Annotated in this window: 103 protein-coding genes and 1 pseudogene (1 of these 104 cut by a window edge); 54 read left to right on the plus strand and 50 right to left on the minus strand. The window is 62.3% G+C overall.

Annotated features, from left to right (window positions below; all coding sequences use genetic code 11):
- Window positions 1-362 precede the first annotated feature (362 nt).
- The 6 genes from recC (at window position 363) to I8746_RS15225 (ending at window position 12,019) form a co-directional block, all read left to right on the plus strand.
- Complete coding sequence (gene recC, locus I8746_RS15200; protein WP_221100791.1) at window positions 363-3,845, plus strand: exodeoxyribonuclease V subunit gamma; 3,483 nt, start codon at window positions 363-365, stop codon at window positions 3,843-3,845.
- Entirely contained in the window at window positions 3,842-7,516 is a 3,675-nt protein-coding gene (gene recB / locus I8746_RS15205) for an exodeoxyribonuclease V subunit beta (RefSeq protein WP_221100792.1), read from the plus strand. Before recC ends, recB begins: the two co-directional genes overlap by 4 nt.
- Window positions 7,513-9,588 carry an exodeoxyribonuclease V subunit alpha gene (gene recD / locus I8746_RS15210; RefSeq protein WP_014754451.1) on the plus strand — a complete coding sequence of 692 codons (2,076 nt, stop codon included), beginning with the start codon at window positions 7,513-7,515 and terminating at the stop codon, window positions 9,586-9,588. Before recB ends, recD begins: the two co-directional genes overlap by 4 nt.
- Window positions 9,589-9,688: 100 nt before the next feature.
- Complete coding sequence (locus I8746_RS15215) at window positions 9,689-10,255, plus strand: YfiR family protein (RefSeq protein ID WP_221100793.1); 567 nt, start codon at window positions 9,689-9,691, stop codon at window positions 10,253-10,255.
- The gene (locus I8746_RS15220) at window positions 10,252-11,523 is read left to right on the plus strand and encodes a diguanylate cyclase domain-containing protein (RefSeq protein WP_012053721.1); all 1,272 of its coding nucleotides are present in this window, start codon (window positions 10,252-10,254) and stop codon (window positions 11,521-11,523) included. The genes I8746_RS15215 and I8746_RS15220 overlap by 4 nt, the downstream gene beginning before the upstream one ends.
- A 4-nt stretch (window positions 11,524-11,527) precedes the next feature.
- The gene (locus I8746_RS15225; RefSeq protein ID WP_041168526.1) at window positions 11,528-12,019 is read left to right on the plus strand and encodes an OmpA family protein; all 492 of its coding nucleotides are present in this window, start codon (window positions 11,528-11,530) and stop codon (window positions 12,017-12,019) included.
- A 92-nt stretch (window positions 12,020-12,111) separates the two neighbouring features.
- On the opposite strand, the pseudogene I8746_RS15230 reads toward I8746_RS15225, so the two are convergent.
- A pseudogene (locus I8746_RS15230) lies at window positions 12,112-12,249 on the minus strand (LysR family transcriptional regulator); the annotation flags it as partial.
- Between the two features lie 289 nt (window positions 12,250-12,538).
- Between I8746_RS15230 and I8746_RS15235 the strand changes: the two are divergent.
- A complete protein-coding gene (locus I8746_RS15235) occupies window positions 12,539-13,114 on the plus strand; it encodes a hypothetical protein (protein ID WP_221100794.1) in 576 nt (191 codons plus the stop codon).
- 346 nt (window positions 13,115-13,460) lie between these two features.
- Here the strand turns inward: I8746_RS15235 and I8746_RS15240 are convergent, their stop codons facing one another.
- The 4 genes from I8746_RS15240 to I8746_RS15255 form a co-directional block, all read right to left on the minus strand.
- Window positions 13,461-14,546: a hypothetical protein gene (locus I8746_RS15240; RefSeq protein ID WP_221100795.1), complete on the minus strand. Its 1,086-nt coding sequence runs from the start codon at window positions 14,544-14,546 to the stop codon at window positions 13,461-13,463.
- A gap of 509 nt (window positions 14,547-15,055) precedes the next feature.
- The gene (locus I8746_RS15245; RefSeq protein WP_221100796.1) at window positions 15,056-15,892 is read right to left on the minus strand and encodes a macro domain-containing protein; all 837 of its coding nucleotides are present in this window, start codon (window positions 15,890-15,892) and stop codon (window positions 15,056-15,058) included.
- A 37-nt stretch (window positions 15,893-15,929) separates the two neighbouring features.
- Window positions 15,930-16,493: a TIR domain-containing protein gene (locus I8746_RS15250; protein ID WP_221100797.1), complete on the minus strand. Its 564-nt coding sequence runs from the start codon at window positions 16,491-16,493 to the stop codon at window positions 15,930-15,932.
- Window positions 16,494-16,928: 435 nt separating this feature from the next.
- Window positions 16,929-17,879: a LysR family transcriptional regulator gene (locus tag I8746_RS15255; RefSeq protein WP_221100798.1), complete on the minus strand. Its 951-nt coding sequence runs from the start codon at window positions 17,877-17,879 to the stop codon at window positions 16,929-16,931.
- Between the two features lie 132 nt (window positions 17,880-18,011).
- Between I8746_RS15255 and I8746_RS15260 the strand changes: the two genes are divergently transcribed.
- Window positions 18,012-19,538, plus strand: a complete 1,527-nt coding sequence (locus I8746_RS15260) for a CoA-acylating methylmalonate-semialdehyde dehydrogenase (RefSeq protein ID WP_003251574.1) — start codon at window positions 18,012-18,014, stop codon at window positions 19,536-19,538.
- Between the two features lie 10 nt (window positions 19,539-19,548).
- Entirely contained in the window at window positions 19,549-20,436 is an 888-nt protein-coding gene (mmsB, locus tag I8746_RS15265; RefSeq protein WP_012053718.1) for a 3-hydroxyisobutyrate dehydrogenase, read from the plus strand.
- A 192-nt stretch (window positions 20,437-20,628) separates the two neighbouring features.
- Here the strand turns inward: mmsB and I8746_RS15270 are convergent, their stop codons facing one another.
- Window positions 20,629-20,973 carry a cupin domain-containing protein gene (locus tag I8746_RS15270; RefSeq protein ID WP_003251579.1) on the minus strand — a complete coding sequence of 115 codons (345 nt, stop codon included), beginning with the start codon at window positions 20,971-20,973 and terminating at the stop codon, window positions 20,629-20,631.
- A gap of 96 nt (window positions 20,974-21,069) precedes the next feature.
- Complete coding sequence (gene dmeF, locus I8746_RS15275) at window positions 21,070-22,008, minus strand: CDF family Co(II)/Ni(II) efflux transporter DmeF (RefSeq protein WP_012053717.1); 939 nt, start codon at window positions 22,006-22,008, stop codon at window positions 21,070-21,072.
- Between the two features lie 70 nt (window positions 22,009-22,078).
- Between dmeF and I8746_RS15280 the strand changes: the two genes are divergently transcribed.
- On the plus strand, window positions 22,079-22,354 hold the full coding sequence (locus I8746_RS15280) for a metal/formaldehyde-sensitive transcriptional repressor (protein WP_003251584.1): 276 nt from the start codon (window positions 22,079-22,081) through the stop codon (window positions 22,352-22,354).
- A 106-nt stretch (window positions 22,355-22,460) separates the two neighbouring features.
- On the opposite strand, the gene I8746_RS15285 is transcribed toward I8746_RS15280, so the two are convergent.
- Entirely contained in the window at window positions 22,461-23,342 is an 882-nt protein-coding gene (locus tag I8746_RS15285; RefSeq protein WP_012053716.1) for a LysR substrate-binding domain-containing protein, read from the minus strand.
- Between the two features lie 77 nt (window positions 23,343-23,419).
- Here I8746_RS15285 and I8746_RS15290 point away from each other — a divergent pair, with 77 nt between their 5' ends.
- Window positions 23,420-24,184, plus strand: coding sequence for a sulfite exporter TauE/SafE family protein (locus tag I8746_RS15290; RefSeq protein WP_003251587.1), 765 nt, complete (start codon window positions 23,420-23,422; stop codon window positions 24,182-24,184).
- On the opposite strand, the gene I8746_RS15295 is transcribed toward I8746_RS15290, so the two are convergent.
- Window positions 24,174-24,488, minus strand: a complete 315-nt coding sequence (locus I8746_RS15295) for a putative quinol monooxygenase (RefSeq protein WP_003251589.1) — start codon at window positions 24,486-24,488, stop codon at window positions 24,174-24,176. The genes I8746_RS15290 and I8746_RS15295 overlap by 11 nt on opposite strands.
- A gap of 163 nt (window positions 24,489-24,651) precedes the next feature.
- On the opposite strand from I8746_RS15295, the gene I8746_RS15300 reads away from it, so the two are divergent.
- From I8746_RS15300 to ggt, 3 genes are all read left to right on the plus strand, one after another.
- Window positions 24,652-25,242 carry an NAD(P)H-dependent oxidoreductase gene (locus I8746_RS15300; RefSeq protein WP_012053714.1) on the plus strand — a complete coding sequence of 197 codons (591 nt, stop codon included), beginning with the start codon at window positions 24,652-24,654 and terminating at the stop codon, window positions 25,240-25,242.
- 183 nt (window positions 25,243-25,425) lie between these two features.
- A complete protein-coding gene (locus tag I8746_RS15305) occupies window positions 25,426-26,322 on the plus strand; it encodes a LysR family transcriptional regulator (protein ID WP_161775102.1) in 897 nt (298 codons plus the stop codon).
- A gap of 117 nt (window positions 26,323-26,439) precedes the next feature.
- On the plus strand, window positions 26,440-28,107 hold the full coding sequence (ggt, locus tag I8746_RS15310) for a gamma-glutamyltransferase (RefSeq protein ID WP_012053713.1): 1,668 nt from the start codon (window positions 26,440-26,442) through the stop codon (window positions 28,105-28,107).
- Window positions 28,108-28,228: 121 nt separating this feature from the next.
- On the opposite strand, the gene I8746_RS15315 is transcribed toward ggt, so the two are convergent.
- Complete coding sequence (locus I8746_RS15315; protein WP_012053712.1) at window positions 28,229-30,148, minus strand: methyl-accepting chemotaxis protein; 1,920 nt, start codon at window positions 30,146-30,148, stop codon at window positions 28,229-28,231.
- A 171-nt stretch (window positions 30,149-30,319) separates the two neighbouring features.
- A complete protein-coding gene (locus I8746_RS15320; protein WP_003251596.1) occupies window positions 30,320-31,210 on the minus strand; it encodes a neutral zinc metallopeptidase in 891 nt (296 codons plus the stop codon).
- Between the two features lie 199 nt (window positions 31,211-31,409).
- On the opposite strand from I8746_RS15320, the gene pcaH reads away from it, so the two are divergent.
- On the plus strand, window positions 31,410-32,129 hold the full coding sequence (pcaH, locus tag I8746_RS15325) for a protocatechuate 3,4-dioxygenase subunit beta (protein WP_009682255.1): 720 nt from the start codon (window positions 31,410-31,412) through the stop codon (window positions 32,127-32,129).
- 10 nt (window positions 32,130-32,139) lie between these two features.
- Window positions 32,140-32,745: a protocatechuate 3,4-dioxygenase subunit alpha gene (gene pcaG / locus I8746_RS15330; RefSeq protein WP_003251601.1), complete on the plus strand. Its 606-nt coding sequence runs from the start codon at window positions 32,140-32,142 to the stop codon at window positions 32,743-32,745.
- A 187-nt stretch (window positions 32,746-32,932) separates the two neighbouring features.
- On the opposite strand, the gene trmA is transcribed toward pcaG, so the two are convergent.
- The 3 genes from trmA to I8746_RS15345 all read right to left on the minus strand — a co-directional run bounded on the left by trmA (window position 32,933) and on the right by I8746_RS15345 (window position 36,760).
- Window positions 32,933-34,018, minus strand: coding sequence for a tRNA (uridine(54)-C5)-methyltransferase TrmA (gene trmA / locus I8746_RS15335; RefSeq protein WP_012053711.1), 1,086 nt, complete (start codon window positions 34,016-34,018; stop codon window positions 32,933-32,935).
- Window positions 34,015-35,310 (minus strand): NCS2 family permease, encoded by a 1,296-nt coding sequence (locus tag I8746_RS15340; protein ID WP_003251606.1) that lies wholly within the window; start codon window positions 35,308-35,310, stop codon window positions 34,015-34,017. The genes trmA and I8746_RS15340 overlap by 4 nt, the downstream gene beginning before the upstream one ends.
- 229 nt (window positions 35,311-35,539) lie before the next feature.
- Complete coding sequence (locus I8746_RS15345) at window positions 35,540-36,760, minus strand: MFS transporter (RefSeq protein ID WP_003251608.1); 1,221 nt, start codon at window positions 36,758-36,760, stop codon at window positions 35,540-35,542.
- A 344-nt stretch (window positions 36,761-37,104) separates the two neighbouring features.
- On the opposite strand from I8746_RS15345, the gene I8746_RS15350 reads away from it, so the two are divergent.
- From I8746_RS15350 to I8746_RS15360, 3 genes are read left to right on the plus strand one after another with little or no spacing between them, the layout of a single operon-like run.
- Entirely contained in the window at window positions 37,105-38,541 is a 1,437-nt protein-coding gene (locus I8746_RS15350) for a cytochrome ubiquinol oxidase subunit I (protein WP_003251610.1), read from the plus strand.
- Window positions 38,542-38,544: 3 nt separating this feature from the next.
- Window positions 38,545-39,552, plus strand: coding sequence for a cytochrome d ubiquinol oxidase subunit II (gene cydB, locus I8746_RS15355; RefSeq protein WP_003251612.1), 1,008 nt, complete (start codon window positions 38,545-38,547; stop codon window positions 39,550-39,552).
- A 9-nt stretch (window positions 39,553-39,561) separates the two neighbouring features.
- Entirely contained in the window at window positions 39,562-39,717 is a 156-nt protein-coding gene (locus tag I8746_RS15360; RefSeq protein ID WP_003251614.1) for a DUF2474 domain-containing protein, read from the plus strand.
- Window positions 39,718-39,822: 105 nt separating this feature from the next.
- Here the strand turns inward: I8746_RS15360 and I8746_RS15365 are convergent, their stop codons facing one another.
- On the minus strand, window positions 39,823-40,947 hold the full coding sequence (locus I8746_RS15365; RefSeq protein ID WP_012053709.1) for a methyltransferase: 1,125 nt from the start codon (window positions 40,945-40,947) through the stop codon (window positions 39,823-39,825).
- Window positions 40,948-41,043: 96 nt separating this feature from the next.
- Window positions 41,044-41,751, minus strand: coding sequence for an autoinducer binding domain-containing protein (locus tag I8746_RS15370; RefSeq protein WP_012053708.1), 708 nt, complete (start codon window positions 41,749-41,751; stop codon window positions 41,044-41,046).
- A 215-nt stretch (window positions 41,752-41,966) separates the two neighbouring features.
- Between I8746_RS15370 and I8746_RS15375 the strand changes: the two genes are divergently transcribed.
- Window positions 41,967-42,743: a ferredoxin--NADP reductase gene (locus I8746_RS15375; RefSeq protein WP_003251619.1), complete on the plus strand. Its 777-nt coding sequence runs from the start codon at window positions 41,967-41,969 to the stop codon at window positions 42,741-42,743.
- Between the two features lie 276 nt (window positions 42,744-43,019).
- Here the strand turns inward: I8746_RS15375 and mscL are convergent, their stop codons facing one another.
- Window positions 43,020-43,439, minus strand: coding sequence for a large-conductance mechanosensitive channel protein MscL (gene mscL, locus I8746_RS15380; RefSeq protein WP_003251622.1), 420 nt, complete (start codon window positions 43,437-43,439; stop codon window positions 43,020-43,022).
- 176 nt (window positions 43,440-43,615) lie between these two features.
- Between mscL and radA the strand changes: the two genes are divergently transcribed.
- Window positions 43,616-44,986 (plus strand): DNA repair protein RadA, encoded by a 1,371-nt coding sequence (gene radA / locus I8746_RS15385; RefSeq protein ID WP_003251626.1) that lies wholly within the window; start codon window positions 43,616-43,618, stop codon window positions 44,984-44,986.
- 35 nt (window positions 44,987-45,021) lie between these two features.
- On the opposite strand, the gene I8746_RS15390 is transcribed toward radA, so the two are convergent.
- Together I8746_RS15390 and I8746_RS15395 are read right to left on the minus strand one after the other, a co-directional pair.
- On the minus strand, window positions 45,022-46,539 hold the full coding sequence (locus I8746_RS15390; RefSeq protein WP_012053706.1) for a nucleobase:cation symporter-2 family protein: 1,518 nt from the start codon (window positions 46,537-46,539) through the stop codon (window positions 45,022-45,024).
- 263 nt (window positions 46,540-46,802) lie between these two features.
- On the minus strand, window positions 46,803-47,165 hold the full coding sequence (locus I8746_RS15395) for a PilZ domain-containing protein (RefSeq protein ID WP_003251630.1): 363 nt from the start codon (window positions 47,163-47,165) through the stop codon (window positions 46,803-46,805).
- A 177-nt stretch (window positions 47,166-47,342) separates the two neighbouring features.
- Between I8746_RS15395 and I8746_RS15400 the strand changes: the two genes are divergently transcribed.
- The 3 genes from I8746_RS15400 (at window position 47,343) to yjiA (ending at window position 50,679) form a co-directional block, all read left to right on the plus strand.
- Entirely contained in the window at window positions 47,343-49,409 is a 2,067-nt protein-coding gene (locus I8746_RS15400; protein WP_004577217.1) for a carbon starvation CstA family protein, read from the plus strand.
- 17 nt (window positions 49,410-49,426) lie between these two features.
- Window positions 49,427-49,624, plus strand: a complete 198-nt coding sequence (locus tag I8746_RS15405; protein ID WP_003251633.1) for a YbdD/YjiX family protein — start codon at window positions 49,427-49,429, stop codon at window positions 49,622-49,624.
- Window positions 49,625-49,701: 77 nt separating this feature from the next.
- Entirely contained in the window at window positions 49,702-50,679 is a 978-nt protein-coding gene (gene yjiA / locus I8746_RS15410) for a GTPase (protein WP_012053705.1), read from the plus strand.
- On the opposite strand, the gene I8746_RS15415 is transcribed toward yjiA, so the two are convergent.
- Window positions 50,639-52,126 (minus strand): methylenetetrahydrofolate reductase C-terminal domain-containing protein, encoded by a 1,488-nt coding sequence (locus I8746_RS15415; RefSeq protein WP_012053704.1) that lies wholly within the window; start codon window positions 52,124-52,126, stop codon window positions 50,639-50,641. The two genes, yjiA and I8746_RS15415, sit on opposite strands and share 41 nt — an antisense overlap.
- A 229-nt stretch (window positions 52,127-52,355) precedes the next feature.
- Here I8746_RS15415 and I8746_RS15420 point away from each other — a divergent pair, with 229 nt between their 5' ends.
- Window positions 52,356-53,180, plus strand: a complete 825-nt coding sequence (locus tag I8746_RS15420; protein WP_221100799.1) for a 5-methyltetrahydropteroyltriglutamate--homocysteine methyltransferase — start codon at window positions 52,356-52,358, stop codon at window positions 53,178-53,180.
- 138 nt (window positions 53,181-53,318) lie between these two features.
- Here I8746_RS15420 and I8746_RS15425 read toward each other — a convergent pair whose 3' ends face one another.
- Window positions 53,319-54,497, minus strand: a complete 1,179-nt coding sequence (locus I8746_RS15425) for an acetyl-CoA C-acetyltransferase (protein WP_012053702.1) — start codon at window positions 54,495-54,497, stop codon at window positions 53,319-53,321.
- Between the two features lie 301 nt (window positions 54,498-54,798).
- Between I8746_RS15425 and fabV the strand changes: the two genes are divergently transcribed.
- Both fabV and I8746_RS15435 read left to right on the plus strand, forming a co-directional pair.
- Window positions 54,799-56,010, plus strand: coding sequence for an enoyl-ACP reductase FabV (gene fabV / locus I8746_RS15430; RefSeq protein WP_003251642.1), 1,212 nt, complete (start codon window positions 54,799-54,801; stop codon window positions 56,008-56,010).
- 143 nt (window positions 56,011-56,153) lie between these two features.
- A complete protein-coding gene (locus I8746_RS15435; protein WP_012053701.1) occupies window positions 56,154-57,062 on the plus strand; it encodes an alpha/beta fold hydrolase in 909 nt (302 codons plus the stop codon).
- 44 nt (window positions 57,063-57,106) lie between these two features.
- Here I8746_RS15435 and I8746_RS15440 read toward each other — a convergent pair whose 3' ends face one another.
- Genes I8746_RS15440 through I8746_RS15455 form a run of 4 tightly spaced genes read right to left on the minus strand, consistent with a single transcriptional unit; the run spans window position 57,107 to window position 59,079 of the window.
- Complete coding sequence (locus I8746_RS15440) at window positions 57,107-57,448, minus strand: HopJ type III effector protein (RefSeq protein ID WP_003251646.1); 342 nt, start codon at window positions 57,446-57,448, stop codon at window positions 57,107-57,109.
- Window positions 57,445-57,738: a DUF1244 domain-containing protein gene (locus tag I8746_RS15445; RefSeq protein WP_003251648.1), complete on the minus strand. Its 294-nt coding sequence runs from the start codon at window positions 57,736-57,738 to the stop codon at window positions 57,445-57,447. The genes I8746_RS15440 and I8746_RS15445 overlap by 4 nt, the downstream gene beginning before the upstream one ends.
- A 9-nt stretch (window positions 57,739-57,747) precedes the next feature.
- A complete protein-coding gene (gene folM / locus I8746_RS15450; RefSeq protein ID WP_012053700.1) occupies window positions 57,748-58,485 on the minus strand; it encodes a dihydromonapterin reductase in 738 nt (245 codons plus the stop codon).
- A gap of 33 nt (window positions 58,486-58,518) precedes the next feature.
- On the minus strand, window positions 58,519-59,079 hold the full coding sequence (locus tag I8746_RS15455; protein ID WP_221100800.1) for an antibiotic biosynthesis monooxygenase: 561 nt from the start codon (window positions 59,077-59,079) through the stop codon (window positions 58,519-58,521).
- A 220-nt stretch (window positions 59,080-59,299) separates the two neighbouring features.
- Here I8746_RS15455 and I8746_RS15460 point away from each other — a divergent pair, with 220 nt between their 5' ends.
- Window positions 59,300-60,235, plus strand: a complete 936-nt coding sequence (locus I8746_RS15460) for a MerR family transcriptional regulator (RefSeq protein ID WP_221100801.1) — start codon at window positions 59,300-59,302, stop codon at window positions 60,233-60,235.
- Here I8746_RS15460 and I8746_RS15465 read toward each other — a convergent pair.
- The gene (locus tag I8746_RS15465; RefSeq protein WP_161774773.1) at window positions 60,220-60,837 is read right to left on the minus strand and encodes a hypothetical protein; all 618 of its coding nucleotides are present in this window, start codon (window positions 60,835-60,837) and stop codon (window positions 60,220-60,222) included. The genes I8746_RS15460 and I8746_RS15465 overlap by 16 nt on opposite strands.
- A gap of 59 nt (window positions 60,838-60,896) precedes the next feature.
- Window positions 60,897-61,325 carry a PAS sensor domain-containing protein gene (locus I8746_RS15470; protein WP_003251655.1) on the minus strand — a complete coding sequence of 143 codons (429 nt, stop codon included), beginning with the start codon at window positions 61,323-61,325 and terminating at the stop codon, window positions 60,897-60,899.
- A 115-nt stretch (window positions 61,326-61,440) separates the two neighbouring features.
- Between I8746_RS15470 and I8746_RS15475 the strand changes: the two genes are divergently transcribed.
- A complete protein-coding gene (locus I8746_RS15475; RefSeq protein ID WP_003251656.1) occupies window positions 61,441-61,896 on the plus strand; it encodes a flavodoxin in 456 nt (151 codons plus the stop codon).
- A gap of 21 nt (window positions 61,897-61,917) precedes the next feature.
- Here the strand turns inward: I8746_RS15475 and I8746_RS15480 are convergent, their stop codons facing one another.
- Window positions 61,918-62,799, minus strand: coding sequence for a LysR family transcriptional regulator (locus tag I8746_RS15480; protein ID WP_003251658.1), 882 nt, complete (start codon window positions 62,797-62,799; stop codon window positions 61,918-61,920).
- 97 nt (window positions 62,800-62,896) lie between these two features.
- Between I8746_RS15480 and I8746_RS15485 the strand changes: the two genes are divergently transcribed.
- From I8746_RS15485 to I8746_RS15500, 4 genes are all read left to right on the plus strand, one after another.
- The gene (locus I8746_RS15485; protein ID WP_003251660.1) at window positions 62,897-63,283 is read left to right on the plus strand and encodes a CidA/LrgA family protein; all 387 of its coding nucleotides are present in this window, start codon (window positions 62,897-62,899) and stop codon (window positions 63,281-63,283) included.
- Window positions 63,273-63,959, plus strand: coding sequence for an LrgB family protein (locus tag I8746_RS15490; RefSeq protein ID WP_003251661.1), 687 nt, complete (start codon window positions 63,273-63,275; stop codon window positions 63,957-63,959). Before I8746_RS15485 ends, I8746_RS15490 begins: the two co-directional genes overlap by 11 nt.
- A gap of 176 nt (window positions 63,960-64,135) precedes the next feature.
- Window positions 64,136-65,041, plus strand: a complete 906-nt coding sequence (locus tag I8746_RS15495; RefSeq protein WP_012053695.1) for an alpha/beta fold hydrolase — start codon at window positions 64,136-64,138, stop codon at window positions 65,039-65,041.
- 392 nt (window positions 65,042-65,433) lie between these two features.
- Window positions 65,434-68,658 carry a DUF6543 domain-containing protein gene (locus tag I8746_RS15500; RefSeq protein WP_221100802.1) on the plus strand — a complete coding sequence of 1,075 codons (3,225 nt, stop codon included), beginning with the start codon at window positions 65,434-65,436 and terminating at the stop codon, window positions 68,656-68,658.
- Here I8746_RS15500 and I8746_RS15505 read toward each other — a convergent pair.
- Window positions 68,589-69,422 (minus strand): IclR family transcriptional regulator, encoded by an 834-nt coding sequence (locus tag I8746_RS15505; protein WP_012053693.1) that lies wholly within the window; start codon window positions 69,420-69,422, stop codon window positions 68,589-68,591. The genes I8746_RS15500 and I8746_RS15505 overlap by 70 nt on opposite strands.
- Window positions 69,423-69,534: 112 nt before the next feature.
- Between I8746_RS15505 and hmgA the strand changes: the two genes are divergently transcribed.
- The 3 genes from hmgA to maiA are packed head-to-tail and all read left to right on the plus strand — an operon-like array spanning window position 69,535 to window position 72,777.
- The gene (gene hmgA, locus I8746_RS15510) at window positions 69,535-70,836 is read left to right on the plus strand and encodes a homogentisate 1,2-dioxygenase (protein ID WP_221100803.1); all 1,302 of its coding nucleotides are present in this window, start codon (window positions 69,535-69,537) and stop codon (window positions 70,834-70,836) included.
- A 3-nt stretch (window positions 70,837-70,839) separates the two neighbouring features.
- A complete protein-coding gene (gene fahA / locus I8746_RS15515) occupies window positions 70,840-72,132 on the plus strand; it encodes a fumarylacetoacetase (RefSeq protein ID WP_221100804.1) in 1,293 nt (430 codons plus the stop codon).
- A 12-nt stretch (window positions 72,133-72,144) separates the two neighbouring features.
- Window positions 72,145-72,777 carry a maleylacetoacetate isomerase gene (maiA, locus tag I8746_RS15520; RefSeq protein WP_161774777.1) on the plus strand — a complete coding sequence of 211 codons (633 nt, stop codon included), beginning with the start codon at window positions 72,145-72,147 and terminating at the stop codon, window positions 72,775-72,777.
- Here the strand turns inward: maiA and I8746_RS15525 are convergent.
- Window positions 72,771-73,577 carry a SirB1 family protein gene (locus tag I8746_RS15525; RefSeq protein WP_004575364.1) on the minus strand — a complete coding sequence of 269 codons (807 nt, stop codon included), beginning with the start codon at window positions 73,575-73,577 and terminating at the stop codon, window positions 72,771-72,773. The genes maiA and I8746_RS15525 overlap by 7 nt on opposite strands.
- 124 nt (window positions 73,578-73,701) lie before the next feature.
- On the opposite strand from I8746_RS15525, the gene I8746_RS15530 reads away from it, so the two are divergent.
- On the plus strand, window positions 73,702-74,721 hold the full coding sequence (locus I8746_RS15530; RefSeq protein ID WP_003251677.1) for a Glu/Leu/Phe/Val dehydrogenase dimerization domain-containing protein: 1,020 nt from the start codon (window positions 73,702-73,704) through the stop codon (window positions 74,719-74,721).
- A 58-nt stretch (window positions 74,722-74,779) separates the two neighbouring features.
- Here I8746_RS15530 and I8746_RS15535 read toward each other — a convergent pair whose 3' ends face one another.
- The 3 genes from I8746_RS15535 to I8746_RS15545 form a co-directional block, all read right to left on the minus strand.
- The gene (locus I8746_RS15535; RefSeq protein ID WP_003251679.1) at window positions 74,780-75,043 is read right to left on the minus strand and encodes a YebG family protein; all 264 of its coding nucleotides are present in this window, start codon (window positions 75,041-75,043) and stop codon (window positions 74,780-74,782) included.
- Window positions 75,044-75,398: 355 nt separating this feature from the next.
- Window positions 75,399-75,662 carry a DUF3077 domain-containing protein gene (locus tag I8746_RS15540; RefSeq protein ID WP_003251681.1) on the minus strand — a complete coding sequence of 88 codons (264 nt, stop codon included), beginning with the start codon at window positions 75,660-75,662 and terminating at the stop codon, window positions 75,399-75,401.
- A 92-nt stretch (window positions 75,663-75,754) separates the two neighbouring features.
- Window positions 75,755-75,997, minus strand: coding sequence for a hypothetical protein (locus tag I8746_RS15545; protein ID WP_003251683.1), 243 nt, complete (start codon window positions 75,995-75,997; stop codon window positions 75,755-75,757).
- Between the two features lie 448 nt (window positions 75,998-76,445).
- Here I8746_RS15545 and I8746_RS15550 point away from each other — a divergent pair, with 448 nt between their 5' ends.
- Window positions 76,446-76,916, plus strand: coding sequence for a phosphate-starvation-inducible protein PsiE (locus tag I8746_RS15550; protein WP_003251685.1), 471 nt, complete (start codon window positions 76,446-76,448; stop codon window positions 76,914-76,916).
- 3 nt (window positions 76,917-76,919) lie between these two features.
- Here the strand turns inward: I8746_RS15550 and I8746_RS15555 are convergent, their stop codons facing one another.
- Both I8746_RS15555 and I8746_RS15560 read right to left on the minus strand, forming a co-directional pair.
- Complete coding sequence (locus I8746_RS15555; protein WP_221100805.1) at window positions 76,920-77,210, minus strand: DUF3509 domain-containing protein; 291 nt, start codon at window positions 77,208-77,210, stop codon at window positions 76,920-76,922.
- A gap of 121 nt (window positions 77,211-77,331) precedes the next feature.
- Window positions 77,332-77,679 carry an HPF/RaiA family ribosome-associated protein gene (locus I8746_RS15560; protein ID WP_003251689.1) on the minus strand — a complete coding sequence of 116 codons (348 nt, stop codon included), beginning with the start codon at window positions 77,677-77,679 and terminating at the stop codon, window positions 77,332-77,334.
- Window positions 77,680-77,935: 256 nt separating this feature from the next.
- On the opposite strand from I8746_RS15560, the gene I8746_RS15565 reads away from it, so the two are divergent.
- The 6 genes from I8746_RS15565 to I8746_RS15590 all read left to right on the plus strand — a co-directional run bounded on the left by I8746_RS15565 (window position 77,936) and on the right by I8746_RS15590 (window position 84,288).
- On the plus strand, window positions 77,936-78,241 hold the full coding sequence (locus tag I8746_RS15565; protein ID WP_003251691.1) for a DUF3649 domain-containing protein: 306 nt from the start codon (window positions 77,936-77,938) through the stop codon (window positions 78,239-78,241).
- Window positions 78,238-79,815: a PepSY domain-containing protein gene (locus I8746_RS15570; protein WP_221100806.1), complete on the plus strand. Its 1,578-nt coding sequence runs from the start codon at window positions 78,238-78,240 to the stop codon at window positions 79,813-79,815. Before I8746_RS15565 ends, I8746_RS15570 begins: the two co-directional genes overlap by 4 nt.
- Complete coding sequence (locus I8746_RS15575) at window positions 79,815-80,141, plus strand: DUF3325 domain-containing protein (RefSeq protein WP_221100807.1); 327 nt, start codon at window positions 79,815-79,817, stop codon at window positions 80,139-80,141. Before I8746_RS15570 ends, I8746_RS15575 begins: the two co-directional genes overlap by 1 nt.
- Window positions 80,142-80,146: 5 nt before the next feature.
- Window positions 80,147-80,722 carry an RNA polymerase sigma factor gene (locus tag I8746_RS15580; protein WP_221100808.1) on the plus strand — a complete coding sequence of 192 codons (576 nt, stop codon included), beginning with the start codon at window positions 80,147-80,149 and terminating at the stop codon, window positions 80,720-80,722.
- On the plus strand, window positions 80,719-81,699 hold the full coding sequence (locus tag I8746_RS15585) for a FecR domain-containing protein (RefSeq protein ID WP_221100809.1): 981 nt from the start codon (window positions 80,719-80,721) through the stop codon (window positions 81,697-81,699). Before I8746_RS15580 ends, I8746_RS15585 begins: the two co-directional genes overlap by 4 nt.
- Window positions 81,700-81,897: 198 nt before the next feature.
- Window positions 81,898-84,288 (plus strand): TonB-dependent siderophore receptor, encoded by a 2,391-nt coding sequence (locus tag I8746_RS15590; RefSeq protein ID WP_221100810.1) that lies wholly within the window; start codon window positions 81,898-81,900, stop codon window positions 84,286-84,288.
- Window positions 84,289-84,317: 29 nt separating this feature from the next.
- On the opposite strand, the gene I8746_RS15595 is transcribed toward I8746_RS15590, so the two are convergent.
- On the minus strand, window positions 84,318-85,193 hold the full coding sequence (locus tag I8746_RS15595; RefSeq protein WP_221100811.1) for a helix-turn-helix domain-containing protein: 876 nt from the start codon (window positions 85,191-85,193) through the stop codon (window positions 84,318-84,320).
- A 185-nt stretch (window positions 85,194-85,378) separates the two neighbouring features.
- Between I8746_RS15595 and I8746_RS15600 the strand changes: the two genes are divergently transcribed.
- On the plus strand, window positions 85,379-86,281 hold the full coding sequence (locus I8746_RS15600) for a DMT family transporter (RefSeq protein ID WP_221100812.1): 903 nt from the start codon (window positions 85,379-85,381) through the stop codon (window positions 86,279-86,281).
- Window positions 86,282-86,398: 117 nt separating this feature from the next.
- Here I8746_RS15600 and I8746_RS15605 read toward each other — a convergent pair whose 3' ends face one another.
- Together I8746_RS15605 and I8746_RS15610 are read right to left on the minus strand one after the other, a co-directional pair.
- Complete coding sequence (locus I8746_RS15605) at window positions 86,399-87,373, minus strand: D-glycerate dehydrogenase (protein ID WP_004575357.1); 975 nt, start codon at window positions 87,371-87,373, stop codon at window positions 86,399-86,401.
- A gap of 173 nt (window positions 87,374-87,546) precedes the next feature.
- The gene (locus I8746_RS15610; RefSeq protein WP_003251712.1) at window positions 87,547-88,494 is read right to left on the minus strand and encodes a LysR family transcriptional regulator; all 948 of its coding nucleotides are present in this window, start codon (window positions 88,492-88,494) and stop codon (window positions 87,547-87,549) included.
- A gap of 191 nt (window positions 88,495-88,685) precedes the next feature.
- On the opposite strand from I8746_RS15610, the gene I8746_RS15615 reads away from it, so the two are divergent.
- Genes I8746_RS15615 through I8746_RS15630 form a run of 4 tightly spaced genes read left to right on the plus strand, consistent with a single transcriptional unit; the run spans window position 88,686 to window position 93,450 of the window.
- On the plus strand, window positions 88,686-90,215 hold the full coding sequence (locus tag I8746_RS15615; RefSeq protein ID WP_088513315.1) for an efflux transporter outer membrane subunit: 1,530 nt from the start codon (window positions 88,686-88,688) through the stop codon (window positions 90,213-90,215).
- The gene (locus I8746_RS15620; protein ID WP_003251716.1) at window positions 90,212-92,389 is read left to right on the plus strand and encodes an FUSC family protein; all 2,178 of its coding nucleotides are present in this window, start codon (window positions 90,212-90,214) and stop codon (window positions 92,387-92,389) included. The genes I8746_RS15615 and I8746_RS15620 overlap by 4 nt, the downstream gene beginning before the upstream one ends.
- A complete protein-coding gene (locus I8746_RS15625; RefSeq protein ID WP_003251718.1) occupies window positions 92,379-92,579 on the plus strand; it encodes a DUF1656 domain-containing protein in 201 nt (66 codons plus the stop codon). Before I8746_RS15620 ends, I8746_RS15625 begins: the two co-directional genes overlap by 11 nt.
- A gap of 10 nt (window positions 92,580-92,589) precedes the next feature.
- Window positions 92,590-93,450, plus strand: a complete 861-nt coding sequence (locus I8746_RS15630; protein ID WP_012053682.1) for an HlyD family secretion protein — start codon at window positions 92,590-92,592, stop codon at window positions 93,448-93,450.
- A gap of 71 nt (window positions 93,451-93,521) precedes the next feature.
- Here I8746_RS15630 and I8746_RS15635 read toward each other — a convergent pair whose 3' ends face one another.
- Window positions 93,522-93,974 (minus strand): universal stress protein, encoded by a 453-nt coding sequence (locus I8746_RS15635; RefSeq protein ID WP_221100813.1) that lies wholly within the window; start codon window positions 93,972-93,974, stop codon window positions 93,522-93,524.
- A gap of 217 nt (window positions 93,975-94,191) precedes the next feature.
- Here I8746_RS15635 and I8746_RS15640 point away from each other — a divergent pair, with 217 nt between their 5' ends.
- The 4 genes from I8746_RS15640 (at window position 94,192) to I8746_RS15655 (ending at window position 99,315) form a co-directional block, all read left to right on the plus strand.
- Window positions 94,192-95,097: a LysR family transcriptional regulator gene (locus tag I8746_RS15640; protein WP_003251728.1), complete on the plus strand. Its 906-nt coding sequence runs from the start codon at window positions 94,192-94,194 to the stop codon at window positions 95,095-95,097.
- A gap of 135 nt (window positions 95,098-95,232) precedes the next feature.
- A complete protein-coding gene (locus I8746_RS15645; protein WP_003251730.1) occupies window positions 95,233-96,774 on the plus strand; it encodes an MFS transporter in 1,542 nt (513 codons plus the stop codon).
- Window positions 96,775-96,802: 28 nt separating this feature from the next.
- Entirely contained in the window at window positions 96,803-97,864 is a 1,062-nt protein-coding gene (locus I8746_RS15650; protein ID WP_221100814.1) for an HlyD family secretion protein, read from the plus strand.
- Complete coding sequence (locus I8746_RS15655; RefSeq protein ID WP_221100815.1) at window positions 97,861-99,315, plus strand: efflux transporter outer membrane subunit; 1,455 nt, start codon at window positions 97,861-97,863, stop codon at window positions 99,313-99,315. The genes I8746_RS15650 and I8746_RS15655 overlap by 4 nt, the downstream gene beginning before the upstream one ends.
- 248 nt (window positions 99,316-99,563) lie before the next feature.
- Here I8746_RS15655 and I8746_RS15660 read toward each other — a convergent pair whose 3' ends face one another.
- Together I8746_RS15660 and I8746_RS15665 are read right to left on the minus strand one after the other, a co-directional pair.
- Complete coding sequence (locus I8746_RS15660) at window positions 99,564-100,376, minus strand: SDR family oxidoreductase (RefSeq protein WP_003251736.1); 813 nt, start codon at window positions 100,374-100,376, stop codon at window positions 99,564-99,566.
- Between the two features lie 121 nt (window positions 100,377-100,497).
- Complete coding sequence (locus I8746_RS15665; protein ID WP_004577148.1) at window positions 100,498-100,962, minus strand: hypothetical protein; 465 nt, start codon at window positions 100,960-100,962, stop codon at window positions 100,498-100,500.
- 169 nt (window positions 100,963-101,131) lie between these two features.
- Here I8746_RS15665 and I8746_RS15670 point away from each other — a divergent pair, with 169 nt between their 5' ends.
- Entirely contained in the window at window positions 101,132-101,584 is a 453-nt protein-coding gene (locus I8746_RS15670) for a hypothetical protein (protein ID WP_088513320.1), read from the plus strand.
- 39 nt (window positions 101,585-101,623) lie between these two features.
- Here the strand turns inward: I8746_RS15670 and I8746_RS15675 are convergent, their stop codons facing one another.
- From I8746_RS15675 to algK, 9 genes are all read right to left on the minus strand, one after another.
- Entirely contained in the window at window positions 101,624-103,078 is a 1,455-nt protein-coding gene (locus I8746_RS15675) for a mannose-1-phosphate guanylyltransferase/mannose-6-phosphate isomerase (RefSeq protein WP_003251742.1), read from the minus strand.
- Window positions 103,079-103,113: 35 nt separating this feature from the next.
- The gene (locus I8746_RS15680) at window positions 103,114-103,761 is read right to left on the minus strand and encodes an alginate O-acetyltransferase AlgF (protein ID WP_003251744.1); all 648 of its coding nucleotides are present in this window, start codon (window positions 103,759-103,761) and stop codon (window positions 103,114-103,116) included.
- Window positions 103,762-103,781: 20 nt separating this feature from the next.
- Window positions 103,782-104,939 carry an alginate O-acetyltransferase gene (locus I8746_RS15685; protein ID WP_212628080.1) on the minus strand — a complete coding sequence of 386 codons (1,158 nt, stop codon included), beginning with the start codon at window positions 104,937-104,939 and terminating at the stop codon, window positions 103,782-103,784.
- Between the two features lie 11 nt (window positions 104,940-104,950).
- Window positions 104,951-106,408 (minus strand): MBOAT family protein, encoded by a 1,458-nt coding sequence (locus tag I8746_RS15690; RefSeq protein ID WP_047604385.1) that lies wholly within the window; start codon window positions 106,406-106,408, stop codon window positions 104,951-104,953.
- Window positions 106,409-106,606: 198 nt separating this feature from the next.
- Complete coding sequence (locus I8746_RS15695) at window positions 106,607-107,710, minus strand: mannuronate-specific alginate lyase (protein ID WP_019752510.1); 1,104 nt, start codon at window positions 107,708-107,710, stop codon at window positions 106,607-106,609.
- An 8-nt stretch (window positions 107,711-107,718) separates the two neighbouring features.
- Window positions 107,719-109,158, minus strand: coding sequence for an alginate O-acetyltransferase (locus I8746_RS15700; RefSeq protein ID WP_064490717.1), 1,440 nt, complete (start codon window positions 109,156-109,158; stop codon window positions 107,719-107,721).
- 13 nt (window positions 109,159-109,171) lie between these two features.
- Window positions 109,172-110,731: a mannuronan 5-epimerase AlgG gene (gene algG, locus I8746_RS15705; RefSeq protein WP_003251754.1), complete on the minus strand. Its 1,560-nt coding sequence runs from the start codon at window positions 110,729-110,731 to the stop codon at window positions 109,172-109,174.
- A 22-nt stretch (window positions 110,732-110,753) separates the two neighbouring features.
- Window positions 110,754-112,232 carry an alginate export family protein gene (locus I8746_RS15710; RefSeq protein WP_003251756.1) on the minus strand — a complete coding sequence of 493 codons (1,479 nt, stop codon included), beginning with the start codon at window positions 112,230-112,232 and terminating at the stop codon, window positions 110,754-110,756.
- A protein-coding gene (gene algK, locus I8746_RS15715) for an alginate biosynthesis TPR repeat lipoprotein AlgK (RefSeq protein WP_003251758.1) crosses the window boundary here: on the minus strand, window positions 112,229-113,596 show its 3' portion. It continues 66 nt past the right edge of the window; 1,368 of the gene's 1,434 nt are visible here — the last part of the coding sequence; its start codon lies beyond the right edge, outside the window; the stop codon is at window positions 112,229-112,231. The genes I8746_RS15710 and algK overlap by 4 nt, the downstream gene beginning before the upstream one ends.

The following is a 113,596-nucleotide window of genomic DNA, read 5'->3' on the forward strand; positions in this document are numbered from 1 at the left end:
TGCATCGCCGATGGTAGTGTGGGGTTTCCCCATGTGAGAGTAGGTCATCGTCAAGATTCATTTCGCAAAACCCCTATCTGCGCATGCAGGTAGGGGTTTTGTCTTTGTGGGAAAAAAAGGAGATGGCACCGGCTTCGCCGGTGTTCGCGGGTAAACCCGCTCCCACGGGGAAGGGGGCAACGCCAGGCAGGGGCGCACACTCTCCAGGCCACCAACGTCACCTCCCCTATGGATCGGGAGTGCCACGCTGCGGATGGCACCGCGTTGAAGTGCCCGCTCCCACAGCCTGATGGCATTCGGCCGTTTCATGTGCGCGTGATATCGTTCCCCTCTCAGCCATCAGCGCCTCCAGAGACCTTCCGATGCCCCACACCGCCCATCTCTACCCAGGCTTCATGATCGTCCACGGCAACCGCCTCGACGACCTGCGTAGCCTGGTAGTGAGCTGGATGCGTCGCTACCCGCTGGCGCCTCTGGAAAACGAAATTGCCCTGGTGCAAAGCAATGGCATCGCCCAATGGCTGAAGCTGGCCCTGGCTGAAGATCCGCTGGAAGATGACCAAGGCGGCTGCGGCATCGCCGCTGCCATCGATGTGCAACTGCCCGGTAGCTTTATGTGGCAGCTCTACCGCAGCGTGCTTGGCCGTAGCGAAATTCCCGAAGTGTCTCTGCTCGACAAGGCACCACTGACCTGGCGGCTGATGCGTCTGTTGCCAGCGCTCATCGAGCGTCCGCATTTCGAGCCACTGCGGCGCTTCCTCACCGACGACAGTGACTTGCGCAAGCGCTACCAGCTAGCCGAGCGCCTGGCCGACCTGTTCGACCAGTACCAGGTCTACCGTGCCGATTGGCTCAAGGACTGGGCCAGTGGCGAGCACGTCATCAACACGGCCCGCGGCGAGCGCAAAGTACTGCCGCCAGGCAACCGCTGGCAAGCCGAGTTGTGGCGAGCATTACTGGAGGATGTTGGCGAGCAAGGCATGGCGCAGAGCCGCGCCGGAGTACACCAACGTTTCATCGAGCGCATCAACAGCCTGGAGCAGGCGCCTGCAGGGCTGCCACCGAGGGTGATCGTGTTCGGTATCTCTTCGCTGCCGGCCCAGGCCCTGGAAGCGCTGGCAGGCCTGTCGCGTTTCAGTCAGGTATTGCTGTGCGTACACAACCCATGCCGCCACCACTGGGCCGATATCGTCGCCGACAAGGACCTGTTGCGCCACCAGTACAAACGCCAGCAACGCAAGCAAGGCATGCCCCTGCAACTGGACGACCAGACGCTGCACCAGCATGCCCACCCGTTGCTGGCTGCCTGGGGTAAACAAGGCCGCGACTACATCAACCTGCTCGACAGCTATGATGACCCAGGCAGCTACCAGGGCGTGTTCAGCGACGGCCGTATCGACCTGTTCAGCGACGGTTCGCCCACCACGCTACTCAACGAACTGCAGGACGACATCCTGGAATTGCGCCCGCTCGCCGAGAGCCGCGAACGGTGGCCACCAGTCGACACCACAAAAGACCGCTCGATCCGCTTCCATATCGCGCACAGCCCGCAACGTGAAGTGGAAATCCTCCACGACCAGCTGTTGGCCCGCTTCAGCGCCGACCCGACTTTGCGCCCGCGCGACGTAATCGTCATGCTGCCGGACATCGACACTTACGCGCCGCATATCCGCGCCGTCTTCGGCCAGTTGCAGCGCAACGACCCGCGCTACATCCCGTTCACGCTGACAGACCAGGGCCAGCGTGGTCGCGAGCCTTTGCTGATCGCGCTTGAGCACCTGCTCAAACTGCCTGACAGCCGCTTCGCGGTCAGCGAAGTGCTCGACCTGCTGGACGTGCCGGCAGTCCGCGCCCGCTTCGGCATCCGCGAAAACGATCTGCCCACGCTGCACCGCTGGATCGAGGGCGCTGGCATTCGTTGGGGCCTTGACGCCGCGCAGCGGGCGAGCCTGGGCTTGCCCGCCGGGCTCGAACAGAACAGTTGGCGTTTCGGCTTGCGCCGCATGCTGTTGGGTTATGCCGTGGGGCTGGGTGAGGCCTGTGATGGTATTGAGCCCTACGATGAAATCGGTGGCCTGGACGCGGCACTGATCGGCCCGCTGGTCGCGTTGCTCGATGCGCTCGAAGTCGCCTGCCAGGCCTTGTCCGAGCCTGCCACCGTCAGCCAGTGGGGCGAGCGACTGCATGCCTTGCTGCACGTGTTCTTCCTCGCCGAGGACGAGGGTGATGAATTCCTGTTGATGCAGTTGCAGGATCTGCGTGATAGCTGGCTTGAGGTGTGCGAGACCGTCGGCCTGCACGACCCGCTACCGCTGACCGTGGTGCGTGAAGCCTGGCTGTCGGGCCTCGATCAGGGCAAGCTGTCACAACGTTTCCTCGCCGGCTCGGTCAACTTCTGCACACTCATGCCCATGCGCGCGATCCCGTTCAGGGTGGTTTGCCTGCTGGGCATGAATGATGGCGATTACCCGCGTGCGCAGCCACCGCTGGACTTCGACCTGATGGCCAGCGACTATCGCCCCGGCGACCGCTCACGCCGCGAAGACGACCGTTACCTGTTGCTTGAAGCGCTACTGTCAGCACGTGACCAACTGTATGTCAGCTGGGTCGGGCGCAGTATCCGCGACAATAGCGAACGCCCGGCCTCGGTGCTGATCGGCCAGTTGCGCGATCACATCGCTGCGGGCTGGCATTTGGCCGACACGCAGCAGGGCCAGCTCGCGAAACCGGGCGAGCAACTGTTGCACGCACTGACCCAGGAGCACCCGCTGCAGCCGTTCAGCCCTCGGTACTTCCAGAAGGGCAGCCCATTGTTCAGCTATGCCCATGAATGGCAGGTGCTGCACCAGCAAGGTGAGGCAGACGAGCAGAGCGAGCCGGGCCTGCCGCCTTATCAGGACGCTGAAGCCCTGAGTCTGCACCAGTTGAATGACTTCTTGCGCCACCCGGTACGGCACTTCTTCAGCCAGCGCTTGAAGGTGTACTTTGAGGCGCTGGAAGCGCCGACCCCGGACGAGGAACCCTTCGTCCTCGATACCCTGCAACGCTACGGCGCCAGTGAAAGCCTGCTTGGCGCCGCCTTGGCCGAACCGGACAACGCCGAACAGGCCTTGCGCGCCCAGGCCCGACGCCTGCAGGCCTGCGGTTTGCTGCCGCTAGCCGGTTTCGGCGAACTGCTGCAAAACGAGTTGATCGAACCGCTGCCGGACCTGCTGCAACGTCACCAGCAATTGCTGCAACGCTGGCCACAGCTGGTCGAGGGCGCTTTGCCGGTGCATTTCGAGCACGGTCAGCACCGTCTGGAGGGCTGGCTGGGCCGGGTGTTCCAGGCGGAAGATCAGAGCCTTCTCAGCATCACCACAGTACCCAACACTATCAGTGCCGGGCGCAACAACCTGAAGTGGCACCGCCTTATCGCGCCCTGGGCTACGCACCTGGCGGCCTGTGCAGCGGGCTACCCCTATAACAGTGCATTGGTAGCCAGTGACCTGACCCTGTTGCTTGCACCGCTGCCGCAAGCGCTGGCCGCGCAACTGCTGGGCGACCTGTTGGTGGCCCGTCAGGCGGCAATGAATGCGCCGTTGCCAGTCGCGGCCAAGACCGCGTTCGCCTGGTTGGCCCAGGACGATACCGATAAAGCCATGGCCGCAGCAGCTCGCGCCTACGAAGGCGACGAACGCACCAGTTTTGGCGAACGGAGTGAAAGCATTGCCTTGGCCCGCCAGTTCCGGGACTTTGCAGCACTCACTGCTGACGAAACGTTTGAAGGCTGGTGCGAAACCTTGTATCGCCCGTTGTTCACCGCCCCTTGGCAGACCTTGGGCAACCCGGAGAAAGGCGCATGACCCAGGACCGTCCTCTGGCACTGAGTTTCCCCCTGCACGGTAGCCAGCTGATCGAGGCCAGCGCCGGCACGGGCAAGACCTTCACCATTTCGGCGCTGTACCTGCGCCTGATCCTCGGTCACGGTGGCGAACAGGGCTTCGAGCGCGAGCTGCTGCCACCGCAGATCCTTGTGGTGACCTTCACCGACGCCGCGACCAAAGAGCTGCGCGAGCGTATCCGCGCCCGCCTGGCTGAAGCCGCACGGTTCTTCCGTGGCGAGCTGGAAGGCGCCGATCCGCTGTTGCACCAACTGCGTGACGATTACCCACAAGAGACTTGGCCGCGTTGCGCCGGCCGGTTGGAAATCGCCGTGCAGTGGATGGACGAGGCTGCGGTATCGACCATCCATGGCTGGTGCCAGCGCATGCTGCGCGAGCATGCCTTCGACAGCGGCAGCCTGTTCACCCAGACCCTGGAAACCGACCACAGCGAGTTGTTGGGCCAGGTCATGCGCGATTACTGGCGGCGCTTCTGCTATGGGATGCAAGGTGACGCACTGGCCTGGGTGCGCGGCAACTGGGGGAGTCCAGACGCCTTGCTGCCGCGCATTCGCCCACTGTTCGGCCGTGTGCGCGCCCAGCAGGATGGGCCAGAGCCCGCCGCATTGATCCAGGCATCGCTGCAGCAACGTGGTGCACAGTTGGCCCGGATCAAGGCGCCATGGGCACAGTGGGCCGAGGAACTGCGGCAAATCTGCCGCGATGCGCTGGCCGCCAAACAGGTCGACGGCCGCAAGATGCAAGCCCGTTACTTCGAGCCCTGGTTCGACAAGCTCTGCGCTTGGGCCAGCGATGAGCAACTGGTAGAGCTCGACTTGGGCACCGGCTTTACCCGGCTGACCCCGGCGGGCATGGCCGAGGCCTGGAAGGGAGAACCTCCCGAGCACCCAGCCCTCAACGCCATGCAGCACTTGCAGCAACAACTGCAGGCCCTGGACAGCCCGGATGCCCCTCTGCTCGAGCACGCGGCCAGTTGGGTATCGGCACGTTTCGAAGTGGAGAAGCGCCGGCGTGCAGAAATGGGCTTCGACGACATGCTCGTGCGCTTGCAGCACGCACTCGCCAGCGAGGCCGGCGAGCGCCTGGCCAGCCTGATCCGTGAACAGTTCCCGGTTGCGCTGATCGACGAATTCCAGGACACCGACCCGGTTCAGTACGGCATTTTCGAGCGCATTTACCAGATCAGTGAAAACCGCGCAGAAACCGGCCTGTTCATGATCGGCGACCCCAAGCAGGCGATCTACGCTTTCCGGGGTGCCGACATCTACACCTACCTTGCCGCGCGACGCGCCACCAGCGGCCGCCTGCACAGCCTGGACACCAACTACCGCTCCAGCAAAGCCATGGTGGCGGCGGTCAACCAGGTGTTCCTGCAGGCCGAGGCGCGTGAAGCGGGGCGGGGTGCATTCCTGTTCCGCGAGGCCGATGACAACCCGCTGCCATTCATCGAGGTGCGCGCCAAGGGGCGTGGCGAACAGCTGCTGATTGACGGTGAAGTCAGTGCAGCCCTGCAATGCTGGCAGCTGGAAAGTGAAGAGCCAGTCTCCAGCAGCGTCTACCGCCAGCAACTGGCTGCTAGCTGCGCCAGCCATATTGTCGCCTTGCTCAATGGCGGCCAGCAGGGCACGGCGGGTTTCCAGAATGCCGAAGGCGAATTGCGCGCCTGTCTGCCCTCGGACATCGCCATCCTGGTGCGCGATGGTCATGAGGCGCAGATGGTCCGTGCCGAACTGGCCGCACGCGAGGTGCGCAGCGTCTACCTGTCCGACAAGGACTCGGTGTTTGCCGCCCAGGAAGCCCACGACCTGCTGGCCTGGCTGAAGGCCTGCGCCGAGCCTGACTCGGAGCGCCTGCTCAAGGCTGCTCTGGCCAGCCTTACACTGGGCCTGTCGCTGGCTGCGCTGGACCGGCTTAACCAGGACGAGCGGGTCTGGGAAAGCTGGGTGATGCGTTTTCGCCTGTACCGCGACACCTGGCAGCGCCAGGGGGTGTTGCCGATGTTGCGTCACCTGCTGCATGACTTCCAGCTACCGCGTACGCTGATCCGCCGCAGTGATGGCGAGCGGGTGCTGACCAACCTGCTGCACCTGGCCGAGCTGCTGCAGCAGGCCGCTGGCGAGCTGGACGGCGAACAGGCGCTTATCCGCCACCTGGCCGAGCACCTGGCCAGTTCCGGTCAGGCCGGTGAAGAGCAGATCCTGCGCCTGGAGAGCGACGAACAGTTGGTCAAGGTGGTGACCATCCACAAGTCCAAGGGCCTGGAATATCCCTTGGTATACCTGCCATTCATCTGCACCAGCAAACCGGTGGATGGTAGCCGTCTACCGCTGGCCTGGCATGACAGCGAAGGTAACGCCCACCTCACCCTCACACCTGACGAGGAGCAGATCGAGCGCGCTGACGACGAGCGCCTGGCCGAAGACCTGCGCCTGCTCTACGTGGCCCTGACCCGTGCCCAGCATGCATGCTGGCTGGGTGTCGCCGACCTCAAGCGCGGTAATCAGAAGAGCTCGCAGCTGCATCGCTCGGCGTTTGGCTACCTGCTGGGGGGCGGCCTGGCCCTGGCTGGCTCGGCGCAGCTGGCGGACTGGTTGCAGACGTTGGCGGCGAAGTGCCCGCACATCACTTGCCCAGGCCTGCCGCAGGCGGATGAGCAGATATATCGCATGCCACACGCCGAGCGTGAACTGCTGCCGGCACGCAGGCCACGCCATGCGGCTGCCGAGCACTGGTGGATCGCTTCGTACAGTGCCCTTCGTGTCGGCGATCAGACCCTCGGCGCCGACAGCTCGCAGGCCCAGCAACTGCTGGATGACGAGGTGCCCGATGCCCAGGTGTTGCGCGAGGTCCCCGCCGACAGCGGCGATATCCATCGCTTCCCGCGGGGGCCTAACCCCGGCACCTTCCTCCATGGTTTGCTGGAGTGGGCAGGCCGTGAGGGCTTCAGCGAGGTCAGCGGTAACCCTCAGCTGATCGAGCGTACCGTTGGCCAGCGCTGCAATCGCCGTGACTGGGCCGGCTGGATCCCCACCCTGAGCCACTGGATGCAACGTTTGCTGGGCGAGGCGTTGCCGCTGCCGGGCAGCGACCAGAGCGTAACGCTGGGCCAGCTGCGTCATTACCAGATCGAAATGGAATTCTGGTTCGCCAGCCACCGGGTCGACGCAGAACAACTCGATCGCCTGGTGGCACGCCACACCCACCCCGGTCTGGCGCGCCCAGCTGCGCAGCCGACTGTGCTAAACGGCATGTTCAAAGGGTTCATCGACCTGGCGTTCGAGCTGGACGGGCGTTACTACGTGACCGACTACAAGTCCAACTGGCTGGGTGCGGACATCCAGGCCTACGATGCCATGGCCATGGAAAAGGCGATTCTTGAGCACCGCTACGACCTGCAGTATGTGCTGTACCTGCTGGCCCTGCACCGCCAGTTGCGCGCGCGGCTGGCGGACTACGATTATGACCGCCATGTTGGCGGCGCCCTGTTCATCTTCCTGCGCGGTGCCAGCAGCAGCGGCCACGGCGTGTACCACGCCAAGCCACCGCGTGAGCTGATCGAAAGCCTCGATGCACTGTTCCGTGGTGAGCACGCGCCAGTACAGCAGGACCTGTTTGCCGGAGTTGCGCCATGAGCCGAAGCCTTGTCGACCTGTTGCCCACCCCGTTGCACGCAGAGCACCTGCTGGCGCTGGCACCGCAGCACAACAGCGCTGATTTGCTGCAATTACTCGACCGCTGGGTTGAGCGGGGCTGGCTACGTGCCCTGGACCGCGCGTTCGTGTCGTTCCTGGAAGAGCGTGCCCCCGGCAGTGATCCCTTACTATTGCTGGCAGCGGCGCTGGCCAGCCACCAACTGGGGCACGGACATGTCTGCCTCGACCTGCAACAAACCTTGGCCGAGCCGGATTTCGCCCTGTCGTTGCCGCCGGAAGGTGACGCCCTTATCGGCCCTTTGCTACTGCCATCGCAACTGCTGGCCAACCTTGACTTGAATGCCTGGCTTCAGCGCATCGTCGCCAGCCCGCTGGTGGCCGCAGGTGATACGCCTGGCCAGCAAGCGCGGCCACTGGTACGCAGTGGCGAGCGCCTTTACCTGCGCCGTTACTGGCGTTACGAGCGGCGTATCGACCATGCCCTGCGCCAGCGCCTGAGTCAGGCCGAAGCACCGCCTGCGGACCTGCCAGAGCGCCTGGCGCAACTGTTCGAGGGCGGCGCGCCAGCTGGCCAGGTGGACTGGCAGAAGCTTGCCTGCGCCTTGGCTACCCGGGCCGGTTTCAGCATCATCACGGGTGGCCCCGGCACCGGCAAGACGACCACCGTGGTGCGCCTGCTGGCGTTGCTGCAGGCGCCGGCAGTGGAGCAGGGCAGGCCACTGCGCATCCGCCTGGCTGCACCGACCGGCAAGGCCGCTGCGCGCCTGACCGAATCCATTGGCCAGCAAGTCGAGCGCCTGCAAGTCAGCGCCGAAGTACGCGGGCAAATCCCTACTGAAGTCAGCACCGTGCATCGCCTGCTCGGCAGCCGCCCAGGCTCGCGGCACTTCCGCCATCATGCTGGCAACCCGTTGCCGTTGGATGTGCTGGTGGTCGACGAGGCGTCGATGATTGACCTGGAAATGATGGCCAACCTGCTCGATGCCCTACCGCCGCGGGCGCGTCTGGTGCTGCTGGGCGACAAGGACCAGTTGGCTTCGGTCGAGGCCGGCGCGGTGCTGGGTGACCTATGCCGGGATGCTGAGGAGGGCTTTTACTCGCCGGCGACTGCAGCGTGGCTTCAGCAGGTCAGTGGCGAGTCGCTGGCCGGCAGTGGCCTCAAGGCAGGCGATGAGCAACGCCACCCGTTGGCTCAGCAAGTGGTGATGCTGCGGTTTTCACGGCGTTTCGGTGAAGGCAGCGGTATTGGCCAGTTGGCCAGACTGGTCAATCGTCAGGATGCTCACGCGGCGCGCAACCTGCTGGCCGCGCCGCCTGCTGACGTGCACAGCCTGTCGCTCAAGCACGAGCAGGATCGTGCTTTCGACCGCCTGTTACTGGACGGTCTGAACCGCGGTACCGATGGACCGCAAGGCTACCGCAGCTACCTGCGCACCCTTGGGCGTTACCGGCCAGCACTTGATACCGCCTTTGACGACCCCGCCTGGGAGCAATGGGCGGGCAAGGTGTTGCGCAGTTTCGAGGATTTCCAGTTGCTGTGCGCGGTGCGCCGGGGCGCCTGGGGGGTCGAAGGCCTGAATGAACGGGTGGCGCGGGTGCTGCACAATGCCGGTCTGATCGACAGCCAGCAGCCCTGGTACGAAGGGCGCCCGGTGCTGGTGACTCGCAACGACTACGGCCTGGGCCTGATGAACGGTGACATCGGTATAGCCCTGCGCCTGCCGGATGAGCAGGGCCAGCCGCTGCTGCGTGTGGCCTTCCCGCGCAACGACGGCAGTGGTGGTGTGCGGTTCGTTCTGCCGAGCCGGCTCAACGAAGTGGAAACGGTATTCGCCATGACCGTGCACAAGTCCCAGGGCTCGGAGTTCAGCCACACTGCCCTGGTGCTGCCGGATGCGCTCAACCCGGTGCTGACCAAGGAATTGGTGTACACCGGTATCACGCGGGCCAAGCACTGCTTCAGCCTGGTCGAGCCACGCCAAGGCATTTTCGAAGAAGCGGTGGCGCGCAAAGTACGGCGTATTTCCGGGTTGATGCTCGAGCAGGTCTAGGGCCATGACACCCATTACACGTGGCTGCAGGCTCATACAATAAAGCGGCCATGTGCTATCGTTGCGCCGATATCGGAAGGGGCTTAAAGGGATTTCCCATATGAACGTGGCCGCAAGGCGAGTGACAAGCTGTGCGCTTTCGCCATTGCTGGCCGTCCTGCTCCTTTCTGCAGGCGCTGCCCGGGCAGACCCCGGCACAACCGCCGCCCAGGCACAGCAACGCGCCAAGGCAGTCACCCAGGTAGTACTGGGTATCTTCAGTTACGCCCGCTGGCCCGTCGAACCCTCTCCTTTGCGCCTGTGCCTGGTCGGCCCGACCGAGTACGCCGACGATCTCATCAAGGGCCATGTCCAGGAGTCCGGCCGGCCGCTGCAGGTGCGGCGCTTGCTGGCAGAAGACACCCAGGTCGCCCAGGCCTGCGATGCCCTCTACATTGGCAAGCTTGACCAGGGCCAGCGCGATCGGCTGTTCCAGCGTATCGGCGGCCACCCGGTGCTGAGCATCAGCGAGGCGGATGACCCCTGTACGGTCGGCAGCCTGTTCTGCCTGCGGGTCAGCGACCAGCAGGTGGCCTTTGAAGTCAATCTCGACTCGGTGGCACGCTCTGGCGTGCGTATTCACCCCAGCGTGCTGCAGTTGTCGCGGCGCCGGGGGGGGCAGCCATGAAACCGACCCGCAAGCGTACGGTGCGCCCGACCCTGCGCTCGGTGCTGGGCCGTGGTCACCTTAGCGTCGCCTTGCTTGCCGTTGGCCTGGCGGGTATCTCCCTCACCCTGCTGGGCGTGCTCGCCCTGCGTGTCTATGCCAACCATAACCTGCAGTTGATCGCCCGCTCGATCAATTACACGGTAGAGGCGGCTGTGGTGTTCGATGACAGCGCCGCTGCCAATGAGTCGCTGGCGTTGATTGCCAGTACCGAAGAAGTGGCCGAGGCCAAGGTCTTCAACAACGAGGGCGAGCAACTGGCGCACTGGCAACGCGACAATACCGGCATGCTCGCGCAGCTGGAGGTGCAGGTTGCCAGCGCCTTGCTGGATGAGCCGGTCATTCTGCCGATCGTGCACCAGCAACAGCAGGTCGGGCACATCGAGCTGGCAGGCCAGGGCAGGAGCCTGTTGCTGTTCCTGCTCAGTGGCTTGGCCGGTATCCTGTTCTGCACGGTCCTCAGCGCCTTGGCTGCCCAGTATCTGTCGCGGCGCCTGCTCAGCGATATCACCCGCCCGCTGCGTGGCCTGGCCAGTGTCGCCCATGCCGCCCGCCGCGAGCGCAGCTTCGACCGGCGCGTACCAGAAGCGCCGATTGCCGAGCTGAACGAGCTGGGTAATGACTTCAATGCTCTGCTGGATGAACTGGAGGTGTGGCATAGCCACCTGCAGAGCGAAAACCAGACCCTTGCCCATCAGGCCAGCCACGATAGCCTGACCGGCTTGCCCAACCGCGCCTTCTTTGAAGGGCGCCTGAGCCGCAGCGTGCGGAATGCGGCGAGTCAGCAGGACCACCTGGCACTGCTGTTCCTCGACAGCGACCACTTCAAGCAGATCAACGACACCCTTGGCCACGCCGTGGGTGACGAGGTGTTGATCAGCGTGGCCGAACGTGTGCGCGCCCAACTGCGCGAGCACGATCTGGTGGCGCGCCTGGGGGGCGACGAGTTTGCCGTGCTGTTGACGCCTTTGCATACGCGCAAGGACGCCGAACACATTGCCGAGAAGATCGTTGCCAGCATGAAGCTGCCGGTGCAACTGGACAGCGGCCGCAGTATCTCCACCTCGCTGAGTGTCGGTATTGCCTATTACCCGGATGACGGCGCTGACCCCGCCAGTCTTCTCAATGCCGCCGATGCGGCAATGTACCAGGCCAAGCGCGAACGCCGTGGCCATTGGCAACTGGCGCAGACGGAACGGTCCGCCAACGAAATCAGGAACAGGAGTTGAACCCGTGATGCACGCTTTACGTTTTCCGCTTTGGGCCTTGTTGCTCGCCATGCTGGCGCTGACGGGTTGCCAGAGCGCGCCCCCGAAAGGCCTTACCCCAGAACAGATTGCCGTGCTCAAGCGCGAAGGTTTCACCCCGACCGATGAAGGTTGGGCCTACGACTTGTCTGGCAAAGTGTTGTTCGGCAGCGATCTGGACAGCCTCAATGGCCAGAGCCAGGCGATTGTCGAGCGCATCGGCAAGGCGCTGCTCGGCGTTGGTATCCAGGGCGTGCGGGTGGACGGGCATGCCGACTCGTCGGGCAAGGCGGCGTATAACCAGCAGCTGTCCGAGCGCCGCGCGCAAAGCGTGACCAAGGCGCTGGTGGGGATTGGCATGCAGGCGCAGAACATTCAGAGCCGTGGCCTGGGCAGCAGCCAGCCGGTGGCGGACAACCGCACCAGCGCTGGGCGTACCGAGAACCGTCGGGTGTCCATCGTGGTAGCGTCCTACTGATCGTCGCCGCTCGGGCTGTCACATATCCCCTGTAGGCGCGGGCAAGCCCGCTCCTACAGGGGCTGTGTTGCCTTCGGAAATGCGCAGGCCCATCAGTCCTGGGCAAAGCGCATCTCGCGGGTTTGCCCCATCAACAATGGCGCATTCGCCTCGGTCACCGCCCGGATGTAATCCCACAGCAGGGTAATGCGCTTCAACTTGCGCAAATACTTCCAGCAATACATCCAGAACGACAAAGAGGGAAAGGGTTAACCCAATGATTACAAGGGCTTAACCACCATGAACACCCTTCCATAGGAGCACCCTGTCACAAGTGCTGTCACAAACCGCACGCTTCCCTTGAGGCCAACGTGCCGGTTGGCGAGTCCGTACCATCACCGAAGACATGGTATCTACTACCTACGCCTTCGCATGACTGGCAGCGTGAGTCGCACAGTGTCTGTTTCTCTTAAGACCACTGATCGCAGATGGGCAATGCAGGCATCGGGTCGTCTCACGTCATCACTTCAGGAATTCCACTTGGATCGTCCTGATGCCTCATGGAACGATCTGCGGGAGCATCTGCTGAAGTTGGTGAGCAGTACGCTGGTGTCTGCTGATGACGGCCACCCACTACGTCATTGGGAAGACATGTACAGTAACGTTGGGGTTACGCCTTCGCCGCTGTTTGCACCGTATTGTGAGGGGATAAGTGCGGCGACAGAATCAGTGCCTACCCCGTTGACCTTCGATGTGCTGTCGCAGCTTTACATGGCTGATCGTGGCGGGGACCAGAAGCCCACGACCTTGAAGGAGACGAATCTATGCCACAATGTCATCTCCGAGCATCTGAATGGGTTGGATTTGAAGAGCCATTCCAGAACAGACCTTGTGCAGTTCCGAGAGCGGTTGTCAGAGGGTCGGATGCCTTCGACGGTGAACAAACTAATCGTGGAGCTTTCAGCTGTCTTTGCCTGGGCTGTCGAGAACGGGCATCTGAGCAAAACTTACGTGAAGCTTACAAATGGGGTTGAATCAACCCGTAAGGCGTTCTCCCAGCCGCAGGTGCGCAAGCTAATGGACTATGCAGAAGCCATGGAAACGATGGCTGCTTAGCTTGGGAGTCGTTACTGGCGGGCGGCTGAAGGAGATATGCCAGTTGACTCCGGGTGACGTTATAACCATGAAGTCTGGGCTTGTTGCCATTCACACCAACGAGACAGGTGAGGGGAAGTCAATCAAGAACAAGCAGAGCGAGCGACTGGTGCCGCTTACTGACGGTGCCTATGGTTTCGACTTAGCAGCGTTCCTAAGATACGTCGATGATAAAAGCAGAATCTTGAACGAACCAACACTCCGCAATGAAGGCTCTACATCGTTCAAGTGTCGGTCTGACTTTTCTATTGTCTCGATAGCGCTATGCAGTTCGAAAGACGCGATACCTGCCTTCAATCCTGTGAGTCTAGGGTAAGCGGCCTTGGTTGTTAATTTTGAATGAGCCTGGGATAGGGACAACAACTGGCATCTCGGCCTCCACTGGAGACAACTCGGCAAGTGAGGCCGCCCAAATGCTTAATTTTTCCATGCAAGAATGAGCGTAACTCAAAGAGTCTAGGGCTGTAACCGCATCTGCTTTCTCGATAATATTATGAAAGCGCGCCCGGCGGAGTGAAGGGTCGTCAAAGTGCTTACCTGACGTACGATCAGCTTTTAATTTTACTGGGTTAGAAGGCAGCGGTAACTTTACGAAAGGCAACGACTGTCCGTCAGACAGTTTGGCGATCCCTGTGATGGCATAAAGCGTTGCTCCCGCTTTTGCTAATGGCGCTGCATGGATTATCAAATTCCTATAACTACCTAGAGTGTCCAGCCAGTTTCCCCCAGAGGATACTTCTTGAATTTCCACCCCATGTGGGTCAGTTGGAGGATTTTTTTTCCAGTGGCTGCATAGAGCGCCAATACTTGTAATGTTTGCTGAGCCTGTAGACTTAACATACCAGTAGAATTCGATGAGATAATCTCGGAGAGTGCAAGCATCAATCAGAAAAGTTTGGGCTGCTAAATAGCAAAGCTCTGTATAGCCGTCAAGGAACCGTTGCTCATCCTTGAAATCTCCCGATTTCAATTTGGAGTTCAGCTGATCCATATACGCTTCTGATAGCTGTCGGACTCGCCACTCACAGCTCCTGAGCTGATGAGAGATACGTGTAGCTATGTCATAAAGTTGGCTATCATTTTTCTTAAAAGCACCATTTGCAATAAAGGACCAATCTCTACCTTGATCCCAAGTGAGCCAGCCGGAGCCTAATGACGGTTTGACGCGCCACTCAGGCAGTGCGTGTGCGTGTGGTCCAGTGAAGAAATCGCATCCTACGACCTCTAATCCGAGTTTTCTAATGTCTGAAAATATAGAGGTGTAGGTGTTAATTTCAATGGCTTTCTTTTCGCCAGTCATGTCGCCTGGATAGAGAAAATTACACGACTTGTCATAGCTTAGAACCCTGATACCCCCACTGATATGAACCTCGCGTGCCGCTAGCCACTCCATGAGAATCTCCTTAGTGATTTTGGTCTGTGTCGCCACAGCAACCAACATCACACGATAGACCATAAAAACGCATCAGTGCTGCTACATCCTGACGGTTTTCTACCAATATCAATTTTGATCGCAGGTTGTTACAACATCCTCAAACCTCGTGCTGATGATGATCGCACCTGCCCCGGCCGTTCATGTTGGTGTGCAGTCCCCCGCTGGGTGCCAGTGCCGATCTGGGTGTACATCAGGCAGTACATTCTGATAGCCTCACCTTGCGGTAGGTGGGGTTCATGGATCGCTTACAAATAGTAGCCAAGCTGTACCGATACATTATGTTTGCCCTACAGACGCTCGACCTCAACGCCGGAGCAATAGATTCGGCAATTGAGCGATTGCGGAATTATATTTAGATTTAGTAGCAGAATTTGACCTTCCACCCAATTGAGGAAGGTCATGCTCGAATTTAAGGTTTTCTGAACTGTTGACTGGTGACGAGTCTGAAATTTCAAGCTGGATCAGAACTATAGGCCATTCTTGGTCATTCTAAAGTCCAATAGGTTGACTTTGTCTATTTTGCTTTCGTGGACAACGATGGTTAGTTTGGCTGGGTACTTGAAGCGCATTTCGCTAATCCTAAAGGTCCAGAGCATTATTTTTAGCAAGTCCTCATCTGTGATGTTTTTGTGCTCTTTGATGCGCGTAATTCCCGAGCCGAACACGGGGACCGATACACTCTTTTGAGCATAAACATTGTTGATTTTATCCCAGAATTTAATGAGGAATGCCAAGTATTCTGGCATTGTTAGCTCGGCCCTGTTTCTGTCGTCAAATTTAGTAAATGCCGCTAGGATGTAGTCTTGGTATACACACACTGTACCTATTTCATACTTCTGCTTTTTTCCTGAGCGTCTAAGCTCGTTAAACTCTCCTATGTCGCTGTTCTCGAATTGGTATTCTTCTAAGTACTTATTGAGGTCGTCGAGCGTCCCTGGTAGATGCTCATTTACGAAAATTCCGTTTAGAGATTTGCTTGATATGATTTTATCATCCACCTGAGTGTCAAAATACTCATTGAATGCGATAACTTTATAATCTTGCTCTTTAAATATGTCTCCTGCTTTCACTGTGACGGTGCTGCCCTCGATGTCGAGGTCTACTATTTTTAGGCGATTCGCTTCGAACCAGCAGATGATGTAAAATACAAATAAGCCAAGCAGAAATAGAAGTCCTGCAAGCCATTTACACTGCTCCGGAATGCTCACAAATATCAGCAATAATGAGAAGATCGTACTAATCCACGATACTTGCTCTTTGAATCTCGCCCATAGGGTTTTGTCAGTAAAACTTACCTTGGCCATCTACTTCCACCACTGAGTCCAGTTGTTGCTAGGAAAGTTAGACAGTGTACCAGTAGTTTCCGGGCTTGATCTTTCCTGCAAGAGTGAATTCACTGTCCGCTAGTGCGGCTTTTATAAGCTCTTTCTTCATGGGTACGTGCAGTACTGGGACGTTAATTTTCAGTGCTTTGAAGGTTGGAAGCTTATCCCATAGGTTTTTTATTTCCGTCTTGATTTCGCCATTAGCGACCAAGTCTGACTTTTCGTTGTGTTCAGGGTAAATGACAATAACGGGTAGTCCCTGATTATTAATTCCGTACTCGATTTCTTCCTTGACCGCTCTAGATTCAAAAGTCTTGCTGCTAAGGAAGAGAACAATATTTTTTGAAGACTGCAGGCGCTCTCGCAATCTTGGTTTCAGCGTTGTTTCCCAGTTGCTACCATCACGAACACTATAAGTTTTGGCGTGCGAGTCATTGAAGGGGAATGATGAATCCGCTGCCTTCCATGCCTTTAGCATGTTGTAGTAAACAAAGTCTCTTGTTGCATTAGCACCTAATGCGCTTGGATTGAAAGGCTCAGAAACATAAAAGGCGCAATAATTTCCATTTCGATATGCCACGTGTATTTCTCCTGAAAAGCACTTTTAGTCATAATCTTTCGTATGCGATAGCTGCAACAAAGAGTATGTTTTTATGGTTTTGAGAATCATTCACTCTGTGGTTTTGCTGTGATGTCATATTAGCAGTATCTGCTGCTGACAGGGCAAGTCCCTCAGTTACTTATCAGCACCTAGTAGTGGCTAATGCTCCCGCTGTTGCAGCCCTTGATGAGAACTCGACCTGCACATGAGTGGTGGCCCTTCAGTACTCATGGTCCTAGGGGCTAATGGCTGTCCGCTACCCCCAATCTAGGTGTTGGACACCGACCTGAACCCGTCGTGGAAGAAATACATCGTTTCAAAAAACTGCCACAAGTCTTGTCACAACCACTGTCACAAGGCGTTGCCACAGCCCCCTTGCCTGGGTAGGATGAGGCACCCTTACTCCTTGTCGATCTACGCCTGGGCAAAGCGCATCTCGCGGGTTTGCCCCATCAACAATGGCGCATTCGCCTCGGTCACCGCCCGGATGTAATCCCACAGCAGGGTAATGCGTTTCAACTTGCGCAAATCCTCCCGGCAATACATCCAGAACTGCCGCGTCACCTCGATCTGCTCCGGCAACACCGTGACCAATCGCGGGTCCTGCGCGGCGAGGAAGCACGGCAATATTGCCAGCCCACGCCCCTGCAGCGCTGCCGTGTACTGCGCGATCACGCTGGTACTGCGCAAATGTGCGCTGGCGTTGGGGATCAGGTTGGCCAGGTACAGCAGCTCGGAGCTGAACGCCAGGTCATCCACGTAACTGATGAAGGGGTGTTTGGCCAGGTCCGTCACCTGGCGGATCGGCGCGTGGCTGTCCAGGTAGCCCTGGGTGGCATACAGCCGCAGGCGGTAATCGCACAGCTTGCAGCACACATAAGGCCCGTGCTCGGGCCGCTCCAGCGCGATGACGATGTCCGCTTCACGCTTGGACAGGCTGATGAAGTGCGGCAGCGGCAGGATGTCCACCGAAATTGCCGGGTAGGCGTCGACGAAGTGGCTTAGCTGCGGCGTGATGAAAAAGCTGCCAAAGCCCTCCGTGCAGCCCATGCGCACATGGCCCGACAACGCCACCCCCGACCCGGACACCTGCTCGCACGCCATGTGGAGTGTGCTCTCGATCGATTCGGCATAGCCCAGCAGGCGCTGGCCCTCGGCGGTCAGCACAAAGCCGTTGGTGCGCGACTTTTCGAACAGCAAGGTGCCCAGCGCACCCTCCAGCGAGCTGATGCGTCGCGACACGGTGGTGTAGTCCACGCTCAGCCGTTTGGCGGCACTGCTGGCCTTGCGGGTGCGAGCCACTTCGAGGAAGAACTTCAAATCGTCCCAGTTGAGCGCGCTCAGGGATGTGAGGTCTTTTTGCATGATGATCCGGTTTTTTTGTGCGTTCTTGTTGGATGTTTGCACATCTATACTCGAAACAAGCCTCAGGACGCCACCCCGCGTTTGCCCGGCGCTGGCGATCTCGTCCCGACAACAATTCCAAGGAGAACGCAGATGAACGCACCGCAATCCCCTAACAGCACCAAGGTCGAGCAGGTCAAGCTGCTGATCGACGGCCAGTGGGTCGAGTCCAAAACCACCGAATGGCGTGACATCGTCAACCCGGCCACCCAAGAGGTGCTGGCGCGCGTACCGTTCGCCACCGTCGAGGAAGTCGATGCAGCCGTGGCCGCTGCTCACCGCGCTTTCCAGACATGGCGTAACACCCCGATCGGCGCGCGCATGCGCATCATGCTCAAGCTGCAGGCGCTGATCCGCGAACACACCAAACGCATTGCCCAGGTGCTCAGCGCCGAGCAGGGCAAGACCCTGGCCGACGCTGAAGGCGATATCTTCCGCGGCCTGGAAGTGGTCGAGCACGCGGCGTCCATTGGTACCCTGCAGATGGGCGAATTCGCCGAGAACGTCGCCGGCGGTGTCGATACCTACACCCTGCGCCAGCCGATCGGCGTATGCGCTGGCATCACCCCGTTCAACTTCCCGGCAATGATCCCGCTGTGGATGTTCCCCATGGCCATTGTCTGCGGCAACACGTTTGTGCTCAAACCGTCCGAGCAGGACCCGTTGTCGACCATGCTACTGGTCGAGCTGGCGCTGGAAGCCGGCGTGCCGGCCGGTGTGCTGAACGTGGTGCACGGCGGCAAGCAGGTGGTGGATGCCATTTGCACCCACCAGGACATCAAGGCGATTTCCTTCGTGGGCTCTACTGAAGTCGGCACGCACGTTTACAACCTTGGCAGCCAGCATGGCAAGCGTGTGCAGTCAATGATGGGCGCCAAGAACCACGCGGTGGTGTTGCCTGATGCCAACCGCACACAAACCATCAATGCGCTGGTGGGTGCTGCCTTTGGCGCGGCGGGCCAGCGCTGCATGGCGACCTCGGTGGCGGTGTTGGTGGGCAAGGCCCGCGAATGGTTGCCGGATATCAAGGAGGCTGCCAGCAAGCTCAAGGTCAATGCTGGCTGTGAGCCGGGCACCGACGTTGGCCCGGTGGTATCCAAGCGGGCCAAGGAGCGTGTGCTGGGCCTGATCGAAAGCGGTATCAAGGAAGGCGCCAAGCTGGAACTTGACGGCCGTGACGTCAAGGTGCCGGGCTACGAGCAAGGCAACTTCGTCGGCCCAACCCTGTTCTCGGGCGTGAAGACCGACATGCAGGTGTATACCCAGGAAATCTTCGGCCCGGTGCTGGTGACCCTGGAAGTCGATACGCTCGACGAGGCCATCGCCCTGGTCAACGCCAACCCGTTCGGCAACGGCACCGGCCTGTTCACCCAGAGCGGCGCTGCGGCCCGCAAGTTCCAGAGCGAAATCGATATTGGCCAGGTCGGCATCAACATCCCGATCCCGGTACCCGTACCGTTCTTCAGCTTCACCGGCTCGCGGGGTTCCAAACTCGGTGACCTCGGGCCGTACGGCAAGCAAGTGGTGCAGTTCTACACTCAGACCAAGACCGTCACTGCTCGCTGGTTCGATGACGACAGCGTCAACGACGGTGTGAACACCACCATTAGCCTGCGCTAAGGAGTACGTCATGCGTATCGCATTCATCGGCCTGGGCAACATGGGCGCGCCCATGGCCCGCAACCTGATCAAGGCCGGGCATCAGCTGAACCTGTTCGACCTGAACAAGGCCGTGCTGGCCGAGCTGGCAGAACTGGGCGGGCAGATCAGCCCCTCGCCCAAGGACGCGGCGGCCAACAGCGAGCTGGTGATCACCATGCTGCCGGCCGCAGCCCATGTGCGCAGCGTGTACTTGAGCGAGGACGGCGTACTGGCCGGCATTCGCCCTGGCACGCCGACCGTTGACTGCAGCACCATCGACCCGCAGACCGCACGTGATGTGTCCAAGGCCGCAGCGGCAAAGGGTGTGGACATGGGGGATGCGCCGGTTTCCGGTGGTACTGGCGGCGCGGCGGCCGGCACCCTGACGTTCATGGTCGGCGCCAGTACCGAGTTGTTCGCCAGCCTCAAGCCGGTACTGGAGCAGATGGGCCGCAACATCGTGCACTGCGGGGAAGTCGGTACCGGCCAGATCGCCAAGATCTGCAATAACCTGCTGCTAGGCATTTCGATGATCGGCGTGTCCGAGGCCATGGCCCTGGGGAACGCGCTGGGTATCGATACCAAGGTGCTGGCTGGCATCATCAATAGTTCGACCGGGCGCTGCTGGAGCTCGGATACCTACAACCCGTGGCCGGGCATCATCGAAACCGCACCGGCATCGCGTGGCTACACCGGTGGCTTTGGCGCCGAACTCATGCTCAAGGACCTCGGGCTGGCTACCGAGGCGGCACGCCAGGCACACCAACCGGTGATTCTAGGTGCCGTGGCCCAGCAGTTGTACCAGGCCATGAGCCTGCGAGGCGAGGGTGGCAAGGACTTCTCGGCCATCGTCGAGGGTTATCGCAAGAAGGAGTGATGCGAGAGGTGGACTTCATCGCGGGCCAGGTGGCCTTCCCTCTGTAACTGCGCACCAGAGGGAAGGGCGCCTGCTCCGCGATTTTTTTCGTCCACGCCCACAGGTATTGCGCGGCCGTTGTAGGCGCGGGTTCACCCGCGAATGCTGCAGATGCCTCACCGCCGCATTCGCAGCTAAACCCGCGCCTGCAAATTAGGCGAAGACGAAATACTTACGTACAGTCTCGACCACTTCCCAGGTACCTTTCATGCCTGGCTCGATCACGAACACATCACCTGCTTTCAGGTGTTTCGGTTCTTCGCCTTCCGGGGTGATGATGCAATAGCCATCGAGGAAGTGGCAGAACTCCCATTTATCGTAGTTGACCTCGAACTTGCCCGGGGTGCAGATCCAGGTGCCCATGATCTTGCTGCCGTCGGCCGACAGGTAGGCATTGAGGTTGACGGTGTGCGGATCGCCGCCGATGCGCTTCCACTTGGTGGCGTCCACGACCGGCGTCGGGCAGGTTTCGCGCAGGACGGTGATGAAATCGGACATGGCACAACTCCTGGTGACTGGCTGAATGACGGGTCACCATAGGCCCAACGGCCGCGCAGCAGTTGCCTGGGCTCGACGTCCAGGTGTCTGGTCGCGCTATGGCAGGCGGTTTACCTCGACAGTGATGTGCGCCAACTCTTCGTGCACGGCCAGGGCCTGGCGCACGCCGTCGGCATTCAGTGTGGCCTGGGTGGCCAGGCCAAGAATGCAGGCGTACTGGTCCCTGCCCACCCGCCAGACATGCAGGTCGGTGATACTGGCCGGCGCCGGCAATTGCGCGACCACTTCGCGGATTTCCGCCACAACCGGGGCGTCCATCTCGGCGTCCAGTAACACTCGCCCGGTATCGCGCAGCAGGCCACGGGCCCACAGCGCGACCAGCAGCGCACCGACGAGGCCCATCGCTGGGTCGAGCCAACTGGCGCCCCAGAACTTGCCGGCCAGCAAGGCTGCAATGGCCAGCACCGAAGTGGCGGCATCGGCCATCACATGCAGGTAGGCCGAGCGCAGGTTCAGGTCGTGGTGGTGGTGGTGATGGTGATGGTGATGATCGTGGCTGTGAGGGTGATGGTCATGATGATGGTCATCGCGTAGCAGCCAGGCGCAGATGAGGTTGACGGCGAGGCCCGCCACGGCAATCAAGATGGCCTCGTCATAGTGGATCTGTCCCGGCACCAACAGCCGTTCCACCGACTGGAACGCCATCAGTCCGGCCACGCCCAGCAATAGCAATGCGCTGGAGTAGCCGCCGAGAATTTCGATCTTCCAGGTGCCGAAGGCAAAGCGCCGGTCACCTGCATAGCGCCGAGCGGCAGCGTAGGCCAGCAAGGACAGGCCAAGTGCCAGGGCGTGGGAGCTCATGTGCCAGCCGTCGGCCAGCAGCGCCATGGAGTTGAAGTACCAGCCTCCGGCAACCTCCGCCACCATCATCACTGCGGTCAGCCAAACCGCCAGGCGGGTTTTGCGCTCAGCGCCCAGGTTGCTGGTGTGGAACTGGTGGCTGTGCTGCCAGCGGTCTGAGGTTTGTGTCGCCATGGTTTATCATGCTCCCGGAAGATCGAGAAAAATACTATACCCCAGTATACCTAGCATGGCGTGAAACCCAATGGCACATACCCTGAAGAGCAAGAAGCAGCTGTTGACCCGGGTGCGCAAGATCAAAGGCCAAGCCGCCGCCCTGGAGACGGCGCTGGAGCAGGACAAGGACTGCCTGGCGATCCTCCAGCAGATCGCTGCCGTGCGCGGCGCGGTGAACGGGCTGATGGCCGAGGTGATGGAAGGGCACATCCGCGATCACCTCGTGGCGGACGGCCTGAGTGCCGAGGAACGGCAGGACGAGGCAGACAAGGTGGCAGCGTTGCTGCGTTCTTATCTGAAGTAGGAGGTCGCCGTACCCTTTCACGAATACCCCAGGGGGGTATCAATACCTTCACGGTCCGAGCGGTACGCGAACGCGTTTGTGGAAGCAGGCGTGCCAGCGAAGGCTGTCAGTGGGTAAGGGTGGATACCAGTCCGGCGGCATAGCCTGGTAATGCCGCGAAATCCCGCGCGCACACCAGCAGCCGGCGGTTGGCCCATGGCTCCTGCAGCGCCACCCAGTGCAACGGCAGCATCCCTTGCCAGCGCTGCACCGCTGCCAGCGGCACCACCCCGATTCCGGCCCCGCCCGCGACCATGCGGATCACCCCATCAAACCCCTCTGCTCGTACCCGAACCTGCATGCGCTGCCCCTCGTGCAGCGCTTGCTCTTCCAGGTACAACCCCAGTGCACTGCCGGCCCCCAGGCCGACATAGCCATGGGCCAGGCTGTCGACGAAACTTGGCGCCAGCGCACTGGCCAGTGGGTGGCCCTGTGGCGTCACTAGCACCAGCGGGTCGTCTCGAAACGGCCGGGTCTGCAGGTGCTCGCTGGGGGCGGCTGTGGACACGATGCCCAGGTCGGCCATGCCTTGGGTAATTGCCTGCACGATGCGCAAACTTGGCAGCTCTTGCACATCCACGCTGACTCCAGGGTTTTCAGCCAGATAGCTGGCCAGCAGTTCGGGCAAGTATTCGGTCAGCGCTGCGGTGTTGCACAGCAGGCGCACCTGGCCTTGCTGGCCTTGCGCGTACAGGCCCAGGTCGAACTGCAGGCGTTCGACTTGCTGCGTTATCAGCCGTGCATGCTGCAAGAGTGCTTGGCCAGCCGGCGTTGGTTGTACGCCACGGCGGTTACGTTCCAGCAAGGGAATGCCCAGCGATGCTTCCATGGCGCGGATGCGCGCACTGGCCGCTGGCAGCGACAGATGGCTGCGGTCGGCGCCGGCGGTGATGTTGCCGCACTCCAGGGTGTGCTGAAACAGCTTGAGGTCGATCAGGTCGAAATGCATGTGGCTCTGTCCGGGCAAGAGGCTGGCTGAGTATATGGCAGATTCTCACGTCGCCCGGGGCACGGCATCATCGGCCCATGACTACCTTGCTCGCGTTTTACCAGAACATTGGCCCGGCACTGTCGTTGCTGGTTGTACTGACCTTCCTGCTGGCGGGCGCAGTGAAGGGGGTCATCGGCTTGGGCCTGCCCACCATTGCCATGGGCCTGTTGGGCCTGGCTATGCCACCGGCGCAGGCTGCCGCGTTGTTGATCGTGCCCTCGACACTCACCAACCTGTGGCAGCTGGCCAGCGGCGGGCATCTGCGAGGGTTGTTGGTCCGCCTGGGGCCAATGCTGGCATTGATCGTTGTCGGCACCTTGCTGGGTAGCGCCTGGCTGGGAATCAGCAGTGGCCCCTGGGCTGGGCACGCGTTGGGGGCCGCCTTGCTGGTCTACGCGTTGTATGGGGTGGTCGGCCCGGGCCTGCAGGTGGGCCCGGGACACGAGCGCTGGCTGGGACCGCTTTGCGGGCTGGTCACGGGTGTGGTCACGGCGTCGACCGGAGTGTTCGTGATGCCAGCGGTACCTTACCTGCAGAGCCTGGGCTTGAGCCGCGAGCAGTTGATCCAGGCCTTGGGCCTGTCGTTTACGGTGTCGACCCTGGCCTTGGCCCTAGGCCTGGCCGGGCAGGATGCCTTGGGGGGCCAGGCGTTGGGGGCGTCGCTGCTGATGCTGGCGCCGGCTTTGCTCGGCATGCTGGCGGGCCAGTGGCTGCGTCAGCGGATCAGCGCGCTGCTGTTCAAGCGTTGCTTTTTCATCGGGTTGGCCGCACTCGGCGTCCATCTGCTGATCAACGGCTAGCGGACGAAGCGCTGAGCATGTCGACCCTCTGGATATCGAAATCGCGCTCCAGGTAATCCATGCGTTTTTCGAAGAAGGCAGCCATGTGCGGGAGGGCCGAGTGCACGTCCAGCGCGGCCTTGTCGGCCCACACTTCGAAGAACACAAACAGGCTCGGGTCCTGCTGGTCGCGCAGCATGTGGTATTCGATGCAGCCAGGTTCCTGGCGGCTTGGCTCGACGTAGGGACGGAACAGGTTTTCGAACGCATCAGCCATTTCCGGGCGGGTCTTGGCTTTGAGGATAAAGGCGAACGGCTCACTCATGGGGCGCTACTCGGTGATGGGGGGTGACGCTATTCTACGGCAATAATGTATTGCTCATTCGTGACTTCTGGTCAATTGTATTTTGCCCCGTCACCGCTGTATCCCGCCCCCGCGAGCCTCTAACCTGCCGGCATCAATTTTTGACTCGGCCGTGGAGGCCAGCATGAAAAAGATCCTTCTGCTCAATGGTGGTAAACAGTTCGCTCACTCCGAAGGCCGTCTCAACGCGACCTTGCACGAAGCGGCTATCGCTCACCTGGACCGCGCCGGCTTCGATGTGCGCCAGACGTTCATCGATGGCGGCTACGATGCCCAGGAAGAGGTAGAGAAATTCCTCTGGGCCGATGTGGTGATCTATCAGATGCCCGGCTGGTGGATGGGCGCGCCTTGGACCGTCAAGAAGTACATCGACGACGTGTTCACTGCCGGCCACGGCAGCCTGTATGCCAATGATGGCCGTACCCGTTCGGACCACTCGCAGAAATACGGCAGCGGTGGTTTGGTGCACGGCAAGCAATACATGTTGTCGCTGACCTGGAATGCGCCGCAGCAGGCGTTCGATGACCCCAGCGATTTCTTTGAAGGCAAGGGGGTGGATGCCGTGTACTTCCCGTTCCACAAGGCCAACCAGTTCCTGGGTATGACCGGCCTGCCGACCTTCCTGGCTGTGGATGTGATGAAGCGCCCGGATGTGCCGGCGGCGTTGGCAGCTTATGAGGCCCATCTGGACAAGGTGTTTGGCAAGGCACAGTAATTTTTTGCCTGGACTGGCCTTGCCGCGGGCTTGCCCACTCCCACAGGTATTACGCAGGTTTCAAGGACTTTGCAGTATTTGTGGGAGCGGGCAAGCCCGCGAAGAGGCCCGTTCAGGCGCCGCTGGACTTGGCCTCGACAAGCGGTTATCTAATCCTTGCACAGACCAACCACAGGCCCTGATGTGAAAACCCGATCTGAAGAACTCCAGGTATTCGTCGCCGTCATCGACTGCGGCTCGATTTCCGCTGCTGCCGAGCAGATGGGCCAGACCCCGTCTGCCGTCAGCCGCACCCTGTCGCGCCTGGAGGGCAAGCTGGGCACCACGCTGGTCAACCGCACCACCCGGCGCATGGACCTTACCGAAGAGGGGCGCTACTTTCTTGAGCGCTCGCGGCTGATCCTGCAGCAGATGGACGAGATGGAAGAGCGTCTGTCGATGAACCGCCAGACCCCGACCGGGCGATTGCGCATCAATGCCGCTGCGCCGTTCATGCTGCATGCCATCCTGCCGTGGATTGGCGAGTTCCGCCGCCAGTACCCGGGCATCGAACTGGAGCTCAACACCGACGACCTGATCATCGACCTGCTGGAGCAGAGCACTGATGTGGCGATCCGCATCGGAGAGCTGGCCGACTCCAGCCTGCACGCGCGCAGCCTGGGTTGTAGTCCGGTGCAGGTGCTGGCCAGTCCGGCCTACCTGGAGCAGCACGGCACGCCACGGCAGGTCGAGGAGCTGGCCAACCACAGTCTGCTCGGCTTCAGCCAACCGGAGTCGCTCAATCATTGGCCGCTACGTCACGCTCAGGGCGATCGCTGGAGCATCCGCCCGGCGTTGGTTGCTTCCAGCGGCGAAACCCTGCGCCAGCTGGCGTTGGCCGGGGAGGGCATCGTCAGCCTGTCGCACTTCATGACCCACGAAGATATCCGCACAGGGCGCCTGCAGGTGCTGCTGAGCGAGGCCAACAATGGCTACCGTCAGCCGATCCACGCGGTGTATTACCGCAACACCCAGTTGGCACTGCGTATCCAGTGCTTCCTGGATTTCATCCAGCGCAAGCTGGCGATGTACGCCTGCTGAGTTGCCTGATCGCGACAAATCCTGTCCACAGGCGGCGAAACTTCCGACGGTTGATTGCACAGTCGAAGCGCTTCGGCCTTACTGACTGCTCAACAAAAACAACACCAAGGAAGTGTCATGCGTATTGTCCCTTTCCAGTATCTGGCTCTCGCAGCCGCGATCCTGAGCTGTTCCTCGGTTTACGCCGCCACCCTGGAGGGCGGCGCGGTGGCCGCCCCCGATCAATATGGTGCACAGGTGGCCGCCGATATTCTGAAAAAGGGCGGCAACGCGGTGGACGCGGCAGTAGCGACCGCCTTCACCCTGGCGGTGACGTACCCAGAGGCCGGTAATATCGGCGGTGGCGGCTTCATGACCCTGTTTGTCGATGGCAAGCCTTACTTCCTCGACTACCGCGAAGTCGCGCCCAAGGCCGCCACGCGCAACATGTACCTGGACGACAAGGGCGAGGTCATCGAGAACCTCAGCCTGGTCGGGGCACGCGCCGCAGGCGTACCCGGTACGGTAATGGGCCTGTGGGAGGCGCACCAGAAGTTCGGCAAGCTGCCCTGGAGCGAGTTGCTGACCCCGGCCATCGGCTATGCGAAAAATGGCTTCAAGGTGGCGGAAAAGCAGTACCAGTACCGCAACGATGCCCAAGGCATGTTCAAGACGGCGACCAACTTCAACGATTACTTCGGCAACATGAAGGTCGGCGAGCTGTTCAAGCAGCCGGAAATGGCCCAGACCCTGGAGCGTATAGCCGACAAGGGCGTGAGCGAGTTCTATCAAGGCAAGACCGCCGATTTGCTGGTGGCGCAGATGCAGGCTGACAAAGGCCTGATTACCAAAGATGACCTCAAGGATTACAAGGCGGTATGGCGTGAACCGATGGCCGTGAGCTGGCGTGGCAATGTGGTGTATACCGCGCCACCGCCGAGCTCAGGCGGTGTGGCGCTGGCCCAGTTGCTGGGCATCAAGGAAGACCGCGCGGCCGACTTTAAAGGTGTGGCGCATAACTCGGCGCAGTACATCCACCTGCTGGCCGAGATCGAGAAGCGGGTGTTCGCCGACCGCGCCGATTACCTGGGCGACCCGGCCTTCACCAAGGTGCCGGTGGACCAGCTGGTGGCCAAGGATTACCTGGCCAAGCGCGCAGCCCAAGTCAACCCGAAGGCCATTTCCGACACCGACAAGGTCAAGCCGGGCCTTGAACCGCACCAGACCACGCATTTCTCGATCGTCGACAAGCAGGGCAACGCGGTCAGCAATACCTACACCCTCAACCTCGACTATGGCAGTGGTGTGGTGGTGAAGGGCGCTGGTTTCCTGCTCAACGACGAGATGGATGATTTCAGCGCCAAACCGGGGGCGGCGAACGCCTTTGGCGTGGTCGGTGGTGATGCCAACGCGATCGAACCAGGCAAGCGCATGCTGTCGTCGATGAGTCCCAGCCTGATGACCCGCGATGGCAAGGTCGAGCTGGTTATCGGTACCCCGGGTGGTTCACGGATCTTTACCTCGATCTTCCAGGTGATGAACAACCTGTACGACTACGGCATGCCGCTGGACAAGGCGGTGGCGGCGCAGCGCGTGCACCATCAGTTGCTGCCCAAGGACACCATTTACTTCGACAGCTATGCGCCACTGACCGGGCCGGTAGCTGATGAGCTGAAGAAGATGGGCTATGTGCTGGAGGACCAGGGCTGGGAGATGGGCGACATCCAGGCGATCCGCGTCGATGGGGCGAAGCTTGAGACCGCTTCCGACCCACGTGGGCGTGGGGTAGGGATGATCGTCAAGTAGTACCTGTCAGAACGCCGGGAGGGCTTTGCCCTCCTATCGCGACACAAGGCCGCTCCCACGAGGACCTGCGTTGGGGCCTTGTGTCGCGAAAGGGCCGCAAAGCGGCCCCAGGTTCCAAAGGTCAGACGCGGAACTGGCTGACCAGTGTCTGCAACTGCCCACCCAACCGCGCCAGCTCCACACTCGACGCTGCCGTCTCGTCACTGGCTGCTGCGGTTTGCTCTGACACATCACGCACATTCAGGATGCTTCGGCTGATCTCTTCAGCCACCGCACTCTGCTGCTCTGCCGCCGCAGCAATCTGCTGGTTCATCGACTGGATGCTCGATACCGTACTGGTAATACTCTCCAGCGATGACCCGGCCTTTCGCGCCAGTTCAACGCTGCTGTCGGTCAGGGTACGGCTGCCCTGCATGGCATTCGCCACTTGCTGGGTACCGTGCTGCAGGCTGGCAATCAGCTCTTCGATCTCTTCGGTAGACTTCTGCGTGCGCTGGGCCAGGCCGCGCACTTCGTCGGCAACCACGGCAAAGCCACGGCCTGCCTCGCCGGCACGCGCTGCCTCGATCGCTGCGTTGAGCGCCAGCAGGTTGGTCTGTTCGGCCACCGACTTGATCACGTCCATCACGCTACCAATTTTCTGGCTTTCCTGCTGCAGCAGGTTCATGGCCTCGGTGGAGCGGTGCATGTCTTCGGCCAGGCGTTCGATCTGGCCAATCGCTTCGCCCACCACGCGGTCGCCGGCACGGGCTTCGTCATCGGCACCTGTAGCTGCATGTGAGGCCTGCTCGGCATTGCGCGCCACTTCCTGAACGGTCGCGGCCATTTCGTGCATGGCGGTGGCCACCTGGTCGGTCTCGACTTTCTGGCTGTTGGCGCCCGCGCTGGTCTGTTCGGTGACTGCCGACAGCTCTTCGGCGGCGCTGGCAATCTGGGTGACGCCATCGCGGATGCCGCTGATCAGCTCGCGCAGGGTGGTGCCCATGCGCGCGATGCCTTGCTGCAGCACGCCCAGTTCGTCACGGCGGGTGACGCGCATGTGCTGGGTAAGGTCGCCACTGGCGATTTTTTCCACGGCCACCAGGGTGTCTTGCAACGGGCGGGTGATCTGGCGGGTGATCAGCACCGCCGCCAGTACGCCGACCAGCAGCGCCAGCAGTGTGGCGATGGCCTGCAGGCTGCGGGCCTGGGTACTCTCGATGTCACGGCGCTCTAGCTGGATCTGGTACAGCGCGTCACTGCGCTTGACGATGTCGGCGCCCTGCACGGTCATTTCGGCGCGCGAGGTGGTGATGTTGGCAACCGCGTCGCGGAACTGGCGTACGGCGTCACGATAGGCCAGTACCGCGTTTTCGAACTGTTGCAGGCGCGTATCTGCGCTGGGCAGCTGGCGCTTGAGATTGTCGGTATCGGCCAGTGCTGCATCCAGCTGGCGCAAGGCGGCCTGCTCGTTGGCGCTGCTGTTCTCGGCGATGTAGCCACGCACATCGATGCGTACCTGCAGCAGCTGCTGGCGGGCCTTGCTGATCAGCTGGTACTGGGCCAGGCGCACGCTGTCAGCCTCGGGGCGAGCCATCACCTCCTGGCTGAGCGCATCCATGGCCTGGTCGGCGCGAATGGCCGAGCTGTCCATGGAAACGCGCGCTGCGCGGGTGGCGTCGTAGCCCTGGCGCATCTTGTTCAGCGACAGCTTGTAGGCACTGATGGTATCGCCCAGCTCACCCAGCAGCTTGACGTTCTCCGGGCTTTTGAAGGTGGTGGCCAGGTAGGCCTGCTGCTTGCTGAATGCGTCCAGCTTGGCCAGGGTGTTGGCGGCGGCGGTATCGTCGCCGTTGGCGATCATGTACTGCAGGCGCGCAATGCGCAGATCGGTGAGGTCCTTGTTCAGCTGGCCAATATCGCCCATCCAGTTGCTACGGTCGATCAGGCTGCCCAGGCTGGTCCAGCCGGTGAGGGCTAGCAGGCCAGTGAGAACCAGCACCAGGCCGAAGCCCAGGCCGAGTTTAAGGTTGACGCTGATGTTGGCGAACCAGCTGTTCATGCACGCTCTCCAGAAGTTGATTTCGCTCTCTTGATCTTCGATCGCCAGGCGTTTTTGTTCTGGATGCCCGCTGATTCGTGCAGGGGTTATCGGCCATGATTGGGGAAGCTGAAACGCTTTTTCAGCAAAATGTCAGCAAGCGGTCTCACTCGGTCCCTGTTGCACCGCGTATCAGAGGGTGCGTGCACTGAAGGTGTCGCAGCGGTTCACTTCACCTTCGGCAAACCCGGCCTTGAACCAGCGCACCCGCTGCGCCGAGGTACCGTGGGTGAACGAGTCTGGCACTACGCGCCCGCGGCTTTGCTGCTGCAGGCGGTCGTCGCCGATTGCATTGGCCGCATTCAGCGCTTCCTCGACATCGCCTGGCTCCAGCCAGTTCAGGCGTTTCTGCGCCTGGTAGGCCCATACCCCGGCCAGACAGTCGGCCTGCAACTCCTGGCGCACCAACAGGCCGTTGTCGCCCTCCATGCGCTGGCCAGCGCGTCGTGCGGCGTCGACCTTGGCCGAGACGCCCAGCAGTGTCTGCACATGGTGACCGATTTCATGGGCGATCACGTAGGCCTGGGCGAAGTCGCCAGCTGCAGCGAAGCGGGTTTCCATTTCACGGAAGAACGACATGTCCAGGTACACCCGCTGGTCCGCCGGGCAATAGAACGGCCCAACCGCTGCCGAGGCAAATCCGCAGGCCGAATTGACCTGGCCGCTGAACAGGACCAGTTTGGGGTCACGGTATTGTTTGCCGGCCTCGGCGAACAGGGCTTTCCAGGTGTCTTCGGTGTCACCCAGAACCGAGGCGACGAACTCGGCTTGCTGGTCGTTGGCCGGTGGCGCCTTGCCGCCCGCACCACTGGGCGCCGTCTGCTGTTGTTGTTGCTCCATCTGGCCGGCAAGCTGGCCAAGAATCTGCAACGGGTCCTGCCCGGTGAGCCAGCCGATGCCGACGATCAGCAGGATTGCCCCAAGCCCCAGCCCCTTGCCGCCGCCGAAACGCATGCCGCCGCCGCCACCTTCGCCTCGGGCATCGACCACGTTGTCGCTGCGTCGGCCTTTTCGCCATTCCATGAATGCTCTCCGAGCGTGAAACAAGAAGACAAAGATTAGTTCACGAAGGTGGAACCTGTCAGGCCGAGGCGTTTATCCATAACCATTTGGTTATGTATCAAGGGGTCGATTTCAATGTTCATCGCCCGCGACCTGCCGGAAACTGTAAGTCCGCCTGCCACACTCAGGCGTTCTCATAATTCCAAGAGAGGAAACCGGCATGCCCGCCCAGGACAACAGCCGCTTCGTGATCCGTGATCGCAACTGGCACCCTAAAGCCCTTACGCCTGACTACAAGACCTCCGTTGCCCGCTCGCCGCGCCAGGCACTGGTCAGCATTCCGCAGTCGATCAGCGAAACCACTGGTCCGGACTTTTCCCACCTGGGCTTCGGCGCCCACGACCATGACCTGCTGCTGAACTTCAATAATGGTGGCCTGCCCATTGGCGAGCGCATCATCGTCGCCGGCCGTGTCGTCGATCAGTACGGCAAGCCTGTGCCGAACACTCTGGTAGAGATGTGGCAAGCCAACGCCGGCGGCCGCTATCGCCACAAGAACGACCGCTACCTGGCGCCGCTGGACCCGAACTTTGGTGGTGTTGGCCGGTGCCTGACCGACCGCGACGGCTACTACAGCTTCCGCACCATCAAGCCGGGCCCGTACCCATGGCGCAACGGCCCGAACGACTGGCGCCCGGCGCATATCCACTTCGCCATCAGCGGCCCATCGATCGCCACCAAGTTGATCACCCAGCTGTACTTCGAAGGTGACCCGCTGATCCCGATGTGCCCGATCGTCAAGTCGATCGCCAACCCGCAAGCCGTGCAGCAGTTGATCGCCAAGCTCGACATGAGCAACGCCAACCCGATGGACTGCCTGGCCTACCGCTTCGACATCGTGCTGCGCGGCCAGCGCAAGACCCACTTCGAAAACTGCTGAGGACCCCGCCATGCCAATCGAACTGCTGCCGGAAACCCCTTCGCAGACTGCCGGCCCCTATGTGCACATCGGCCTGGCCCTGGAAGCGGCCGGCAACCCGACCCGCGATCAGGAAATCTGGAACCGCCTGGCCAAGCCAGACGCACCAGGCGAGCACATTCTGCTGCTCGGCCAGGTGTATGACGGTAACGGCCACCTGGTGCGCGACTCGTTCCTGGAAGTGTGGCAGGCCGACGCTAACGGCGAGTACCAGGATGCCTACAACCTGGAAAACGCCTTCAACAGCTTCGGCCGCACCGCCACGACCTTCGATGCCGGTGAGTGGACGCTGCACACGGTCAAGCCGGGTGTGGTGAACAACGCTGCGGGCGTGCCGATGGCGCCGCACATCAACATCAGCCTGTTTGCCCGTGGCATCAACATCCACCTGCACACGCGCCTGTATTTCGATGATGAGGCCCAGGCCAATGCCAAGTGCCCGGTGCTCAACCTGATCGAGCAGCCGCAGCGGCGTGAAACCTTGATTGCCAAGCGTTGCGAAGTGGATGGGAAGACGGCGTACCGCTTTGATATCCGTATTCAGGGGGAAGGGGAGACCGTCTTCTTCGACTTCTGAGGTGAAGCTTGGGGCCGCTCTGCGGCCCATTCGCGGGCAAGCCCGCTCCTACAACGATCTGCGTATGCCGAGCAATGGCTGTGCACCGAGCAATCGGCTGTACGCTGAGCAATGGGCTGTACGCCGATCAATGTAGGAGCGGGCTTGCCCGCGAATGGGCTGCAAAGCAGCCCCGGCAATACAACGATCAGCGCCGAACCAGCAGAACCCCACTCTCCATATGGTGGGTGTACGGGAACTGGTCAAACAATGCACAGCGCTCGATGCGGTGGGTGTCCTGCAACTGGGCGATGTTCGCTGCCAGCGTTTCCGGGTTGCACGAGATGTACAGGATGCGTTCGAAACGCCGGGTCAGCTCGCAGGTATCCGGGTCCATCCCTGCCCGCGGTGGGTCGACGAACACGGTACCGAACTGATAACTCTTCAGGTCGATGCCTTCCAGGCGACGGAACGGCCGCACCTCATTCAGTGCCTGGGTCAGCTCCTCTGCCGACAAGCGTACCAGCCGCACGTTATCCACAGCGTTTTCGTCAAGGTTGCTCAGTGCGGCATTGACCGACGTCTTGCTGATTTCGGTGGCCAGCACCTGGCGTACACGCGTGGCCAGCGGCAGGGTGAAGTTGCCGTTGCCGCAATACAATTCCAGCAAGTCATCCTCACGATCGCCCATGGCCTCGAAGGCCCAGCTGAGCATCTTCTGGTTCACTGCGCCGTTGGGCTGAGTGAACGCACCCTCCGGCTGGCGGTAACTGAACACGCGGCCAGCCACATCGAGTTTTTCCACCGCGTAGTCGCGGCCGATAACCAGGCGCTTGCCCTTGGAACGGCCGATGACGCTCACCCCCAGCGCTTCAGCCAGTTGCCGTGCTTCCACTTCCCAGGCCTCGTCCAGCGGGCGGTGATAGCACATCGTGATCATCGCATCGCCAGCCAGGGTGGTGAGGAACTCCACCTGGAACAGGCGGTTGCCCAGTTCTTCGCTGGCCTGCCAGGCTGCCTTCAGGCGTGGCATCAACGCGTTGATGCGTTCGCTGGCAATGGGGAAATCGTCGATCAGGATTGCTTTGTGCTTCTCGCCTGGGGCGAACATGGCGTAGTGGCGCTGGCCATCCTCGCGCCACAGACGGAACTCGGCGCGCAGGCGGTAATGCTCGCGCGGTGAGTCGAAAACAGCCGGTTCCGGCGCGCCGAATGGCGCCAGCAGCTCGCGCAGCCGGGCCACCTTGGCGTCCAGTTGGGTGGCGTAGGAGGAGGGGTCGAAAGCAGCACTCATGCGTTGAACCAGCCTAGCTTGATGACGAACAGGATGGAAAGGATCACCAGGGCCGGGTTCAGGTCGCGACGGCGGCCGGAAATCAGTTTGACGGCGGTCCAGGCGATGAAGCCGAAGGCGATACCATTGGCGATCGAGTACGTCAGCGGCATGGCCAAGGCAGTTACCACCACCGGTGCGGCTTCGGTGACGTCGTCCCAGTTTATTTCCGCCAGGCCCGAGGCCATCAGCACCGCGACGAACAGCAGCGCCGGAGCGGTGGCGAACGCCGGCACGCTGCCGGCCAGGGGGGCGAAGAACAGCGCCAGCAGGAACAGCACGGCAACCACGATGGCCGTCAGGCCGGTGCGGCCACCGGCGCTCACACCCGCAGCGGACTCGATATAGCTGGTGGTGGTCGAGGTGCCCAGCAGGGAGCCGGCCATGGCGGCGGTGCTGTCGGCGATAAGGGCGCGGCCCATCTTCGGCATGTGGCCGTCCTTGCCCATCAGGCCGGCGCGCTTGGCCACGGCGATCAGGGTGCCGGAATTGTCGAACAGGTCGACGAACAGGAACGCGAAAATCACGCTGATCAGGCCCACATCGAGGGCACCGGCGATGTCCAGCTGCAGGAAGGTGGGTGCCAGCGAAGGTGGCATCGACACGATCCCGCCGAACGGCGTGACGCCCATGGCGATCGACGCGACGGTGACGGCCAGGATACCGATCAGCACCGCGCCGCGCACTTTCAGCGACTCAAGGCCGACGATCAGGAAGAAGCCCAGTGTGGCGAGAATCACCGACGGCTGCTTGAGGTCGCCCATGCCCACCAAAGTGGCTGGGTTATCGACGACGATGCCGGCGTTATGCAGGGCGATCAATGCCAGGAACAGGCCGATCCCCGCGGCAATCGCCGAACGCAGCGGCAGCGGGATGCTGTTCACGATCCACTCGCGGATGCGGAAGATCGACAGCAGGAAGAACATCACCGCCGACAGGAACACGGCTCCCAGTGCCACCTGCCAGGTGTGGCCCATGTGCAGCACCACGGTGTAGGTGAAGAATGCGTTCAGGCCCATGCCCGGTGCCAGGGCGATCGGGTAGTTGGCAATCAGGCCCATGGTGGCGGAGCCGATGGCCGCTGCCAGGCAGGTGGCGACGAAGATCGCGCCCTTGTCCATGCCGGTCTCGCCGAGGATGCTCGGGTTGACGAACAGGATGTAGGCCATGGCCAGGAAGGTGGTGACGCCCGCGAGAATCTCGGTGCGCACGTTGGTGTTGTGTGCTCTTAGTTGAAACAGCCTTTCCAGCATGCCCGCTCCCCAAGGCGCCCCCGGCGCCATGAATGTATCGACCCCATCAGCAAAGCACAGACCGTACCGGATGCTGTGGTTTTGTGTGGGGAGGAAAAAAGCCGCGCATGATACCAGCATGCATGGCGGGGGCCTATGGCCGTTGGGGAATGGGTTTTTCTGGCCCTGCGCGGGTAACGTCCCCTGCAGGCGCGGGCTTGCCCGCGAACAGGCCGGCACGGGTGACGCATCACCCGTTATGCAACCGATCCCGCTTGGCCAGGGTAGGGAACAGTTTTATCCACACCCCGGTCACCACCAAAGTGCCCACCCCGCCCAGCACTACCGCCGGCACTGTACCAAACCAGTGCGCGGTCACCCCCGATTCGAACTCACCGAGCTGGTTCGAGGCACCGATGAACAAGCCGTTCACTGCGCTCACCCGCCCACGCATTTCATCCGGTGTCTCCAGCTGCACGAACGAGCTGCGAATGACCATGCTGATCATGTCTGCCGCACCCAGTACCACCAGTACCGCCAGCGAGAACCAGAACGAGGTCGACAGGCCGAAGGCGATGGTCGCCACGCCGAACACGCCGACCGCAGTGAACATCGTCCGCCCGACGTTGCGCTGGAACGGGAAGCGCGCCAGCCAGAGCGACATCAGCAACGCCCCCACCGCTGGCGCCGAGCGCAACAGGCCAAGCCCCATCGGACCGGTCAGCAGGATGTCTTTGGCAAATACCGGCAGCAACGCGGTGGCCCCGCCCAACAATACGGCGAACAGGTCCAGCGAGATGGCGCCGAGGATGTCGGGCCGGCTGCGAATGAAACGGATGCCAGCCAGCAGCGATTCGATGCTGGCGCGTCCGCGCTGGGCGACCTGGCCGTGCGCCTGCAGGCTCAGGGTCAGCACGCAGGCAATGGCGTACAGGGCCACCGTCGGGCCATACACCCACATGCTGCCAAAGGCATACAGAAAGCCGCCCACCGCCGGCGCCACGATGGTCGCCGACTGGGTGGCCGAGGCCGACGCCGCCACTGCCCGCGGGAACAGCCCGGCCGGTACCACGTTGGGCAGCAGCGCCTGGGTTGCCGGCATTTCGAATGAGCGGGTGGCGCCGAGCAGGAAGGCCAGGGCAAAGATCAGTTCGCGGGTGACGTTGTCGGTGGCACTGCCCACTGCCAGCGCCAGGGCAATCAGCCCCTGAAGGCTTTGGCACAGGGCGGCGACCTTGCGCCTGTCATAGCGGTCGGCGACATGGCCGGTGTGCAGCATGAACAGCACCCGTGGGGCGAACTCGACCAGGCCGACCAGGCCCAGGTCCAGGACGTTGCCGGTCAATTGGTAGAGGTGCCAGCCGATGGCCACGGTGAGCATCTGGAAGCCGCTGGCGGTGAACACGCGGGCCAGCCAGAAGGCCAAAAAAGGACGATGGTGACGCAACAACTGCGGTGCGGAATCGGACATCGGAAACCAGGGGCCTCGGCGCAGTAGAGGGGGTGCGCAGCGTATCACCTGTTTGTAACAAACGGTTACTGTTTGCTCTGTTCGGCACTTTTCTACTGTTAATTAAAGAGGGTGAGGCAACAGGTCACGCGGCAATCCACCACACGGCCCACCGGGCCATTCGGGACTATGCTTCCTAGCATTAATTGATCTGGGTCAATCGTTCCAGATCAATGAAATGGCCGTCTGGCCGGAATCCCTGCGATCGAACAGAACAATTCCAACACGCCGTACTCGACCCAGTGGGGGCAGTGGGCGACTGAGGCCACAAGCCCGGACGCCGGATTATCTGAAGAGGAAGCACCATGTTCGGAATAGAGGCCTTAGAGCTCGCCCGAATGCAGTTTGCCTTTACCGTGTCGTTCCACATCCTGTTCCCGGCCATCACCATTGGCCTGGCCAGCTACCTGGCAGTCCTCGAAGGCCTATGGCTGCGGACCCACAACCAGGTCTACCGTGACCTCTATCACTTCTGGTCAAAGATCTTCGCCGTCAACTTCGGCATGGGCGTCGTCTCCGGCCTGGTCATGGCCTACCAGTTCGGCACCAACTGGAGCCGCTTCTCCGACTTTGCCGGCGCCGTCACCGGCCCGCTGCTCACCTACGAAGTACTGACTGCGTTCTTCCTCGAAGCCGGCTTCCTGGGCGTCATGCTGTTTGGCTGGAACCGCGTCGGCCGTGGTCTGCACTTCTTCTCCACGGTGATGGTAGCGCTCGGTACGCTGGTCTCGACCTTCTGGATTCTCGCCTCGAACAGCTGGATGCAAACCCCGCAAGGTCACGAGATCATCGATGGTCGGGTGGTGCCGGTGGACTGGTTTGCGGTGGTGTTCAACCCCTCCTTCCCCTACCGCCTGATGCACATGGCCACTGCCGCGTTCGTGTCCACCGCGTTCTTCGTCGGTGCCTCGGCGGCCTGGCACCTGCTGCGCGGGCGTGACAACCCGGCCGTGCGCAAGATGCTGTCGATGGCCATGTGGATGGCACTGATCGTCGCCCCGATTCAGGCAGTGATCGGCGATTTCCACGGCCTCAATACCCTCAAGCACCAGCCGGTGAAAATTGCCGCGATCGAAGGCCACTGGGAGAACGTGCCCGGTGAGCCGACGCCGCTGATCCTGTTCGGCATTCCCGACATGGAGGCCGAGACTACCCGGTTCAAGATCGAGATCCCGGCGCTCGGCAGCCTGATCCTGACTCACAGCCTGGACCAGCAGGTGCCGGCGATGAAGGAGTTCCCGCCTGAGGACCGGCCTAATTCGACCATTGTGTTCTGGTCGTTCCGGATCATGGTCGGGCTTGGTTTCCTGATGATCTTCGTTGGCCTGTGGAGCCTGTGGTTGCGCAAACGCGGCACGCTGTACAGTTCACGCCCGTTCCTGCATGTGGCCCTGTGGATGGGCCCATCCGGGCTGGTCGCGCTGCTGGCCGGCTGGTTCACCACCGAAATTGGCCGCCAGCCCTGGGTGGTGTACGGCCTGATGCGCACGGCGGACGGTGTTTCCAACCACAGCTACGCCCAGCTCGGCTTCACCCTTGTGGCGTTCGTGGTGGTGTACTTCGCCCTGTTTGGCACCGGCCTTGGCTACATGATGCGCCTGGTACGCAAAGGGCCGCAGACCGGCGAGGGTGACGAGCACACACCGGGAGGCCCAGGCCAGAAACGCACGCCGGCACGGCCTTTGTCCGCCGCCGATGATGGCCGCGAGGCCACCTCTGCCAGCCTGAACGAGGGGAACTGAACCATGGGTATCGACCTTCCACTGATCTGGGCCGTGATCATCATCTTCGGCGTCATGATGTACGTGGTGATGGACGGATTCGACCTGGGGATCGGCATGCTCTTCCCCTTCGTCAAGGGCGAGCAGGACCGTGATGTCATGATGAACACTGTCGCGCCGGTATGGGACGGCAACGAAACCTGGTTGATCCTGGGCGGTGCCGGACTGTTCGGTGCCTTCCCGATGGCGTATGCCGTGGTCCTCGAGGCCCTGTACCTGCCCCTGATCCTGATGCTGATCGGCCTGATTTTCCGAGGCGTGGCCTTCGAGTTCCGCTTCAAGGCCAAGGCCGACAAACGGCACATCTGGGACAAGGCTTTTATCTGGGGTTCGCTGATCGCCACCTTCTTCCAGGGTGTGGCGCTGGGCGCGTTCCTGGAGGGGTTCAAGGTGGTCGACCGGCATTTTGCCGGTGGCACCCTGGACTGGCTGACCCCATTCAGCCTGTTCTGCGGGCTGGGGTTGATCGTGGCCTACACCTTGCTGGGTTGCACCTGGCTGATCATGAAGACCGAAGGGCCGCTGCAGCAGAAGATGCACGATATGGCCCGACCGCTGGCGCTGGTGCTGCTGGTGGTGATCGGTATCGTCAGCCTGTGGACGCCCATCGCCTACCCGCAGATTGCCGACCGCTGGTTCAGCATGCCCAACCTGATCTGGTTCATGCCGGTACCGCTGCTGGTGCTGGTGACCTTCTACGGGTTGCTCAAAGCGGTGGCACGCAACGCGCACTACACGCCGTTCCTGCTCACGCTGGTACTGATCTTCCTTGGCTACAGCGGCTTGGGAATCAGCCTGTGGCCTAACATCATCCCGCCGTCGATTTCGATCTGGGATGCCGCAGCGCCACCGCAAAGCCAGGGCTTCATGCTGGTGGGTACCCTGTTCATCCTGCCGTTTATCCTGATGTATACCTTCTGGAGCTACTATGTGTTCCGCGGCAAGGTCACCCACGAAGACGGCTACCACTAGGAGGGCCGCATGATGGCTGGCAAACATGGTTTGGAAGACAAGAAACCGCTGTGGCAGCGACTGGGTTGGCTGTTGCTGATCTGGGCAATGAGCGTCGCAGCGCTGGGTGTGGCGGCCTGGGTGATGCGGCTGTTCATGGGGGCGGCGGGGCTGACCACACATTGATAAAGAGCGGCAGCGGGCTTGCCCGCGAAGCAGGCAACGCGCTAGATGGCACCGGCGTTGCCGGTGTTCGCGGGCAAGCCCGCTCCTACGGGTGCGGTGGCGCGCTTACTTGCGGGCTTTCAGAATGACGAACTTGGGCGTTGCCGCCACCTGCTCCACTCCCCGGAACAACCGCGCCAGCTTGCTGTGATAGCCCAGGTGCCGGTTACCCACGATGTACAGCGCCCCACCTACCACCAGCGCTTCACGCGCCTGCTGGAACATGCGCCAGGCGAGGAAATCGCCCACTACCTGCTGTTGATGGAACGGCGGGTTGCACAGCACCACATCCAGCGACTGCTTCTCCAGCCCGGCCAGGCCATCGGCCGCGAAGAAGGTCGCCGGGCGCTCGCCCAACGCTGCCAGCCAGTTCTCCTGCGCCGATTGCACTGCCATGTACGACTCGTCGACCAGGGTGTACTCGGCCTCCGGATTGGCCAGGGCGCTGGCGATTGCGAGCACGCCGTTGCCGCAGCCCAGGTCTGCCACCCGCGCACGGCCGAGGTCGCGTGGTAGATGCGGGAGGAACGCCCGCGTCCCGATATCCAGGCCTTCACGGCAGAACACGTTGGCGTGGTTGATCAAGTCAAGTGCCGGCACGTCGAGGCGGTAGCAGCTGGGGTAGGGGGACTTGGCGAGCGGCCGCTCGGCAACCGTTGCTGTCAGCAAACGGGCCTTTTTCAGGGCCAGCGAAGCCTGTACGGGGCCGATGTACTTTTCCATCAGGTCGCCGGCCGCCCGCGGCAGGTGCTTGATCATCGCACCGGCAATCACCTGCGCACCGGGTGCCAACTGGCCTTGCAGGCGGATCAGTTGTTCTTCCAGCAGGGCCAGGGTCTTGGGTACACGCACCAGCACCCGGTCGAACGGGCCTTGCCAGTGTTCGCTGGCCGGTACGAACGGCACACTGTCGAACGGCAGGCCATTGCGCGCCAGGTTCTTTTCCAGGGCCAGGTGCCCCAGGTGCGAGTCACCGCTGCTGACCACCTGCAACTGGCCCGCCAGGCTGGCGGCCAGGGCACCGAAGCTGTCATTGAGCACCAGTACCCGGCAATTGGCGTCGGGTGCCTGATCGTGTAGCTGCGCAAGCAGGTACTCGTCGGCGGCATCGAAGGCCTGCAACGGGTCGTTGGCCTGCTCCGGCTGGCGGATCAGGTCGAGTTCGGCATAGGGGGTGGTCAACAGGGGCATGGCGTCTGGCTCGGGTACGAAACTGCCCGTTGCGGTTCGCGCCGGGCTTTGCCGGGCGATTCTACAGGGCTTTGCCCGAGGTCGCAGGTTCGAAGATCAGATCCAGCCACGCAAGGCGGCAATGGCAATGGCTCCGGCCTTGTTGGCTGCGTTGGTCTTGGTGATCACGCTGCGGATATGGAAATTGACCGTGCTTTGCGACAGCGAGAGGATGGAGGCAACATCGGCAGCGGTCTTGCCGGCGGCAGACCATTTCAGCACTTCCAGTTCACGCTCGCTCATTTTCGGCTGGGGTGGGCATAGGGCGTTCAGGTGGTGCTCGCCCAGTACAGCGTGAAGGGTGTGGCACAGCCACTGCACACTGCCGGCTTTGTCGTACAGCTCGAGCATATCGATGTGGCCGTTTGGCCGAGCGACACTGATCTGGCTCTCGTTGTGCTGCTGATCGTGAAGCGACTGTGTCCAGCCGTGGCGCAAGCCATGCTGGCAGGCCGTTTCGCGAAATTGCGGAGCTTCCTTGTACAGGTCATCGGTCCACAGCACCGGCATCGTCGAGCTGTGACTCAGGTTCGCTGCCGGGTCCTGCTTGTAGAAGTCGTCGCGCTGGTAGCGTTCGATCCACTCACTTGGGTAGTTGCTGTAGAGGTACAGCCTTGGCGTTTGCGTAGCGATCTGAATGCGGATGTTCAGCCCAAGGTAATCCATGTCCAGGTCCTGAGCCAGATGGACTGCAATGTCGAATAGCTTCTGCGGGCTGCGTTCGCTGACGAACGCATGAAGATACTCGGGTTTCCAGTGAAGCATCTGAAACACTCCTTCGGGTGCACAGGATCCAATCCGTTTGAGTACCCGGATGATTGTAGGAAAAGACCTACCATCCTGTTGGGATTTTTTTGTTATAGCGAACAGGATTTTCTGCGAGTTCGGCACGATCACCCTGGATGAGGCCCTACAAAGCGGTGGTTTTTATCCTGGCCACTTTAGGCGACACTGTGCACACGCCAACCTTGGAGCCCGATATGACCGCTAGCGCCGAAAAGTTCACTCGCCAGACACTGCTTGACGTTCAGCCACTGACGCCGAACCTCTTCAGCCTGCGGGTTACGCGCGATGCGGGGTTCCGCTTCCGTTCCGGCCAATTCGCCCGGCTAGGTGTGACCAAGGCCGATGGTAGTGTGGTGTGGCGCGCCTATTCCATGGTCAGCGCCCCCCATGACGAGCACCTGGATTTCTTTTCCATCGTGGTGCCAGGTGGTGAGTTCACCAGTGAGCTGAGCCGTTTGGGTGCAGGCGATACATTGCTGATCGACCGACAGGCGTTCGGTTTTCTCACCCTCGACCGCTTCGTCGGTGGTCGTGACCTGTGGCTGCTGGCTACCGGTACCGGCATTGCGCCATTCATGTCGATCCTGCAGGACTTCGAGGCCTGGGAGCGCTTTGACAGCATCAAGCTGGTGTATTCAGTGCGCGAAGCGAAGGAGCTGGCCTATGTGGATGAAATTGCCGGGCTGGAACAGCGCGATTATCTGGCCGAGTACGCGGGCAAGTTGCAGTTCATTCCCGTGGTGACCCGTGAACAACACCCTGGGGCGTTGAATCAGCGGATTACCACGTTGATCGAGAATGGCGAGCTGGAGAGGGCGGCAGGGCTTGAACTGTCGCCGGAGCATTCTCGTGTGATGCTGTGCGGCAACCCGGAAATGATCGACGAAACCCGCAAGGTCCTCAAGGCGCGCGATCTGCAATTGAGCCTGAGCAAGCGGCCGGGGCAGGTGGCAGTCGAGAACTACTGGTAAGTCCATTGCGGCCGTTGCGGGGCCTGTAGGCGCGGGTTTACCCGCGAAAGGGCCGGGCCTGCTGGCCAGTCTCCACCCGCCGTTCACCGTTGCTGCCGCCACCGTATTCGCGGGTAAACCCGCTCCTACACCGGATTGGTGGTGGACACACATCGGAGGTTGGACACAGGCCGCCGTGTAGGAGCGGGTTTACCCGCGAACACCGGCGAAGCCGGTGCTATCCACCGCACTGGATTCTTCGCCAGCATGCCCGCTCCTACAGCGCCCCCGGCAATTTCAGGGCAAGCGGTTCTGGTTCTGCGTCTTGAGCAAATCGCGGATTTCGGTCAGCAGCGTCTCTTCAGCCGAAGGCACAGGCGGCGTAGTCGGCGCCACGGCTTCTTCACGTTTGAGCTTGTTGATCGCCTTCACGCCCATGAAGATGGCAAAGGCCACGATCACGAAGTCGATCACGGTCTGGATGAACTTGCCATACGCCAGCACCACCGCTGGTACGTCACCTTCGGCAGCCTTCAGGGTAATGGCCAGGTCGCTGAAGTCCACGCCGCCGATCAGCAGGCCCAGTGGCGGCATGATCACGTCGCCGACGAAGGACGAGACGATCTTGCCGAAGGCCGCGCCGATGATGATACCGACCGCCATGTCGACGACATTGCCTTTGACTGCGAAAGCCTTGAACTCGTTGAGCACGCCCATGTTTGGTTCCTTGTAACAAAAGGTGAGGTTAACGCAGTGTAAGCCACTTAAACGCTTCATGCGTTGTGTTCAGGGCTACAGACTGCAGTTAGAACGAATAGTTTTGTCGCATCTCGAAGCGTTCGAGACACGTCCTGCTCAGTTATCATGGCGAATTTTTCCAGGAGACCCCACCCATGGCCAAGGCCAAGCGCTTGTATGGCTGCACCGAATGCGGCGCGACCTTCCCCAAATGGGCCGGCCAGTGCGGCGAATGCGGGGCCTGGAACACCCTGGTCGAAACCATGATCGAAAGCGGCGGCGCTGCTGCACCCAGTAGCGGCCGCGCTGGCTGGACAGGACAGCAAGCGCAGATCAAGACCCTGGCCGAAGTCAGTGTCGAGGAAATCCCGCGTTTCACGACCAGCAGCACCGAACTGGACCGCGTGCTGGGTGGCGGCCTGGTGGATGGCTCGGTGGTGCTGATTGGCGGTGACCCCGGCATCGGCAAGTCGACCATTTTGCTACAGACCTTGTGCAACATCGCCGTGGGCATGCCGGCACTGTATGTCACGGGGGAGGAGTCGCAGCAGCAGGTGGCCATGCGCTCGCGGCGGCTGGGCCTACCCCAGGACCAGCTCAAGGTGATGACCGAAACCTGCATCGAGACGATCATTGCCACGGCGCGGGTCGAGAAGCCGCGGGTAATGGTGATCGACTCGATCCAGACCATTTTCACCGAGCAGTTGCAATCGGCCCCGGGCGGCGTGGCCCAGGTGCGCGAAAGCACAGCGTTGCTGGTGCGCTATGCCAAGCAAAGCGGTACGGCAATTTTTCTGGTCGGCCACGTGACCAAGGAAGGCTCGCTGGCTGGCCCAAGGGTGCTGGAGCACATGGTCGACACGGTGCTGTATTTCGAAGGTGAGTCCGATGGCCGGCTGCGCTTGCTGCGGGCGGTCAAGAACCGCTTTGGCGCGGTCAACGAGCTGGGCGTGTTCGGCATGACCGATCGTGGCCTCAAGGAGGTATCCAACCCGTCGGCGATCTTCCTCAACCGTACTCAGGAAGAGGTGCCGGGTAGCGTGGTGATGGCAACCTGGGAGGGTACCCGGCCAATGCTGGTCGAGGTGCAGGCGCTGGTCGACGATAGCCATCTGGCCAACCCGCGGCGGGTAACCTTGGGCCTGGACCAGAACCGCCTGGCCATGTTGTTGGCGGTGCTCCACCGCCATGGCGGTATCCCGACCCATGACCAGGATGTGTTTCTCAACGTGGTCGGCGGGGTGAAGGTGCTGGAAACGGCTTCGGACCTGGCGCTGCTGGCGGCGGTGATGTCCAGCTTGCGTAACCGGCCACTGGCCCACGGTTTGCTGGTGTTTGGCGAGATTGGCTTGTCGGGCGAGGTACGGCCGGTGCCCAGTGGTCAGGAGCGCTTGAAGGAAGCGGCCAAGCACGGCTTCAAGCGTGCCATCGTACCCAAGGGCAATGCGCCGAAAGAAGCGCCTGCGGGTTTGCAGGTGATTGCCGTTACCCGCCTGGAACAGGCGCTGGATGCATTGTTCGAATAGTGTGCAGGAGCGAGCAAGCTCGCTCCTGCAATCAGTCAGTGCTCGGCAACGGCCGTGCGCCTGACCGTTTCATTGCCATGCTCGTCCAGTTCCAGCATCGGCACTTCGTTACCTTCGGCATCGAACAGCTTGCCATCTTTGAAGTAGTCCCCATCACGCAGCGCGGAAATGTCCGAATACTGGATGGTCCGCTCGTAGGCTGCAGCGAACACTGACTGGTTTTCCGAGTTGCCGGTGGTGAAGTGGTTGAAGATCAGGTTCAGCAGGATGGCCATGATCGCCGCCGAGCTGATGCCGGAGTGGAAGATGGTCTCGAACCAGTTCGGGAAGTGGTGGTAGAAGGTCGGCGCGGCAATCGGGATCATGCCGAAGCCCAGCGAGGCCGCGACGATGATCAGGTTGACGTTGTTCTTGTAGCTGACCTTGGACAGGGTGCGGATACCGCTGGCCGCCACGGTGCCGAACAGCACGATACCGGCGCCGCCCAGTACCGGGGTAGGCACGGCGGCAATCACCCGGCCCATGACTGGCAGCAGGCCGAGTACCACCAGAATCACGCCGCCGGTAGCCACCACGTAGCGGCTCTTGACCCCAGTCACGGCCACCAGGCCAACGTTCTGGGCGAACGCGCTCTGGGTGAACGAACCGAAAATCGGCGCCAGGATGCTCGATGCCATGTCGGCGCGCAGGCCGTTGCCCAGGCGCTTGGAGTCCACCTTGGTGTCGATGATCTCACCCACGGCGAGGATATCGGCCGACGTTTCCACCAGGGTGACCATGATCACGATACACATCGACAGGATCGCGGCGATGTGGAACTCCGGCATGCCAAAGTGGAAAGGTGTGGGGAAGGCGAACATCGGGCCTTCGCTGACCTTGCTGAAATCGGTCATGCCCAATGCCCAGGCGATCAGCGTGCCGACCACCATGGCCAGCAGGATCGACAGGCGTGAGATGGTTGCGCTGCCAAGCTTGCTCAGCAGCAGCACGATGGCGAAGGTCAGCCCGGCCAGGCCGATGTTGGCCACGCTGCCGAACTCCGGCGAGGCGCTGTTGCCACCCATTACCCAGCGTGCAGCAACCGGCATCAGAGTCAGGCCGATGGTGGTGATGACGATACCGGTCACCAGCGGCGGGAAGAACTTGGTGATGCGCGAAAACACCGGTGTGATCAGAAAGCCGATCAGCGACGCAGCCATGACCGCGCCGAGCACTCCTGGCAGGCCACCGCCCCCCTCGCTGCTCAGGATCGCACCCATGGTCGCCACACCGGCGAACGACACGCCTTGCACAAGCGGCAACTGGCAACCGAAGAACGGCAGGCCAAGGGTCTGCAGCAGGGTGGCAAGGCCACCGGCGAACAGCGATGCGGCGATCAGCATGCCGATTTCGGCACCATTCAGGCCCGCGGCCTGCCCCAGGATCAGGGGTACTGCGACGATCCCACCATACATGGTCAGCACATGCTGCAGACCATAGGCCAGGTTGGCACCAAGACCGAGGTTTTCATCCTCGGGTCGCTTGGCGGGAGACGTGCTAGGGGACGTAGTCATGGAGCAGGCTCTCTGTTTATTGTTGTGCCGCTACTGTAGACACTTCCTACAAATGATTGCCACAAGAATTGTATACAATATTTTGATCGGAGCGCGAACAGATCCGGCCGCAGGGTGTGTTAAAACCCAATGCAGAAGGCGTACCAACTTGGCAGAAGCTGTATTAGAAGGGTGTGTACAAAGCAACGCTACCCAGGCTTAAAGCTGTCTGGGTAGACAAGAAACACCAGGCGGGAAGGCTATTAGCTAGCTAAGAGATTTTATTATTCGATGAGTTCACGCAGCTCACGCATCATTTCGGTGCTGTCAGCCACGTTCAATTCCACAAGACGGTGCAAATGGCTCATCGAGTCGAGGTCGATGTACAGGCAGATGAAGCCCAGGCGGTCCGGTTCTTCGTGGCGCAGTTCGACCTGCATCTGCACACGGGCATCCTCGTTCAGCTCGATGATGGCGTCGAAGTCCTGAGTCAGGTCGGCATCCCAGCCTGCGGGGCGTTCGATCAGCAAGCCTTTGAGTGAAAGGTCCAGCAGTTTTGCAGGCCAGCGTTTCAGCCCTTGGCGCAGCTCGATGGGGGCATCGAAGTCGATGCGTTGAAAGCGGCGGCGTTCGTCATGATCGCTCATGGCTTGGATCCTCGAATAGGTCATCAGGTGTCATCCTGACTATAGTTAGAGTTGCATGTGCATCAGGTACTGCAATCAGGCCGCAGAGGCTCTAGAACGAAGCAAGTGTGGCAATGCCGCTTGACTGGCCCTAGACTCGGTGGGCGGTCTTTCCAATCCACCAGCTGGAAGCTAACCATGAACAACAATAATAGCCTGCTACGCCATATTCCGTGGCTGGCGCTGGCAGTCATAGGCGCCTGCGCACTGGGTGTGGTTGCCCTGCGTCGCGGCGAGGCGATCAACGCCTTGTGGATCGTGGTCGCGGCAGTGGCCATCTACCTGGTCGCCTATCGTTACTACAGCCTGTTCATCGCCACCAAGGTGATGCAACTCGACCCGCGCCGTGCCACCCCGGCGGTGCTCAACAATGATGGCCTGGACTACGTCCCGACCAACAAACACATTCTTTTCGGTCACCACTTCGCTGCCATCGCCGGCGCGGGCCCCTTGGTCGGGCCGGTACTCGCCGCGCAAATGGGCTACCTGCCCGGCACGCTGTGGCTGATCGCCGGCGTGGTGCTGGCCGGTGCGGTGCAGGACTTCATGGTCCTGTTCCTGTCTACCCGCCGCAATGGGCGCTCGCTGGGCGACATGGTGCGCGAGGAAATGGGCAGAATCCCGGGCACCATCGCCCTGTTTGGCTGCTTCCTGATCATGATCATCATCCTCGCGGTGCTGGCACTGATCGTGGTCAAGGCCCTGGCTGAAAGCCCTTGGGGCATGTTCACGGTGATGGCGACCATCCCGATCGCGATGTTCATGGGCATCTACATGCGCTACATCCGTCCGGGCCGTATTGGCGAAATCTCGGTCGTTGGCGTGGTACTGCTGCTGGCCTCGATCTGGCTGGGGGGCGTGATCGCTGCAGACCCGGTGTGGGGCCCGGCGTTCACGTTCACCGGCGTGCAGATCACCTGGATGCTGGTGGGCTACGGTTTTGTCGCCGCCGTGCTGCCGGTGTGGCTGGTGCTGGCACCGCGTGACTACCTGTCGACCTTCCTCAAGATCGGCACGATCCTTGGCCTGGCCATCGGTATCCTGATCATCGCTCCCGAGCTGAAAATGCCGGCGCTGACCCAGTTCACCGACGGTACGGGCCCGGTGTGGAAGGGTACCCTGTTCCCGTTCCTGTTCATCACCATTGCCTGTGGTGCGGTGTCCGGCTTCCACGCGCTGATTTCCTCGGGGACCACCCCCAAGCTGCTGGATAACGAAACCAACGCCCGCTATATCGGCTACGGCGGCATGCTGATGGAATCGTTCGTCGCCATCATGGCCATGGTTGCGGCCTCGGTGATCGAGCCAGGCGTGTATTTCGCCATGAACAGCCCGGCTGCAGTGGTCGGTACCGATGTCGCGTCGGTGGCGCAGACCGTCAGCAGTTGGGGCTTCCTGATTACACCCGAGCAGCTCGAAGCCGTTGCCCGTGACATCGGCGAGCACACCATTCTGGCCCGTGCCGGCGGTGCGCCAACCCTGGCGGTCGGTATCGCGCAGATCCTGCACCAGGTGTTGCCAGGTGAAAACACCATGGCCTTCTGGTACCACTTCGCGATCCTGTTCGAGGCGCTGTTCATCCTCACTGCGGTAGACGCTGGTACCCGTGCCGGGCGCTTCATGTTGCAGGACCTGCTGGGCAGCTTCGTGCCTGCACTCAAACGCACTGAATCGTGGGGGGCCAACCTGCTTGCCACTGCTGGCTGCGTGGCACTCTGGGGCTATCTGCTGTACCAGGGCGTCATCGACCCGCTGGGTGGCATCAACACCCTGTGGCCGCTGTTTGGTATCTCCAACCAGATGCTGGCCGGTATCGCCTTGATGCTCGGTACTGTTGTGCTGATCAAGATGAAGCGTCAGCGCTACATCTGGGTCACCCTGCTGCCGGCCGTATGGCTGCTGATCTGCACCACGGCTGCAGGCCTGATCAAGCTGTTCGACCCCAACCCGGCTGTCGGCTTCCTGGCCCTGGCCAAGAAGTACAGCACTGCGCTGGACGCCGGCCAGGTACTGGCCCCGGCCAAGGACATCGGGCAGATGCAGCACGTGATCTTCAACGCCTACACCAACGCGGGCCTGACGATCTTGTTCCTGCTGGTGGTCTTCAGCATCCTGTTCTTCGCCATCAAGGTCGGCTACGCCGCCTTGGGCCGCAAAGAACGCAGCGACAAGGAAACCCCGTTCCAGGCGTTGCCTGACGCGTAATCGAGAGGACTGCAATCATGTTCAACGACTTGGGTCGACTGGGCAAATACCTGGGGCAGGCAGCCCGCCTGATGGTCGGCATGCCCGACTACGACAACTATGTCGAACACATGCAGAAAACGCATCCGGACAAGCCGGTGATGAGCTACGAGGCGTTCTTCCGCGAACGCCAGGAAGCACGCTACGGTGGCAAGTCCGGGCCCAAGTGCTGTTGAGCCTGCGGTACGTGTAAATCTGTGGGAGCCTGGGTAACCGGCTCCCACAGTCATTTTCAGATTCAGGAGTATTTTGCGTGCAGACGCCCATTCCCGTAACCGTCCTCACGGGCTTCCTCGGTGCCGGCAAGACCACCTTGCTCAGGCACATGCTCAAGGCCGAGCATGGCCTGAAGCTCGCCGTGATCGAAAACGAATTCAGCGAGGCCGGCATCGACAGCCAACTGCTGGGTGACCAGCCGGTGCAGGTCATGACCTTGGCCAACGGTTGTGTATGCTGCAGCATCCATGGCGACCTGACTCGCGCGCTTTACCTGCTGCTTGAACGCCTGGATGCAGGGGAAATCGCCTTCGATCGCCTGGTGATCGAATGCACCGGCCTGGCCGACCCGGCGCCGGTCGCGCAAACGTTCTTCATCGACGAGGAGCTGCGTGAGCGCTACATCCTCGACGGCATCATCACCCTTGTCGATGCCGCGCATGCCGAACTGCACCTGACCCAGACCATCGCTCAGGCCCAGGTCGGCTTTGCCGATCGTCTGCTGCTGAGCAAGACCGACCTGGTCGAGCCAACTGCGGTTGAAGCCCTGCGCGAACGCCTGGCCCGCATCAATAGCAGGGCGGCGATCCGTGTGGTCGAACACGGCTGCATCGACCTGGCTGAATTACTGGATGTGCGCGGTTTCAACCTCAACCCCGACCTTGGGGTGAACCTGAAACCGATGTTGCAACCCGTGCTCAAGCCTGCCACCCCGGACCGCATTTCCACGATGGTGCTGCGTACCGAAACCCCGCTGGATATCGACCGCCTCAGCAGCTTCATGAACGAGCTGCTGGAAACCCACGGCAAACAGCTGCTGCGCTACAAGGGCGTGCTGAACATTGCCGGCGAGGAACGCAAGCTGGTGTTTCAGGGCGTGCTCAAGCTGTATGGCTTCGACTGGGACGCCGAGTGGGCCGCAGGCGAAGCGCGCGAGAGCGTGATGGTGTTCATTGCCGACGAACTGCCCGAGGCTACGATTCGGGCTGGCTTCGAGGCAATGGCTGCGGGCTGAGCCGCTGCGGCGCCTGCCCTGCGAACCACTGCGGCCATGAGCTGCGGTGGCGGGTTTCGACCTCGATGCACGGGATCAGGCGCTCGGTCAGCACAGCGGTTTGCCGCACGGCTTTGGCAGTGCGGTACTTGACGCTGTGGATGCACTCGCGGTCGCCGAACTCGCAGCGATTCAGGGCGGTTCCGCCGCAAGGGCCATTGGCCAGGCCTTTAGGGCAAGTTTCCGGGCAGATATACAAGGTGTCTTCCAGGCGGCAACGGCCGCAGGTGTCGCAACCCACCAGCGGGCGCTTCACATTGCGCTCCAGCGTGTGCAGCACGTGTGCGCCAGCGCGTGTTGCCCACAGAGGCTGGCGCACTGCCCAGCCGAAGGCCTTGCTCAGGCTGTTGCGCCGGCTGAACAGCAGTGAATGCATGCCATGCATCAGGTGATAGCGGGCTTTTTCCTTGAATGAGGCATCGACCCGTGACTCGCCCAGGCGCCAGCCCGCCTGTGGCGGATGGAAGGTTACCGCTGGCAGGCCGGGCATCTGCCAGCTGGCGTGCCAGGCCGGTGTCCATTGCTCCAGGGACTGAACCTGGGATTGCCAGTGCTCGATACGGGTCTCAAGGGCCAGCAACTGTTCGAGTGTGTGAACCCCTGACAGGTGCACACCGGCGTAACCCATCAGCTTTGTACCGATGATCTGCAAGGCCAGGCGGTCAACACTGCGCGCCTGGGCAAAGGCCTTGGACTGCGCCGTTTCCGCTTCGAGCATGTCGCGCATGGAGGGCGTGACAGTCACGCCGGCCACGTGGTCGAGCATCGCCGCGCGCCCGTGGGTGAGGCTCATGAGGCAGGCCAGCATGGGCTTGGGTGAGGCCTGGCGGCGCATCCAGTGTATGGCTTCCTGATGCTTGGCGGCATCGAAGCCCAGTTGCAAGGTGAGAAAGTCAGCCCCCGCTGCCAGCTTTTTCTCGGCCTTGAAATACTGGGCGCCGCCTTCTTCCTCGTGGTACTTGAACGGGTTCAGCGCCGCGCCCAGCAGCCAGTGCGGGCAGGCCTGGCGAGCAACCTGCAGGGCGGCGACCGATTCCAGATAACGCACCGGGCGCTGGCCAGGTTCATGGCCGGGCAGGCGGTCGCCAGTCAGCAGTAACAGCTGGTCGAGGCCGGCGGCGTCCATGCGCTGCAGTTGGGCGAGCAGGTGGTGGCGTTCGCGATCCTTGCCTGAAAAATGCGGCAGGGCAGGTACCGGGTTGCTGAACGAGGCGAGGGCGTCCAGCGGTGACATGTCCAGCGGGCTGCCGACACGATCACCGATGGCCACGGTCATCGGCCAGCCGCACAGGTGCGCACGGGCCATGATCGCTTCCATGGCGGCAAAGCGTTCTGCGGAAGGCTTGGGGACGAACTCCATGACACAGACGAAGTTCTGTTCGCGCAGGGCGGTTTTCAGCAGGCTCATGTTGGCCGGGCACCTGGTGTGGTCAGGGTGGCATTGTGCGGCAGAAGGCGAGCTGGGTCATGTCCGGATGCGCAGGATGGTGATCTGAATGAGACATGGGGGCGCGAAGATCATGACAGCATGATCATGAAGATTTCTTGGGTTCATCTCAAATTTAATGAGTTTGTCTCAATACCCCGTCAGCCGGAGAATCCCCCTTATTCATTCAAGCATGCTGAAGGGACAAGACATGGCACTGGCACATAACCTGGGCTTTCCACACATCGGCCGTGACCGCGAGCTGCGTGCCCGCCACTGGCAGGTGCAGAAAGACGCCGGCATCGAGCTGGTGCCGGTCGGCGACTTCGCCTGGGACAGCCACGTGCTTAGCGCAGGCGATCAGCCGTTGGTTCTGAACTGGGAACCACTGTTCGAAGAAGTGGAGCACGCCAAGGCCCTGGGCCTTGCAGTCAAGCCGGTGGTGATCGGCCCCTTGACCTACCTGTGGCAGGGCCAGACCGTGGGCGGTGACTTCGACAAGCTGGAGCTGCTTGACCGCCTGCTGCCCGTGTATGACCAACTCCTCAACCGCCTGGCCGACCACGGCGTTGAATGGGTGCAGATCGATGAACCCATCCTCGCCCAGGACCTGCCCCAGGATTGGAAAAATGCTTATGAACGTGTCTACAACATCCTTCAACGCGCACCGTTGAAGAAGCTGATCGCCACGTACTTCGGCGGCCTGGAAGGCAACCTCGGCCTGGCCGCCAACCTGCCGGTCGATGGCCTGCACGTCGATCTGGTTCAGGCGCCCGAGCAGTACCAGACCATTCTCGACCGCCTGCCGGCCTACAAGGTACTGTCGCTGGGCCTGGTCGACGGTCGCAACGCCTCGCCTTGCGATCTGGGCAAGACCCTGGGGCTGCTGCACGAGGCCCATGAACGCCTGGGTGAGCGGCTGTGGTTGGCGCCGGCCTGTTCGTTGCTGGAAAGCCCAGTGGACCTGGCCGTGCAGAAGTGCCAGGAAGTGGCGGTGCTGGCCGCTTCGCTGGAGCAGGACCGAGTCGCGGCTTGATCATTTGCTGCCTGTACCGGCCTCTTCGCGGGTAAACCCGCTCCTACAACGGCGTGCGCGCAATCATTGATGTGTGTCCGCCACCGATCAGTGTAGGCGCGGGTTTACCCGCGAAGAGGCCGGGCCTGCTTGAATCAATCAGCGTTCGATGGCCAGCGCCACCCCTTGCCCACCACCAATGCACAAGGTCGCCAGGCCTTTTTTGGCATCCCGTTTGATCATCTCGTGCAGCAGGGTCACCAGCACCCTGCACCCGGAAGCACCAATCGGGTGGCCCAGGGCAATCGCCCCGCCATTGACGTTAACCCGCGCGGCATCCCATGCCAGCGCATTGCCCACGGCCAGCGCCTGGGCGGCAAAGGCCTCATTGGCTTCGATCAGATCCAGTTCGGCCAGTTGCCAACCGGCCTTGTCCAGGCAACGCTGGGTCGCCGAAACCGGACCAATACCCATGATCGCGGGGTCTACCCCGGCACTGGCGTAGGCGGCGATCTTCGCCAGCACCGGCAGGCCCAACGCCTTGGCCTTCGCTGCGCTCATCAAAAGCACGGCGGCGGCGCCGTCGTTCAGGCTGGAGGCATTGCCTGCGGTGACGCTGCCGTCCTTCTTGAAGGCCGGGCGCAGTTTGGCCAGGGACTCGGCGGTGGTGTCCGTGCGTGGTTGCTCGTCACGGGCAAAAACCTTGGGCTCGCCCTTTTTCTGCGGCAGCACGATGGGGGTGATTTCAGCGTCGAAACGGCCGGCCTCAATCGCTGCCACTGCCTTGCGCTGCGATTCGGCAGCAAAGGCATCCTGCTGCTCACGGCTGAGGCCGTACTTGTCCACCAGGTTTTCGGCAGTGATGCCCATGTGGTAGTCATTGAAGGCATCCCACAGGCCGTCCGTGATCATGCTGTCGATCAGTTGGCCATGGCCCATGCGTTGGCCGGTGCGGGCCGAGGGCATCACGTAGGGGGCAAGGCTCATGTTCTCCTGGCCACCGGCAATCACCACCTCGGCATCGCCGCAGCGGATCGCCTGGGCGGCCAGGTGCAGGGCCTTGAGGCCCGAGCCGCAGACCTTGTTCAGGGTCAGGGCCGGTACGCTGAAGGGCAGGCCAGCCTTGATCGCTGCCTGGCGTGCCGGGTTCTGACCGGCACCGGCAGTGAGCACTTGGCCGAGGATGACTTCGTCGACCTGCGCCGGGTCCAGCCCGGTTTGTTTCAGCAGTTGCTTGATCACGGCGGCGCCGAGGTCGACCGCAGGCACAGTGGCCAAGGCGCCCTGGAAGCTGCCGATGGCGGTACGGGTTGCGGCGACGATCACCACGTCGTTCATGTTGTTGTTCTCCGTGCAATGGGCGTAGTGCCGCCAGCATCGGCGGGTTTGGCTTATTTGTTAAGTTTGTTTTTCTTTCGGATTGATGTGAAAAGCAAATCAATGGGTGCCCGGCGTTCTAACCCGCCAATCTGGATTTCAAGCAGCCATGACCCTCCTGCACAGAAGAACTCTGGTTTTGCATCCCTCTGATCACCCCGTAATATGTGTCGGATAACCTGCGGGGGTAGTCTCACCCTCTGATCAATCGGAATCGCCCCAAGCGGCGCTTTCCTGGCATAAACCTGACGAGGTATAGACATTGGCCATCATTCATCCTAAGGTTCGCGGTTTCATCTGCACCACGACTCACCCGAAGGGCTGCGAGCTCAACGTCCGTGACCAGATCGAAGCCACCCGCAAGCTGGGCGTACGCGAGGATGGCCCGAAGAAGGTCCTGGTCATCGGTGCTTCCAGCGGCTACGGCCTGGCTGCCCGCATCACGGCGGCCTTCGGCTTCAAGGCTGACACCCTGGGCGTGTTCTTCGAAAAACCAGGCACCGAGACCAAGGCCGGCACTGCTGGCTGGTACAACGCTGCCGCCTTCGACAAGTTCGCCAAGGCCGAGGGCCTGTACAGCAAGTCGATCAACGGTGACGCCTTCTCTGACGAAGCCCGCGCCAAGGTCATCGAGCTGATCAAGAACGAAATGGGTGGCAAGGTCGACCTGGTCATCTACTCGCTGGCTTCGCCCGTGCGCAAGCTGCCGCAGACCGGTGAAGTCATTCGCTCGGCACTCAAGCCGATCGGCCAGCCATACAAGTCGACCGCCATCGACACCAACAAGGACACCATCATCGAGGCCAGCATCGAGCCGGCCACCGAGCAGGAAATTGCCGATACCGTCACCGTCATGGGTGGCCAGGACTGGCAGCTGTGGATCGATGCGCTGGCTGGCGCCAATGTACTGGCCGAAGGCGCTCGCACCGTGGCCTTCAGCTATATCGGCAGCGATATCACCTGGCCGATCTACTGGCACGGTGCACTGGGCCAGGCCAAGCAGGACCTGGACGAAACTGCCCTGCGTCTGAACCAGAAGCTGGCCGGTGAAGTGAAAGGCGGCGCCAATGTGGCGGTGCTCAAGTCGGTGGTTACCCAGGCCAGCTCGGCCATCCCGGTGATGCCACTGTACCTGTCGATGGTCTTCAAGATCATGCAGGAGAAAGGTGTTCACGAAGGCACCCAGGACCAGCTCGACCGCATGTACCGCGACCGTATGTACCGCACCGACGGTGCGCCGGCAGAGGTCGACGAGAAGGGGCGCCTGCGCCTGGACGACTGGGAACTGCGTGACGACGTGCAAAACGCCTGCAAGGCCCTGTGGCCACAGGTGACCACCGAGAACCTGTTCGAGCTGACCGACTACGCCGGTTACAAGAAGCAGTTCCTCAACCTGTTCGGCTTCGAGCGCGCTGACGTCAACTACGACGAAGACGTGGCCACCGATGTGAAGTTCGACTGCGTCGAGCTGTAATCGGGTAAGCCTGTACCGGCCTCTTCGCGGGCAAGCCCGCTCCCACAGGTTCTCCCCCTGTAGGAGCGGGTTCACCCGCGAAGAGGCCAGTACAGGCTACAAAATCTTTGCTAGTTTTGGCGCACAACAACAGGACATGCGCCATGAGTAGCCTCATCCAACCCGCTACCCCATTTCGCCACCCCGCGGCCGACGGATACAGCCTCGGCGGCTTCTGCTGGCGCCACGCCCAACCTGACCCCCAGCGCCCGCTGGTGATCATCAACGCTGCCACGTCGGTACGCTGCCGCTATTACGCCCGCTTTGCCGACTACCTGTTCGCCCACGGCTGCGATGTGCTGACCTACGACTACCGTGGCATCGGCGAATCCCGGCCGGCGTCGCTGCGTGGTTTCCAGGCCTCCTGGAGCGACTGGGGCCGGCTGGATTTCGAAGCCATGCTGGCGCATGCGGCAGCGCATTTCCCAGATCAGCCGGTGGATGTGGTGGGGCACAGTTTCGGCGGTTGTGCTGTAGGCCTGGCACCGTCGGCTGGCCAGATCCGTCGGGTCGTGATGGTTGGCGCGCAGTTCGCCTACTGGCGCGACTACGCGGCCAACCAGCGCTGGCAGCTGTTCGGCAAGTGGCATGTGGTCATGCCGCTGTTGACCCGGGTATTCGGCTACTTTCCCGGCAAGCGCCTGGGTTGGCTGGAAGACACGCCATCCGGCGTGGTGCACGACTGGACCACGCGTACCCCACGTTATGAGCACCGCCCCAGCGGGCGGGCGTTGGCGGCGCTACCGTTCGCCCAGGTGCGTGCGAAGACGCTGGCCATCAGTCTGACGGACGACCCATTCGGGACCGTAGCGGCAACCGAGCGTTTATTGGGTTATCTGCAAAGTGCCGAGCGCCAGCACCTGCGCATTGCACCTGTGGATATCTCGGTCGGGGAAATTGGCCATTTCGCGTTCTTCCATGACCGGTTTCGCGAAAGCCTGTGGCCGGTGGCCTTGCAGTGGTTGCGGCAGGGGAGGCTGGAAGGTGGGGGGCCTGGCACCATTATCGATTGATGGTGGGCGCTGGATCGTGGGGCCGCAAAGCGGCCCCGGCAATATCAAGCCTTGCGCGCAAGCGGCTGCGCAGCAAACTTCACACCCGCCAGACCGTGTTTGATCAGCGCACGGATGTTGCCATGGTCGCTGCCCTCAGGCGTGGCCACCACATCACGGTAGTGCTCGCCGAAGGCCAGCAGCGCTTCCTGGTCGCTCAGCCCTTCAAGCAAGGCCAGGCCCAAGGTTTTGCACGAACCTTCGTTCTGCCCTGCCGCATTCTCCACGCCGCCGTTGTTGAAGGCCTGCGGCTGGTAGCTGTAGTTGTCGGCAATGAACGCCAAGGTATCGGCAAATACATGTTGGCCGCTGGCCAGGCTTGCGCGCAGGGTATTCAGGTCAGTCACGAGGTTTTTCCTTTTTCGAACGCCGCTTGTTGTTCGGCGCTGGCTTCTTTCTGGTATTGGGCTTTCCACTCGGCGTAGGGCATGCCGTACACCGCTTCGCGGGCATCATCCAGGCTCAGGTCCAGCTGACGCTCATCAGCGGCGGCCTTGTACCACTTGGACAGGCAGTTGCGGCAGAAACCGGACAGGTTCATCAGGTCGATGTTCTGTACGTCGGTGCGCTTTTGCAGGTGTTCGACCAGGCGCCGGAACGCGGCGGCCTCGAGCTCGAGCTGTTGTTGTGGGGTCATGGTCTTCTCTCAAGTCATGCGGTTCTTCAGGTGGCGGCCACCGTTGATGACCACCTGGCTGCCGGTGCTGTACTGGCTGGCGAGCAGGTACTTGACGGTCTCGATCAGCGGGCCGGCGCCGGGTTCGAATTCCAGCAGGGCCTTTTTCAGGGTTTGCTGGCGGTAGGCTTCGTCACCCCCTTCCTTGAGGATCAGCAGCCCGGGCAGGATACCGTTCACACGCACCTTGGGCGCATATTTTTCAGCAAATGACAGCACCATGTTCTGCAGTGCGGCCTTGGTGGCGGCGTAGCCGATGTGGCTTTTACTGCCGCGCGAAGAGGTTTCGTCGCAGATGTGAATGATGTCGGCCTTTTCCACCTTGGCCAGCAGGTCGCCCAGGGCCAGGTTGAGGTGGTAGGGCGCTTCGACGTGCAGGCGGAACATGGTCTCGAGGTTGTCGAGGCCGTCGTCGAGCCATAGCGAGGCGTTGTGGATGATGGCGCGCAGTCCGTCGTAACGATCGTGCAGGTGATCGATCAGCGCCTGGCGGTCGTCCGCCTGGCACAGGTCGGCCTGAAACTGCACGATGTTGGGGTGGGCTGCCTGGGGCAGGATGCTGCGGCTGGCACTGACCACCGTATGGCCGGCCTGTGCCAGTTCGAGGGCCAGGGCCAGCCCGACACGCTGGCTGGCTCCGGTAACGAGAATGGGGCTGTTCATGTTCGGGGTGGTCAACTTGTCTGTCCTTTGGTTGCCACCCAGCATACCCGAACTGTTTGCCTGTTGTATGGCCTGGCCTCAGCGGCTGCGCAAGGCGCCAGCAACGGGCGGGGAGGCCTGAAGCCAACTGGCCAGCAGGCGGGTGGACAGCGGGATGAACAGGTACACCATCACCGGCGTCAGGGCCAGGGTGCTGAGCAGTACCCGGGGCACGAGGTCGAGTGCCGTCAACCAGTGGCCGAACACCAGGTTGAAGGCCAGCGAGACTGGGAAAAACGCCAGCCAGATGGCCACGGCCTGCTTCCAGCGTGGCGGTTTTTGCACCCTGTTGGTGCCAAACCAGTCGTCGATACCGCTAACGCGCGCCTCTTTGGGGCGCTCGAACAGACCGTTGCCGCGTTGTAACCATGCGCGACGCGAGGCGGAGTGCTCCCAGGCATGCAGGGTCGGCTCGTCGCTGAAGCGGAAGATGATCTGAAATTCGTCGCCATCCCGGGGCGGGGCGAGGATGCCCGAGCCGAGGTAGCCAGGGAAGTCGGTGGCCAGCTGTTCGCCTTCGTGTAGCCAGGCCAGCAGGTCCTGGTAGCGGCCGTGGGCGGCGCGGCGCGACACCATGAGGGTGACGGGTGGGGTAGACATTGTGTATCTCCTGGCAACGGGGCTGGCGGGTAGCTGGCCCCTTTGGCTGTGTGGCCCGGGGTGGTGGGCGACGCAGTCGTGCATGCAAGAATCGGGCACGCATTATCGCGCAGTTGCGATCTTCGGCAACTATCAGCTGGCAAACGTTGGCATCAACAGACCGACGCAGTCGTAGTAAGCTATGTGCTCAGTTTTTTCGCACTGAGGGTACTTCGTGCAGATGAACGAACAGGGACGTAAACCGCTGATCGATGCGAGTTTCGAACAGCAGGAGCTGTTTCCGATTCGTGAAGTGTCACGCTTGACCGGTGTCAACGCCGTGACCCTTCGCGCCTGGGAACGCCGTTATGGGCTGATCCAGCCCATCCGTACCGACAGTGGTCACCGCCTGTATTCCCAGGCTGATATCGATGAAATCCGCCGTATCCTCGGCTGGCTGGAGCGCGGCGTGGCGGTCAGCAAGGTGGGCAGCATTCTCGCTCGCGGCCATGCCCTCTCCGGGCAGGCTGACGGCGCAGTGGACCCCTGCTTGCGCTGGCAAAACCAGATTCGCCTGGCGGTACAGCACTTCGACGTGGCGGGCCTGGATCGCCTTTATGACGAGGTGTTCGCGGCCAGCACCCTGGACCAGGTTTTCGCCAATGTGTTCATGCCGGTGTGGCATGACATGGTAGTCCGGCAAGGCGGCTACGGGCAGGCCAGCGAATGGCTGTTCTATGATCAGTTCCTGCGCGGTCGGGTTTTCGCCCGCTTGCAGCTGGCCCGTGTGCCGAGTAGCCGCACCGTGCTGGTGGCGCCATTGCCGGGGCAGTGCCATGAGCTTGAGTTACTGGTAACCAGTCTGATCCTGGGTAGCGATGAAACACGCGTGATCCCGCTGGCGAACGGGCAGCCGCTGCAAGAGCTTGCGCTGGTCTGCGAACGGCTGAAGCCGGACGCCTTGGTGCTGTTTTCCCATCCGTCGCCCACAGTAGAACTCACCCGGCACCTCAAGCGCCTGGCGTCGATGCTGGAATGCCCGTTGTTACTGGCCGGTGAGGCGGCGGAAGCGGTACAGGACGGCCTGGCTGGCAGCCCTGTAGCCTGCCTGGGCGCGCAGGGCAATGTGATGCGCCAGCGCTTGCGGCAGTTTCTGGCCCATCAGCTCGATACTTGAGTGTGCAGCTCGGGGTGGGCGTGGCGGTGGGCCTGGAGGATGTAGTCGCGCAGGCGTTCGATTTCTTCGGCTGGGCTTTGGCCGAGTTCGTAGGCAGCCAGGTCCGTGCCGATGCGCCGGCCCAACACACCATGCAGTTCGATCGGGGTGATGCCGCCTGGGGCGAAGCGCAGCTCGAAGCGGGCGGGTGCTGTTGGCAAATCACGGACTTCCAGCAGCACGCCTTTGAAGGAAATCTCGCGCACCCACAGGCCGCTTGCCTCGTCATGGGCATCGAGCAGTGCGCTCGGCTGGTCCAGCGACAAGCGCCATGGGCGCAGCATGGGGCCGTCTTCGTAGATTTCCGGTGAACCCAGCTGCAGGTGCAGGGCGTGGAACTCGTCCTCTACCAGCTGCAGCGGGAAACTGATCTGCTGGTTGTTGAACTGGGCCTGCAAGGTCACCTGCTCGTTAGCCACCAACCGCGTGAGCAAGCTTTGAATGCGGCGGTCGCCATTGACCAGCAGGCTCGACATGGTGTCAGCCAGGTTCAGTTGTGGCGAATGCTGCATGTTCTGTATGAAATCCAGCTCGTCCTGGGTCAGGAGCGCGTCTGCTTGCATGATCGAACTCGGTGGTGGCGATTTCTTCAACGGAATTGACCGTGCGTGGCGGACTTGGTTCAGGCGCGTTCGTCGGGTTTCGGACGAGCGCGCAGTTCCGCCAGCTCCCGTTCCAGTTCGACCTGGCGGCTGACGTCCTTCTGGATGCCGATGAAGTAGGTGCGCTGGTCGAAGTCGCTCTTCACCGGCGTGATCGACAGCTCGTTCCAGAAGGCGCTGCCATCCTTGCGATAGTTGCGCAGCACTTCGCGGCAGGGGCGGCCTTCGGCCATGGCCTTGCGGATGCGTGCGCGGCCGAGCTGGTCACGGTCGTCAGCCTGCAGGAACCGGCAATCCTGATAGAGAATCTCGTCACGGCTGTAGCCAGTGAGGCATTCGAAAGCGGCGTTCACGTAGATCAGGATAGTGTCGTCGCCTTCCTTTTCGGCAACCACGATGCCGTCATTGGACGCATCGACCATCGATTGCAGCAATTGCGCGTTGATCATGTCCGGGCCATAGGTGAAGGAAAACGGAAGATGGCGACTTTGGTAACGGCGGCCTTTTGCCAGCGTTGAATGCTAGTATCCTACGTTTTCACTCAGTTTCGGAATCCTCTACCCGATGAAAGTCGCCATTATTTCCGGCTCGGTCTATGGCACCGCCGAAGAAGTCGCCCGTCACGCTGAATCGCTACTCAAGGCGGCGGGTTTCGAGGCCTGGCATGCTGCGCGTGCCACCCTTCAGGATCTTCAGGGTTTTGCCCCCGACGCCTTGTTGGCCGTGACATCGACCACCGGTATGGGTGAGTTGCCGGACAACCTCATGCCGCTGTACAGCACCCTTCGTGACACACTGCCCGCAGCCTGGCGCGGCCTGCCTGGTGCGGTGATCGCGCTGGGCGACTCCAGTTATGGCGATACCTATTGCGGGGGTGGCGAGCAGATGCGTGAGCTGTTCGCCGAGCTGGGCGTGCGCGAGGTGCAGCCAATGCTGCGCCTGGATGCGAGCGAGACCGTGACCCCGGAGGCGGATGCCGAGCCTTGGCTGGCTGAGTTGGCGAGCGCACTGAACGCCTGACCCGGCATCTGCGCAGGCGTGTTAGCCATGGGGCTCGCGCAACAAGGCCAACCACGCCTGCGCCGCCCGTGACAGGTAGGCGCCGCGTCGCCAGATAAACGCGATATCCCAACGTAAATCCTCCTGCGCATTCAACGGCACACGCACCACCCCGGGGCGCTCCAGCGCTTTTGCCACCACCCGGGGCAGCATCACCACGCCCTGGCCCGCTGCCACCAGCGCTGCCAAAAAATCCGCCTGGCCGCTGCGCCCGCCTTCCTTGGGGGTGAAGCCCTGCTGCTGGCACGCCTTGAGCAGCCGATCGTTGAGCACGAAACTGCGCTGGTACAGCAGGAACGGTGTATCGGCCAGTTGCCTCAGGCCCACGGCGTCCAGGCCCGCCAGGGCATGGCCAGCCGGCAGCAATGCATCCAGCGGTTCGTTGCAGAAGGGCTGGTAGTCGAATGCCTCGTCGGTGGGCGTCAAGCAGCCGCCCAGTTCCAGTTCGCCACTTCTGACGGCCTGTTCGACGTTGCGGCTGCCGCCTTCAAGCAGCTGGATAGCGATGTTCGGATGGCGCCGCCGGTACTCGGCGAACAAGCCGGCGAACAACGTGTCGCTGCCAAGCATCGGCAAGCCCAGGCGTAGTTCGCCACGCTCCATCTGGCTGAGATCGTCCAGCTCGTTGAGCAGCGCCTGGCGCTGGCGCAGCAGGGCTTCGCCACGCTCCAGTACGATGCGCCCGGCAGCGGTCAGGTGCAGGTGCGACGCCTGGCGCTCCAGCAGCGGCTGGCCCACATCTTGCTCAAGCTGGGCCACCTGCTTGCTCACGGCCGACTGGCTGATGTGCAGGGTCTGTGCCGCCTGGGTAAAACCGCCGCGGTGGACCACTTCGATAAAGCTGCGCAGTTGTTTGAATTCCATTGCTTCGATTCCATTCTGGAATGGCAGGCAGTCTAACAATTCGCTTCTGGCCTAGGCAGCCAAATCTTAAAATGAGGGCCTGTCGAGGAACCCCGCCATGAAACCTGCATCATTGAAAAAAGCCCTGCGCCTGCTCGTCGAGCTGGCGGTTCTCTGTACCCTGTTCCTGCTCGGTGGCCAGATTGCCAGTTGGCTGGGTTGGCCGATCCCCGGCGGTGTGATGGGCCTGGCACTGCTGTTGATACTGTTCGCTTCGGGTGTGCTCAAACCGGCCACGCTGCAATTGGGGGCCGGCTGGCTGATGGCTGAGATGCTGTTGTTCTTCATCCCGGCGCTGATGAGCCTGCTCGACTATGGCGCATTGATCCGTGAAGAGGGCTGGCGCATCTTGCTGGTGATTGCCGTGAGCACGCTGATGGTGATGGTAGTGACCGCCATGACCGTGGAGCTGGTGTGCCGCTGGAGGCTGCGCCGTGAGCCTTGAACCCATGCCGCTGTTCTGGTTGGCCTTGACCCTGCTGGCTTACCTGGGTAGCCGTTGGTTGTACCGGCGTAGTAAGCGCTACCTGCTGTCGCCGTTGATCCTGGTACCGGTGTTGCTGCTGGCTGTGGCCGTGCCGCTGCATACGGCCTATGCCGAGTATGCGCGCAACACCCACTGGTTGATGGGCGTGCTCGGCCCGGTGACCGTAGCCTTCGCAGTGCCGATCTGGCAGCAGCGGGCCATGCTGGCGCGCCATTGGCCGGCCCTGATGGTGGGCATGGTAGCCGGCAGCAGTGCCTCGATCGCCAGCTCCTGGGGGCTGGCGCACCTGTTGGCGCTGGACAGCGCAACCAGCCTGTCGCTGGTGCCGCGCTCGATCACCACGCCCTTTGCCATGCCGCTGGCCCATGACTTGGGTGGGGTGCCAGAACTGACAGCGGTGTTCGTGATGTTCACCGGCGTGCTAGGTGCCATGTTCGGCGGTGTGCTGTTGCGTTGGTTGCCGCTGCGTACGCCGTTGGCACGGGGGGCCCTGTTCGGTGTTGGCGCGCATGGTGCCGGGGTCAGCCGGGCGCAGGAAGTGGGCCGTGAGGAAGGCTCGGTGGCCGGCCTGGTGATGGTTCTGACCGGGCTACTCAACCTGTTCGCGGCGCCGTTGTTGGCCTTGCTGCTCTGACCGTTCGTGCCACTGACTCGCTCAGTCATCAAGCTGGCTGGCAACGCAAGTTCCAGCCAATGGGCTGCTGGCTAGACTTTGCCTCGACATAGAGAGCACATGTAAGTGCCGAGGTGACATGCAATGAACGCAGCCTTGCCCTATTCCGCCAACACCACTACACCGGGACCCATCTGATGCCTATGGCCGAGATTCCATTGTGCGTCTGGCGTACCCGGGCACAGAGTTTCATGTTCCGGGGCCAGAGCATCCGCTACTGGACCGCAGGGCAAGGAGAGCCTCTGCTTCTGTTACACGGTTTCCCCACCGCCAGTTGGGACTGGCACTACCTGTGGGGCCCTCTGAGCCAACGTTTCCGGGTGATCGCTTGCGACATGCTTGGCTTTGGTGATTCGGACAAGCCCGTCGATCACACTTACAGCCTGATGGAGCAGGCAGACCTGCAGCAGGCATTGCTTGCCCATCTGCAGGTCGCGCAGCCCGTGCACCTGTTGGCCCACGACTACGGCGGCAGCGTGGCTCAGGAACTGCTGGCGCGACACCATGAGCAGCGTGCCGACATTGCCAGTTGCGTGTTCCTCAACAGCGGGCTGTTCCCCGAAAGCTGCCGCATGCTACTGATCCAGAAGCTGCTGCTCAGCCGGTTTGGCTGGCTGGTCGGGCGCTCGTTCGGGCGTGACGACCTGGTGCGTAACGTGATTCAGGTCTACGGCCCCTGCACGCATCCCAGTGAAAGCGCGCTGGATGATCTCTGGAGCCTGATCGCTGCCAACCGGGGCACGCGCATCCTGCACAAGCTGGTGGGCTACATGCCGGAGCGCAGGTTGCACCGCGAACGCTGGGTCGGGGCGATGCAACGTAAAGGCGTGCCGCTGCGCTTGATCAATGGCGTGGTCGACCCGCTTTCCGGCGCGCACATGCTTGAGCGCTACCGGCAACTGATACCGGAGCCGGACACCGTGCAGTTACTGGGCATTGGCCATTACCCGCATACCGAAGCGCCCGTGCAGGTGCTGCGCCACTACCTGGCCTTTCGTGAGCAGCCGCTGAGCTTCTACCCGCTGAAAGTGGCGTGGTCATGACGAGGTTTCAGCGCCGATGAGGTCGGGCGCCCTCCGCACGGCGCCCGACCTCATCGGCGCTGAAAGTCTTGACGGTCACCTGACCGCCAGGATGCATTTTCAGATTTCAAAAAAAAGGCCGCTGCAAGCCGCAGCGGCCAATCGAGACGTCAGATCAAGGAGCTTCAAAATCTACGTCGGTGAACCTCGCAGGCTTGAAAGGCGGGGGGGAGAGCCCTTCAAGCCGGCCAGTGAGTCAAGAATAAGCGCTTGATCCGTTAGGAAAAATAGCTTCTGCCGACATTCACCTTTACGTTTCAGGCAACAGTGCCAAGTGCGGGGTAAGCTTCCCTGCGCTATTGCCTTTATCGTCCGTTCACTCTGCTGCCTCCTTGTATTTTGGAGCGCAGTTCATGTCTTTCGATTTCAATCTCGGCAGCCCCGATTTCGGTGAAGGGTGCCCAGGTGCACGCTCTGTGAAAGAACAGGTGAAGGCCATGATGGCCCACGCCCAGGAGCTGCAACAGCTGATGGCTGCGGTTGCGCAATTGGGCAGCCTGATACCGGAGGCGCATCGACAACAGTTCACCGAGCAGAAGCGTTTGCCGTTGGCGGTTGTCGAGTCGCTTGTGCCGCAAAGGCAGGCGGTTCTTGACCAGTGGTGGGAGCAACAGTCCAGATTAAGTTTGAAACCACTTACCCTGGCGTCCCATTTGATCCAGCTGATGTTTGCTGAAACGCGCCTCAAGGCTCTTACGTTCAAGGCCTGGGAAGCCGGTATCGAGGCCCTTGAGCAGGACGGGGACGTAAACAAGCATGAGGTGTACCTGGTTGCCGGAGATTTGCGTTTTCGTTTGCCGGGCGTCGTCGCCAGCCGTCATGACCTCGAACAGAACCCGGACGCACCTGCGGATTTTCTGATCTACAGCCTGGCCAGCGGTTGCTGGTTCGACACTGAACGCGCGCGCGCAGCCAGCGCACTCGCCCCAGCCTTTGCTGAAGGCAGCCCGTTGCGTTGGCTGTTGTCTTCGCAAGAGCGGGCGGCGTTGTCTACAGAGGGTTTGACACTCGATTTCGTGCCGCTGCAAGTACCACTTCACAGGTATTTCATCCGTGATCTGCGGGCTATCCAGCTTAAGGCCACCCAGCGCAGCCTGCGGATCAAGGTCGATGACGCGCGGCGTCTGGCCCAGCTCGACAGTGCGGCTCGGCTTGAGCCTCTGGTAGCTGCGCTGCAGAAACGTGCGACGCGGCATGTGCGAGCGTACCGCACCAGCCTGCTGCCCGAATGGCGGCGATTCATGCAGGGCGAGGAACTGCAAGCCTATCGACAACTGGAAGATGACCTGCAGGTGAAGGAGCAGCGTTGCACCGAGCGTCTGGCGCAATGGCGCGACCTGCGCAGCTTCGCCAAGAAACAGGTCAAGCAAGCCCTTGGCCTGGATATCGACCCCGAGCAGGTACGCGTGTGTGTCAGTCACGTCGATGACCCTGAGCAGGCGATGAAACACACCCTGCTCGATTGGGCGTTGAGTGGTGGCTACAGCGGGGGCCAGCTCAAGGTCGAAGTCCTGGGGGAGCGGCACCGTTCATTGTTGGGGAGTACCTCTATCCAGAGCGTGATCGAAAAACTGGATTTGCGCGTGAACTACGTCAAACAGATCCGTACGCTCTATGACGACGCTTTGACCATGGCCGCACTGTGCGAGGTGCTTGATGCGCGGCTGGCGCTGGCCAATCAGGCCGCTCGTCATCAAGGGTTTCACCCGGCTGGGTTCGATCTGCTGCACCACGCACGCCAAGGGAACATGCAGGCCAATGCCATCAGCGCCGGCCTGGTTTGCCTCAATGGTGCGCAAACGCCCTTGAAGGATCTGCTGTGTCTGGTGCAGGGCGATCAGTACTTGCTCTACGCCCCTGGTGCACCAGGAGGCGATTTTCATCTTTTCGATTCACTCCAGGAAATGGCGCTCGAAATCGGTAGTTGGACCTTGTGGCCGGTAGGCAGTGAGTACCTGCTGGGGCAATGCTCGCGGGCCCAGCATGATTCGCTCAAACGCCATTTGCGCAAGGTCGAGATGCTGCCCACCGACTGGTCCATGCACAGCGTGACGCTCGCGCCGATCAAGTCGCAGCAGTGGCTGGATGTGCTCAATGCCCTGGCCAGGCGCAAGATCACTGCCCTGATCGAGGACCAGCAGGCCACCACGCCAAGCTGGTTCATCAACGCCAGTCGTGCCGAGCAGCAGGCACTGGTTGATATCGATCAACTGCTCAAGCTGGCGCAGGCCAGGTACCAGTCGCTGATGAAGATGCCGAGTTTTCGCACCTTCGCCCATCGACAGGTGACGGAAAAAATCAACTCATACCCGGGCAATCGCGGCGGCGCAATCAACCCGGATCAGGTATTGATAACGCTGGAAGAGGATGCCATTCGCACACTGACACAGACCGTCATCAAAGGTTATCCCACGTATTACAATTTCTCCGACTTTGCCCGCATCACCTCGGCTACCGGCCAGGATATCTCGCACCTGAGCCCGGCGCTGCTGGGGAGCTACATTCGTGCTGCCGACCTGGGCAACAAGTACATCGAAGAAGTGAAAGCGCAGTTACTCGACCGCTCCAGGCCGGAATATGAAAGGCTCAGGCAGTGTTATCGCACGCTCTTTGCTTTGAAGATCAGGCGTGCCGTGCTCAGTGAGAAACTTCAGGGCCGATTGTCGGGCCGCCATGCGCAGTGGCTGGAATCGGTGATCGACAGTTTTTCGGGGACCTCGATCGACGCGGCGTGCAACCTTTATCCGTTGTGGATGGACGATTGCCCTGTTCAAGGTGCCTACCTGCTGAAGCATGCTCGTGACCGCGAGCTTGAGCCCTTGGTCTATCTGCCAGAAATCGAGCAAGGCCCCACGCTGCGGACCCTCAGCGAGCTGGCAAGGACTTGGCGTGAGCACGACTTGGCAGGTTATTGCCAAGACCGCGTGCCGTTATCGAACCAGGCGCGCTTGAACACATTGATCGAAGAGCAACTGCGCGCCGGGGATGGCATTGAGCTGGTGCTGGACGCCGTTGCCCGAGGCAGGGGTGTGCGGCCGCCGATAGGGGAGACCGGGCGTATCGGGGATCCTGTCCAGGACCTGGAGAAACGTATCAGGCGGATGATCAACGAAGCCGCTGAAGACAGCGCCGACGCTGCCGAGCGTATTTCGGCCGTGGTGGTGGAGTGGGGGATCGTACTGGCCGGCATCCTCACCGTGCCGTTTCCGCCGGCGGCTATGGCCGTCGGGCTGTTCTGTGCGGCCAGGTCCTTTGTCACCGGGGCCATCGCGTGGAGCGATGGCGACCGTTCCGCCGCCTTGCTGTCGTTCGCGGCGGGGGTTGCAGGAACGGTGGCCTCCACGGGGGTTTTGGCGCGGCTGTTCGGTGCCGCGCAGAAATACATCACCGTACTTTCCCGGGCAGAGGTGTCGCAGCCCACGGCCTTCTCGCGTGTGATCGGGCGGCTATGCGATGACTACGGCGATTTGGTGAGCGAGGTGGCACCCGCCCTTTATGACGGCTTCTCTCAGGAACTGCTCTGGCTCGTCGAGGAGGAAACACAAGACGTCGAAGCGCAGTGTGGGTTGTCCGCATAACCCATGCGCCAGCTCACGGTTCGTGCGGCCGTGAGCAGGCGCTGCGCCGCCGGCCCATGTTCATCGGCATGGAAGATCGACGTCGGCCCGACCACAGTCATCACCGCCGCAATCTGCCCCAGGGCGTTGAATACTGGCGCCGACAGCGCATCCACCCCTGGCATCAGCAGGCCATGCACATGGTGCAGGCCCTGTTCGCGGATGCCGGCCAGCAGTGTGTCGTAGTCACTGGCGGTTTGTTGCAAAGCGGCCAGTTCCCTGTCGCGCAGCTCCTGGGTTTCTCGCTCGGGCAGGTAGGCGGCGAATACCAGCCCGGTGGACGAGCTGAGCAACGGCAGCACCGAACCGATCTGGGTCACCACGGTGACCGCGCGCACGGCAGGTTCGATGCTTACCACCGTGGCCCCCTGGTTGCCCCACACAGCGATGAAGCAGCTTTCGTTGAGCTCATCTCGCAACTGCGACAACGGCATTGCCGCCACCTTCAGCACATCGATGCTGCCCAGCGCCGCCAGCCCCACCCGCAATGCCTCGCGCCCCAGCCCGTAATGGTTGGTGGCCGCATCCTGTTCGGCAAAACCACTCGCAATCAGCGCCTGCAGGTAGCGATGCACTTTGCTTGCAGGCATCTGCACGTGCTCGGCCAGGCGTGATAGTGAAGTCGAGGGTGAGAGTTCGGCGAGGGCCTTGAGGATGTCGGTGCCGACTTCCGCCGAGCGGACCTTCTGCTTGCCGGTGTCGGTGGGGGAGCTGGCTTTGGCCATGGGAGGGGAGGTTCCGGATTTATCGTGTCGCCTTTATAGCTTGACGCCTTGAGCGGAGCAAATTACGTTATTCGTAATCTGATTACGATAAAAACAAAATCCGGAGGCATCGATGAACCGCGACACGTCGCCCGACCTTCACTACCTGAGCGGCTTCGGCAACGAATTCGCCAGCGAAGCATTGGCCGGGGCGCTGCCTGTCGGGCAGAACTCCCCGCAGAAGGCCCCGTATGGCCTGTATGCCGAGCTGCTGTCGGGCACGGCGTTCACCATGGCCCGTAGCGAGTTGCGCCGTACCTGGCTGTACCGCATTCGCCCTTCTGCCTTGCACCCACGCTTCGAGCGCCTGGCGCGCCAGCCGCTCGGCGGGCCACTGGGTGGCATCAACCCCAACCGCCTGCGCTGGAGCCCGCAGCCGATTCCTGCTGAACCGACCGATTTCATCGAAGGTTGGCTGCCCATGGCTGCCAACGCCGCAGCGGAAAAACCGGCTGGCGTGAGCATCTACATCTACTGCGCCAACCGGTCCATGGAACGGGTGTTCTTCAACGCTGACGGTGAGCTACTGCTGGTGCCGGAACAGGGCCGCCTGCGCATCGCCACCGAACTGGGCGTGATGGAGGTCGAACCGCTGGAAATTGCGGTGATCCCACGTGGCATGAAGTTCCGCGTCGAATTGCTCGACGGCCAGGCCCGTGGCTACATCGCGGAAAACCACGGTGCGCCGCTGCGCCTGCCGGACCTGGGCCCGATCGGCAGCAATGGGCTGGCCAACCCCCGCGACTTCCTCACGCCTGTGGCCCACTACGAAGAAGCCGAAGGCCCGGTGCAACTGGTACAGAAGTTCCTGGGTGAGCACTGGGCCTGCGAGCTGCAGCACTCGCCACTGGACGTTGTGGCCTGGCATGGCAGCAACGTGCCGTACAAGTATGACCTGCGCCGCTTCAACACCATCGGCACCGTCAGCTTCGACCACCCGGACCCCTCGATTTTCACCGTGCTCACCTCGCCAACCAGCGTGCATGGCATGGCCAACATGGACTTCGTGATTTTCCCGCCACGCTGGATGGTGGCCGAGAACACCTTCCGTCCGCCATGGTTCCACCGCAACCTGATGAACGAGTTCATGGGCCTGATCAATGGCGCCTACGACGCCAAGGCCGAGGGCTTCCTGCCGGGTGGTGCCTCGTTGCACGGGGTGATGAGTGCCCATGGCCCCGACGCTGAAACCTGTGAAAAGGCCATTGCCGCTGACCTGGCGCCGCACAAGATCGACAACACCATGGCCTTCATGTTCGAGACCAGCCAGGTGTTGCGCCCGAGCCTGCAAGCCCTTGAATGCCCGCAATTGCAGGCCGACTACGATAGTTGCTGGGCGACCTTGCCGAGCACCTTCAACCCGAACCGGAGATAACCCATGAACCACACTGCCAATGCCCGTAGTTGGGTCGAGCACGCCAACGGGCACAGCGACTTCCCGCTGCAGAACCTGCCCTTGGGCATCTTCAGCCGGCCGGGTGAAGCCAGGCGCTGTGGCGTGGCGATCGGCGACGCGATCCTCGACCTGGAGGCGGTGCTGGCCGCCGGCCTGTTCGACGGGGCGGCCAAGGCCGCCGTTGAAGCCACCCGCGGCGGGGCTTTGAACGCCTTCTTCGCTTTGGGCCGCAATGCCCGCGTAGCCCTGCGCGAGCGTTTGCAGGTGCTGCTCGATGAGCACAGCGAACACCAGGCGGCCTTGAAGCCGGCGTTGTTCCTGGCCAGTGACTGCCAGCTGCACGTGCCGGCGCAGATCGGTGACTACACCGATTTCTACGTTGGCATCGAGCATGCGAAGAACGTGGGCAAACTGTTCCGCCCCGACAACCCACTGCTGCCCAACTACAAGTACGTGCCGATCGGTTATCACGGCCGCGCCTCCACCATCCGCCCGTCCGGCACCGACGTGCGCCGGCCCAAGGGCCAGACCCTGCCGGCCGGGCACACCGAGCCGAGCTTCGGCCCTTGCGCTCGTCTGGACTACGAACTGGAACTGGGTATCTGGATTGGTCAGGGCAATGACATGGGTCAGGCAATTCCGGTAGGCGATGCCGCCGAGCACGTAGCCGGCCTGTGCCTGCTCAACGATTGGTCGGCGCGCGATATCCAGGCTTGGGAATACCAGCCACTGGGGCCGTTCCTGTCCAAGAGCTTCATCACCACCATTTCGCCTTGGGTAGTCACCGCCGAAGCGTTGGAGCCGTTCCGCTGTGCTCAGCCGGCACGCCCCGAAGGTGACCCGCAGCCGCTGTCGTACCTGCTGGACAAGCGCGACCAGGCCAGTGGTGCATTTGATATCGAACTCGAAGTGCTGCTGCTGACCGAGCGCATGCGTGAGCAGGGCATTGCCCCGCACCGCCTGACCCTGAGCAACACCCGCAGCATGTACTGGACCGTGGCGCAGCTGGTGGCGCATCACAGCGTCAACGGCTGCCAACTGCAGCCAGGTGACCTGTTCGGTTCGGGCACGCTGTCGGGCGCCACGCCGGGATCGTTCGGTAGCATGCTGGAGATCACCGAAGGCGGGAAACTGCCGGTTGAGCTGGCCAGCGGCGAAGTGCGCAAATTCCTCGAAGACGGCGACGAAATCATCCTGCGTGCCCGCTGCACACGTGACGGCGTAGCCAGCATCGGTTTCGGTGAATGCCGCGGCACGGTCATCGCAGCCAACTGAGGAGGCAGGGGTATGGAGCTGTACACCTATTACCGTTCCACCTCGTCCTACCGGGTGCGCATTGCCCTGGCACTGAAGGGACTGGCTTACCAGTCCCTGCCGGTCAACCTGCTGCAGGGTGAGCAGCGCGGCGAGGGCTATGTAGCCGTCAACCCGCAGGGCCGCGTACCGGCCTTGCGCACCGACGGTGGTGAGGTGCTGGTGCAGTCGCCGGCGATCATCGAGTACCTGGAAGAGGTTTATCCACAGCCTGCGTTGCTGCCGGCCACCGCCGAGGCACGGGCCAAGGTACGTGGGGTGGCGGCCATCATTGGTTGCGACATTCATCCGCTGCACAACGTCAGTGTGCTCAACCGGCTGCGCCAGGCCGGTCAGGATGAGGGGCAGGTCAACCAGTGGATCGGCCACTGGATCAGCCAAGGGCTCGCGGCAGTGGAGCAACTGATTGGCGATCATGGTTTCTGTTTTGGCGACACGCCTGGGCTGGCGGATGTGTACCTGATCCCGCAGTTGTATGCGGCCGAACGCTTCAACATCGACCTCGCCAGCCTCCCGCGCATTCTGCGGGTTGCCGCACTGGCGGCCGCGCACCCGGCGTTCGCCAAGGCCCACCCCGCCCAGCAGCCGGACAGCCCGGCTCAGTGAAGTGAACGGTTCGTCGCCGGAAGCTTGCCGATTCGCTCGGACAGTTTCAGGCGCTGGACCGGGTCTTCCGTCAGCAGTAACGCATGCTCCAGGTCGAAGCGCTCGGCCTGTGGGCAATCCAGATGATGGTAGAGCGAGGCGCGGGTCATGTAGTCGCTCACCTGCACCGGGCCCAACTGCATGATTCGCTCTGCATCGATCAACGCCGCCAGGTGGTTGTCGTTACTGATGTGCAGTTGGCGCAGGTTGCGTGACAGGCGTTGCAGCATCTGCAGCGGGCTGGCGCTGCGCAGGTGCTCGGCGGTCAGCGCCAGGTGCGGGCCGAACTGGCGCGCCAGCAATTCGCGGCAGTCGCTGGGGTACAGGCGCCGGCCGCCGCAGGGATCGAGCAGGTGGTCGGCACCCGGCACGCGCAGCAGGAAATGGCCAGGGAAGCCCACACCCTCCAGCGGTATGGACAGGCGCCTGGCCAGTTCCAACGCGAGGATGGCCAGGGTCAGTGGTTGGCCGCGGCGGCGCTGCAGTACCTTGTCCATCATCGCTGCATGGGGGCGCAAGGGGTGATATTCATCCTGCTGAAAGCCCAGCGCATTGAGCTGGCGCAGCAGTGGCTGGGCCAGTTCGCAGAGTGGAAGCATCGGCAGGTTGGCGCTTATCTCGCGCTGCAGGTCGTGCAGCGCAGCAAGGCTGGCCGCGGGCTCGACACCCGGGTCGTGCTCGGCAGCAATCCACAATGCGGCTTCCAGCAGGTCGACAGGCTCGCGTTCCAGGCAGGCCAGGCAGGCTTGACGTGGCTTCATGGGGCATCTCCACACACGTTTGAGTATTAGCCGTGGCGCGTGGTTTCGTCCAGTGGTCCGGCGGCGGCGTCAAGGCTGAGGCCGTGCCTATACTGGAAGGAGCACCTCGTAGGGGAGCCGGTCGATGTTCGCGCTGATGCAAAGCACCCGTACCCAGTCACTGCACCTGTTCAATGACCCGCCTACGGGCCTGAAAGCCGTTGTGGCAATCCACAGTGAGCATTTGGGCCCGGCCATGGGGGGGTGCCGCTACCTGCCTTACGCCGATGACGAAAGCGCCATGACCGACGCGATTCGCCTGGCCCAGGGCATGAGCTACAAGGCAGCACTGGCCGGCTTACCGATGGGGGGTGGCAAAGCGGTGATCATGCGCAACCCGCATGTGGAAAACCGCGCCGCGCTGTTCGAGGCCTTTGGCCGCTTCATCGATACCTTGCATGGGCGCTTCATCATCGCCGTGGACAGTGGCACCTCGACCTTGGACATGGACTGCATTGCCCACAGCACGCCCTACGTGACCAGCACCACTGCGTCGGGCGACCCATCGCCACATGCGGCGATGGGGGTGTTCGCGGGCATACGTGCCACAACCTCGTTCCGGCTGGGCAGCGATGACCTGAGAGGCTTGCGGGTAGCGGTGCAGGGGTTGGGCAATGTCGGTTATGCACTGGCGGAGCAATTGCATGCGGTGGGCGCGGAGCTGCTGGTCAGCGACCTTGACCCGGGGCGGGTGCGGCTGGCGATGGAGCAGTTCGATGCCAAACCGGTGACCAACGATGCGTTGATCAGTACCCCTTGCGATATCTTTGCACCCTGCGGCGTGGGCCCGGTACTGAACGGGCAGAGCGTGATGCAACTGCGTTGTGCGGCAGTGGCGGGGGCGGCCAACAACCAGCTGACGACCTTGCAGGTGGCAGACCAGCTGGAGTCGCGCGGCATATTGTATGCACCTGACTACGTGATCAATGCCGGTGGGCTGATCTATGTGGCACTCACCCACCGTGGCGAAGACCAAGGCACCATTACTGCGCACCTGGCGCGGATTCCTTCACGGCTGACCGAAGTGTTTGGCCATGCGCAGGCGGAGAAGCGTTCGCCGGCAAGGGTGGCGCAGATGTTGGCGGAGCGGTTGTTGTATGGCTGAAGGTTGCTGATGGCGTTGTTGGCCACTTCGCCGGTAAACCCGCACACCTCGGGCGATATCACTCGGCAGCAGTACCCTCAAGCAATTCGGCCAATGCATCCGGCTGGCTTTTGAACGCCCGGGCGAACACATCGCGGTTCTTCGCCATGTAGATACCGGCTTCCTCGACCTGCTGCTCGGTCAGCGACGGCACCGCCTTGTGCAGCACTTCGGCCAGGCGCTCGGCCAGCTCGAGCATTTTGTCGTGACGGTCTGCTTCGGCCTTATCCATGAACAAGCGCTCCGGGTCGCGGCTGCTGCGGTACACCACTTCGACGGCCATTCATCACCTCTATGCCTTTTTGCTGGTTGTGTTGCGGTTTACTGTATCTATATACAGTAATGGCAATGCTGGTTGGTTCGCAAGCAGAAATTGTAGCGTGGCACAGACCGAGCGCTGCGGGTGCGCCTTTGCCAGGAACAATTGGTTCGAAACAGATGTAGGAGCGGGCTTGCCCGCGAATGCGGTGGCGGCTGCGACGGTGAATGACCGGGAGATATTGGCCGGCAGGTCCGGCCTATTCGCGGGTAAACCCGCTCCTACAATGGTGCGCCGCGCGGGCGGGGCTCGATCTCACAGGCGCTGAAACTGCTGCGGCAAACACATAGAGGCCTTCATCCAACCTGAAGCGAAATCCTCACTGCTTCATGCCCAACTCGGCATCATCCATCAGCGCCTTGGCCATGGCACTCAGATAATGGGCGGCCCATATCATCATGGGCTTCTCCTCCATCAGGCCAGTGATGGTCAATTCACGCACATAGCCCATCAATTCCGACGACTGCTCGCGGGCGTCCCTGCAGGGGATGCCGGGCTCGATGCGGAACAGTGGATGGGTGCTGTTTTCGCCTTGATAGAAAGTGGTCTTGCCGACGGTGAATTGGGTGTCTTCTGTTGTCATTGTTCAATCCCCTGAAGTTTCTCGAGTGCCTGGCCGCCCGTTTCACGGGCGAGCCCGCGAAGAGGCCGGCCCTCCCGGCACATTAACCAGCCTTAGTGCGAAGTCCTGGGCTCAGCGTGCATCTGCACCTGAACCAGTGCCGACTCAAGCAGAGCCCGCAGCGCCTCCAGCTCATGCATCGAGGTCATCATCAGGATCGAAACCGGTGACTTGGGCTGAAGCAGCAACGCCTGATGCACCACGGTGGCTGCGCACAACGCGTAGTCGGTGGCCTGGATCAGGGTGTCTTCGAGGGAATGGGGGTTATGGGGTGGATCGGGAACTACTTTCAGCATGGTGAAGGCCTGTTCAAAGTTGGGGCCACCACCTCCTGCTGTCAAACAATGAGGCGGCAGCTGTACATGGGTTGACAGACCGGTGAACAGAACCAAAAGCCGGCGCACACGAGGTGCCCCATGACAGCTGCCATAAAGGCAAAGCCATGTGGTTAGTTCAGGGCGGCCTGTCAAAGCCGGTCGCTGATTGGCAGCGACGACCCCAGACTAGTGCGCATGCCCGAACGCCACAATGGCAGGGAGTATCTTTGGGAAATGCCCTACAAGGAAGGGGTTAAATCTGATTTTTCCCCAAGCACGGCGTGCTTTTTTGCAATGCGCCACGCCTCAAGGTGTCTTGCGGCAATCGGTCGCCTTCCAAGACAGGGGCTTGGCCCTTTAACTGCATGGCACAAGCGTCACATCAGCGACGCATCATCCTTAAAGACGTATCGGGGAATGGAACATCGTGAACATCAAATGGGCAGAAAAACTGCGCAAGGGCCTGCACGGCTCGGCCGACTCGCTGGGCAACCTGTGCGTCGAGGCGTTCCATTACCTGGCGCTGTTCGGCATTGGCGCGATCACCGCCTACGCGGCGGTGGTGACGTTCCTGGACATGCTGGGCAAGGGCGGGATCAGTGTCGATGACATCCTGCTGTTGTTCATCTACCTGGAGCTGGGGGCGATGGTGGGGATCTACTTCAAGACCAACCACATGCCGATCCGCTTCCTGCTGTACGTGGCAATCACCGCGCTCACTCGCCTGCTGATCGGCGATGTTTCGCACCACAAGGCACCCGATGAAGGGCTGTTGTACCTGTGCGGCGGCATCCTGTTGCTGGCGTTCTCGATCCTGGTGGTGCGCTACGCTTCGTACCGCTACCCCTCGACCAAGGTGCTGGACGCCAACGGCAAGGCAGTGGAGGAGGGCAAGTAGCCCTCAGTTGGCAATGAAATGGCGCGGCTCGTGGCGGGCGTCACGGGTCAGCGCGGCCAGCACTTGCAGGGGGTTCTGGCTGAGTTCGATCGCAAGGCCCAGGCGGATGCTGTCGATCACCCGTTGCAGGCGCACCGGGTCGTTGCGTTGGGCCGGGGTGATGAGGCGCTTGGCGACCACGCCGGCGTCTTCGGACAGGGTCAGCATGATACTGCCGTCGAGGTTTGCAATGCTCAGGTTCACCCGGTATTCGGGGGCGAATGCAGCACTGATTCGTTCGAATGGGTTGTTCATGGTCTTGCTTCTGCGTTGAGTGAATGCAGAGGTTGACCGGGACGTTCGCACGTTGGTTCAGCGCCATTGATCGGCACAAACGAAAACGCCCGGCTCAAGGCCGGGCGTTTTGCATTGCCGATCAGGCGTCCGGGTCACTCAGTTCCAAGACGCCGCGCTTGCTGCGCAGCTTGCCGTAGAAGTGCTCCAGCGCGTGATTGAGCTTGGTGGCGGCACCGTCGACTGCCTGGTCCAGCGAACTGGCGGTGTGGGTCACGGAAATCGGTTGGTGGCCTTTCGGGCGAGCCTCCATCTGGCAGCGTTTGTCATGCGGTCCGGGCTTGACGCCGTTCTCGTCGCGCAGGTGAACCTCGATGCGGGTGAGGTCTTCTTCGTAACGTTCCAGCGAGTTCTGCAGTGTGCTGCGGACCCACTGGTCGAGCCGGGCGTTACCGTCGAAATCGTTGCTGCTGTTGACCTGGATTTGCATGATTCAATCCTTATTCAGCTTGCTCGCATGGAGACGCGCCTAGGCCCTTGAGACCCTTGGAATTTCTGCGCCTCTTGACTCTAAGGTCAGGCAACTGCGGAATGAATTCAAGCCCTTTTTGAAAATAAATTTCTTGTTGCAAATGGGCTTACCGTGACGCGTGGCGCGTACGGCCAAATGGGTAGCGGGGGCTGGGCTTTGCTTATGAGAATTGAAATCATTATTATTGCAGCCCCAAGAACGCCCGGACCTCGCCATGACGCGCAAAACCGCCGGCCTCCCGCTCAGCTATCGCCTGGCCGTGACATCCCGTAGCCTGGCCGCGCTGCTGGGCGGCTATCTGCTGGCGTCCCTCGCGAGCGTCTGTATTGCCTTGCTGGCGCCACTGCCCAAGGTCGATGCCACGCTCACCGGCCTGCTGCTGTCGTTCGTCTTCTACCTGCTGGCGTTCATCTGGTGTTTCGCCTGCCGCAGCGCCTGGCGTGCCTGGTTGGGCGTATTGGCGCCGAGCCTGCTGCTGGGCGTGATCAGCGGCGTTGCCTACTGGATGAAAAACGCATGAAAGAAGGCTTCCGCCAGGCCATGGCCTGGCTGCACACCTGGACCGGCCTGATCTTCGGCTGGCTGTTGTTCGCCATCTTCCTTACCGGCACGCTGTCGTACTTCAAGGAAGAAATCACTCATTGGTCACAGCCTGAAGTGCGCAGCCATGCCCTGGACCCGATCAATAGCCTGGCGGTAGCTCAACGTTACCTGCAGGACAATGCAGGGCATTCGAGTACCTGGTTCATTCGCATGCCGAACGAACGGGAGGCCGCCTTGAGTGTGGGCTACCGCGACCCCAGTGGCGGCCCGCGTGGCTTTGTCAGGAAAACCCTCGATACCCAGACCGGCCAGCCGGTGGACGCACGTGACAGCCGCGGTGGTGAGTTCTTCTACCGCTTCCACTTCCAGCTTCAGATGCCTTACCCGGTTGGCCGTTGGCTCTCGACGTTCTGCGCTTTCATCATGCTGCTGGGGTTGGTCACCGGCATCATTACCCACAAGAAGATCTTCAAGGAGTTCTTCACCTTCCGCCCTGGCAAGGGGCAGCGTTCCTGGCTGGACGGGCACAATGCCATCGGCGTGCTGGTGCTGCCGTTCCACCTGATGATCAGCTACAGCAGCCTGGTGCTGTTCATGTACATGGTGATGCCGGCGGGCATCATGGCCAGCTACGGCAATGACACCGACAAGTACTTCAACGACCTGTTTGGCCGCAACGATGCGCCCAAGGCGGCCCAGGTGGCCACGCCGCTGGTAGCGTTGCCGAGCCTGTACGCCAAGGTGCAGGCGCTGCAGCCGGGGGCGCGTGTTGGCAGCATCCAGGTGCAGAACCCGGGCGACAGCAATGCCCGCGTTACTTTCACCCAATCGGCAGCCGACCACGTGGCTTATCGGCGTAGCGCCAACTGGACATTCGATGGGGCCAGTGGTGCGCTGTTGAGCCAGGGCAAGCCGGAGAGCGGTTTAATGATGACCGCCTTCAGTTTCGCCGGCCTGCACATGGGTAACTTTGCCGGGCCTTGGCTGCGCTGGCTGTATTTCTTCTTTGGTGTGGCCGGTACGGCGGTGATTGGTACCGGGTTGGTGATGTGGTTGGGCAAGCGCCAGCTCAAGCACGCCAAGAGCGGAGCTGTGCCAGGGGAGCTGCGCCTGGTCGAAGTGCTCAATATGGCCAGCATGAGTGGCTTGTTGCTGGCGGTGGCGAGCTTCTTCTGGGCCAACCGCCTGGTGCCCATGGCTGTCGAAGGCCGGGCCGACTGGGAGGTCCATGCTTTCTTCATCGCCTGGGGCCTGTCGCTGGTGCACGCCGTGCTGCGTAGCGGGCGCAAGGCCTGGGGCGAGCAACTGGCGCTGGGCGCGCTGGCCTTCGCGCTGCTGCCGTTGCTCAATGGCCTGACGACTGACCGGGGCTTGAACCATTCGGTACTGGAGGGGGACTGGGCCATGGCCGGCTTCGATCTGACAGCCCTGGGGACTGGCCTGTTTCTGGCCTGGCTGGCCCACAAGATGCTGGCCAGCCCAACCCCCGTAGCCAAGCGCGCGGCGCGTGCGACAAAAAAGCCAAGCATTGAAACGGTGGGGGCGAGCTGATGCTGGGTAACGCACTGATCGCTTTTGCAGGCTTCGTTGCCCTGTGCCTGGCGATGGAAAAGCATTTCAGCGATTTGCTCGGGCGCAAGCCGCGCCCGCGCCACTTGCACCTGTTGCGTGTCGCAGGTTGGCTGCTGCTGATACTGTCGCTGGTGCTCAGCGTGCACCAGCGTGGCTGGGCCCTCGGCCTGGTGGAGTGGACCGCAGTGATGATGGCCGGGGTAACACTGTGGGTGTTCGGCCTGCCCTACCAGCCTCGTCTGCTCCTGGGTCTGGCTGCCGTCAGCGTGGTGCTGGGCCCCCTGCTGGCCGTATCTGCTGCGTGATCCCTGTGAGCGAGCCGAGGGATATCATCGAACCTGACGCTGACAGCGCAGGCGCGCGTGCGCGTTTCGTCCAGGTGTTCCAGGCCCAGCGTGCGCGTATGGAGGCGTTGGTAAGCCGTCGGGTCGGCTGCCGCGTCACCGCTTCGGACCTGGTCCAAGAGCTGTTCCTGCGTTTCTGGCGTCGCCCCGAGGTCAAGGTCGAGGCGCTGGACACTTACCTGCTGCGTTGCGCGGGCAACCTGGCCATAGACCACCTGCGCAGCGAGAGTAGCCGCGAACGCGTGGCCGAAGCGGCTGTGCCGGTGAGCGAGGCGAGCCTGGCCCAGGCCCCTGAGCAGGCCGTGGAGGTCGATCACGACTTGCAGCGTATCGAGGCCACCTTGCGTGCCTTGCCCGAACGCACCCGGCAGATCTTCCTGCTCAACCGCATTCACGGCTGCAAGTACAGCGAGATCGCCAAAGCCATGCAGCTGTCACAGAGCGCTGTGGAAAAGCATATGATGCGCGCCCTCGAAGCGTGCAAGGCGAGTGTTGCCGAGCCCGCGTCCACCCCACGCCGGCCAGGGAGCGCCCGTCGATGAGCCGTTTACCGCCGATCACCGAAGCGCAGTTTCAGGCTGCCCTGCAATGGTTCAACCGGATCAACGAGCAACCCGGGCAAGCCGAAGGGGCGGCATTCAAGCGCTGGCTGCTGGCCGAACCCGCACACCGCGCAGCCTACGACCAGGCCCAGGTGCTGTGGCAGAAAAGCGCCGCCCCGGCGGCGCGGCTGGCGGACGAAGAGCAGGACGCCCTGCAGCGCTACCTCGATGCCATGGCCAGACCACCGGCTCGTGGCGGGTGGCGGCGGGTGGCAGGGCTGGCGATGGCAGCCTGCCTGGTGCTGGCCGTGGGCGTCGCTGGTGGTTGGCACCCGGGGTACTGGTTGCAGGACCTGCAGGCGGACTACAGCAGTGCCGGGCAGATTCGCCAGGTGACCTTGGCCGACCAGTCACAGGTGACGCTTGATGCCGGTAGCGCCATTGCGGTCGATTTCGCCCAGGGTGAGCGCCGTGTGCGGTTGCTGCATGGCGCGGCGTTCTTCGAGGTTACCCATACCGGTGAGCCGTTCCTGGTGGAAGCTGCCGGCGGCGAAGTGCGGGTGCTCGGCACCCAGTTCGAGGTGCGTGAGCAAGGCGAGGGTGCCCAGGTGACGGTGCGCAGCGGGCGTGTGGGCGTCAGCCCCGCGCAGGGCACTGTGGCGCGAGAACTGACTGCCAACCAGCAGCTGACCTACCGCGCAGGCAGGGTAGGCGACACCCTGGCGGTGGACAGCGAAAACCGCCTGGCCTGGCGCCAGGGGTGGCTGAACTATTACCAGGTGCCGCTGGCGCAGGTGATCGAAGACCTTGGGCGATATTACCCGGGGCGTATCCTGTTGCTCGATGGTGACCTGGGGCAGCGCAAGGTCAGCGGCAGCTTCCCGGTGGCCGAGCCGCTGCTGGCGCTGGATTCGCTGGGCAAGGTGATGGGTTTTTCACGGCAGACCGTGTTGGGGCGTTTGACCCTGATTCGGTAGTTGCCTGTGCCGGCCTCTTCACGGGTAACCCCGCCCCTACAGCGTTGCGCGCCCCCCTGTAGGAGCGGGTTCACCCGCGAAGAGGCCGGCACAGCAAAAAATATTTCCAGGCAAGGTGAGGTAACAGCACGTGGCATCCGTGTAATGAGTGAAAGTGCGATTGATTCGCAATAATCACCCCCTCACAGGTCAGCGTCCATGAAGTTCTCCCCGCGTTGCGTCCCTCTCTGGTTCGGCCTTGCTGCGCTCCCGGCCTTCGCTGTCGCCCCCCTGGCAACCGCGGCCGAGCAGCTGCAGGCCTATGCCTTCGCCCAGCCGGCCCAACCCTTGGCCCAGGCCCTGAACGCCTTCAGCCGCACCACTGGCCAGAGCGTGGTCTACACCCTCGAGCTGTCGGGCGTGCAAGCGCCAGCGCTGAAGGGTCGGTTCAGCGCCGAGCAGGCGCTGCAACAACTGCTGGGCAACGCTGGGCTGGCCTGGCGCCGCGTCGACGCACGTACCCTGACCCTCGAACCTGCAGACACCTCCGGTGCCCTCAACCTGCAGGCCACCACCGTGACCTCGCAACTGGACGACTACAGCTACCAGCCCCCGGCCAGCGCTTCGATCATGCGCGGACAGGGCCCGAACCAGGACATCCCTCAGGCAGTCAACGTGGTACCGGCCCAGGTTATCCGCGACCAGGCCCCGCGCAACCTCGATGATGCCCTGGCCAACGTCAGCGGCATTACCCAGGGCAACAACTTCGGCGGCACATCCGACACGGTGATGAAACGTGGCTTTGGCGACAACCGCGACGGCTCGATCATGCGCGATGGCATGCCCGTGGTGCAGGGCCGCAACCTCAACGCCAGCACCGAGCGGGTTGAAGTGCTCAAGGGGCCTGCCTCGCTGCTGTACGGTATCCAGGACCCGGGTGGGGTCATCAACGTGGTCAGCAAGCGTCCGCAGTTGCAGCAGTACAACGCCCTGACGGTGCGCGGCTCGACCTATGGCAGCGGCAAGAACGGCAGCGGTGGCGGGCTCGACAGCACGGGCGCACTGGGTGACAGCAACTTCGCCTACCGCCTGGTCGTCGACCACGAAGACGAGGACTACTGGCGCAACTACGGTGTGCACCGCGAATCGCTGGTGGCACCGTCGCTGGCTTGGCTGGGCGAAGACACCCAGGTGGTGCTGGCTTACGAGCACCGTGAATTTCTCTATCCGTTCGACCGTGGCACCGCGTTCGGCAACAACGGCCACCCGCTGAACATCCCTGCCACGCGCCGCCTGGACGAGCCGTTCAACGACATGGAAGGGCGCTCCGACCTGTATCGCCTGGAAGTCGACCATCAGCTGGCCGATGACTGGAAGCTGCACTTCGGCTACAGCTTCAATCGTGAGACCTACGATGCCAGCCAGGTTCGCGTGACCGGCGTCAACGAAACCCAAGGCACGCTGACACGCAGCATCGACGGCACCCACAACGCCATGAGCCGTGACCAGTTCGTGACCCTGAGTCTCAATGGCAATGTCGAGCTGGCGGGGATGCAGCATGACCTGCTGTTCGGCATCGACCATGAAGACCGCAAGATCTTTCGCGGTGACCTGATTCGCCAGACGCCACAGTCCACGTTCAGTTATCTGGACCCGGTCTACGGACAGGAAGTGGAGGGCACCAACGTGCGAGCCAGCGACAGTGACCAGACCGACAAGCTGCGCACCGATGCGCTGTTCGTGCAGGACGCGCTGCACCTCGATGAGCACTGGATCCTTGTAGCAGGTGCGCGTTTCCAGCAGTACGACCAGTACGCTGGCCGCGGTCGCCCGTTCAAGGCCAATACCGACATCAGTGGCCAGGCTTGGGTACCCCACGCCGGTATCGTTTACAAAGTCGACGACCAGCTCTCGTTCTATGGCAGCTACAGCGAGTCGTTCAAGCCCAACTCGACCATCGCGCCGCTGACCGGCAATGTCGTGCTCGACGCCTCGGTGGCACCTGAGGAGGGCAAGTCGTGGGAGCTGGGCGCCAAGCTCGACATGCCAGGCCGCATCACAGGCACCCTGGCATTGTTCGATATCACCAAGCGCAATGTACTGGTCTCGAACTTTGACGCCGTCACAAGCGAGACGGTCTACAGCAATGCGGGTGAGGTCAGTTCACGCGGTGTGGAACTCGACGTGACCGGCCAGATCAGCGAGCGCTGGAGCCTGATCGGCAGCTATGCACTGACCGATGCCAAGGTCACCAAGGACCCTGATCTTGAGGGCAATCGCCTGCAGAACGTGGCCCGGCACAGCGGCTCGCTGTCGGCGGTGTATGACTTTGGCAGCCTGTTCGGGGGTGACCGGCTGCGCTTCGGTGCCGGCGCCCGTTATGTGGGTGAGCGTTCGGGTAACGCGACCAATACCTTCGACCTGCCGAGCTATACCGTTGCCGATGCGTTTGCCACTTATGAAACCAAACTCGACGAACACAACGTGCGCCTGCAACTGAACGTGAAGAACCTGTTCGACAAGGTGTATTACAGCTCGGCGGTGAACCAGTACTTTGTGGCGATTGGCGATGCGCGGCAGGTCAGTTTGTCGAGCACCTTCGAGTTCTAGGCAAATGGGGCCGCAGAGCGGCCCCGGTTTCAGATGAAAAAGGCCTTGCGGTATTCGCCAGGTGTTGCCCCCAGGGCTTGGCGAAACCGGTTGCTGAAATGGCTGGCACTGGCAAACCCGCACAACAAGGCAATCTCCCCCAGCGGCATTACTCCCAGCCGCAACAACTGGCACGCCCGGTGCAGCCGCCGGGCCAGCAGATACTGGTGCGGCGGGAGCCCGAAACTGGCGCGGAACATGCGCGCAAAGTGGTATTCGGACAGATTGCAGCGCAGCGCCAGCTCTTCCAGGGTGATGGGCTGGTCCAGGTGTGCCTCGAGGTAGTCGACCAGCTGTCGGCGCAGGTTTGGCGCCAGCCCGCCTTTCAGGCGCAGGCCTTGGCGCAACCCGACCTGGCTGAGCAGCGCATGGTCAACGATCTCGTGCGCCAGGCTGCTGGCCAGCAGGCGCTCGCCGGGCTCGTCCCAGTCCAGCTGGATCAATTGATGGAAGCGGGCAGCCTGCTGCGGGTCGTCCAGAAAGGTCGCTTCCTGCAGTTGCAGCTCGCGCGGTTCCCGGTCGAGCAGGCGTACACAGCCCAGGGCGAACTGCGCCTCGCTGATATACAGGTGTGCCAGGCGGATCGCGCCATTGACGACCCAGTTCGATTCCTGCCCGGCCGGCATCACGCACAGCTTGTCGGGCGCACCTTTGTCGGCCGGGCGCTGGCGGCGGAAGGTGCCGGTGCCGTCGGCGATGTAGCACGACAGGGTGTGATGGCTAGGCGCCTGGTAGTCGCGCGCATCGTCACGGTTGCTCCACAACGCTGCCGCCAGTCCGTCGCCCAGGTGCGCGCTCAGCTCCAGCCTGGCGTTGGGCGAGGCATGCATGGCGTTGAACACTTGCAACTGGGTGAGTGGCGTCATTGGCGGGTCCTCTTGCCTGCCATCCTACTGCGCCCTGGATCGAGTGACAGCTACCGGCGCAAGAAAAGCGCAAGTTCGTGCAAGCAGACAGAGGCCGATCGAAAGAACACTGGTGATCCCTGAAGGAGCGGGTTTACCCGCGAAGCGCCGGGCACCGATTTCCAAAGGCCCAAGGAACCGCCACCATGAACCTGTCACTCTACCTGCTCACCGTCCTGATCTGGGGCACCACCTGGATCGCCCTGAAACTCCAGTTGGGCGTGGTCGCGATCCCGGTGTCGATCGTCTACCGCTTCGCCCTGGCCGGGCTGATCCTGTTTGCTTTCCTGTTGCTTACCCGCCGGCTGCAACCCATGAACCGCCGTGGCCACCAGATCTGCCTGGCCCAGGGCCTGTGCCTGTTCTGCGTCAACTTCATCTGCTTCCTCAGCGCCAGCCAGTGGATCGCCAGCGGCCTGATCGCGGTGGTGTTCTCCACCGCGACACTGTGGAACGCGCTTAACGCTCGCCTTTTCTTCGGCCAGAAAATCGCCAGCAATGTGCTTGGCGGGGGTGCCTTGGGCTTGCTTGGCCTGGGCCTGCTGTTCTGGCCGGAGCTGTCGCATCACGCAGCCAGCCGCGAAACCCTGTACGGCCTTGGCTTGGCCCTGTTCGGCACGCTGTGCTTCTCGGCCGGCAACCTGCTGTCGAGCATGCAGCAGAAAGCCGGCCTCAAGCCGATGACCACCAATGCCTGGGGCATGGTCTATGGGGCGGTGATGCTGGCGGTGTTCTGTGTGGTCAGCGGCGTGCCGTTCAGCATGGAGTGGAATGCGCGCTATATCGGTTCGCTGCTGTACCTGGTGGTGCCGGGGTCGGTGATTGCCTTCACTGCCTACCTGACGTTGGTCGGGCGCCTGGGCCCGGAGCGGGCAGCTTACTGCACGGTGCTGTTCCCGTTGGTGGCGTTGAATGTGTCGGCGGTGGCTGAGGGTTACCAATGGACGGCGCCGGCCTTGCTCGGCTTGGTGGCGGTGATGGCGGGGAATGTGCTGGTGTTTCGCAAGCCCCGGGCCAGGGTGGCTGGGGGTGTTGTGGTAGCCAAATAGGTGATGGGTTGCCTGGGCCGGCCCTTTCGCGGGTAAACCCGCTCCTACAGGGCAGTGCACACCCTTTGTAGGCACGGGTTTACCCGCGAAGGGGCCGGCCCAGGCACTCCAAAACGGTCAGCCCTTCCACACCTGCGGGTTCACCAGGTCCCGCGGCCGCTCGCCCAGCAGCGCCGCACGCAGGTTGTCGATCGCCCGGTTGGCCATGGCCTCACGGGTTTCGGCAGTAGCCGAACCAATGTGCGGCAGGGTCAGCGCATTGGGTAGCTTGAACAGCGGCGAGTCGCTCAGCGGCTCTTTCTCGTACACGTCCAGGCCCGCGCCGCGAAGGGTGCCATTCTGCAGCGCCTCGATCAGCGCCGCCTCATCCACCACCGGCCCACGGGCAATGTTGATCAGGAACGCACTCGGCTTCATCAGCTTCAGCTCGCGGCTGCTGATCAGTTTGCGGGTGGCATCGGACAACGGCACCACGATGACCACGAAGTCGGCTTCGGCCAGCAACTGATCCAGGCTGCGGAACTGCGCGCCCAGCTCCTGCTCCAGCGCAGTCTTGCGGCTGTTGCCGCTGTACAGGATCGGCATGTTGAAGCCGAAGCGGCCACGGCGTGCCACTGCTGCACCAATGTTGCCCATGCCGACGATACCCAGGGTCTTGCCATGTACATCGCTGCCGAAGTGGGCCGGGCCCACGGTAGCCTGCCAGTTGCCGGCCTTGGTCCAGGCATCCAGCTCGGCGGTGCGCCGGGCGCAGCCCATGATCAGCGAGAAGCCCAGGTCGGCGGTGCTTTCGGTCAGCACGTCGGGGGTGTTGGTCAGGGCGATGCCGCGCTCGTTGAAGTAGTCGAGGTCGTAGTTGTCATAGCCGACCGACACGCTGGACACCACCTCCAGCCTGGCCGCGCCTTCAAGCTGCGCCCTGCCGAGCTTGCGGCCAACGCCGATCAGACCATGGGCTTCAGGCAGGGCTTCGTTGAACTGGGCGTTGATGTCGCCGAGCTTGGGGTTGGGCAGAATCACGTTGAAGTCTTGCTGCAGGCGCTCGGCCATGGCCGGGGTGATACGGCTGAAGGCCAGGACGGTCTTTTTCATCGGGCAACTTCTCTGCTAGGCGGGGTGGGGCTGTGCCGGCCTCTTCGCGGGCAAGCCCGCGCCTACAGGGGCGCGGTGCCTTGCAGGAACGGGCTTGCCCGCGAAAGGGGCGGAACAGGCGAAATCAATGGTTAGCAACCTACCATTGTCAGCCCCCGCAATGCAGCAGCTTTTTAGTTGGCGATCAGCACCTGGTGGGTTTTCAGGTCTGCCTCATGCGCGGCAAGAATCTCTGGCAGCGAGTTGCGCAGGTACTCGACCCAGGTCTTGATCTTGGCATCCAGATACTGCCGCGATGGATAGATGGCATACAGGTTCAGCTCCTGCAGGCGATACTCGGGCAGCACCCGCACCAGGCTACCGTCCCGCAGGCCCTCGATAGCCGAATAGATCGGCAGCACGCCTACGCCCATGCCACTGCGGATCGCAGTCTTCATGGCATCGGCGGTATTCACCATGAACGGCGAACTGGTGATGTTGACCATCTCTTGGCCTTCCGGGCCATCGAACAGCCATTTCTCCAGCGGTATGACCGGGCTGACCATGCGCAGGCAGGCGTGCTTGAGCAGGTCGGCAGGCTTGTGCGCCACACCATGCTGGGCGATGTAGGCGGGCGAGGCACAGACAATGCTGTAGGTGATGCCCAGGCGCTGCGAAACGAACCCTGAGTCGGGCAGTTCGGTGGCCAGCACGATGGAGACGTCATAACCCTCGTCGAGCAGATCGGGCACGCGGTTGGCCATGGTCAAATCGAAGGTCACGTCCGGGTGCGTTTCGCGGTAGCGGGCGATGGCATCGACCACGAAGTGCTGGCCGACCCCAGTCATCGAATGCACCTTCAACTGCCCGGCCGGGCGCGCATGGGCGTCGCTGGCTTCGGCCTCGGCTTCTTCGACGTAGGTAAGAATCTGTTCGCAACGCATCAGGTAGCGCTTGCCGGCTTCGGTCAGCGCAATGCGGCGGGTGGTACGGTTGAGCAGCCTTGTTTGCAGATGGGCTTCCAGATTGGAGACTGCCCGCGACACGTTCGCGGTGGTCGTATCCAGTTGCGCCGCAGCGGCAGTGAAGCTGCCGAGTTGGGCTACGCAACTGAAAGCACGCATGTTTTGCAGGGTGTCCATGGGTCACTCTCGAGGTAGAGGACAAAATTGTGTCACGAAGTAACTTGGAAAAGAGAAAAAGTTGCCTTCGACCAAAGGCGGATTATCGCTGTTTTGGTAACAAAGATTCGCAGGAATCTGTGCTTATCGCCAGTGCTGCTGCCCCCTAGAATTGCCCGGCCTCTTCACCTCTTCCTCGGGAAATCGCAGCTGTGCCGCGTCGCATCATCAGAACGCTCAAGGCGTTCAGTGCCTGTGCCCTTGCCCTCACCTTGAGCGGCTGTATCGGAACCTGGGGCATTGCCCCGCAAAGCAAGACGCTGCAAGCCAATACCTTGACCACCGACGCGGCCATTCGCGAAGCCGCGACCGACGCTCACTGGCCCGACCAGCAGTGGTGGCACGCCTATGGTGACCCACAGCTGGACCGCTGGGTTACCCTGGCCGTGGCCGATAGCCCAAGCCTGGCCATGGCCGCGGCGCGGGTGCGCGAAGCCAAGGCCATGGCCGGTGTGGTCGAGTCGGCGGAAAAGCTCCAGGCCAACGGCCAGGCAACGCTCAAGCGCCACAACTGGCCTGAAGACCAGTTTTATGGCCCCGGCGCGTTGTCGGGTGCCAACACCTGGGACAACAACGCCGCCATCGGTTTCAGCTACGCCCTTGACCTGTGGGGGCGCGAGCGCAATGCCAGCGAGCAGGCCGTGGACCAGGCGCACATGAGCGTGGCCGAAGCCCGTCAGGCGCAGCTGGAACTGCAGAACAATGTGGTGCGTGCCTACATCCAGCTGAGCCTGCATTTTGCCCAGCGCGATATCGTCAAGGCCGAACTGGAACAGCAGGAGCAGATCCTGGCCCTGGCCAAGCGTCGCCTGGATGCCGGTATCGGCACCCATTTCGAAGTCAGCCAGGCCGAAGCGCCGCTGCCGGAAACCCACCGCCAGCTCGACAGCCTCGACGAAGAAATTGCCCTGACCCGCAACCAGCTGGCCGCACTGGCCGGCAAGGGGCCGGGGGAAGGCGCGCAGTTGCAGCGCCCGGTCCTGGCCTTGGCCGCGCCGCTGAAACTGCCTTCGAACCTGCCCGCCGAACTGGTTGGCCAGCGGCCTGATGTGGTTGCCAGCCGCTGGCAGGTGGCTGCCCAGGCGCGTGGCATCGACGTCGCTCACGCCGGCTTCTTCCCCAACGTCGACCTGGTCGGCAGCCTGGGCTTCATGGCCACCGGCGGTGGCCCGCTGGAATTCCTGACCGGGCGCAAGTTCAACTACAACGTCGGCCCGGCCATCAGCTTGCCGATCTTTGACGGTGGGCGCCTGCGCTCAGAACTGGGCGTGGCCTCGGCGGGGTATGACGTGGCGGTGGCCCGCTACAACCAGACCGTGGTTGGTGCACTGAAGAACATCTCCGACCAGTTGATCCGCCGCGAGTCGATGAAAGAACAGTCGCACTTCGCCGCCGAATCGGTTGCTGCCGCGCAGAAAACCTACGACATCGCCATGGTCGCGTTCCAGCGCGGCCTTACCGACTACCTGAACGTGCTCAACGCGCAGACTTTGTTGTTCCGCCAGCAGCAGGTGCAGCAGCAGGTGCAGGCCGCCCGCCTGATTGCCCATGCCGAGCTGGTCACCGCTCTGGGTGGTGGCCTGCAGGCCGGTCAGGATGCGCCGAAAGAGGAACGCCAGGCAGCGCCGAAGACCCCGGCCACCCTGGCCATTTTCGACAAGAAGCCGGATAACGCCGAATGAGCACTTCCAGTTTGCCCGTGCGCTGGCTGCAAAGCCTGGAATGGCGCCGGGGCTTCTTTGCCTGGGCGCGCACCGACGGCGTGACCTGGGTGTACATCTTCAAGGTGCTGGCCGCCGCGTTCATTACCTTGTGGTTGGCCATGCGCCTGGAGCTGCCGCAACCGCGCACGGCCATGATCACCGTGTTCATCGTCATGCAGCCGCAAAGCGGGCATGTGTTCGCCAAGAGCTTCTACCGGGTGCTGGGCACCCTGGCCGGCTCGGCGATGATGGTGGCGCTGATCGCCATCTTCCCGCAGAACACCGAGCTGTTTCTGCCCAGCCTGGCCCTGTGGGTGGGCCTGTGCTCAGCCGGTGCCATGCGCTACCGCACCTTCCGCGCCTATGGTTTCGTGCTGGCTGGCTACACCGCAGCGATGATCGGCCTGCCGGTGCTGCAACACCCCGACCAGGCGTTCATGGCAGCGGTATGGCGGGCGCTGGAAATCGCCCTGGGTATTCTGGTGTCGACCTTCGTCAGTGCCGCGATCCTGCCGCAGTCGGCCAGTGCCGCAATGCGCAACGCCCTGTACCAGCGCTTTGGCGTGTTTGCCGGGGTGGTGGTCGAGGCCCTGCGTGGCGACAGTCAAAAGGACCGCTTCGAGAGCAGCAACGTGCGCTTCGTGGCAGAGGCCGTGGGCCTTGAGAGCCTGCGCAACGTCACCGCTTTCGAAGACCCGCACATGCGCCGTCGCAGTGGCCGGCTGGTGCGCATGAACAGCGAGTTCATGGCCATCACCACCCGCTTCAATGCCTTGCACCGCTTGCTGGAGCGCCTGCGTGCCCGTGGCCCGCTGCAGATCGTCAGTGCCATCGAACCGGGCCTGAACACCCTTGTGGAGTTGCTGCAGCCCTATGTGGGCCGGGCGTTGACTGACGCCGATGCGCTGCGCCTGACCCTGGAGCTGGCCGCCTACAAGGAAGGCCTGCAGGCTCAGGTGCGAGGGCTGCGGGCTGAGTACCTGGCAACGGACCCCAGCGAATCCGACCTGCTCGATTTTCACACCGCGTTCGAGCTGCTGTACCGCTTCGTCGACGAGATGTTGAGCTACGCCGAAACCCATGCCTCGCTGGCCGCGCACAAGCACGAGCGCGAGCAGTGGGACGAGCCCTACGTGGCGCAGACCAGCTGGTTGGTATCGCTGGCGGCCGGTGTGCGCGCCTCGGCAGTGCTGTTGCTGCTGGGCAGTTACTGGCTGCTCAGCGATTGGCCCAGTGGCGCCATGATGACCCTGATCGCCACGGTCACCGTATGCCTTTCGGCGGCGTCGCCCAACCCCAAGCGCATGTCGTTCCAGATGGCTTGCGGCACGGCCATCGGCGCTTTTGTCGGCTTCTTCGAAACCTTCTTCGTGTTCCCCTGGATCGACGGTTTTCCGCTGCTGTGCATGGTGCTGGCGCCTGTGTTCGTGCTGGGCGCGTTTCTTTCGTCGCGCCCTGCCTACGCCGGTTACGGCATCGGCCTGCTGGTGTTCTTCGCGATTGGTTCGGTGCCGAACAACCTCACCGTTTATGACCCGTACACTTTCATCAACGACTACATCGGCATGGTGATCGGCATGTTCGTCTGTGCCGCCGCCGGGGCGATCATCCTGCCGCCCAACAGCCGCTGGTTGTGGAGCCGCCTGGAGCAGGCGTTGCGCGAGCAGGTGCTGTTCGCCATCAGCGGCCGCCTGCGCGGCCTGGGCTCGGCCTTCGAAAGCCGCACCCGCGACCTGCTGCACCAGGCCTATGGCCTGGCGGCCGGCAAGCCGCAGGTGCAAAGCCAGCTGATGGGCTGGATGTTCACCGTGCTGGAGATCGGCCACGCCGTCATCGAGCTGCGCAAGGAGCAAGCCCGCGCCCCGGTGCACCCGGCCTATGCCGAATCGCAGCCCTGGCGCCAGGCAATCCGTGTCATGGGCCGTGCGCTGACCCGGCTGTTCCTGCAGCCCAGCGCCAGCAACCACGAGCGCGCACTGGTGGCAGTGGACCACGCCATCGCACGCGTGCAGGCCACCGACGAGCCATTCGCCCGGCACTTCGACACCTCGGTGTTGCGCCGCGTGCAAAGCTACCTGCACTTCATCCGTACTTCCCTGCTGGACCCACAGTCGCCACTGGCACCGGCGAAAGGATTGCACCATGCCCCGTGAGATCGCCTTCCATGGCGTGTACATGCCCACCATGACCTTGATGTTCCTGTTTGCCCTGGGCCTGGCCTGGGGCCTGGACCGGTTCATTGCCAGCCATGATGGCTACCGCTTCTTCTGGCACCCGGCGCTGCTGCGCCTGAGCCTGTTCGTCTGCTTGTTCGGCGCCATGGCGCTGTCTGTCTACTGGTGAGAATCCTTCGATGAAAAAGTTCTTCAGCCTGATCGCCACCCTGCTGGTGCTGGTCGCTGCCGTGGCCATCGGTCGCCAGTTGTGGCTGCACTACATGACCACGCCATGGACCCGTGATGGCCGTGTGCGTGCCGACATCATCAACGTCGCTGCCGACGTGCCCGGCTACGTGGTGGATGTACCGGTCAAGGACAACCAGCGGGTGAAGAAGGGCGACCTGCTGATCCAGATCGACCCTGAGCACTACCAGTTGGCCGTCGACCAGGCCAAGGCACTGGTCGCCTCGCGCAAGGCCACCTGGGAAATGCGCAAGGTCAATGCCAAGCGCCGTGCCGACATGGACAACCTGGTGATCTCCAAGGAAAACCGCGACGACGCCAGCAACATCGCCAATTCCGCCCAGGCTGACTACCAGCAGGCCCTGGCCGAACTGGCTGCTGCCGAACTGAACCTCAAGCGCACCCACATCGTGGCCACGGTGGACGGCTACGTGACCAACCTGAATATCCACAAGGGCGACTATGCGCGTACCGGCGAAGCAGTGATGGCGGTGGTCGACGAGAATTCGTTCTGGGTTTACGGGTTCTTCGAGGAGACCAAGCTGCCGCATGTGAAGGTGGGGGACCAGGCCGAATTGCAGATGATGAGCGGCGAGCGCCTCAAGGGGCATGTGGAGAGCATTGCCCGCGGCATCTACGACCGTGACAACCCACAGAGCCGCGAGCTGATCGCCGACGTGAATCCGACCTTCAACTGGGTGCGGCTGGCACAGCGGGTGCCGGTGCGCATTCACATCGATGAAGTGCCGGAAGGGTTTTTGCTGGCGGCGGGGACGACCTGTACGGTGGTGGTGAAGCCGAGTTCGCCTTGAGGTATACGTCGCCAGGCCGATCGAGCGCACCCCGCGCGCTGCCCGATCCGCTTGGCGACACCTCGCGCAACTCAGGCACTCGCCGCCCCCACCAACACCGGCACTTCGACCCGATCAATCACCTTCGCGCTGATCGACGGGTCGAGCAACCGCCCCAGCCGCGACAGGTGACGGTGGCCCATGATGATCAGCTCGCAACGCAGCGCCTGCGCCTTGGCGACAATCGCTTCAACTGGCAGCCCGGCCACCATGCAGCCCTGGCTGGCGAAGCCGGCTTGCTGCAGTTCGCGCACGGCCTCGGCTACGGCGTGGTCGGCATGCTGCTGTTCTTCGCAGGCGGCGGGGTATTCTTCCCGTTCCTCGGCGGTGTAGGGCGCGGGTTGCGCGTGCACCGCGAAGGTCGAATCGATGGCCAGCAGCACGTGCAGTTCGTGCTCGCCCGGGCGGCAGTAGCGGCGGGCGAGGGCAAGCAGGGCGGCAGATGCGGGGGAGGCGTCGATGGCGATCAGGACGGGGCTGGGCATGCGGGATCCTTGATGTATTTGGGGGGCTGGGGCGGCCTCTTCGCGTAGACCAACGTAGGCGCGGGTTTACCCGCGAAAGGGCCGAACCTGCCATGCATCATTCTTGACCCAATCCTTTCCCTGAATAAATGGCCCACCACGCACAAGCGCATTGCGTCCGGTGCAATCCATCAACCTGATACCATCACATTTCCCACAGCTGTAACGGAAAACGGCCATGCAACTTCCGGACATGAACCTGCTTGTCGCCCTCGATGCCTTGCTCGACGAGGGCAGCGTGGTTGGCGCGGCGCAACGCATGAACCTGAGCCCGGCCGCCATGAGCCGGACCCTGGGGCGTATCCGCGAAGCGCTGGGTGACCCGATCCTGGTGCGGGCCGGCCGTGGCCTGGTGCCGACGCCGCGTGCGCTGGCCTTGCGCGAGCAGGTGCATGGCCTGGTGGAGCAGGCCGGGCAGGTATTTCGCAGTCGCGACGATGTCGACCTGGTGAACCTGGACCGTGCCTTCAACATCCGCACCAATGACCTGTTCATCGCCCTGTATGGCGCTCAGTTGTTGCGCATGATGCTGGCCCAGGCACCGCATACGGTGCTGCGTTTTGTGCCGGAGGGCAGCGGCGACGATGATGCGGTGCTGCGCAATGGCCAAATCGACTTGATCATCAGTTCAGCCATTGAACTGGGCCCCGAAATCAAGGTTCAGAGCCTGTTCAACACCTACTTCGTGGGCTTGGCGCGTGAAGGGCACCCGGTTTTCGATGACGAGATCACCCCTGAGCGCTTCGCCGCCTACCCGCACATCAGCGTGTCACGCCGTGGCCGTGCCAATGGGCCTATCGACGTGGCACTGGCCAATTACAAGGTGGAGCGCCGGGTAGCGCTGATCACGACGAGTTTTCACTCCGCGATGTTTTCGCTGCCGGACTCGGACCTGATCTTGCCGATACCCGCCAATATCCTGAACAGTGTGAACAGGCTGAAACTGCCATTGAGGTCCTTCGAGATCCCCGTGCCACTGGAAAAGGTCAATGTCATGCAGGCATGGCACCCGCGGTTCGATAACGACCCGGCCCATCGCTGGCTGCGGCAGACGTTGAAGGCGTGCGGCAGGATGGACCCTTGAGGCGTATGGCACGTGCGCATCCGTTGCCCGATTGCGTTTGACGCAATATAAAACTGCCAACAAGTCAGTTTTCGTAAGCATTCGACCTTTTTAGACTTGCTCCAGTCGCAAATTTGTTGCCGGAGATGTCTGCCCATGAGTTCCCTGTCCGCCCCGTCTGCCGCCATTGCCGCCGCCCCCGCGCCGGCTGCGCCCGTGCAGGCGGCGTTCGGCCTGCAGGTAGTGGTCGGGTTGTTCGGTGTATTGCTGGCTGTGCTGTGCGCCGGCCTCAACGAGTCGGTAACCAAGATTTCCCTGGCCGATATCCGCGGCGCCCTGGGCATCGGTGCCGACGAAGGTGCCTGGTTGCTGGCGGTGTACAGCGCCGCTTCGGTCTCGGCCATGGCCTTTGCACCGTGGCTGGCGACGACCTTCTCGCTGCGCCGCTTCACCATGAGCGCTATTGGTCTGTTCGCCGTGCTTGGCCTGCTGCAACCGTTCGCCCCCAACCTGCACAGCCTGATGTTGCTGCGTGTACTGCAGGGCTTTGCCGCTGGCGCGTTGCCGCCGATGTTGATGAGCGTGGCCCTGCGCTTTTTGCCGCCAGGTATCAAGGTCTATGGCTTGGCCTGCTACGCCCTGACCGCCACCTTTGGCCCCAACCTCGGCACGCCACTGGCGGGGCTGTGGACCGAATACGTCGGCTGGCAATGGGCGTTCTGGCAGATCATCCTGCCCTCGCTGCTGGCCATGGTCTGCGTAGGCTGGGGGCTGCCGCAGGACCCGCTGCGCCTGGAGCGTTTCAAACAGTTCGACTGGCGGGGCGTACTGCTGGGCCTGCCCGCCATCAGTTGCACTGTGCTGGGCCTGTCGCTCGGCGACCGCTGGGGTTGGTTCGACTCGCCGCTAATCTGCTGGCTGCTGGGCGGTGGCCTGCTGTTGCTGGTGTTGTTCATGTACAACGAGTGGTCCGAGCCGTTGCCGTTTTTCCAGTTGCGCTTGTTGCAGCGGCGCAACTTGAGTTTCGCCTTGGTGACCCTGGCCGGTGTGCTGATCGTGCTCTCGGGTGTGGGCAGCATCCCGTCGGCCTACCTTGCGCAGATCCAGGGCTACCGCCCAGCGCAGACCAGCCCGTTGATGATGCTGGTGGCCATGCCGCAACTGATCGCCCTGCCGCTGACGGCGGCACTGTGCAACATCCGCGCAGTGGACTGCCGCTGGGTGCTGGGCATTGGCCTGGCGATGCTGGCGGTGTCCTGTGTTGGCAGCAGCCTGCTGACCAGCGAGTGGATCCGTGGCGACTTCTACCCGTTCTACCTGCTGCAGGTGTTCGGCCAACCGATGGCAGTGCTGCCGTTGCTGATGCTGTCCACCAATGGCATGACCCCGCAGGAGGGCCCGTTCGCCTCCAGCTGGTTCAACACCGTCAAGGGCCTGGCCGCCGTCATCGCCGGTGGCCTGCTGGATGTTCTTGGCACCCTGCGCCGGCATTTCCATTCCAATCACCTGGTGGACAGCCTGGGCAACGCCCCGCTGGTCGACGGCAACGCCGCCGGCCTGGCCAAGCGCATTCACGACCAGGCGCAGGTATTGACCTCGGCTGACCTCTATCTGGTGCTGGCCTGTATCGCCGTGGCCCTGATCTGCCTGATTCCTTTCGTGCCTACCCGGGTCTATCCGCCGCGTGCGGTGGCTTGAGCCCTGGATGATTTCGAGAACCATTGAAATGACCAACAACCGCAAAACCCTTTTCATCGGCTCGGTGCTGGCCGTGGCCGTCCTGGCCGGCATCGTCGGCCCCTGGATGTTTGGCAGTGACCACCGCCAGAGTACCAATGACGCCTATGTGACCGCCGACTACACCGTGGTCGCGCCCAAAGTCGCCGGTTTCATCAAGCAAGTGCTGGTGGAAGACAATCAGCAGGTCACGGCTGGCCAGTTGCTGGCGACCATCGACGCCCGTGACTACCAGGCTGCGCTGGATGCTGCGCAGGCGCAGTTGCTGGTAGCCCAGGCACAAAGCGCCGATGCCCGCGCCACGCTTGAACGCCAGGACGCGCTGATTGCCCAGGCCGAAGCGGCAGTGAAGGCGGCTCAGGCTGAAGCGGCGTTCGCCGACCATGAAGTCAACCGCTACAGCCGCCTTGCCGAGCAGGGCGCGGGTACCGTGCAGAACGCACAGCAGGCGCGCAGCGCTGTCGATCAAGCCCGTGCTCGCCTGGCCAACGCTCAAGCTGCGCGGGTGGCGGCGCGCAAGCAGGTAGACATCCTCACGGCTCAAGTGGCCAGCGCCGATGGCCAGCTCAAGCGTGCCGAAGCAGGCCTGGAAAAGGCCCAGCTCGATCTGTCCTACACCCGCATCACAGCGCCGGTGGACGGTATGGTCGGCGAACGCGCCCTGCGCGTGGGGGCCTACGTCAACCCGGGCGCCCGCCTGTTGTCGGTGGTGCCGTTGCAGCAGGCTTATGTGGTCGGCAACTTCCAGGAAACCCAGCTGACCCACGTACAGCCGGGCCAGCCGGTGCGCATCAGCGTCGACACCTTCTCCGGCGAAACCCTGCAAGGCCATGTGCAAAGCATTGCCCCGGCTACCGGCGTAACCTTCGCCGCGGTCAAGCCAGACAACGCCACCGGCAACTTCACCAAGGTGGTGCAACGCATTCCGGTCAAGATCGTTCTCGATGATGGCCAGCCACTGCTCACCCGCCTGCGTGTGGGCATGTCGGTAGAAGCCACCATCGACACGCGTGGCGACAAGCTGGACGACAAAGAGGTAAGCGCGCGATGAAACCGGGATTACGCTTGAGCCCTTTGCTGCTGGCTGTGCTGCTGACCGGTTGCACCCTGGGCCCGGATTTCCTGCGCCCAGATAGCCAGGCCCCGCAGCAGTGGGCGCCGCTGCAAGGCGAGGCGGCGGCCAGCCAGCCGCAGGCCGAACCGCTTGACCTGCGCTGGTGGGAAACGTTCCACGATGCCCGCCTGAGCGCTTTGATCCAGCGCGTTGCCGAACGCAACCTCGACCTGCAGATGGCCAGCGCGCGGCTGCTGCAAAGCCGTGCCCTGCGCAGTACCTTGGCTGCCGACGAAGTACCGTCGGTGGACGTGAACGCCGGTTACAGCCGCGCTCGTAACAGCGCCGATGGCTTGAGCGATCCGTCCGGCAAAGCCGGGAAAGAAGCCTTCAACCTTTGGCAGGGCGACCTGGTGGCTGGTTGGGAACTGGACCTGTGGGGCCGTGTGCGGCGTCAGGTCGAGGCTGCCGATGCCACGGTCGAAGTGGCCGAGAATGACCGCCGCGGTGTGCTGTTGGCACTGCTTTCGGAAACCGCCGGCAATTACATCCAGCTGCGTGCCGTGCAGCACACCCTCGATGTGACGCAGGATAACCTCAGGGTCGCCCGGCACAGCCTGAAGCTGTCCCAGGACCGCCAGGCCGAAGGCGTTGCCACGCGTCTGGATGTGGCCCAGGCCAGCGCCCAGGTCGCTTCTATCGAAGCGCGTCTGCCAAGCCTGGAAGCGCGGCGTGATGACCTGATCAATGCCCTCAGCCTGCTCGCTGCCGAGCCGCCGCGCAGCCTCCAGGCCGAATTGCTGCCAGGCGGCGAGTTGCCTGCGCCGCAGCAGAAGTTTGCCATCGGCTTGCCGTCCGAACTGGCCGAGCGCCGCCCGGACATCCGCCAGGCCGAGGCCCGCCTGCATGCCGCCACTGCCAGTATTGGCGTGGCCAAGGCGGATTTCTACCCGAGTATCCGCCTGTCGGGCAGTGTCGGTTTCCAGGCGATGCAGCTGTCGGATTTCGGTGGCTGGGATTCGCGCCGGTTCGCCTTCGGTCCACAGATGTCGCTGCCAATTTTCGAGGGCGGCCGGCTCAAGGGCACCTTGGAGCTGCGCGAGGCGCAACAGCAGGAAGCCGCGCTGAACTATCGCAAGGTGGTGCTGGGGGCCTGGCATGAAATTGACGATGTGCTACGCCTGTACAACGCCAGTCAGTTGCGCCGTGATCACCTTGCCGAGGCCGTGCGGCAAAACCGTATCGCCCTGGAAACCGCCCAGCGCCAGTATGTGGAAGGGGCGGTGGACTTTCTCAATGTGCTGACGGTGCAAGGCGCGCTGCTGGCCAGCGAGGAGCAATGGATCGACAGCTCGGCGGCGGTGTCGCAGGCGCTGGTGGGGCTTTACAAGGCACTGGGCGGTGGCTGGCAGGCGTTTGACGAGCAACTGCCGAATGCTCACAGCTAGGGAGGAAGCACAGAGTTTGAAGGGGGGGCACTGCGCTCCATGGCCTGATTCTTTGCAGGCTGCACCGGCCTCTTCGCGGGTGAACCCGCTCCTACACGGCGGCCTGTGTCCAACCACCGAAATGTGTCCACCACCAATCTGTGTAGGAGCGGGTTTACCCGCGAATACGGTAGCGGCGGCAACGGTGAACGGCGGGTGAAAATTGGCCTGCAGGCCCGGCCCTTTCGCGGGTACAGGCAGGCGATCACTCAGAGTGGGCGCAGCAGGCCAAAGCGCTTGCGCAGCGCCCAGTCCAGCAACCGCCGCGGCAGCAACCGTGCCATCAGCGGCAAGGCTGTACTGCCATTCCCCAAACGTACCACTGCGGGCGCCGGCGACTTGCCGACTGCTGCCAGCACGCCTTGGGCAAATACCGCCGCCGACGTTGGCTTGTCCTGCGATGCCCGCGCCCGCGCCTGCACATGCTCACGCAAAGGCCACCACGCCGAGTCGACCGCCAGCACCTGCTCAGCCTGGCGCTGGGCATTGCTGGCGAACTGCGAGGCAATTGCACCCGGCTGTACTTCCATCACCTGCACACCGAACGGCGCCAACTCCAGGCGCAAGGCATCGCTCAGGGCATGCACAGCCGCCTTCGAGGCGCAGTACGCGCCGGCGAATGGCGTGACCAGCACGCCCGATACACTGCCGATATTCACCACCAGGCCGCGTGAGCGGCGTAGCAGCGGGAAGAGCGCCCGGGTAACGCCGACCACGGCGAAGACGTTGGTTTCGAACTGCTGGCGCAGGGCGTCGACGCCACCATCGAGCAGTGGGCCCATGGCGCCGTAACCCGCGTTGTTGATCAGGATATCGAGGGTTTGCAGTTCCTCTGCCAGGCGGGCCAGTGCCTCGCCGTCGTTTACATCCAGCTGCCGGGCCGTGTAGCCGGCGGCACTCAGTTGCTCGACATCCTCAGGCTTGCGGGCGGTGGCCCAGACATGGTGGCCCGCATCGCGGAAGGCGTCGGCCAGGGCGCGGCCGATGCCGCTGGAACAACCGGTGATCAGGACGGTGGGCATGGTAGGGGCCTGTTGTCATGGAGGATTGGTTGTTGCCTGTGCCGGCCTCTTCGCGGGTCAACCTGCCCCTACACCCTGCAGGAGCGGGTTGACCCGCAAAGAGGCCGGCATAGGCAACACATCAATTGGCAAATGTACCTTGCAGGTGCTCTGCCCGGAATTCCAGGGTCTGCGGCCGATAGCCGGAACGCAGCGGCGGCAATGGCAGGCAGTCATGCCACTCGGCCCCCGGCTGCAATTCACCTGGCCCTCGGTATCGCGGTGCATTGTAGGTGTTCTCGGCCAGGTTTACGGTATCGCCCGGTGCGTACGCTGCCACGCGCCAGCGCAGTTCGGTCAGCGGCACGTCGTTGCCGTTCTTCATGCGTACCTGCAGGGCACGGTCGGCGGGACAGTGTTCGGGGGCGTAGGTCAGGCGCAGGTCCAGGCGTGCCAATCGACTGCTTTCGCGGCTGTCTTGCCAGACCACGAACAAGGCCACCAGGCCCAGGCCAAACACGGCCGCCAGGGAGATGGGAAGAGCCTTGGCTGGGTAACGCAACAACAACACCAGCCAGGTGAGGATCAGCAGGGCACCGATCAGCATCGCGTAATCGCCTCATTCGCGCGCAGGGATATCTACAGCCTATCTAAAACCCAGCGGTCAGGTAACCGGTGAGCAACTATGCCAGAAGCCAGACCTGGCAATACTGCGAGTAGTGGAAAGGGTACATCCATTCTAGATTCCGCCATGCCTATTCAAAAGGAGCATGGCCATGAGTGACACATCGGTTGAGCAAAAACCTGTGCAAGAAATGAAAAAAACGCCTGCCAAGGGCAACGTTACGGCTGTCATCAGTCTTGCGGGTCAAAAGGAGGATTTCGTTTCCGAGGGCGTGGACTACGGGAGCGCTGAAAAATCAGCGTGGTTGTATGCGTACAAGGGGCAGGCCGAAGATGCGGACGTCTACATTGACTTCGATCTGGAACTACAGGAGGGCGTGCGGGATGTCGTTATCGGGGGTGAGGCGAACCGGGCGCTTGTTCACAAGCGCGGCACAACCTATGGCGGCTATGCGAAATCCGGACGTATCCGGAAACTCGAAATGACTGCCACAAGCATCAGGGCTGAATCCTTCGAATTTGAAGGGGAGGATGATTTGCAGCGACCTTTCAGGGTGGTGGGTGGCCCATTCGACATCTACGTCATAGCCCCAAGCGTTGAATAAGCAGGTTCGCCCCTGGTCAGCCCAGGGGCGAGTCAGCATTTACTGCGCGATGGTCTTCACCGAAACGCCGCGCTCGATGGGTGTGGACGTGCGCCCATACACATCCTCGAAGCGCTCGATGTCATCCTCGCCCAGGTAGCTGCCGGACTGCACTTCGATGATCTCCAGCGGGATCTTGCCCGGGTTGCGCAAACGGTGCACCGAAGCGATGGGGATATAGGTCGACTGGTTTTCGGTCAGCAAGAACACGTTCTCGTCGCAGGTCACCTCGGCGGTACCGGATACCACGATCCAGTGCTCGGCGCGGTGATGGTGCATCTGCAGCGACAGGCTGGCGCCCGGCTTGACGGTGATGTGCTTGACCTGGAAGCGGCCGCCCATGTCCACCGAGTCGTACGAGCCCCACGGGCGATACACTTCCAGGTGGTTCTGGGTTTCCGTGCGGCCCTGTTCGTCGAGGGTCTTGACCATCTGCTTGACGCCCTGGACCTTGTCCTTGTGGGCAATCATCATGGCATCCTTGGTCTCGACCACCACGATGTTCTCCAGGCCGATCACCGACACCAGTTTGCCGTTGCCGTGGATCATGCAGTTGCGGCTGTCTTGAACCACCACGTCGCCCTTGGTGACGTTGCCGTTGTCGTCTTTCTCGTGCACTTCCCACAGCGACGACCAGCAGCCTACATCGCTCCAGCCGGCCGACATCGGCACCACGCAGGCACGCTGGGTTTTCTCCATCACCGCATAGTCAATGGAGTTGTCCGGGCAGCAGGCAAAGGTGGCTTCGTCGATGCTCAGCACATCGCCGTCTTCCTGGCTGCGCTCCAGGGCCAGTACGCAGGTATCGTAGATGTCGCCGTCGTGCTTTTTCAGCTCTTCGAGGAAGCGGCTGGCGCGGAACAGGAACATACCGCTGTTCCAGAAGTAACCACCGGCCTGGACGAACTCGGCCGCGCGTTTTTCGTCGGGCTTCTCGACGAACTGCGCAACCCGCGCCACGCCCTCGGGCAGCAGCGCATCCTGGCTGGAACGGATGTAGCCGTAGCCGGTTTCCGGCTTGGTCGCCGGCACGCCGAACAGCACCATCTCGCCACGCTCGGCGGCCACGGTGGCCAAGGCCAAGGCACGTTGCAGGGCTTTCTGGTCATCGATCACATGATCGGCAGGCAGCACCAGCATAAGCTCGTCGCGGCCTTCGTTGACCAGCTTCATGGCAGCCATGGCCACGGCCGGCGCGGTGTTGCGGCCGAACGGTTCCATCAGGATGCCTTGGGTTTCCAGCTTCAGTGCGGCCAGTTGCTCCTGGACGATGAACTTGTGGTCCTTGTTACAGACCACGATCGGGGTGTCCATGCCCTCGAATACCAGGCGCTCGATGGTTTGCTGGAACAGCGTGTGCTCACCGGTCAGGGCCAGGAACTGTTTGGGGAACTGCTTGCGCGACAGAGGCCACAGACGGGAACCGCTACCACCAGAAAGAATTACCGGGATCATCATGTTTCTCCAATAGTCGTTGAGAGGCAGGGGAATCAGTTGCTAGCCACGGGGCGAGTTACCCACACCGGCGACAAGGCGTTGCCGGAACCCGTTACGTACAGCACTGCGGCTTCGCCGCGCTCCAGGGCGACGGGTTTCACGTCACCCACTTTCTTGTCTCCTTGGTACAGCGCCAGGTTGACCTTGACCGGGTTGATTTCGCGTTCGCCACGGCCGTTGGCGGCCACCGGCTTGACCACTTCGGTCTTGCCGTCGGCGGTTTTCAGGGTCAGTTGCTGGTCGCTCAGGTTCTGCACGCGCACCAGGGCTTTCTGCTTGTTCTTGAACGGTGGTTCTTCGATCAGCTTCGGGCTGCCGCTGTTGCTGTTGACCAGGGTGTAGTACTTGTCCGAGGCCAGCTTGACCGGCACGCTCTTGCCGCCGACCTGGGCGGTGTAGTCGCCGCCTGGCAGGAAGCTGAAATCGCTGCTGGCCTGTGCGCCAACCTGTTTGATCTGGGTGTTGCCGACCGACGCGGCGGCGGGTGCGCTGGTCGCGTTGTACAGGCGTACGAAGGTCGAGCCTTTCGGCGCACTTGGGCCATACAGTGCGGCGTCGGCACCGGCGAAGGCCTGCATCGAAGCAAGGGAAAGGCCGGCCGCGAGGGTGAGGGCTTTGGCAATGGAAGTTTTGGTAGTCATGTGCGTTTCCTCTCTATCAGTCAGTGGTCTGTCCGGGTGGACGACAAGGCCAGGTTTTCTTCGGATTTACGGGAGTTTTTCAGCTGCGCGATCCACTGCGGATCGAAGCTGCTGAGGTCGTTTTTCATTGGCAGATAACGTTCGGGGAATTCCCACACCACCACTTGTGGTGCGGCGTTTTTAAAGGCATCGCTTTGCAGGTACTTGAGCATCGGCAGCAGCGGGCCATGGCCGTCTTCGGCGTAGTTGGCGACGTCACTGCGCAGGGCCTGCTGCAGCGCGCCGAGGAAGTTCCAGTGCGGGTTGGCGCTGTAGCTGGTGCCTACCAGTGCAACCGGGATCTGCTTGTCGGCGAACAACGCGTCGCCGGCGTCACCCTCGGCATCGACCGGCCGGGTGGTGCGTTTCTGCAGGTTGTCCGGGGCCGGCAGCAGGTTGCTGAACAAGGGGTCCAGTGGCAGGAAGTTGGTCAGGTCGCCCTTGTAGGGGGCGGTGTTGCCGGCTTCGGTGATGAAGGCTTGTGGGTCGCCGTTGAGCAGGCTCTGGCGGCTGACCGCTTCGGCCAGCGCCTGCGCCGCCACTTCGGCCCCCATAGGCGTCCAGTGGGTGTCAGTACGCAGAAACACCTGGCCGCGGGCCTTGGCCTGCTCCATCGGTGCCATCAGGTCCGGTGCGAACACGTTGGCCTGGCGTGCCTGGGCATGGAACTGGTTGTACAGGTCGTCATGCAGGCTGGCAGGCCGCTCTTTGCCCAGGTACTCGGCGTAGACCCGTGCCTTGGCCGGCACGATCGCCAGCACCAGCTGGCTACCGTGTTGCTGCAGGGTGTCGCGTACGCCACGGATCAGTGCCAGGTTTTCCTGCATCAATTGCTCGGCACCGGCGGTGGGCTTGAACTCCTCGTCGCTGAACAACCACTGGTCGCGGCCCAGTACCACACCAGGGCGGCCTTCGTTGAACAGTTTGAAGTCCATGGCCGCCCACAGGTTGGTGCCCAGGCGCTTGACCGGGAACTCGGCGTCGTAGTGGGTCTCGGCGGCCTTGGCCAGCTTGCCGTTGAGCAGGGTCATCTGCTCGGTGCGCTGGAAACTCTGCAGGCCACCGGTGGACCAGGCGCCCATGCCGACCAGCAGGCCGAGGAACGACAGGGAGTAGGTGATGCGTAATGTCCGGGTCATGGTCATCAACCTCAGAACTGGAAGTAAAGGAACGGCGAGTAGCTTTGCGCCGAAAGCTTGAGGATCGAGGCGACGAACAGCAGCAGGATCAGTGCGCGGGTCATCACCCGGGTCCAGTCCAGGCCGATCGAGCCGTCAGCGTTGACCTGCACCGGGGCCACCTTCGGCGTCGGCCTGGCATTGCGGTAGAAGTCGCGCAGGCCGAAGAACGCCAGGGTGAGGTAGGCGATGACCAGCGTGGCCACCTGCAGACCGGTGAGCTGGGCGCGGTTGAGCTCCGACAGCTGCCAGTCGCCGAAGCTGAACATGGCGCCGTACATGCGGGCTGCCACCTGCAGGTTTTCGGCGCGGAAGATCACCCAGCCGACCACCACCAGCAGGAAGGTGAAGGCCCACTTCACCGGGTTGAAGCGCTGCGGGTTGGTGTCGAGGCCCAGCGCGCGCTCGATGGCCAGCCACATGCCGTGCCAGGCGCCCCAGATGATGTAGGTGAAGTTTGCACCGTGCCACAGGCCGCCCAGCAGCATGGTCAGGAACAGGTTGCGGTAGGTATTGAAGGTGCCTTTACGGTTACCGCCCAAGGTGATGTACAGGTAGTCGCGCAGCCAGGTCGACAGGCTGATATGCCAGCGCCGCCAGAACTCGGTGATCGACTGGCTGATATAGGGCTGCTTGAAGTTTTCCATGAAGCGGAAGCCCATCATCAGGCCCAGGCCGATGGCCATGTCGCTGTAGCCGCTGAAGTCGAAGTACAGCTGTGCGGTGTAGGCCAGGGCGCCGAGCCAGGCATCGCCCGTGGTGGGGTTTTGCAGGGCGAAGCAGTGGTCGGCGACCACGGCCAGGGTGTCGGCGATGAACACTTTCTTGATGAAGCCCTGCATGAAGCGGGTGCAGCCTTCGGAGAACTTGTCCAGCGTGTGGGTGCGGTTGTTGAACTGGTCGACCAGGTCCTTGAAGCGCAGCACGGGGCCTGCGATCAGGTGCGGGAAAATCGCCACGAACGCTGCGAAGTCGATCAGGTTGCGGGTAGCCGGGGTGTCACCGCGGTATACGTCGATGATGTAGCTGATCGACTCGAAGATGTAGAACGAGATACCGATCGGCAGCAGCACGTGGGTCAGAATGAATGGCTCCAGGCCAAACGACGTCATGATCGCGTTCAGGCTGTCGACACCGAAGTTGGCGTACTTGAAGTAGCCGAGGATCGCCAGGTCGACACCCACGCCGAGCAGCAGCCAGCGCTGCGCCGGCTTGGTGCGCACACCGGCGGCACCGACTTTCAGGCCGATCCAGTAGTTCCACAGGGTGACGCCGGCGAACAGTGCCAGGAAGTCCACTCGCCACCAGGCGTAGAAGATGTAGCTGGCGACCAGCAGCAGCAGGTTGCGATAACGTTGCCCGCTCAAGTAGTACAGGCCGAGGAAGATCGGCAAGAACAGGAACAGGAACACGTTGGACGAGAAGACCATCCCGGTTCTCCTAATTTGTTCACAGCATCCAGGGCAAAGCGCCCCCCAAACCCCCCAGTGCAAGACTGGAAGGCAACTTAGATTCCTGTGGGAGCGGGCAAGCCCGCGAACAAGGGCGAAGCCCTTGCCATGCACCGCGGTGGCTTCTTCGCGGGCATGCCCGCTCCCACAGGTTCCGCCCCCGCAATGGGGGTCAATTCATTTCTTGCTCTCTGCACTCGGGTCGTAGACCCGGGTCACATCGCCCCCCAGCCGGAAGCTGTTGAACGGCTGCATGTCGTGCTTGCGCTCAAGCGTGTCGCCGACGCAGTGGTACAGCGCACACCAGGGCTCGAGCCAGGAGTACTTGCTGTCGACCTTGAGGTCGGTCATGTCCTGTTTCTTGCCCGCGCGCGCCTTGAAGTGGCTGGGATCGCGGGCGCCGGCCAGCACGCCTTCACCCAGGCGCTGCAAGGCGAAGTTGTTCTCGGCGCGCAGGTCGACGCCATTGGCCTGGGCGAAGCTGGCAATCATCGCCAGCGGCGGCAAGGCGTAGTTGTGATAAGCCAGCGCGCGCTGCTTGCGCTTGATTTCGTTGGGCAGGAAGCCTTGGTCATCCACCTGGTTGGCGCCCACCTTGTATTCCTTCACGGCCCAGTCGAACAGGTCGCGACGGTCGGTGGCGACGGCGGTAGCCATGACCGACCAGGCCGCCCAGTAGCTGTGGTTGTTGATCTTCTCCAGCGGCAGGTCGCTCCAGTCACGCACAGTCTGCTCGGCCAGGCGGCTGAGCCATTTTTCGATCAGGTCGGCCTCGGCCTGGTGTGCCGCCAGCGGTTGCGAGTTGGAGAATTTCAGCCGCAACCATGAACCGCTCATGCTGCCCAGCGCCCATTTGCGCATCGACTTGCCGGTATGGTTGTAGTCGGTGGACAGCAATGCACCGGCGCGTGCCCAGGTACCCAGCCAGGTCAGGGTGCAGTCGAGTTGCGCCGGGCGGCCGTCGCGCATGTACTGGCCGACCATCTTGCTCACGCCTTTCTCCAGCGTGGTGATGTCTTCGGTCGACGTGCGGAAGGCCTTTTCCGAGGCTGCGTTGAGCGTTGCCCGTGCCTTGTCCGAGCCTTCGTACTTGCTGCGAAACTGCAGCGGGCCGGTGTATGGCTTGGGCGCCGCTTCGCAGCGGAAGTTACCCTCACCGGTCTTGAGCTTTTCGATCCCCTGGTAGTAACCCTGCGGCGGTACCAGCGCGGCGTGCGCGGCACCACCAAACAAGGCCAACGCGAGCAGGGCGGGGCTGGAAATTCGCTTGAAAATGGTCATGGGTCGCCTCACTGGCCAGCCTGCGCGGTCTGCGCAGGCACGGCGAAGTTGTTGCGTTTGCAGAGCTTGGCTTCGACCTTCTGGGTGCCGCTTTCCGGCCCTTGTACCTCGAACGCCAGCAGGCTCTGGCTGGCCCAGTCCTCGTCTTCGCGCATCTGGAAGACGAAGCGGCCGTCGGTGTCGGAGGTTTCCGGTTTTTCCAGCTTGATGTCCTCATGGCGGCCGTTGAGGTACCAGAGGGTGGCCTGCAACACCTTCACCGAGGGGTCTTCGAACTTGACGTCCATCTGCAGGTTGCGGTTGATCAGGTCTTTGATCACGCCGCCCTTGCCGTTGACCATCAGCTCGTTCTTGCCAGGCTTGAGGGTGGTGCTGGCGCTCATCAGGGCTGGGCGGTCGTCGCAGCCGTCGTCGAGCAGGCCAAGGATTTGCCGCCAGATGGTTTCCTGGTCCAGGCGGTACAGCGGGGAGAATTCCCAGATCAGGATCTTCGGCGGGTTCTTCTGGAATTCCTCGCTGCCCAGGTACTGGATCATCGACCCTTCCAGGCCACCGCCTGGGAAAGCGACGTTGAGCACGTCGGCGCCGATGTATTGCTCGAGGAAGCCCGAGAAGTTGTAGTTCTTGCCGCTGTGGCTGGTACCGACCAGGGTGATCTGCGCATTGCCGCTGTCACCGAACAGGTCGTCGCCACCGCTCGCGCCTTTCGGCTCGGTGGCGAACTGGTCCATGTACTGGACGGCGTAGCTGGTGCCGCACAGTTGGCCGGCAACGTTGTGCAGGGTGCCGGTCTTGCCCATGCGCCCGGACTTCTTCGTCTCGAATTCCTTGCGCGGGATGCCTTCGAAGGCCGGCATCTTGTGCACGGTGTCGGCCACGATCTTCGCCGCGCGCTCGGCCCCGTACGGCGTCCAGTGCTGGTCGCCACGGAAGTAGAAGTCCTTGCCCTGGTCAGCGGCGGCCAGTTGCTCGTTGGTCAGCGGTGACAGGTCGGGCACGTTGTAGCCCATGCTGGCGAAGCGCTTGAGCATGGCCTGGTAGTTGCCCAGGGCCTTCTGGTAGTCGAACGCGGCTTTTTCGGCCGGGTTGAGCATGTTGCGGTTCACCAGGCCACGGGTCGGCTGGTACACCACCACCAGTTCCACACCACGTTTCTTGAACGCGTCGTGCACTTGCTGCAGGCGTTTGTAGCCGGCTGGGGTGGTGTTGAACTCGGTGCGCAGGTCTTCGCGGGTGCGGAACAGCCAGTCGCCCTGGGCCTGCACCAGCGTGGTGAAGTTTTGCTGATAGCGGGTGGTGTAGCGGCTGGCATCGTGCGCTTCAGGGCACAACTGGCAGCAGGGCTCGGCGTTGAAGGTCGGGGCCTTGACGTCTTCGGCGCGCACGCCCTGGCTGATTGCCAGAAGGGCGGCGGACAGGCCCAGCAGTTTCATCAGGTGTGGAGTCATGGTCTGGGCTTCCTTAATCGATCATTTCGGTCTGGCGTTCGACCGGGTCGATCAGCACAGCCTTCTGCTGGCGTACCAGCAGGTCGAGGATTTCGTCCTGGCGCTCACCCAGCACACCATTGAGGCTGATGCCGCTGGCCTTGCGCGGGGCGAGCATGGACACCTTGTACAGCTCGACCGACAGCGGCGAGTCGATCGACAGCGGGCCGGAGCCGTTGGCCGACAGCTCGCCACCCACCACGATCAGCGACACCTTGGTGTCGAACGGGTCGAGGGCGATGTCGCGGTCGGTGTCGGACAGGTCCTTGATGTGGCCGTATACGCCGACCAGGCCGTTGGCCATGGCGACGTTTTCGTACAGGCGGATGTTCACGCTGTTACGCACGCGGATGCCGTGGCGGCGGTTGTTGACCAGCTTGTTGCCCCAGATCAGGTTGTCGCCGCTTTCGTACAGGGTGATGCCGTCGGTGTGGTTGCGGTAGATCTCGTTGTAGGCCACCAGGTTGTTGACGCTGTTACGGTCGATCACCACGCCCGAGAGCTTGTTGTCGTAGCTCTTGTTGTTGATGATCCAGCTGTCGTTGACCTCACGCGAAACGATGATGCCGTGCTTCTTCTTGGTGCCGTACACCGTGTTGCCGGCGATGATCAGGCGATGCGAACGGTCGTGCGGGTCGATGCCGTAGACGATGTTGTCGCGGTAGGTGCTGTCCTTGATCACGAAGTCCTGGGTTTCGTAGCAGTAGAAGCCGTACCACATGTCGCTGAACTCCGAACCGATGATCCAGCCGGTGGGCTCCGGGCGGCCCATGCGCTTGGCCATGTTCGGCGTGTACTGCGAGATGCTCACGCCATACGACTTGGACTTGGCGTAGCCGAAGCTGGCCATCTTCGTATTGACGATATAGGTCTCGGTACCGCCCCACGACAGCAGAAACGGGCGGAATTCCTTGGGCGAGCGGAAGGTCGCCGGGCCGTTGTCCTTTTCCCGCCAGCCGGTCACCTGGGTGTCGGTTACGAACAGCTTGCCGTCATTGACCAGAAAAGCGCCGCCCTCCTGGGACAGGCGCAGCTGTTTGACCTTGCCGTCGATCTCGAGGATGCCCTTTTGCCCGACCACGATCGGCAGGCGTGCCAGGTAAACCCCAGGCTCGACTTCGCTGAAGTACTGTTTGGGTACCTTCTTGCTCAGCTCGGTCAGGTCGACATGGCCGTCATCGACGAAAATCGCCTGCGGGATGCCGTGCTGGCGCTGCACCCACTCGGCGGCCTTGTTGTCGCCGCCAACGAACTCCTTGAGGGTGTCCTCCTGGAACATACGGCGCAGGCTGACCTTGCCCTTGTGGCGGCGGTCGATTTTCTTCTGCACCGCCTCGGCCGTGAAACCGGTGAGGTCGGGCAACTTTGGCGGGTCCATCTGCAGCGGCTCGATCGGTGCGCTGGCCACCGTATAGGTCTTGGCCTGCTGCAGCTCCTTGGCTATCACCTGGGGCTCTGCGGCAGTGGCCAGGCCGCTTGCCAGCAGCAAGGCACTGGCCAACAGGCTGTGACGTAAGTGCGGGTGAAGGTTCATCACGGTCAGTCCCCTACCGGCCTCAGAAGCGCCAGATGACGTCGACGAAGGCGCGGTGCATGTACGAGTCCGCTTCCTTGCCGTAGGCGTCGCCCGGCTTGAATACACCGGCACGCAGGCGCACCAGGGCTGACGGCTCGTCGATGGCCTGGCTCATCGAAGCCGGCAGCAGGCCTTGCTTGAAGTACTTGGTCACGACCACGTCCATTTCCTGGCCGAGGTCTTTTTCGCCATCGACCAGCGGGCGATTCACGCCGTTGTCGTTGACCACCGCGTTGATGCCACTGGAACCGATGTTCTGGTTGCCATCGACCCGCCAGAATTTGTGGTAGATCAGGCTCGCGTCATAGTCGTCACGCAGCTGCCACGAAGCGAACAGGGTGGCGGCCTGCAGGTTGCCCAGCTCGCCGCGGAACGCTTCGCCGAAGCGGTGCACACGCGAGCGGGTGCCGGTGAAGTTGGAGCGGTTGCTCTCCAGGCCGGTCTGCTCGAAGTTGTTCGAACCGTCATCGCCGCCGCCGCCGCTACCGCGGGCGTACGCGGCGCCGACCTGCCATTGCGGGTCCAGACGCAGGCGGATACCGAGGTCGGTTGCCCAGGCGTTGACGTCACCGCTCTGCTTGCCGGTGGCGACCTGGTCGTCACCCACCTGCTGGGTGCTCAGCTTGTCGCGGTCACCGGTCAGCCAGGTGACGCTGCCCCAGTAATTCACGGTGTGGTCGTTGCGCCAGTTGTAGGCGTCGCTGTTGGCCTCCAGGCCCAGCCAGGTAAGGTCGCCAGTGCGGGTCTTGTCCAGCGCGTCGACCGTTTCGCCGGGGTTCTTCAGGCTGCCGCTGTCATGTGTGTGGTGAGCGCGCAGGCCAACCCAGTGGCCAGGGGTCCACTGTGTGGCGACGTTGCCGTAGATGTGGGTGCGGTCCTTGTCTTCCGGCGCCAGTTCGGTGAGATCGGTGCGGTATTCGCTGAAACGCTGGGCGACGCCCAGGTCGGCCTTGAGCAGCGTGGTGTCGAAGGTCCAGTTCAGCGCTTCGATGTTGGTATCGCGCCACATGCCATCGTCGCTGCGCAGGCGCTGGCGACCGAAGCGCAGTTGCTCGCCTGGGTAGGCGGTAAGGCCGCTGTAGCCGACCCAGAACTCGCGCATGGCCAGGTAGCTTTTGTCTGGTTGACGGCTGTCGTCGCCGGTGTCGGTGCTGGTGCCGTCGTCGTTCTGGCGCAAGGTGTCGGTTTCGATGGTGTCGGTCGCAGCGACTGCCTGGCCCATGGCGTAGGCACTCCAGTTACCGCGCTCGCCGTACACCCACGGGCGCAGATCCAGGCCCAGGCCGTTGACGTCGCCGCCAGAGCGGGTGCCCAGGTCACGGTCGTCTTCCGACTGGCCGGTGATTTTCACGTCCAGGCCGAAGTTTTTTTCAGCGGTCATTTCCGCCAGGGTCGGGCAGGACCACAGCAGGGCGAAGCTCAGGCCGATGCCGGCTTTCACGAAGGGATTGAGCGTCATAGCGAGTCCTCACCGTCTACTTCTTTTTCGTCGTCTTGCAGGGCTTCGAGGGCCAGGGTGCTATTCGCGCCCTGCGCCAGGCTGCCGCGTGCACGCTTTTCCTGGTCCAGCAGTTGCTGGGCCTGGTTGCGCTGATCAGGTGTCAGTTGCTGGTCGAGCTGCTGCAGCAGTTCGGCTGATTGCGGCGTCGGGTTGGCCTGCGACAGCTGGGCGAACACCCAGGCGTTGCCCGGTTGCGGGCGGATGCCGTGGCCCTCGCTGAACAGCTGAGCCAAGGCATAGTCGGCGCTGTTCTGCCCGCCACGGGCGGCGGCCAGCAGGTGGTCGACGGCTTTCTGCGGCTCGACATTGCCCAGGTAGCCGCGGCGGTAAAGCTGGCCCAGGTAGTAATGGGCGCTGATCTCACCGGCTTCGGCAGCGGCTTGCAGGTGCTGCTCGGCTTTTTGAGCGTCGGCTGGCAGGGTTTTGCCTTCGTAGTACAGACGGCCCAGCAGCAGTTCGGCGCGTGGCTGTTCAGCTTCGCGGCCTTTGTCGATGTAGGCCATCAACTGGTCGGTGTCGCCCAGTTCGGGGAAGTCGTATACCAGCTGTGCCAGGCTGACCCAGGACGCCGGGTTGGCCGGGGCTACTTGCTCGAGCAGGTCCTTGGCGGTTTTTTCGTCGGTCTGGCCAAGGCTACGGTCGGCCAGCACGCGGGCCACGCTGTCAACACGGGTGGCCGGCACTGCGCCACGGGCGTAGGCGGCCTTCAGCTGGCCGAGCAGGGCGGCTTGCTGGTCGGCCTGGCCGCGTTTCTGGTACACGGTGGCCAGTTCGACGTAGCAGATGTCGGTGCTGTTGAGCGCCGCCTTGCAGATCTTTTCCACTTCGCCCAGGTGCTGGTCATAGGTGCCCTGGGTGCGGTACAGCAGCACCTGGGCCAGGCCCGCTTCCGGGTTGCCGGCGGCGCGCCACTGGTCGATCTGCTGCTGCGCGTTGACCTTGGGGAAGCTCTGCGGGTAGCTGAGGTAGAGCATCGCCAGTGGGATCAAGGTGTTGCTTTCGCCTTGACTGGCCGCTTGCTTGAGCAGGGTTTCTGCTTCTTCGCGCTCGGCCTGGGTGCTGTCCGGCTTGGCCACCAGCAGGCGGCCAAGGCGCGCCTGGGCGCGTGGGGACGTGGCGGCTGCAGCGCGATAGGTGGCTTCGGCTTCCTTGATTTGCGAGGGGTCGCGGGTGGCCACCTTGATGTCCGCAAGGCCGACTTGCGCTTCGCTGTAGCCCAGGTCGGCCAGCGCCTTGTAGTTGCGCTCGGCCAATGCCGTGTCACCGCGCTTCATGGCCTCGTTGGCCAGGCGCTGGTCGGGCAGGCCGGCACAGCCGGCCAG

Source organism: Pseudomonas sp. USTB-Z (assembly GCF_019691255.1).
Taxonomy (GTDB): domain Bacteria; phylum Pseudomonadota; class Gammaproteobacteria; order Pseudomonadales; family Pseudomonadaceae; genus Aquipseudomonas; species Aquipseudomonas alloputida.

Coding starts and splice junctions, on each gene's coding strand:
- recC (WP_221100791.1), top strand. CDS start 363: ATGCCCCACACCGCCCATCTCTACCCAGGCTTCATGATCGTCCACGGC.
- recB (WP_221100792.1), top strand. CDS start 3,842: ATGACCCAGGACCGTCCTCTGGCACTGAGTTTCCCCCTGCACGGTAGC.
- recD (WP_014754451.1), top strand. CDS start 7,513: ATGAGCCGAAGCCTTGTCGACCTGTTGCCCACCCCGTTGCACGCAGAG.
- I8746_RS15215 (WP_221100793.1), top strand. CDS start 9,689: ATGAACGTGGCCGCAAGGCGAGTGACAAGCTGTGCGCTTTCGCCATTG.
- I8746_RS15220 (WP_012053721.1), top strand. CDS start 10,252: ATGAAACCGACCCGCAAGCGTACGGTGCGCCCGACCCTGCGCTCGGTG.
- I8746_RS15240 (WP_221100795.1), bottom strand. CDS start 14,546: ATGGAGTGGCTAGCGGCACGCGAGGTTCATATCAGTGGGGGTATCAGG.
- I8746_RS15245 (WP_221100796.1), bottom strand. CDS start 15,892: ATGGCCAAGGTAAGTTTTACTGACAAAACCCTATGGGCGAGATTCAAA.
- I8746_RS15255 (WP_221100798.1), bottom strand. CDS start 17,879: ATGCAAAAAGACCTCACATCCCTGAGCGCGCTCAACTGGGACGATTTG.
- I8746_RS15260 (WP_003251574.1), top strand. CDS start 18,012: ATGAACGCACCGCAATCCCCTAACAGCACCAAGGTCGAGCAGGTCAAG.
- mmsB (WP_012053718.1), top strand. CDS start 19,549: ATGCGTATCGCATTCATCGGCCTGGGCAACATGGGCGCGCCCATGGCC.
- I8746_RS15270 (WP_003251579.1), bottom strand. CDS start 20,973: ATGTCCGATTTCATCACCGTCCTGCGCGAAACCTGCCCGACGCCGGTC.
- dmeF (WP_012053717.1), bottom strand. CDS start 22,008: ATGGCGACACAAACCTCAGACCGCTGGCAGCACAGCCACCAGTTCCAC.
- I8746_RS15280 (WP_003251584.1), top strand. CDS start 22,079: ATGGCACATACCCTGAAGAGCAAGAAGCAGCTGTTGACCCGGGTGCGC.
- I8746_RS15285 (WP_012053716.1), bottom strand. CDS start 23,342: ATGCATTTCGACCTGATCGACCTCAAGCTGTTTCAGCACACCCTGGAG.
- I8746_RS15290 (WP_003251587.1), top strand. CDS start 23,420: ATGACTACCTTGCTCGCGTTTTACCAGAACATTGGCCCGGCACTGTCG.
- I8746_RS15295 (WP_003251589.1), bottom strand. CDS start 24,488: ATGAGTGAGCCGTTCGCCTTTATCCTCAAAGCCAAGACCCGCCCGGAA.
- I8746_RS15300 (WP_012053714.1), top strand. CDS start 24,652: ATGAAAAAGATCCTTCTGCTCAATGGTGGTAAACAGTTCGCTCACTCC.
- ggt (WP_012053713.1), top strand. CDS start 26,440: ATGCGTATTGTCCCTTTCCAGTATCTGGCTCTCGCAGCCGCGATCCTG.
- I8746_RS15315 (WP_012053712.1), bottom strand. CDS start 30,148: ATGAACAGCTGGTTCGCCAACATCAGCGTCAACCTTAAACTCGGCCTG.
- I8746_RS15320 (WP_003251596.1), bottom strand. CDS start 31,210: ATGGAATGGCGAAAAGGCCGACGCAGCGACAACGTGGTCGATGCCCGA.
- pcaH (WP_009682255.1), top strand. CDS start 31,410: ATGCCCGCCCAGGACAACAGCCGCTTCGTGATCCGTGATCGCAACTGG.
- pcaG (WP_003251601.1), top strand. CDS start 32,140: ATGCCAATCGAACTGCTGCCGGAAACCCCTTCGCAGACTGCCGGCCCC.
- trmA (WP_012053711.1), bottom strand. CDS start 34,018: ATGAGTGCTGCTTTCGACCCCTCCTCCTACGCCACCCAACTGGACGCC.
- I8746_RS15340 (WP_003251606.1), bottom strand. CDS start 35,310: ATGCTGGAAAGGCTGTTTCAACTAAGAGCACACAACACCAACGTGCGC.
- I8746_RS15345 (WP_003251608.1), bottom strand. CDS start 36,760: ATGTCCGATTCCGCACCGCAGTTGTTGCGTCACCATCGTCCTTTTTTG.
- I8746_RS15350 (WP_003251610.1), top strand. CDS start 37,105: ATGTTCGGAATAGAGGCCTTAGAGCTCGCCCGAATGCAGTTTGCCTTT.
- cydB (WP_003251612.1), top strand. CDS start 38,545: ATGGGTATCGACCTTCCACTGATCTGGGCCGTGATCATCATCTTCGGC.
- I8746_RS15360 (WP_003251614.1), top strand. CDS start 39,562: ATGATGGCTGGCAAACATGGTTTGGAAGACAAGAAACCGCTGTGGCAG.
- I8746_RS15365 (WP_012053709.1), bottom strand. CDS start 40,947: ATGCCCCTGTTGACCACCCCCTATGCCGAACTCGACCTGATCCGCCAG.
- I8746_RS15370 (WP_012053708.1), bottom strand. CDS start 41,751: ATGCTTCACTGGAAACCCGAGTATCTTCATGCGTTCGTCAGCGAACGC.
- I8746_RS15375 (WP_003251619.1), top strand. CDS start 41,967: ATGACCGCTAGCGCCGAAAAGTTCACTCGCCAGACACTGCTTGACGTT.
- mscL (WP_003251622.1), bottom strand. CDS start 43,439: ATGGGCGTGCTCAACGAGTTCAAGGCTTTCGCAGTCAAAGGCAATGTC.
- radA (WP_003251626.1), top strand. CDS start 43,616: ATGGCCAAGGCCAAGCGCTTGTATGGCTGCACCGAATGCGGCGCGACC.
- I8746_RS15390 (WP_012053706.1), bottom strand. CDS start 46,539: ATGACTACGTCCCCTAGCACGTCTCCCGCCAAGCGACCCGAGGATGAA.
- I8746_RS15395 (WP_003251630.1), bottom strand. CDS start 47,165: ATGAGCGATCATGACGAACGCCGCCGCTTTCAACGCATCGACTTCGAT.
- I8746_RS15400 (WP_004577217.1), top strand. CDS start 47,343: ATGAACAACAATAATAGCCTGCTACGCCATATTCCGTGGCTGGCGCTG.
- I8746_RS15405 (WP_003251633.1), top strand. CDS start 49,427: ATGTTCAACGACTTGGGTCGACTGGGCAAATACCTGGGGCAGGCAGCC.
- I8746_RS15415 (WP_012053704.1), bottom strand. CDS start 52,126: ATGAGCCTGCTGAAAACCGCCCTGCGCGAACAGAACTTCGTCTGTGTC.
- I8746_RS15420 (WP_221100799.1), top strand. CDS start 52,356: ATGGCACTGGCACATAACCTGGGCTTTCCACACATCGGCCGTGACCGC.
- I8746_RS15425 (WP_012053702.1), bottom strand. CDS start 54,497: ATGAACGACGTGGTGATCGTCGCCGCAACCCGTACCGCCATCGGCAGC.
- I8746_RS15435 (WP_012053701.1), top strand. CDS start 56,154: ATGAGTAGCCTCATCCAACCCGCTACCCCATTTCGCCACCCCGCGGCC.
- I8746_RS15445 (WP_003251648.1), bottom strand. CDS start 57,738: ATGACCCCACAACAACAGCTCGAGCTCGAGGCCGCCGCGTTCCGGCGC.
- folM (WP_012053700.1), bottom strand. CDS start 58,485: ATGCTGGGTGGCAACCAAAGGACAGACAAGTTGACCACCCCGAACATG.
- I8746_RS15455 (WP_221100800.1), bottom strand. CDS start 59,079: ATGTCTACCCCACCCGTCACCCTCATGGTGTCGCGCCGCGCCGCCCAC.
- I8746_RS15460 (WP_221100801.1), top strand. CDS start 59,300: ATGAACGAACAGGGACGTAAACCGCTGATCGATGCGAGTTTCGAACAG.
- I8746_RS15465 (WP_161774773.1), bottom strand. CDS start 60,837: ATGCAAGCAGACGCGCTCCTGACCCAGGACGAGCTGGATTTCATACAG.
- I8746_RS15470 (WP_003251655.1), bottom strand. CDS start 61,325: ATGATCAACGCGCAATTGCTGCAATCGATGGTCGATGCGTCCAATGAC.
- I8746_RS15475 (WP_003251656.1), top strand. CDS start 61,441: ATGAAAGTCGCCATTATTTCCGGCTCGGTCTATGGCACCGCCGAAGAA.
- I8746_RS15480 (WP_003251658.1), bottom strand. CDS start 62,799: ATGGAATTCAAACAACTGCGCAGCTTTATCGAAGTGGTCCACCGCGGC.
- I8746_RS15485 (WP_003251660.1), top strand. CDS start 62,897: ATGAAACCTGCATCATTGAAAAAAGCCCTGCGCCTGCTCGTCGAGCTG.
- I8746_RS15495 (WP_012053695.1), top strand. CDS start 64,136: ATGCCTATGGCCGAGATTCCATTGTGCGTCTGGCGTACCCGGGCACAG.
- I8746_RS15500 (WP_221100802.1), top strand. CDS start 65,434: ATGTCTTTCGATTTCAATCTCGGCAGCCCCGATTTCGGTGAAGGGTGC.
- I8746_RS15505 (WP_012053693.1), bottom strand. CDS start 69,422: ATGGCCAAAGCCAGCTCCCCCACCGACACCGGCAAGCAGAAGGTCCGC.
- hmgA (WP_221100803.1), top strand. CDS start 69,535: ATGAACCGCGACACGTCGCCCGACCTTCACTACCTGAGCGGCTTCGGC.
- fahA (WP_221100804.1), top strand. CDS start 70,840: ATGAACCACACTGCCAATGCCCGTAGTTGGGTCGAGCACGCCAACGGG.
- maiA (WP_161774777.1), top strand. CDS start 72,145: ATGGAGCTGTACACCTATTACCGTTCCACCTCGTCCTACCGGGTGCGC.
- I8746_RS15525 (WP_004575364.1), bottom strand. CDS start 73,577: ATGAAGCCACGTCAAGCCTGCCTGGCCTGCCTGGAACGCGAGCCTGTC.
- I8746_RS15530 (WP_003251677.1), top strand. CDS start 73,702: ATGTTCGCGCTGATGCAAAGCACCCGTACCCAGTCACTGCACCTGTTC.
- I8746_RS15535 (WP_003251679.1), bottom strand. CDS start 75,043: ATGGCCGTCGAAGTGGTGTACCGCAGCAGCCGCGACCCGGAGCGCTTG.
- I8746_RS15540 (WP_003251681.1), bottom strand. CDS start 75,662: ATGACAACAGAAGACACCCAATTCACCGTCGGCAAGACCACTTTCTAT.
- I8746_RS15545 (WP_003251683.1), bottom strand. CDS start 75,997: ATGCTGAAAGTAGTTCCCGATCCACCCCATAACCCCCATTCCCTCGAA.
- I8746_RS15555 (WP_221100805.1), bottom strand. CDS start 77,210: ATGAACAACCCATTCGAACGAATCAGTGCTGCATTCGCCCCCGAATAC.
- I8746_RS15560 (WP_003251689.1), bottom strand. CDS start 77,679: ATGCAAATCCAGGTCAACAGCAGCAACGATTTCGACGGTAACGCCCGG.
- I8746_RS15565 (WP_003251691.1), top strand. CDS start 77,936: ATGACGCGCAAAACCGCCGGCCTCCCGCTCAGCTATCGCCTGGCCGTG.
- I8746_RS15570 (WP_221100806.1), top strand. CDS start 78,238: ATGAAAGAAGGCTTCCGCCAGGCCATGGCCTGGCTGCACACCTGGACC.
- I8746_RS15575 (WP_221100807.1), top strand. CDS start 79,815: ATGCTGGGTAACGCACTGATCGCTTTTGCAGGCTTCGTTGCCCTGTGC.
- I8746_RS15585 (WP_221100809.1), top strand. CDS start 80,719: ATGAGCCGTTTACCGCCGATCACCGAAGCGCAGTTTCAGGCTGCCCTG.
- I8746_RS15590 (WP_221100810.1), top strand. CDS start 81,898: ATGAAGTTCTCCCCGCGTTGCGTCCCTCTCTGGTTCGGCCTTGCTGCG.
- I8746_RS15595 (WP_221100811.1), bottom strand. CDS start 85,193: ATGACGCCACTCACCCAGTTGCAAGTGTTCAACGCCATGCATGCCTCG.
- I8746_RS15600 (WP_221100812.1), top strand. CDS start 85,379: ATGAACCTGTCACTCTACCTGCTCACCGTCCTGATCTGGGGCACCACC.
- I8746_RS15605 (WP_004575357.1), bottom strand. CDS start 87,373: ATGAAAAAGACCGTCCTGGCCTTCAGCCGTATCACCCCGGCCATGGCC.
- I8746_RS15610 (WP_003251712.1), bottom strand. CDS start 88,494: ATGGACACCCTGCAAAACATGCGTGCTTTCAGTTGCGTAGCCCAACTC.
- I8746_RS15620 (WP_003251716.1), top strand. CDS start 90,212: ATGAGCACTTCCAGTTTGCCCGTGCGCTGGCTGCAAAGCCTGGAATGG.
- I8746_RS15625 (WP_003251718.1), top strand. CDS start 92,379: ATGCCCCGTGAGATCGCCTTCCATGGCGTGTACATGCCCACCATGACC.
- I8746_RS15630 (WP_012053682.1), top strand. CDS start 92,590: ATGAAAAAGTTCTTCAGCCTGATCGCCACCCTGCTGGTGCTGGTCGCT.
- I8746_RS15635 (WP_221100813.1), bottom strand. CDS start 93,974: ATGCCCAGCCCCGTCCTGATCGCCATCGACGCCTCCCCCGCATCTGCC.
- I8746_RS15640 (WP_003251728.1), top strand. CDS start 94,192: ATGCAACTTCCGGACATGAACCTGCTTGTCGCCCTCGATGCCTTGCTC.
- I8746_RS15645 (WP_003251730.1), top strand. CDS start 95,233: ATGAGTTCCCTGTCCGCCCCGTCTGCCGCCATTGCCGCCGCCCCCGCG.
- I8746_RS15650 (WP_221100814.1), top strand. CDS start 96,803: ATGACCAACAACCGCAAAACCCTTTTCATCGGCTCGGTGCTGGCCGTG.
- I8746_RS15655 (WP_221100815.1), top strand. CDS start 97,861: ATGAAACCGGGATTACGCTTGAGCCCTTTGCTGCTGGCTGTGCTGCTG.
- I8746_RS15660 (WP_003251736.1), bottom strand. CDS start 100,376: ATGCCCACCGTCCTGATCACCGGTTGTTCCAGCGGCATCGGCCGCGCC.
- I8746_RS15665 (WP_004577148.1), bottom strand. CDS start 100,962: ATGCTGATCGGTGCCCTGCTGATCCTCACCTGGCTGGTGTTGTTGTTG.
- I8746_RS15670 (WP_088513320.1), top strand. CDS start 101,132: ATGAGTGACACATCGGTTGAGCAAAAACCTGTGCAAGAAATGAAAAAA.
- I8746_RS15675 (WP_003251742.1), bottom strand. CDS start 103,078: ATGATCCCGGTAATTCTTTCTGGTGGTAGCGGTTCCCGTCTGTGGCCT.
- I8746_RS15680 (WP_003251744.1), bottom strand. CDS start 103,761: ATGACTACCAAAACTTCCATTGCCAAAGCCCTCACCCTCGCGGCCGGC.
- I8746_RS15685 (WP_212628080.1), bottom strand. CDS start 104,939: ATGACCCGGACATTACGCATCACCTACTCCCTGTCGTTCCTCGGCCTG.
- I8746_RS15690 (WP_047604385.1), bottom strand. CDS start 106,408: ATGGTCTTCTCGTCCAACGTGTTCCTGTTCCTGTTCTTGCCGATCTTC.
- I8746_RS15695 (WP_019752510.1), bottom strand. CDS start 107,710: ATGACCATTTTCAAGCGAATTTCCAGCCCCGCCCTGCTCGCGTTGGCC.
- I8746_RS15700 (WP_064490717.1), bottom strand. CDS start 109,158: ATGACTCCACACCTGATGAAACTGCTGGGCCTGTCCGCCGCCCTTCTG.
- algG (WP_003251754.1), bottom strand. CDS start 110,731: ATGAACCTTCACCCGCACTTACGTCACAGCCTGTTGGCCAGTGCCTTG.
- I8746_RS15710 (WP_003251756.1), bottom strand. CDS start 112,232: ATGACGCTCAATCCCTTCGTGAAAGCCGGCATCGGCCTGAGCTTCGCC.